122 protein-coding genes, 4 tRNA genes and 2 pseudogenes (2 of these 128 running past the window's edge) are annotated in these 108,106 nt (G+C 60.8%); 50 read left to right on the forward strand and 78 right to left on the reverse strand.

Annotated features, from left to right (window positions below):
- From secY to rpsL, 26 genes are all read right to left on the reverse strand, one after another.
- Window positions 1–360 carry the 5' portion of a preprotein translocase subunit SecY gene (gene secY, locus E9677_RS12950; protein WP_136558508.1) on the reverse strand. The gene continues 981 nt to the left of window position 1, outside the view, so 360 of the gene's 1,341 nt are visible here — the first part of the coding sequence; the start codon lies at window positions 358–360; its stop codon lies beyond the left edge, outside the window.
- 239 nt (window positions 361–599) lie between these two features.
- Window positions 600–1,079, reverse strand: coding sequence for a 50S ribosomal protein L15 (gene rplO, locus E9677_RS12955; protein WP_136558509.1), 480 nt, complete (start codon window positions 1,077–1,079; stop codon window positions 600–602).
- Window positions 1,080–1,095: 16 nt separating this feature from the next.
- On the reverse strand, window positions 1,096–1,305 hold the full coding sequence (gene rpmD, locus E9677_RS12960) for a 50S ribosomal protein L30 (RefSeq protein ID WP_006728669.1): 210 nt from the start codon (window positions 1,303–1,305) through the stop codon (window positions 1,096–1,098).
- 14 nt (window positions 1,306–1,319) lie between these two features.
- On the reverse strand, window positions 1,320–1,889 hold the full coding sequence (gene rpsE, locus E9677_RS12965) for a 30S ribosomal protein S5 (protein ID WP_136558510.1): 570 nt from the start codon (window positions 1,887–1,889) through the stop codon (window positions 1,320–1,322).
- Window positions 1,890–2,032: 143 nt separating this feature from the next.
- Window positions 2,033–2,395: a 50S ribosomal protein L18 gene (rplR, locus tag E9677_RS12970; RefSeq protein ID WP_112247652.1), complete on the reverse strand. Its 363-nt coding sequence runs from the start codon at window positions 2,393–2,395 to the stop codon at window positions 2,033–2,035.
- A 12-nt stretch (window positions 2,396–2,407) separates the two neighbouring features.
- The gene (gene rplF, locus E9677_RS12975) at window positions 2,408–2,941 is read right to left on the reverse strand and encodes a 50S ribosomal protein L6 (RefSeq protein WP_136558511.1); all 534 of its coding nucleotides are present in this window, start codon (window positions 2,939–2,941) and stop codon (window positions 2,408–2,410) included.
- Window positions 2,942–2,985: 44 nt separating this feature from the next.
- A complete protein-coding gene (gene rpsH, locus E9677_RS12980) occupies window positions 2,986–3,384 on the reverse strand; it encodes a 30S ribosomal protein S8 (RefSeq protein WP_136558512.1) in 399 nt (132 codons plus the stop codon).
- A 12-nt stretch (window positions 3,385–3,396) separates the two neighbouring features.
- Complete coding sequence (rpsN, locus tag E9677_RS12985) at window positions 3,397–3,702, reverse strand: 30S ribosomal protein S14 (protein WP_112247648.1); 306 nt, start codon at window positions 3,700–3,702, stop codon at window positions 3,397–3,399.
- Window positions 3,703–3,735: 33 nt separating this feature from the next.
- On the reverse strand, window positions 3,736–4,293 hold the full coding sequence (gene rplE / locus E9677_RS12990) for a 50S ribosomal protein L5 (RefSeq protein WP_136558513.1): 558 nt from the start codon (window positions 4,291–4,293) through the stop codon (window positions 3,736–3,738).
- Window positions 4,286–4,594, reverse strand: a complete 309-nt coding sequence (rplX, locus tag E9677_RS12995; protein WP_076395922.1) for a 50S ribosomal protein L24 — start codon at window positions 4,592–4,594, stop codon at window positions 4,286–4,288. The genes rplE and rplX overlap by 8 nt, the downstream gene beginning before the upstream one ends.
- 13 nt (window positions 4,595–4,607) lie before the next feature.
- Window positions 4,608–4,976, reverse strand: coding sequence for a 50S ribosomal protein L14 (rplN, locus tag E9677_RS13000; protein ID WP_006728677.1), 369 nt, complete (start codon window positions 4,974–4,976; stop codon window positions 4,608–4,610).
- A gap of 229 nt (window positions 4,977–5,205) precedes the next feature.
- On the reverse strand, window positions 5,206–5,442 hold the full coding sequence (rpsQ, locus tag E9677_RS13005; RefSeq protein ID WP_112247641.1) for a 30S ribosomal protein S17: 237 nt from the start codon (window positions 5,440–5,442) through the stop codon (window positions 5,206–5,208).
- A gap of 12 nt (window positions 5,443–5,454) precedes the next feature.
- Window positions 5,455–5,655 carry a 50S ribosomal protein L29 gene (gene rpmC, locus E9677_RS13010; protein WP_136558514.1) on the reverse strand — a complete coding sequence of 67 codons (201 nt, stop codon included), beginning with the start codon at window positions 5,653–5,655 and terminating at the stop codon, window positions 5,455–5,457.
- Window positions 5,656–5,666: 11 nt separating this feature from the next.
- Complete coding sequence (gene rplP / locus E9677_RS13015) at window positions 5,667–6,080, reverse strand: 50S ribosomal protein L16 (RefSeq protein WP_006728680.1); 414 nt, start codon at window positions 6,078–6,080, stop codon at window positions 5,667–5,669.
- A gap of 39 nt (window positions 6,081–6,119) precedes the next feature.
- Window positions 6,120–6,854 carry a 30S ribosomal protein S3 gene (gene rpsC, locus E9677_RS13020; protein ID WP_136558515.1) on the reverse strand — a complete coding sequence of 245 codons (735 nt, stop codon included), beginning with the start codon at window positions 6,852–6,854 and terminating at the stop codon, window positions 6,120–6,122.
- On the reverse strand, window positions 6,854–7,243 hold the full coding sequence (rplV, locus tag E9677_RS13025; RefSeq protein WP_006728682.1) for a 50S ribosomal protein L22: 390 nt from the start codon (window positions 7,241–7,243) through the stop codon (window positions 6,854–6,856). Before rplV ends, rpsC begins: the two co-directional genes overlap by 1 nt.
- Before the next feature lie 2 nt (window positions 7,244–7,245).
- Window positions 7,246–7,524 (reverse strand): 30S ribosomal protein S19, encoded by a 279-nt coding sequence (gene rpsS, locus E9677_RS13030; RefSeq protein WP_102019766.1) that lies wholly within the window; start codon window positions 7,522–7,524, stop codon window positions 7,246–7,248.
- Between the two features lie 15 nt (window positions 7,525–7,539).
- The gene (gene rplB, locus E9677_RS13035) at window positions 7,540–8,376 is read right to left on the reverse strand and encodes a 50S ribosomal protein L2 (RefSeq protein WP_076395918.1); all 837 of its coding nucleotides are present in this window, start codon (window positions 8,374–8,376) and stop codon (window positions 7,540–7,542) included.
- Window positions 8,377–8,393: 17 nt separating this feature from the next.
- Window positions 8,394–8,687 carry a 50S ribosomal protein L23 gene (locus E9677_RS13040; RefSeq protein ID WP_006728685.1) on the reverse strand — a complete coding sequence of 98 codons (294 nt, stop codon included), beginning with the start codon at window positions 8,685–8,687 and terminating at the stop codon, window positions 8,394–8,396.
- A complete protein-coding gene (gene rplD / locus E9677_RS13045; RefSeq protein WP_136558516.1) occupies window positions 8,684–9,304 on the reverse strand; it encodes a 50S ribosomal protein L4 in 621 nt (206 codons plus the stop codon). Before rplD ends, E9677_RS13040 begins: the two co-directional genes overlap by 4 nt.
- A 13-nt stretch (window positions 9,305–9,317) precedes the next feature.
- Window positions 9,318–9,956, reverse strand: coding sequence for a 50S ribosomal protein L3 (rplC, locus tag E9677_RS13050; protein WP_136558517.1), 639 nt, complete (start codon window positions 9,954–9,956; stop codon window positions 9,318–9,320).
- A gap of 173 nt (window positions 9,957–10,129) precedes the next feature.
- Window positions 10,130–10,438: a 30S ribosomal protein S10 gene (gene rpsJ, locus E9677_RS13055; protein ID WP_009109911.1), complete on the reverse strand. Its 309-nt coding sequence runs from the start codon at window positions 10,436–10,438 to the stop codon at window positions 10,130–10,132.
- 378 nt (window positions 10,439–10,816) lie between these two features.
- Window positions 10,817–11,992 carry an elongation factor Tu gene (gene tuf, locus E9677_RS13060; protein WP_136558518.1) on the reverse strand — a complete coding sequence of 392 codons (1,176 nt, stop codon included), beginning with the start codon at window positions 11,990–11,992 and terminating at the stop codon, window positions 10,817–10,819.
- A gap of 72 nt (window positions 11,993–12,064) precedes the next feature.
- Window positions 12,065–14,164 carry an elongation factor G gene (gene fusA / locus E9677_RS13065; protein WP_136558519.1) on the reverse strand — a complete coding sequence of 700 codons (2,100 nt, stop codon included), beginning with the start codon at window positions 14,162–14,164 and terminating at the stop codon, window positions 12,065–12,067.
- Window positions 14,165–14,196: 32 nt separating this feature from the next.
- Entirely contained in the window at window positions 14,197–14,667 is a 471-nt protein-coding gene (gene rpsG, locus E9677_RS13070; protein ID WP_076395909.1) for a 30S ribosomal protein S7, read from the reverse strand.
- Between the two features lie 85 nt (window positions 14,668–14,752).
- A complete protein-coding gene (rpsL, locus tag E9677_RS13075) occupies window positions 14,753–15,124 on the reverse strand; it encodes a 30S ribosomal protein S12 (protein WP_003507760.1) in 372 nt (123 codons plus the stop codon).
- 509 nt (window positions 15,125–15,633) lie between these two features.
- Here rpsL and E9677_RS13080 point away from each other — a divergent pair.
- On the forward strand, window positions 15,634–15,927 hold the full coding sequence (locus E9677_RS13080) for a transcriptional regulator (RefSeq protein WP_136558520.1): 294 nt from the start codon (window positions 15,634–15,636) through the stop codon (window positions 15,925–15,927).
- Window positions 15,928–16,128: 201 nt separating this feature from the next.
- Here E9677_RS13080 and rpoC read toward each other — a convergent pair whose 3' ends face one another.
- From rpoC to E9677_RS13130, 10 genes are all read right to left on the reverse strand, one after another.
- Complete coding sequence (gene rpoC / locus E9677_RS13085; protein WP_136558521.1) at window positions 16,129–20,340, reverse strand: DNA-directed RNA polymerase subunit beta'; 4,212 nt, start codon at window positions 20,338–20,340, stop codon at window positions 16,129–16,131.
- Between the two features lie 198 nt (window positions 20,341–20,538).
- The gene (gene rpoB, locus E9677_RS13090; protein ID WP_136558522.1) at window positions 20,539–24,672 is read right to left on the reverse strand and encodes a DNA-directed RNA polymerase subunit beta; all 4,134 of its coding nucleotides are present in this window, start codon (window positions 24,670–24,672) and stop codon (window positions 20,539–20,541) included.
- 248 nt (window positions 24,673–24,920) lie between these two features.
- The gene (gene rplL / locus E9677_RS13095; RefSeq protein ID WP_136558523.1) at window positions 24,921–25,295 is read right to left on the reverse strand and encodes a 50S ribosomal protein L7/L12; all 375 of its coding nucleotides are present in this window, start codon (window positions 25,293–25,295) and stop codon (window positions 24,921–24,923) included.
- A gap of 68 nt (window positions 25,296–25,363) precedes the next feature.
- Complete coding sequence (gene rplJ, locus E9677_RS13100; protein WP_136558524.1) at window positions 25,364–25,882, reverse strand: 50S ribosomal protein L10; 519 nt, start codon at window positions 25,880–25,882, stop codon at window positions 25,364–25,366.
- Between the two features lie 335 nt (window positions 25,883–26,217).
- Window positions 26,218–26,916: a 50S ribosomal protein L1 gene (rplA, locus tag E9677_RS13105; protein ID WP_136558525.1), complete on the reverse strand. Its 699-nt coding sequence runs from the start codon at window positions 26,914–26,916 to the stop codon at window positions 26,218–26,220.
- A gap of 2 nt (window positions 26,917–26,918) precedes the next feature.
- On the reverse strand, window positions 26,919–27,350 hold the full coding sequence (gene rplK, locus E9677_RS13110) for a 50S ribosomal protein L11 (RefSeq protein WP_136558526.1): 432 nt from the start codon (window positions 27,348–27,350) through the stop codon (window positions 26,919–26,921).
- A gap of 148 nt (window positions 27,351–27,498) precedes the next feature.
- On the reverse strand, window positions 27,499–28,029 hold the full coding sequence (nusG, locus tag E9677_RS13115; protein WP_136558527.1) for a transcription termination/antitermination protein NusG: 531 nt from the start codon (window positions 28,027–28,029) through the stop codon (window positions 27,499–27,501).
- A gap of 16 nt (window positions 28,030–28,045) precedes the next feature.
- The gene (gene secE / locus E9677_RS13120) at window positions 28,046–28,246 is read right to left on the reverse strand and encodes a preprotein translocase subunit SecE (RefSeq protein ID WP_136558528.1); all 201 of its coding nucleotides are present in this window, start codon (window positions 28,244–28,246) and stop codon (window positions 28,046–28,048) included.
- Window positions 28,247–28,425: 179 nt separating this feature from the next.
- Window positions 28,426–28,501 (reverse strand) — tRNA-Trp (locus E9677_RS13125).
- 117 nt (window positions 28,502–28,618) lie between these two features.
- Window positions 28,619–29,260 carry a hypothetical protein gene (locus tag E9677_RS13130; protein ID WP_136558529.1) on the reverse strand — a complete coding sequence of 214 codons (642 nt, stop codon included), beginning with the start codon at window positions 29,258–29,260 and terminating at the stop codon, window positions 28,619–28,621.
- 233 nt (window positions 29,261–29,493) lie between these two features.
- Here E9677_RS13130 and E9677_RS13135 point away from each other — a divergent pair, with 233 nt between their 5' ends.
- The gene (locus E9677_RS13135; protein WP_136558530.1) at window positions 29,494–29,868 is read left to right on the forward strand and encodes a pentapeptide repeat-containing protein; all 375 of its coding nucleotides are present in this window, start codon (window positions 29,494–29,496) and stop codon (window positions 29,866–29,868) included.
- Window positions 29,869–30,119: 251 nt separating this feature from the next.
- On the opposite strand, the gene tuf (E9677_RS13140) is transcribed toward E9677_RS13135, so the two are convergent.
- From tuf (E9677_RS13140) to E9677_RS13150, 3 genes are all read right to left on the reverse strand, one after another.
- Window positions 30,120–31,295: an elongation factor Tu gene (gene tuf / locus E9677_RS13140; RefSeq protein ID WP_136558518.1), complete on the reverse strand. Its 1,176-nt coding sequence runs from the start codon at window positions 31,293–31,295 to the stop codon at window positions 30,120–30,122.
- A gap of 224 nt (window positions 31,296–31,519) precedes the next feature.
- Window positions 31,520–31,593: transfer RNA gene (locus E9677_RS13145), tRNA-Gly, on the reverse strand.
- 21 nt (window positions 31,594–31,614) lie between these two features.
- Window positions 31,615–31,699 (reverse strand) — tRNA-Tyr (locus tag E9677_RS13150).
- A 206-nt stretch (window positions 31,700–31,905) separates the two neighbouring features.
- On the opposite strand from E9677_RS13150, the gene rlmB reads away from it, so the two are divergent.
- Genes rlmB through E9677_RS13165 form a run of 3 tightly spaced genes read left to right on the forward strand, consistent with a single transcriptional unit; the run spans window position 31,906 to window position 34,831 of the window.
- On the forward strand, window positions 31,906–32,787 hold the full coding sequence (gene rlmB, locus E9677_RS13155; protein WP_136558531.1) for a 23S rRNA (guanosine(2251)-2'-O)-methyltransferase RlmB: 882 nt from the start codon (window positions 31,906–31,908) through the stop codon (window positions 32,785–32,787).
- Window positions 32,787–33,578, forward strand: coding sequence for an HAD-IIB family hydrolase (locus E9677_RS13160; protein WP_136558532.1), 792 nt, complete (start codon window positions 32,787–32,789; stop codon window positions 33,576–33,578). Before rlmB ends, E9677_RS13160 begins: the two co-directional genes overlap by 1 nt.
- 38 nt (window positions 33,579–33,616) lie before the next feature.
- Entirely contained in the window at window positions 33,617–34,831 is a 1,215-nt protein-coding gene (locus E9677_RS13165; RefSeq protein WP_136558533.1) for a glycosyltransferase family protein, read from the forward strand.
- Between the two features lie 18 nt (window positions 34,832–34,849).
- Here E9677_RS13165 and E9677_RS13170 read toward each other — a convergent pair whose 3' ends face one another.
- The 4 genes from E9677_RS13170 to E9677_RS13185 all read right to left on the reverse strand — a co-directional run bounded on the left by E9677_RS13170 (window position 34,850) and on the right by E9677_RS13185 (window position 38,119).
- The gene (locus tag E9677_RS13170) at window positions 34,850–35,335 is read right to left on the reverse strand and encodes a hypothetical protein (protein WP_136558534.1); all 486 of its coding nucleotides are present in this window, start codon (window positions 35,333–35,335) and stop codon (window positions 34,850–34,852) included.
- An 89-nt stretch (window positions 35,336–35,424) separates the two neighbouring features.
- Entirely contained in the window at window positions 35,425–36,399 is a 975-nt protein-coding gene (locus E9677_RS13175) for an MliC family protein (protein WP_136558535.1), read from the reverse strand.
- A 176-nt stretch (window positions 36,400–36,575) separates the two neighbouring features.
- Window positions 36,576–37,820: a tyrosine-type recombinase/integrase gene (locus E9677_RS13180; RefSeq protein WP_136558536.1), complete on the reverse strand. Its 1,245-nt coding sequence runs from the start codon at window positions 37,818–37,820 to the stop codon at window positions 36,576–36,578.
- Window positions 37,817–38,119: an Arc family DNA-binding protein gene (locus tag E9677_RS13185; RefSeq protein ID WP_136558537.1), complete on the reverse strand. Its 303-nt coding sequence runs from the start codon at window positions 38,117–38,119 to the stop codon at window positions 37,817–37,819. The genes E9677_RS13180 and E9677_RS13185 overlap by 4 nt, the downstream gene beginning before the upstream one ends.
- 97 nt (window positions 38,120–38,216) lie before the next feature.
- Here E9677_RS13185 and E9677_RS13190 point away from each other — a divergent pair, with 97 nt between their 5' ends.
- From E9677_RS13190 to E9677_RS13215, 6 genes are all read left to right on the forward strand, one after another.
- Window positions 38,217–38,411 carry a hypothetical protein gene (locus E9677_RS13190; protein WP_136558538.1) on the forward strand — a complete coding sequence of 65 codons (195 nt, stop codon included), beginning with the start codon at window positions 38,217–38,219 and terminating at the stop codon, window positions 38,409–38,411.
- Between the two features lie 160 nt (window positions 38,412–38,571).
- The gene (locus E9677_RS13195; protein WP_136558539.1) at window positions 38,572–39,486 is read left to right on the forward strand and encodes a hypothetical protein; all 915 of its coding nucleotides are present in this window, start codon (window positions 38,572–38,574) and stop codon (window positions 39,484–39,486) included.
- Window positions 39,487–39,517: 31 nt separating this feature from the next.
- Window positions 39,518–39,751 (forward strand): hypothetical protein, encoded by a 234-nt coding sequence (locus tag E9677_RS13200; RefSeq protein WP_136558540.1) that lies wholly within the window; start codon window positions 39,518–39,520, stop codon window positions 39,749–39,751.
- Between the two features lie 61 nt (window positions 39,752–39,812).
- A complete protein-coding gene (locus tag E9677_RS13205; protein ID WP_168801204.1) occupies window positions 39,813–42,503 on the forward strand; it encodes a DUF3987 domain-containing protein in 2,691 nt (896 codons plus the stop codon).
- Window positions 42,504–42,786: 283 nt separating this feature from the next.
- Entirely contained in the window at window positions 42,787–43,374 is a 588-nt protein-coding gene (locus E9677_RS13210) for an HGGxSTG domain-containing protein (RefSeq protein ID WP_136558542.1), read from the forward strand.
- 1 nt (window position 43,375) lies between these two features.
- Window positions 43,376–43,696, forward strand: a complete 321-nt coding sequence (locus E9677_RS13215; RefSeq protein WP_136558543.1) for a hypothetical protein — start codon at window positions 43,376–43,378, stop codon at window positions 43,694–43,696.
- A gap of 21 nt (window positions 43,697–43,717) precedes the next feature.
- Here E9677_RS13215 and E9677_RS13220 read toward each other — a convergent pair whose 3' ends face one another.
- The 4 genes from E9677_RS13220 to E9677_RS13235 form a co-directional block, all read right to left on the reverse strand.
- Window positions 43,718–44,380: a hypothetical protein gene (locus E9677_RS13220; RefSeq protein ID WP_136558544.1), complete on the reverse strand. Its 663-nt coding sequence runs from the start codon at window positions 44,378–44,380 to the stop codon at window positions 43,718–43,720.
- Window positions 44,381–44,445: 65 nt separating this feature from the next.
- A complete protein-coding gene (locus E9677_RS13225; protein WP_136558545.1) occupies window positions 44,446–44,832 on the reverse strand; it encodes a hypothetical protein in 387 nt (128 codons plus the stop codon).
- A 103-nt stretch (window positions 44,833–44,935) separates the two neighbouring features.
- The gene (locus E9677_RS13230; RefSeq protein WP_136558546.1) at window positions 44,936–45,580 is read right to left on the reverse strand and encodes a recombinase family protein; all 645 of its coding nucleotides are present in this window, start codon (window positions 45,578–45,580) and stop codon (window positions 44,936–44,938) included.
- 50 nt (window positions 45,581–45,630) lie between these two features.
- Entirely contained in the window at window positions 45,631–45,855 is a 225-nt protein-coding gene (locus tag E9677_RS13235; RefSeq protein ID WP_136558547.1) for a hypothetical protein, read from the reverse strand.
- Window positions 45,856–46,332: 477 nt separating this feature from the next.
- Between E9677_RS13235 and E9677_RS13240 the strand changes: the two genes are divergently transcribed.
- The 7 genes from E9677_RS13240 (at window position 46,333) to E9677_RS13270 (ending at window position 54,011) form a co-directional block, all read left to right on the forward strand.
- On the forward strand, window positions 46,333–46,911 hold the full coding sequence (locus E9677_RS13240; RefSeq protein WP_168801205.1) for a hypothetical protein: 579 nt from the start codon (window positions 46,333–46,335) through the stop codon (window positions 46,909–46,911).
- Between the two features lie 7 nt (window positions 46,912–46,918).
- On the forward strand, window positions 46,919–47,362 hold the full coding sequence (locus E9677_RS13245) for a dual specificity protein phosphatase family protein (RefSeq protein WP_136558549.1): 444 nt from the start codon (window positions 46,919–46,921) through the stop codon (window positions 47,360–47,362).
- A 13-nt stretch (window positions 47,363–47,375) separates the two neighbouring features.
- A complete protein-coding gene (locus E9677_RS13250; RefSeq protein ID WP_136558550.1) occupies window positions 47,376–48,929 on the forward strand; it encodes a hypothetical protein in 1,554 nt (517 codons plus the stop codon).
- Window positions 48,926–51,904 carry a hypothetical protein gene (locus tag E9677_RS13255; RefSeq protein ID WP_136558551.1) on the forward strand — a complete coding sequence of 993 codons (2,979 nt, stop codon included), beginning with the start codon at window positions 48,926–48,928 and terminating at the stop codon, window positions 51,902–51,904. The genes E9677_RS13250 and E9677_RS13255 overlap by 4 nt, the downstream gene beginning before the upstream one ends.
- 178 nt (window positions 51,905–52,082) lie before the next feature.
- The gene (locus E9677_RS13260; protein WP_136558552.1) at window positions 52,083–52,826 is read left to right on the forward strand and encodes a hypothetical protein; all 744 of its coding nucleotides are present in this window, start codon (window positions 52,083–52,085) and stop codon (window positions 52,824–52,826) included.
- Window positions 52,804–53,271, forward strand: coding sequence for a hypothetical protein (locus tag E9677_RS13265; protein WP_136558553.1), 468 nt, complete (start codon window positions 52,804–52,806; stop codon window positions 53,269–53,271). Before E9677_RS13260 ends, E9677_RS13265 begins: the two co-directional genes overlap by 23 nt.
- Window positions 53,268–54,011 (forward strand): HNH endonuclease, encoded by a 744-nt coding sequence (locus tag E9677_RS13270; protein WP_136558554.1) that lies wholly within the window; start codon window positions 53,268–53,270, stop codon window positions 54,009–54,011. Before E9677_RS13265 ends, E9677_RS13270 begins: the two co-directional genes overlap by 4 nt.
- A 55-nt stretch (window positions 54,012–54,066) precedes the next feature.
- Here E9677_RS13270 and E9677_RS13275 read toward each other — a convergent pair whose 3' ends face one another.
- Both E9677_RS13275 and E9677_RS13280 read right to left on the reverse strand, forming a co-directional pair.
- The gene (locus E9677_RS13275; RefSeq protein WP_136558555.1) at window positions 54,067–54,777 is read right to left on the reverse strand and encodes an SOS response-associated peptidase; all 711 of its coding nucleotides are present in this window, start codon (window positions 54,775–54,777) and stop codon (window positions 54,067–54,069) included.
- Between the two features lie 43 nt (window positions 54,778–54,820).
- Window positions 54,821–55,153: a hypothetical protein gene (locus tag E9677_RS13280; RefSeq protein WP_136558556.1), complete on the reverse strand. Its 333-nt coding sequence runs from the start codon at window positions 55,151–55,153 to the stop codon at window positions 54,821–54,823.
- A 292-nt stretch (window positions 55,154–55,445) separates the two neighbouring features.
- Here E9677_RS13280 and E9677_RS13285 point away from each other — a divergent pair, with 292 nt between their 5' ends.
- The 3 genes from E9677_RS13285 (at window position 55,446) to E9677_RS13295 (ending at window position 57,338) form a co-directional block, all read left to right on the forward strand.
- Window positions 55,446–56,096: a hypothetical protein gene (locus tag E9677_RS13285; RefSeq protein WP_136558557.1), complete on the forward strand. Its 651-nt coding sequence runs from the start codon at window positions 55,446–55,448 to the stop codon at window positions 56,094–56,096.
- A 61-nt stretch (window positions 56,097–56,157) separates the two neighbouring features.
- Window positions 56,158–56,676 carry a phage tail protein gene (locus E9677_RS13290; protein WP_136558558.1) on the forward strand — a complete coding sequence of 173 codons (519 nt, stop codon included), beginning with the start codon at window positions 56,158–56,160 and terminating at the stop codon, window positions 56,674–56,676.
- Window positions 56,677–56,687: 11 nt separating this feature from the next.
- Window positions 56,688–57,338, forward strand: coding sequence for a DUF4376 domain-containing protein (locus E9677_RS13295; protein WP_136558559.1), 651 nt, complete (start codon window positions 56,688–56,690; stop codon window positions 57,336–57,338).
- 206 nt (window positions 57,339–57,544) lie between these two features.
- Here the strand turns inward: E9677_RS13295 and E9677_RS13300 are convergent, their stop codons facing one another.
- The 3 genes from E9677_RS13300 to E9677_RS13310 form a co-directional block, all read right to left on the reverse strand.
- The gene (locus E9677_RS13300; protein WP_136558560.1) at window positions 57,545–58,297 is read right to left on the reverse strand and encodes a DUF3800 domain-containing protein; all 753 of its coding nucleotides are present in this window, start codon (window positions 58,295–58,297) and stop codon (window positions 57,545–57,547) included.
- A gap of 111 nt (window positions 58,298–58,408) precedes the next feature.
- Complete coding sequence (locus tag E9677_RS13305; protein WP_136558561.1) at window positions 58,409–58,651, reverse strand: hypothetical protein; 243 nt, start codon at window positions 58,649–58,651, stop codon at window positions 58,409–58,411.
- Between the two features lie 288 nt (window positions 58,652–58,939).
- Window positions 58,940–59,015, reverse strand: a tRNA-Thr gene (locus E9677_RS13310).
- A gap of 194 nt (window positions 59,016–59,209) precedes the next feature.
- On the opposite strand from E9677_RS13310, the gene E9677_RS13315 reads away from it, so the two are divergent.
- On the forward strand, window positions 59,210–59,983 hold the full coding sequence (locus E9677_RS13315) for an NAD kinase (protein ID WP_168801206.1): 774 nt from the start codon (window positions 59,210–59,212) through the stop codon (window positions 59,981–59,983).
- A 7-nt stretch (window positions 59,984–59,990) separates the two neighbouring features.
- Window positions 59,991–60,467 (forward strand): hypothetical protein, encoded by a 477-nt coding sequence (locus tag E9677_RS13320; RefSeq protein ID WP_136558563.1) that lies wholly within the window; start codon window positions 59,991–59,993, stop codon window positions 60,465–60,467.
- Window positions 60,468–60,546: 79 nt separating this feature from the next.
- Here E9677_RS13320 and prfB read toward each other — a convergent pair.
- The 3 genes from prfB to E9677_RS13335 form a co-directional block, all read right to left on the reverse strand.
- Window positions 60,547–61,675 (reverse strand): peptide chain release factor 2 gene (prfB, locus tag E9677_RS13325; RefSeq protein WP_168801207.1). Its coding sequence is split into 2 segments (ribosomal slippage): window positions 60,547–61,605 and window positions 61,607–61,675, totalling 1,128 coding nucleotides; the frame shifts between segments, so codons are not numbered across the junction.
- 105 nt (window positions 61,676–61,780) lie between these two features.
- Window positions 61,781–64,234 carry a penicillin-binding protein 1A gene (locus E9677_RS13330; protein WP_136558565.1) on the reverse strand — a complete coding sequence of 818 codons (2,454 nt, stop codon included), beginning with the start codon at window positions 64,232–64,234 and terminating at the stop codon, window positions 61,781–61,783.
- A gap of 236 nt (window positions 64,235–64,470) precedes the next feature.
- Window positions 64,471–65,742: an N-acetylmuramoyl-L-alanine amidase gene (locus E9677_RS13335; protein WP_408014731.1), complete on the reverse strand. Its 1,272-nt coding sequence runs from the start codon at window positions 65,740–65,742 to the stop codon at window positions 64,471–64,473.
- Between the two features lie 689 nt (window positions 65,743–66,431).
- On the opposite strand from E9677_RS13335, the gene E9677_RS13340 reads away from it, so the two are divergent.
- Window positions 66,432–69,371, forward strand: coding sequence for an Rne/Rng family ribonuclease (locus E9677_RS13340; RefSeq protein WP_136558566.1), 2,940 nt, complete (start codon window positions 66,432–66,434; stop codon window positions 69,369–69,371).
- A 74-nt stretch (window positions 69,372–69,445) separates the two neighbouring features.
- Here the strand turns inward: E9677_RS13340 and E9677_RS25550 are convergent, their stop codons facing one another.
- The 3 genes from E9677_RS25550 to E9677_RS13350 all read right to left on the reverse strand — a co-directional run bounded on the left by E9677_RS25550 (window position 69,446) and on the right by E9677_RS13350 (window position 71,286).
- Window positions 69,446–69,607 carry a hypothetical protein gene (locus E9677_RS25550; protein WP_235882948.1) on the reverse strand — a complete coding sequence of 54 codons (162 nt, stop codon included), beginning with the start codon at window positions 69,605–69,607 and terminating at the stop codon, window positions 69,446–69,448.
- Window positions 69,585–70,004, reverse strand: a complete 420-nt coding sequence (locus tag E9677_RS13345; RefSeq protein WP_235882949.1) for a GNAT family N-acetyltransferase — start codon at window positions 70,002–70,004, stop codon at window positions 69,585–69,587. Before E9677_RS13345 ends, E9677_RS25550 begins: the two co-directional genes overlap by 23 nt.
- A 115-nt stretch (window positions 70,005–70,119) precedes the next feature.
- Window positions 70,120–71,286 carry a pyridoxal phosphate-dependent aminotransferase gene (locus tag E9677_RS13350; protein WP_136558567.1) on the reverse strand — a complete coding sequence of 389 codons (1,167 nt, stop codon included), beginning with the start codon at window positions 71,284–71,286 and terminating at the stop codon, window positions 70,120–70,122.
- A 194-nt stretch (window positions 71,287–71,480) separates the two neighbouring features.
- On the opposite strand from E9677_RS13350, the gene E9677_RS13355 reads away from it, so the two are divergent.
- The 7 genes from E9677_RS13355 (at window position 71,481) to E9677_RS25195 (ending at window position 76,522) form a co-directional block, all read left to right on the forward strand.
- Entirely contained in the window at window positions 71,481–72,242 is a 762-nt protein-coding gene (locus E9677_RS13355; RefSeq protein ID WP_136558568.1) for a DsbA family protein, read from the forward strand.
- A gap of 140 nt (window positions 72,243–72,382) precedes the next feature.
- Entirely contained in the window at window positions 72,383–72,823 is a 441-nt protein-coding gene (aroQ, locus tag E9677_RS13360; protein ID WP_136558569.1) for a type II 3-dehydroquinate dehydratase, read from the forward strand.
- A 22-nt stretch (window positions 72,824–72,845) separates the two neighbouring features.
- Window positions 72,846–73,319, forward strand: a complete 474-nt coding sequence (gene accB / locus E9677_RS13365) for an acetyl-CoA carboxylase biotin carboxyl carrier protein (RefSeq protein WP_136558570.1) — start codon at window positions 72,846–72,848, stop codon at window positions 73,317–73,319.
- A 4-nt stretch (window positions 73,320–73,323) separates the two neighbouring features.
- A complete protein-coding gene (accC, locus tag E9677_RS13370; protein WP_136558571.1) occupies window positions 73,324–74,676 on the forward strand; it encodes an acetyl-CoA carboxylase biotin carboxylase subunit in 1,353 nt (450 codons plus the stop codon).
- Window positions 74,677–74,679: 3 nt separating this feature from the next.
- Window positions 74,680–75,294, forward strand: a complete 615-nt coding sequence (gene aat / locus E9677_RS13375; protein WP_136558572.1) for a leucyl/phenylalanyl-tRNA--protein transferase — start codon at window positions 74,680–74,682, stop codon at window positions 75,292–75,294.
- 326 nt (window positions 75,295–75,620) lie between these two features.
- Window positions 75,621–76,205: a hypothetical protein gene (locus E9677_RS13380; RefSeq protein WP_136558573.1), complete on the forward strand. Its 585-nt coding sequence runs from the start codon at window positions 75,621–75,623 to the stop codon at window positions 76,203–76,205.
- Between the two features lie 65 nt (window positions 76,206–76,270).
- Complete coding sequence (locus E9677_RS25195; RefSeq protein ID WP_168801192.1) at window positions 76,271–76,522, forward strand: hypothetical protein; 252 nt, start codon at window positions 76,271–76,273, stop codon at window positions 76,520–76,522.
- A 31-nt stretch (window positions 76,523–76,553) separates the two neighbouring features.
- Here E9677_RS25195 and E9677_RS13385 read toward each other — a convergent pair.
- The 7 genes and pseudogenes from E9677_RS13385 to E9677_RS13415 form a co-directional block, all read right to left on the reverse strand.
- Window positions 76,554–76,679 (reverse strand): annotated as a pseudogene (locus E9677_RS13385) (VOC family protein); the annotation flags it as partial.
- Between the two features lie 9 nt (window positions 76,680–76,688).
- Window positions 76,689–78,173 carry a phospholipase D-like domain-containing protein gene (locus E9677_RS13390; protein ID WP_136558574.1) on the reverse strand — a complete coding sequence of 495 codons (1,485 nt, stop codon included), beginning with the start codon at window positions 78,171–78,173 and terminating at the stop codon, window positions 76,689–76,691.
- Window positions 78,174–78,265: 92 nt separating this feature from the next.
- Window positions 78,266–78,745: a VOC family protein gene (locus E9677_RS13395; protein WP_168801208.1), complete on the reverse strand. Its 480-nt coding sequence runs from the start codon at window positions 78,743–78,745 to the stop codon at window positions 78,266–78,268.
- A gap of 157 nt (window positions 78,746–78,902) precedes the next feature.
- A complete protein-coding gene (locus E9677_RS13400; RefSeq protein WP_136558575.1) occupies window positions 78,903–79,142 on the reverse strand; it encodes a hypothetical protein in 240 nt (79 codons plus the stop codon).
- Window positions 79,143–79,641: 499 nt separating this feature from the next.
- Window positions 79,642–80,076: pseudogene (locus E9677_RS25555) on the reverse strand (DUF2155 domain-containing protein); the annotation flags it as partial.
- A gap of 107 nt (window positions 80,077–80,183) precedes the next feature.
- Window positions 80,184–80,582, reverse strand: a complete 399-nt coding sequence (locus E9677_RS13410; protein ID WP_136558577.1) for an NADH:ubiquinone oxidoreductase subunit NDUFA12 — start codon at window positions 80,580–80,582, stop codon at window positions 80,184–80,186.
- Window positions 80,583–80,688: 106 nt separating this feature from the next.
- On the reverse strand, window positions 80,689–81,156 hold the full coding sequence (locus tag E9677_RS13415) for a GNAT family N-acetyltransferase (RefSeq protein WP_136558578.1): 468 nt from the start codon (window positions 81,154–81,156) through the stop codon (window positions 80,689–80,691).
- 57 nt (window positions 81,157–81,213) lie between these two features.
- Here E9677_RS13415 and E9677_RS13420 point away from each other — a divergent pair, with 57 nt between their 5' ends.
- A complete protein-coding gene (locus tag E9677_RS13420; RefSeq protein WP_136558579.1) occupies window positions 81,214–81,648 on the forward strand; it encodes a hypothetical protein in 435 nt (144 codons plus the stop codon).
- A 27-nt stretch (window positions 81,649–81,675) separates the two neighbouring features.
- Here the strand turns inward: E9677_RS13420 and E9677_RS13425 are convergent, their stop codons facing one another.
- Window positions 81,676–82,173, reverse strand: coding sequence for a GNAT family N-acetyltransferase (locus E9677_RS13425; protein WP_136558580.1), 498 nt, complete (start codon window positions 82,171–82,173; stop codon window positions 81,676–81,678).
- A 4-nt stretch (window positions 82,174–82,177) separates the two neighbouring features.
- Window positions 82,178–83,683: an Asp-tRNA(Asn)/Glu-tRNA(Gln) amidotransferase subunit GatB gene (gatB, locus tag E9677_RS13430; RefSeq protein ID WP_136558581.1), complete on the reverse strand. Its 1,506-nt coding sequence runs from the start codon at window positions 83,681–83,683 to the stop codon at window positions 82,178–82,180.
- 148 nt (window positions 83,684–83,831) lie between these two features.
- On the opposite strand from gatB, the gene E9677_RS13435 reads away from it, so the two are divergent.
- Window positions 83,832–84,149 carry a DUF1294 domain-containing protein gene (locus E9677_RS13435; RefSeq protein ID WP_205910139.1) on the forward strand — a complete coding sequence of 106 codons (318 nt, stop codon included), beginning with the start codon at window positions 83,832–83,834 and terminating at the stop codon, window positions 84,147–84,149.
- Here E9677_RS13435 and E9677_RS13440 read toward each other — a convergent pair.
- Window positions 84,131–84,640, reverse strand: coding sequence for a GNAT family N-acetyltransferase (locus E9677_RS13440; protein ID WP_136559060.1), 510 nt, complete (start codon window positions 84,638–84,640; stop codon window positions 84,131–84,133). The two genes, E9677_RS13435 and E9677_RS13440, sit on opposite strands and share 19 nt — an antisense overlap.
- A gap of 274 nt (window positions 84,641–84,914) precedes the next feature.
- On the opposite strand from E9677_RS13440, the gene E9677_RS13445 reads away from it, so the two are divergent.
- Genes E9677_RS13445 through E9677_RS13455 form a run of 3 tightly spaced genes read left to right on the forward strand, consistent with a single transcriptional unit; the run spans window position 84,915 to window position 85,741 of the window.
- A complete protein-coding gene (locus tag E9677_RS13445; RefSeq protein ID WP_136558582.1) occupies window positions 84,915–85,172 on the forward strand; it encodes a YjhX family toxin in 258 nt (85 codons plus the stop codon).
- 52 nt (window positions 85,173–85,224) lie between these two features.
- The gene (locus E9677_RS13450) at window positions 85,225–85,509 is read left to right on the forward strand and encodes a BrnT family toxin (RefSeq protein ID WP_136558583.1); all 285 of its coding nucleotides are present in this window, start codon (window positions 85,225–85,227) and stop codon (window positions 85,507–85,509) included.
- On the forward strand, window positions 85,484–85,741 hold the full coding sequence (locus E9677_RS13455) for a BrnA antitoxin family protein (protein WP_136558584.1): 258 nt from the start codon (window positions 85,484–85,486) through the stop codon (window positions 85,739–85,741). Before E9677_RS13450 ends, E9677_RS13455 begins: the two co-directional genes overlap by 26 nt.
- On the opposite strand, the gene E9677_RS13460 is transcribed toward E9677_RS13455, so the two are convergent.
- From E9677_RS13460 to E9677_RS13475, 4 genes are all read right to left on the reverse strand, one after another.
- Window positions 85,738–86,220: a GNAT family N-acetyltransferase gene (locus tag E9677_RS13460; protein WP_136558585.1), complete on the reverse strand. Its 483-nt coding sequence runs from the start codon at window positions 86,218–86,220 to the stop codon at window positions 85,738–85,740. The genes E9677_RS13455 and E9677_RS13460 overlap by 4 nt on opposite strands.
- On the reverse strand, window positions 86,214–87,695 hold the full coding sequence (gene gatA / locus E9677_RS13465; protein ID WP_136558586.1) for an Asp-tRNA(Asn)/Glu-tRNA(Gln) amidotransferase subunit GatA: 1,482 nt from the start codon (window positions 87,693–87,695) through the stop codon (window positions 86,214–86,216). The genes E9677_RS13460 and gatA overlap by 7 nt, the downstream gene beginning before the upstream one ends.
- 79 nt (window positions 87,696–87,774) lie before the next feature.
- A complete protein-coding gene (gene gatC, locus E9677_RS13470; protein WP_136558587.1) occupies window positions 87,775–88,062 on the reverse strand; it encodes an Asp-tRNA(Asn)/Glu-tRNA(Gln) amidotransferase subunit GatC in 288 nt (95 codons plus the stop codon).
- A gap of 66 nt (window positions 88,063–88,128) precedes the next feature.
- Entirely contained in the window at window positions 88,129–88,833 is a 705-nt protein-coding gene (locus tag E9677_RS13475; RefSeq protein ID WP_136558588.1) for a metal-dependent hydrolase, read from the reverse strand.
- Between the two features lie 147 nt (window positions 88,834–88,980).
- Here E9677_RS13475 and E9677_RS13480 point away from each other — a divergent pair, with 147 nt between their 5' ends.
- Together E9677_RS13480 and ruvX are read left to right on the forward strand one after the other, a co-directional pair.
- The gene (locus E9677_RS13480; RefSeq protein ID WP_136558589.1) at window positions 88,981–89,277 is read left to right on the forward strand and encodes an alkylphosphonate utilization protein; all 297 of its coding nucleotides are present in this window, start codon (window positions 88,981–88,983) and stop codon (window positions 89,275–89,277) included.
- A gap of 18 nt (window positions 89,278–89,295) precedes the next feature.
- Window positions 89,296–89,793: a Holliday junction resolvase RuvX gene (ruvX, locus tag E9677_RS13485; RefSeq protein ID WP_136558590.1), complete on the forward strand. Its 498-nt coding sequence runs from the start codon at window positions 89,296–89,298 to the stop codon at window positions 89,791–89,793.
- Here the strand turns inward: ruvX and E9677_RS13490 are convergent.
- Window positions 89,727–90,062 (reverse strand): DUF6105 family protein, encoded by a 336-nt coding sequence (locus E9677_RS13490; protein ID WP_136558591.1) that lies wholly within the window; start codon window positions 90,060–90,062, stop codon window positions 89,727–89,729. The two genes, ruvX and E9677_RS13490, sit on opposite strands and share 67 nt — an antisense overlap.
- The gene (locus tag E9677_RS25560) at window positions 90,059–90,217 is read right to left on the reverse strand and encodes a hypothetical protein (protein ID WP_235882950.1); all 159 of its coding nucleotides are present in this window, start codon (window positions 90,215–90,217) and stop codon (window positions 90,059–90,061) included. Before E9677_RS25560 ends, E9677_RS13490 begins: the two co-directional genes overlap by 4 nt.
- 231 nt (window positions 90,218–90,448) lie before the next feature.
- Here E9677_RS25560 and E9677_RS13500 point away from each other — a divergent pair, with 231 nt between their 5' ends.
- Window positions 90,449–91,384 carry an AEC family transporter gene (locus E9677_RS13500; RefSeq protein WP_136558593.1) on the forward strand — a complete coding sequence of 312 codons (936 nt, stop codon included), beginning with the start codon at window positions 90,449–90,451 and terminating at the stop codon, window positions 91,382–91,384.
- Here E9677_RS13500 and E9677_RS13505 read toward each other — a convergent pair.
- The gene (locus E9677_RS13505) at window positions 91,366–93,009 is read right to left on the reverse strand and encodes an acyl-CoA dehydrogenase family protein (protein WP_136558594.1); all 1,644 of its coding nucleotides are present in this window, start codon (window positions 93,007–93,009) and stop codon (window positions 91,366–91,368) included. The two genes, E9677_RS13500 and E9677_RS13505, sit on opposite strands and share 19 nt — an antisense overlap.
- Before the next feature lie 221 nt (window positions 93,010–93,230).
- Between E9677_RS13505 and E9677_RS13510 the strand changes: the two genes are divergently transcribed.
- From E9677_RS13510 to dprA, 4 genes are read left to right on the forward strand one after another with little or no spacing between them, the layout of a single operon-like run.
- Complete coding sequence (locus tag E9677_RS13510) at window positions 93,231–94,187, forward strand: aspartate carbamoyltransferase catalytic subunit (RefSeq protein ID WP_136558595.1); 957 nt, start codon at window positions 93,231–93,233, stop codon at window positions 94,185–94,187.
- Complete coding sequence (locus E9677_RS13515; RefSeq protein WP_136558596.1) at window positions 94,184–95,476, forward strand: dihydroorotase; 1,293 nt, start codon at window positions 94,184–94,186, stop codon at window positions 95,474–95,476. Before E9677_RS13510 ends, E9677_RS13515 begins: the two co-directional genes overlap by 4 nt.
- Before the next feature lie 21 nt (window positions 95,477–95,497).
- Window positions 95,498–96,109, forward strand: coding sequence for a glycerol-3-phosphate 1-O-acyltransferase PlsY (gene plsY, locus E9677_RS13520; protein WP_136558597.1), 612 nt, complete (start codon window positions 95,498–95,500; stop codon window positions 96,107–96,109).
- Window positions 96,110–96,117: 8 nt separating this feature from the next.
- Window positions 96,118–97,275 carry a DNA-processing protein DprA gene (dprA, locus tag E9677_RS13525; RefSeq protein WP_136558598.1) on the forward strand — a complete coding sequence of 386 codons (1,158 nt, stop codon included), beginning with the start codon at window positions 96,118–96,120 and terminating at the stop codon, window positions 97,273–97,275.
- Here the strand turns inward: dprA and E9677_RS13530 are convergent.
- A complete protein-coding gene (locus E9677_RS13530; RefSeq protein WP_136558599.1) occupies window positions 97,228–97,461 on the reverse strand; it encodes a hypothetical protein in 234 nt (77 codons plus the stop codon). The two genes, dprA and E9677_RS13530, sit on opposite strands and share 48 nt — an antisense overlap.
- A gap of 245 nt (window positions 97,462–97,706) precedes the next feature.
- Between E9677_RS13530 and topA the strand changes: the two genes are divergently transcribed.
- The 5 genes from topA to rpmG all read left to right on the forward strand — a co-directional run bounded on the left by topA (window position 97,707) and on the right by rpmG (window position 104,906).
- On the forward strand, window positions 97,707–100,394 hold the full coding sequence (gene topA / locus E9677_RS13535; protein WP_136558600.1) for a type I DNA topoisomerase: 2,688 nt from the start codon (window positions 97,707–97,709) through the stop codon (window positions 100,392–100,394).
- A 137-nt stretch (window positions 100,395–100,531) separates the two neighbouring features.
- A complete protein-coding gene (gene rnr / locus E9677_RS13540; RefSeq protein WP_235882981.1) occupies window positions 100,532–102,751 on the forward strand; it encodes a ribonuclease R in 2,220 nt (739 codons plus the stop codon).
- Window positions 102,752–102,776: 25 nt separating this feature from the next.
- Entirely contained in the window at window positions 102,777–103,211 is a 435-nt protein-coding gene (locus E9677_RS13545) for a DUF983 domain-containing protein (protein ID WP_136558602.1), read from the forward strand.
- Between the two features lie 255 nt (window positions 103,212–103,466).
- Window positions 103,467–104,648 (forward strand): MFS transporter, encoded by a 1,182-nt coding sequence (locus E9677_RS13550; protein ID WP_136558603.1) that lies wholly within the window; start codon window positions 103,467–103,469, stop codon window positions 104,646–104,648.
- Between the two features lie 90 nt (window positions 104,649–104,738).
- Window positions 104,739–104,906: a 50S ribosomal protein L33 gene (gene rpmG / locus E9677_RS13555; RefSeq protein ID WP_003547442.1), complete on the forward strand. Its 168-nt coding sequence runs from the start codon at window positions 104,739–104,741 to the stop codon at window positions 104,904–104,906.
- Window positions 104,907–105,663: 757 nt separating this feature from the next.
- Here rpmG and E9677_RS13560 read toward each other — a convergent pair.
- Together E9677_RS13560 and E9677_RS13565 are read right to left on the reverse strand one after the other, a co-directional pair.
- On the reverse strand, window positions 105,664–107,037 hold the full coding sequence (locus E9677_RS13560) for a PleD family two-component system response regulator (protein ID WP_136558604.1): 1,374 nt from the start codon (window positions 107,035–107,037) through the stop codon (window positions 105,664–105,666).
- A 12-nt stretch (window positions 107,038–107,049) separates the two neighbouring features.
- Window positions 107,050–107,421: a response regulator gene (locus tag E9677_RS13565; RefSeq protein ID WP_112242752.1), complete on the reverse strand. Its 372-nt coding sequence runs from the start codon at window positions 107,419–107,421 to the stop codon at window positions 107,050–107,052.
- Between the two features lie 138 nt (window positions 107,422–107,559).
- Here E9677_RS13565 and E9677_RS13570 point away from each other — a divergent pair, with 138 nt between their 5' ends.
- Both E9677_RS13570 and E9677_RS13575 read left to right on the forward strand, forming a co-directional pair.
- Window positions 107,560–107,853, forward strand: coding sequence for a DUF3572 domain-containing protein (locus E9677_RS13570; protein ID WP_136558605.1), 294 nt, complete (start codon window positions 107,560–107,562; stop codon window positions 107,851–107,853).
- Window positions 107,853–108,106, forward strand: the beginning of a protein-coding gene (locus E9677_RS13575) for a hypothetical protein (protein WP_136558606.1). The gene runs 382 nt beyond the window's last position; only the first 254 of its 636 coding nucleotides appear in the window; the start codon lies at window positions 107,853–107,855; the stop codon falls past the right edge of the window. The genes E9677_RS13570 and E9677_RS13575 overlap by 1 nt, the downstream gene beginning before the upstream one ends.

Raw genomic sequence — 108,106 nt, forward strand, 5'->3', positions numbered from 1 at the left:
GATGATCTTGCGACCCTGCTCGCCCTCTTTCTTGAGGTTTTCGAGGGTCGGAACGACCGAGGTCATCAGCTGCACGATGATCGACGCGGAAATATAGGGCATGATGCCCAGCGCGAAGATCGCCATGCGCTCGACGGCGCCACCGGCAAACATGTTGAAAAGTCCGAGGATGCCACCCGACTGCCCCTGGAAGGCGGCGGCATAGGCCTCCGGATTGAGGCCAGGCAGCGGAATATGCGTGCCGAGGCGATAGACCAGCAATGCGGCCAGAGTGAACCACAGACGCTTCTTCAGATCTTCCGCCTTGGCGAAAGTCGAGAAGTTGAGGTTCGAGGCCAGTTGTTCCGCTGCAGAAGCCATAGAATTCTCCGCAAACCCAGACCGGTGGCGGCGTCGCGCCAGAACCGGAGGCTCTTCATTCAAACTGCTTTTCAGAAAACAGGGGGCGGGAGAAGTTGCAGAGCAACCGCATGCCTCACACCATTGCTTTCCAGATGACCCGGAAGACGAAACAACGTCCATTCCGTCCTGGGATCGTGAGGCTCACATATGGGAGCAAAATCGCCCGGTGTGAAGCACCCCGGGCGATTGTCTTTCACTTATTCAGCGGCTTCCTTGGCTGCTTCGAGCAGCTTGATGGAAGCGCCGGCCTTTTCGATCTTCTCGACGGCGGCCTTGGAGGCGCCGGCGACTTCGATCGAAACCTTTGCCTTCAGCTCACCACCGGACAGGACGCGAACGCCGTCCTTGGTGCGACGGATGACGCCTGCTGCCTTGAGCGATGCAGCATCAACCGTTGCCTTTGCGTCGAGCTTGCCGGCATCAATCGCGGTCTGGATACGGCCGAGCGATACGGTCACGTATTCTGAGGCGAAGATGTTGTTGAAGCCGCGCTTCGGCAGGCGACGGTAGATCGGCATCTGACCGCCTTCGAAGCCGTTGATGGCGACGCCGGAACGAGCCTTCTGACCCTTAACGCCGCGACCACCGGTCTTGCCCTTGCCGGAACCGATACCGCGACCGACGCGGATACGTTCCTTGGAAGAGCCTTCGTTGTCTTTGATTTCATTCAGTTTCATGATGACTTCCCCCGTCTCACTTCTCGTCGACGACGCGAACGAGATGCTGGACAGCACGGATCATGCCACGAACGGAAGGCGTATCTTCCAGGGTGCGGACCCGGTGCATCTTGTTGAGGCCCAAACCAACCAGCGTTGCGCGCTGGACAGCCGGACGGCGAATAGGCGAACCGATCTGTTCGACCGTGATCGTCTTTGCTTCAGTCTTCTTCGTAGCCTTGGCCATGGATCAGACTCCTCTTATTCTTCAGCTGCGTTGCCGGAGGCAGCGCGGCGAGCCTGGAGCGTGGCATACTTGAGACCACGCTGAGCTGCCACATCCTTCGGGTGCACCTGAGCCTTCAGGGCGTCAAACGTTGCACGAACCATGTTGTAAGGGTTCGACGAACCGGTCGACTTGGCGACGACGTCCGACATGCCGAGCGTTTCGAAAACGGCGCGCATCGGACCACCGGCGATGATGCCGGTACCAGCCTTGGCGGCACGCAGCAGAACCTTGCCGGCGCCATGACGACCGTTGACGTCGTGGTGCAGGGTACGGCCGTCACGCAGGGGAACGAAGATCAGTTCGCGCTTGGCGGCTTCGGTTGCCTTGCGGATGGCTTCCGGCACTTCACGTGCCTTGCCATGGCCGAAGCCAACGCGGCCCTTCTGGTCGCCAACGACGACGAGGGCTGCGAAGCCGAAGCGACGGCCGCCCTTAACTACCTTGGCGACGCGGTTGATGGCGACCAGCTTGTCGACAAATTCGCTATCGCGCTCTTCACGGTTCTGGCGATCATCGCGCGAACCACGCTTTTCTTGTGCCATTGTCCTTTTCCTTTTTCTTTTCCGGGTGCAATCGGCAGATTACGCAAAGTTCCACCCTGCCCTGTGGGGTCAAGGTGGAATCCGGTGTGACCGGCTTAAAGCCGGAAATCCACCCGGACACAAGTCCGGGTGGAAATTTCTGATCAGAAGGTCAGGCCACCTTCACGAGCCGCTTCGGCGAGAGCCTTGATGCGGCCGTGATAGATGAAGGCGCCACGGTCGAAGACCACTTCCTTCACGCCGGCCTTGCTGGCCCGCTCGGCGACCAGTTTGCCAACGGCAGCAGCTGCTGCGATGTCGGCGCCGGTCTTGAGCTCGGCCTTCAGGCCACCATCGAGGGTCGAAGCAGCCGCGAGGGTCTTGCCAGCGACGTCGTCGATGATCTGAGCGTAGATGTTCTTCGAAGAGCGATGTACCGACAGACGCGGACGGCCGTTTGCCACCGCCTTGATCTGACGCCGTACGCGGTTCGCACGGCGAACAAGTGCTTCTTTTCTGCTTGCCATTTCGCGCGATCCTTACTTCTTCTTGCCTTCTTTGCGGACGATCCGCTCTTCGGCATACTTGACGCCCTTGCCCTTGTAGGGCTCCGGACCGCGGTATTCGCGGATCTCGGCGGCAACCTGGCCGACCTGCTGCTTGTTGATGCCGGACACGATGATTTCGGTCGGCTTCGGAACAGCGATGGAAATGCCGACCGGGGGCTCGTAGACGACGTCATGGCTGAAGCCGAGCGCGAGCTGCAGGTTCTTGCCCTGAAGCGACGCACGGTAACCAACGCCGTTGATTTCGAGCTTGCGCTCGTAACCGTCCTTCACACCCTTCAGGATGTTTTCGACCATGGTGCGGGACATGCCCCACTTGGCGCGAGCATCCTTGGAGTCGTTGATCGGCTGTACGACAACGGCGTTGTCTTCGAGCTTCACGGAGATTTCGTCATTCGCGACGAAGAAAAGTTCACCCTTCGGGCCCTTGACGGAGACCTTCTGGCCTTCGACAGAGGCGGTCACACCAGCCGGAACCGGAACGGGCTTCTTACCGATACGAGACATAGTTTTTATCCTGTCTGTTCGCTATGGAGATCCGCTGCGCTGTCTTAGAAGACAGAGCAGAGAACCTCACCACCAACGTTCTGTTCGCGAGCCTGGTGATCGGCCATCACACCCTTCGGAGTCGAAAGGATGGTGATGCCGAGGCCGTTCGCGACCTGCGGGATGGACTTAACCGAGACATAAACTCGGCGGCCCGGCTTGGATACGCGGCCGATCTCGCGAATGACCGAAGAACCTTCGTAGTACTTCAGTTCGATCGTGATTTCGGACTTGCCATTGCCGTAATCGGTCTGGCTGTAGCCACGGATGTAACCTTCGGCCTGCAGAACGTCGAGAACGCGGGCACGGAGATTGGAAGCCGGAGTGGAGACGGAGCTCTTGCGGCGAGCGGCGCCATTCCGGATACGGGTGAGCATATCGCCCAACGGATCAGTCATCGTCATATTGCCGTCTCCTTACCAGCTCGACTTCACAACGCCCGGCACCTTGCCGGTGTTGCCAAGCTCGCGAAGCGCGATACGCGACATTCCAAGCTTGCGATAGAACGCACGCGGACGACCAGTGACTTCGCAACGGTTGCGAATACGGGTCTTGGAGCCATCGCGCGGCAATTCTGCCAGCTTCAGGGTGGCCTTGAACCGCTCTTCAATCGAAAGAGACTGGTTCATGATGATCGCCTTCAGACCGGCACGCTTGGCGGCCTGGCTTGCAACGATCTTGCGGCGGCGCTTGTTCTTTTCAACTGCGCTTGTCTTCGCCATATGGAAGTTCCTCTTCTACGCTCGTCGTTACGGTTATGTACGGAACGGGAAGTTGAACTCTTTCAAAAGAGCCCGCGCTTCGTCGTCCGTCGGCGCCGTCGTGCAAACGATGATGTCCATGCCCCACATCTGATCAACCTTGTCGTAGTTGATCTCAGGGAACACAATGTGCTCCTTGATGCCCATGGCAAAGTTGCCACGGCCGTCAAAGCTCTTCGGGTTCAGGCCCCGGAAGTCGCGAACGCGCGGAAGCGCGATGTTGATCAGGCGGTCCATGAATTCATACATGCGGGCGCCACGAAGAGTGACCTTCGCACCGATCGGCATGAATTCGCGAACCTTGAAGCCCGCGATCGAGTTGCGCGCCTTGGTGATGACCGGCTTCTGGCCAGCAATCGCTGCCAGGTCCGCAGCAGCCACGGTGGGCTTCTTCGAATCGGCAGTGGCTTCGCCAACACCCATGTTGATGACGATCTTGTCCAGCTTGGGGATCATCATGCCGTTGGTGTAGGAGAACTGCTCCTGCATCGCTGCGCGAATGCGAGAAACGTATTCAGCCTTGAGCCGCGGCTCGTACTTGGATTCAGCCATCGATCACATCCCCCGAACGCTTGGCTACACGCACCTTCTTGCCGTCGACGACGGAAAAACCAACGCGGGTCGGCTTGCCGTCCTTGCCGACGATGGCAATGTTGGACAGGTGAATGGAGGCTTCCTTGTTGATGATGCCGGCTTCCTGCGTCTGAGACTGACGCTGGTGGCGCTTCACCATGTTGATACCACGCACGAGTGCGCGATCTTCTTTCGGCATTACCTGCAGAACTTCGCCAGTGCGGCCCTTGTCCTTGCCGGCGAGTACGACAACGCTGTCGCCTTTGCGGATCTTGTTCATCGCTTCCCGCTCCTTACAGTACTTCTGGAGCCAGCGAGATGATCTTCATGTGGTTCTTGGCGCGAAGTTCGCGCGGAACCGGTCCGAAGATACGGGTGCCGATCGGCTCTTTCTTGTTGTCGATAAGAACAGCTGCGTTGTTATCGAATCGAATAACGCTGCCGTCGGCGCGACGGATGTCCTTGGCGGTGCGCACGACAACCGCCTTCATCACGTCACCCTTCTTCACGCGGCCGCGCGGGATAGCTTCCTTGATCGAAACGACGATGATGTCGCCGATGGAAGCGTACTTGCGCTTGGAACCGCCCAGCACCTTGATGCACATGACACGACGTGCGCCGGAATTATCCGCGACGTCGAGGTTAGTCTGCATCTGAATCATGTCAGGTCGCCTTCTTGTTGTAACCCGAACGGTTGGGCCGAGGCCCCCTATTCAGGCTTATGATAAATTTCAATTGTGCGCGGGAAGACAAATACAGGGTGGTTTCCCATATGGGACCTTCCGTGCGCTCAAAGCAAAAGAACGCCCGATTCCGAGCGTTCTCTGCCAGTGGCCTGCTTCATACAGATTTCTGCGCAAGGTGCAAGCCCTTGCGCAGCAAGTCCGTAAATTAAGCCTGGGCGGCAATCACCGTCCAGCACTTGTCCTTGGAGATCGGGGCGCATTCCTGGATGGAAACGACGTCACCGGTCTTGAACTGATTGTTCTCGTCATGAGCCTTGTACTTCTTGGACCGGCGAACGGTCTTCTGAAGCAACGGGTGGGCAAATCGACGCTCAACGCGAACGACGATGGTCTTGTCGTTCTTATCGCTGACAACTACGCCCTGCAGAATGCGTTTCGGCATATTTCTCGGTCCTTAGGCCTTGGCTTCTGCCGCCTTCTGGCGGGCAATGGTTTTCACGCGTGCGATGTCACGACGGACTTCCTGGATACGGGAAGACTTCTCGAGCTGGCCAGTGGCCTTCTGGAAGCGCAGGTTGAACTGCTCCTTCTTCAGCTTCGCGAGCTCGTCGTTCAGCTGGTCAGCGCTCATGGCGCGTACGTCTGTGGCTTTCATCGACTTGATCCTCACTCTGCAATGCGCTGTACGAAGCGCGTCGTGACAGAGAGCTTGGCAGAACCGAGGCGAAGTGCCTCGCGCGCGATCTCTTCCGAAACGCCGTCGATCTCGAACATGATACGGCCGGGCTTGACCTTGCATGCCCAGTATTCGACCGAACCCTTACCCTTACCCATACGAACTTCGGTCGGCTTGGCCGTGACCGGAACGTCAGGGAATACGCGGATCCACACGCGACCAGCACGCTTCATATAGCGGGTGATCGCACGACGGGCGGCTTCAATTTCGCGAGCGTTCACACGGTTCGGTTCCAGAGCCTTCAGGCCGAATTCACCGAATGCCAGATCAAAACCGCCCTTGGCGACGCCCTTGATGCGGCCCTTGAATTGCTTGCGGTACTTTGTACGCTTTGGCTGCAACATTTTCTTACTTCTCCGAGCTTATCTTTCGCCAGCGTTCAATCAAGCGTTCTCGCGGCGACGGTCGCCACGATCACCGCGGTCACCCCGGCTTGCCGGGCCCTGGGCATCGCCCTCGAGCTGACGACGTTCAGACGCCATCGGATCATGCTCAAGGATTTCGCCCTTGAAGATCCAAACCTTGACGCCACAAATGCCGTAGGCAGTTGCCGCTTCGGACGTGCCGTAGTCGATGTCGGCACGCAGGGTGTGGAGCGGAACGCGACCTTCACGGTACCATTCGGTACGCGCGATTTCGGCACCACCGAGACGGCCGGCGCAAGTGATCTTGATGCCTTCGGCACCCAGACGCATGGCCGACTGAACGGCGCGCTTCATGGCGCGACGGAATGCGATACGACGCTCGAGCTGCTGGGTGATCGACTGAGCAACCAGCGTTGCGTCGACTTCCGGCTTGCGCACTTCAACGATGTTGAGGTGCGTTTCCGAGTTCGTCATCGTCGAGATCTTCTTGCGAAGCTTCTCGATGTCTGCACCCTTCTTGCCGATGATCAGACCCGGACGAGCCGAGTGGATCGTGACGCGGCACTTCTTGTGCGGACGCTCGATGACGACCTTGGCGATGCCGGCCTGCTTCAGCTCGCTCATCAGGTAGGCGCGGATCTTCAGGTCTTCGTGCAGAAGCTTGCCGTATTCGGCATTGTCTGCAAACCAGCGGCTATCCCAGGTGCGGTTGATACCGAGGCGGAAGCCGATCGGATTGATTTTCTGACCCATTATGCGGCCTCCCCTTTGGCTTCGACTTCACGCACCACGATGGTCAGGTGCGAGAACGGCTTTTCGATGCGCGATGCGCGGCCGCGGCCACGAGCGTGGAAACGCTTCATGGTGATCGACTTGCCAACATAGGCCTCGGCGACGACCAGCTGGTCGACGTCGAGATCATGGTTGTTTTCGGCGTTGGCGATCGCAGACTCGAGAGTCTTGCGAACGGTGCCGGCGATACGCTTGCGGGAGAATTCCAGCTCAGCGAGAGCGCGCTCGACCTTCTTGCCGCGGATGAGCGCGGCAACCAGGTTGAGCTTCTGGGGGCTGACGCGGATCGTGCGGGCGACTGCCTGCGCTTCGTTGTCCTTGAGCCGGCGTTCGGTTTTAGCCTTGCCCATCGTTACTTCCTCTTCGCCTTCTTGTCCGCACCGTGACCGTAATAGGTCCGGGTGGGAGCGAATTCACCGAACTTGTGGCCGACCATGTCTTCGTTGACAGAGACGGGCACATGCTTGCTGCCGTTGTAGACGCCGAAGGTGAGACCTACGAACTGCGGCAGGATGGTGGAGCGACGGCTCCACATCTTGATCACTTCATTGCGGCCGGTCTCGCGAACCTTCTCAGCCTTCTTGAGAAGATAGCCGTCGACGAACGGGCCTTTCCATACTGAACGAGCCATTTCTGACTACCTCTCTTACTTCTTCTTCAGGTGGCGCGAACGCATGATGAACTTGTCGGTCGACTTGTTCGAGCGAGTCCGCTTGCCCTTGGTCGGCTTGCCCCACGGGGAAACCGGGTGGCGACCACCGGACGTACGGCCTTCACCACCACCGTGCGGGTGGTCGACCGGGTTCATGACGACACCGCGGTTATGCGGGGTCTTGCCGCGCCAACGGGTACGACCGGCCTTGCCGTCGTTGGTGTTGCCGTGGTCCGGGTTGGAGACCGCGCCGATCGTGGCCAGGCACGAGCCCGGGACGAGACGCTGTTCGCCAGAGTTCAGGCGCAGGATCGCCATACCGGCATCGCGGCCGACGAGCTGGACATAGGTACCAGCCGAACGTGCGATCTGACCGCCCTTGCCGGGCTTCATTTCGACGTTGTGAACGATCGAACCGACCGGGATGTACTGCAGCGGCATGGTGTTGCCGGGCTTTACGTCAACGGCCTTTTCAGACGCGATGACCTTGTCGCCGGCAGCGATGCGCTGCGGTGCCAGGATGTAGGCCTGCTCGCCATCAGCATAGTTGATGAGTGCGATAAAGGCCGAACGGTTCGGGTCATATTCCAGGCGCTCGACGGTGCCTTCGACGTCGAACTTGCGACGCTTGAAGTCAACCAGACGATAGGTGCGCTTGTGACCACCACCGATGAAGCGAGCGGTGATGCGGCCGTAGTTGTTACGGCCACCGCTCTTCGAGAGACCTTCCGTCAGCGCCTTGACCGGCTTGCCCTTCCAGAGGCCCGAACGGTCGACGATGACCAGCTGACGCTGGCTCGGGGTCGTCGGATTGTAGCTTTTCAATGCCATTGTTCTTGTTCCCTACCTCAGACGCCCGTCGACACGTCGATGGACTGACCTTCGGCAAGCGTCACGACGGCCTTCTTGACGTCCTTCTGCTTACCGGCGAAGCCGCGGAAACGCTTGGTCTTGCCCTTGCGGACGAGCGTATTGACGGCGGTGACCTTGACGCCGAAGAGAGCTTCGACAGCAGCCTTGATTTCCGGCTTGCTGGCACCCTTGGCGACGTTGAAGACGACCTGGTTGAACTCAGACACCATGGTCGACTTTTCCGTGATCGACGGAGATACGATCACGTCGTAGTGGCGAAGATCCGTCATTTGAACCGCTCCTCCAGAGCTTCCACAGCAGCCTTCGACAGGACGAGCTTGCCGCGGCGCAGGATGTCATAAACGTTGATGCCCTGAACCGGCAGAACATCGATATTCGGGATGTTCGAAGCGGCGAGCTTGAAGTTGCTGTCGATTTCGGCACCGCCGATGACGAGAGCGTTGGTCAGGCCGAGCGAGGCGAAGGTACCGACGAGCAGCTTGGTCTTGGCTTCAGCCGCAACCAGGTTGTCGACGATGATCACGTCTTCCGACTTGAACTTGGCAGACAGGGCGTGGCGCAGAGCGAGCGCACGAACCTTCTTCGGCAGATCATGGGCGTGGCTGCGAACAACCGGGCCATGAGCCTTACCACCGCCGCGGAACTGCGGAGCGCGGGCCGAATGGTGACGAGCACGACCGGTGCCCTTCTGCTTGTACATCTTGGAGCCGGTGCGGGAAACTTCCGAACGGCCCTTGGTCTTGTGCGTGCCCTGGCGCTTCTTGGCCAGCTGGTAGCGGATCATGCGCGCGATCAGATCTTCGCGGGGATCCAGGCCGAAGATTTCGTCCGACAGGGTAAGCTTGCCGGCGTCTTTGCCCTCGAGGGTCTTGACGTTAAATTCCATGTCCTTGGCTCCCTTACTTCGCCGACTTGACGGCGTCGCGGACGATGATCCAGGAACCCTTGGAACCGGGAACGGCGCCCTTCACAAGGATGAGACCACGATCTTCATCGGTCGAAACGACTTCGAGATTCTGGGTGGTGACGCGCGTCTGGCCCATGTGACCAGCCATGCGCTTGCCCTTCCAGACCTTGCCTGGATCCTGGTTCGAACCGGTCGAACCATGCGAGCGGTGCGAAACGGAAACACCGTGGGTAGCGCGGAGACCGCCGAAGTTGTGGCGCTTCATAGCACCAGCAAAACCCTTACCGATCGTCGTGCCCGTGACGTCGACCAGCTGGCCGGCTTCAAAATGGCTCGCGGTCAGCTGTGCGCCGACATCGATGAGGTTGTCTTCGGAAACGCGGAATTCGACGAGCTTGGCCTTGGGCTCAACGCTCGCAGCGGCGAAGTGACCACGAAGGCCCTTCGTCGTGTTCTTTACCTTCGACGTACCGGCACCGAGCTGAAGCGCGACGTAGCCGTTCTTGTCGGTCGTACGCTGAGCTACGACCTGTACGTTATCCAGACGCAGAACTGTTACCGGGATATGTTCGCCGGCGTCGTTATAGACGCGGGTCATTCCCACTTTCTGTGCAATCACACCTGAACGCATTGGTTCATTCCTCTTGAGAGTCGCGGACGGGATCTCGCGATCCTGACCTTTCCTCTTTGTTTAAGGATTCCACTCAGGCCCTTCCGAACCATCGGGTTTCCCGTTTCGAGAAGTCGTTGGCAGGTCTTGCCACGTACCTTCCTTGTTATTACGGCTCTCGCCGGAATTCCTTCTTAGAGCTTGATCTCGACGTCCACGCCGGCAGCCAGGTCGAGCTTCATCAGCGCGTCCACGGTCTGCGGGGTCGGGTCTACGATGTCGAGCAGGCGCTTATGCGTGCGCATTTCGAACTGTTCGCGGCTCTTCTTGTCGACGTGAGGCGAACGGTTGACGGTAAATTTTTCAATGCGCGTCGGGAGCGGTACCGGGCCGCGAACGCTTGCACCGGTGCGCTTCGCCGTCTGCACGATCTCGCGCGTGGAGGCATCGAGAACCCGGTGATCAAACGCCTTGAGGCGGATGCGGATATTCTGGCCGTTCATTCGACTTGTCCTTGTTTCTTTTCTTGCGTCCCGCATACGCAGAGACAGTGAATTACCATGACTGGCCGGCCCCAAATTTTCAAAAATCACAGCAACACCGCGGGGTGCCCCTGTCACTCTTTCTAGTCATAAGGAGCCCTGCCGAACTCGACCCGTCACCAGGCCTTAGAATCTGCAGCGCTAAAAACCGTACGGAGCAAATCACCGTACGATTCTGATCGTGGCCGGCGACATACACCGCAATCGGCCTTTCGTCAATGCGCCCGACCGGACGAATTGGCGACATGCGCGCTGTCTGCATGACTGACTTGCACCAACCTGCAGACGGAAACGAAAAGCGGCCCCGGGCACTGAGCCCGAGGCCGCTCATTCAGTGGCTTACTCGATGATCGAGGCGACGATGCCGGCGCCGACGGTGCGGCCGCCTTCGCGGATCGCGAAGCGCAGCTTTTCTTCCATCGCGATCGGAACGATCAGCTCAACCTGAACCGTGACGTTGTCGCCCGGCATAACCATTTCCGTGCCTTCCGGAAGCGACACGATGCCGGTCACGTCCGTCGTGCGGAAGTAGAACTGCGGACGATAGTTGGTGAAGAACGGCGTATGACGGCCGCCTTCTTCCTTCGTCAGGATGTAGGCTTCTGCCATGAACTTCTTGTGCGGCTTGACCGAACCCGGCTTGCAGAGAACCTGGCCACGCTCGACGTCGTCGCGCTGGATACCACGGACGAGCGCGCCAATGTTGTCGCCGGCCTGGCCCTGATCGAGCAGCTTGCGGAACATTTCAACGCCGGTAACCGTCGTCTTCTTGGTGTCGCGGATGCCGACGAATTCGACTTCTTCGCCAACCTTGACGATACCACGCTCGACGCGGCCGGTCACAACCGTACCACGGCCAGAGATCGAGAACACGTCTTCGATCGGCATCAGGAAGGGCTGGTCGATCGGGCGCTCAGGCGTCGGGATGTAGGCGTCGACGGCAGCCATCAGCTCGCGAACGGCGTCTTCGCCGATCTTCTTGTCGCTGTCGTTGAGGGCGGCCAGAGCCGAACCCTTGACGAACGGGATGTCGTCGCCGGGGAAGTCGTAGGACGACAGGAGTTCGCGAACTTCGAGTTCGACGAGTTCCAGAAGTTCTGCGTCGTCGACCTGGTCGACCTTGTTCAGGAACACGACGATCGCGGGAACGCCAACCTGACGGGCGAGCAGGATGTGCTCGCGGGTCTGCGGCATCGGGCCGTCGGCAGCCGAGCAAACCAGGATCGCGCCGTCCATCTGCGCAGCACCGGTGATCATGTTCTTGACGTAGTCGGCGTGGCCGGGGCAGTCGACGTGGGCGTAGTGACGGTTGGCCGTCTCATACTCGACGTGGGCCGTCGAGATGGTGATGCCACGGGCCTTTTCTTCCGGAGCGGCGTCGATCTGATCGTAGGCCTTGAATTCACCGAAGTACTTGGTGATCGCTGCCGTCAGAGACGTCTTGCCGTGGTCGACGTGGCCGATCGTGCCGATGTTGACGTGCGGCTTGTTGCGCTCAAACTTACTCTTTGCCATTTTCGGCTCTCCATTTTCTGGTCCCCGTCAGGGGAAATTCACAAATTCAATTGGACGGGCGGGGTATCCCGGTCACTTCTGACCGGAATACTTTGCCTGGATTTCAGCAGCCACGTTCGACGGAACCGGTGCGTAGTGATCGAAGGTCATCGAGTACTGTGCACGGCCCTGCGACATGGAGCGCAGGTTATCGACATACTTGAACATGTTGGCGAGCGGGACGTGAGCGTTGATCACGATCGCAATGCCGCGCTGTTCCTGGCCCTGGATCTGACCACGACGCGAGTTCAGGTCGCCGATAACGTCACCGACGTAATCTTCCGGCGTCACGACTTCGACCTTCATCATCGGCTCGAGCAGCTGTGCGCCAGCCTTCTTGGCTGCTTCGCGGAAGCAGGCACGCGAGGCGATTTCGAAGGCGAGAACCGAGGAGTCGACGTCGTGGAAGGCACCATCGATGAGGGTGGCCTTGACGCCGAGCATCGGGAAGCCTGCGAGCGGACCCGAAGACAGAACGCTTTCGATACCCTTCTGAACACCCGGGATGTATTCCTTCGGAACAGCACCGCCGACGATCTTGGATTCGAACTTGAAGTCTTCGCCATCCGGGTTCGGTTCGAAGACGAGCTTGACGCGCGCGAACTGGCCGGTACCACCGGACTGCTTCTTGTGCGTGTAGTCTTCTTCGTGCGTCTTCGTGATGGTTTCGCGGTAGGCAACCTGCGGAGCACCGACGGTGGCTTCGACCTTGAACTCGCGACGCATGCGGTCAACGAGAATGTCGAGGTGAAGTTCACCCATGCCAGCGATGATGGTCTGGCCGGATTCCTGGTCGGTCTTGACGCGGAAAGACGGGTCTTCGGCAGCGAGGCGATTGAGCGCGAGGCCCATCTTTTCCTGGTCGCCCTTGGACTTCGGCTCGATCGCGATCTGGATGACCGGCTCCGGGAATTCCATGCGCTCGAGGATAACCGGCTTCAGGGGATCGCAGAGCGTGTCACCCGTCGTGGTTTCCTTGAGGCCGGCGAGAGCCACGATGTCGCCCGAGAAGGCTTCTTCGATGTCTTCACGGCTGTTCGAGTGCATCTGTAGCATGCGGCCGACGCGCTCGCGCTTGTCCTTGACCGTGTTCAGGACCGACACACCCTTTTCGAGCTTGCCGGAATAGATACGGGCGAAGGTGAGCGAACCGACGAAGGGGTCGTTCATGATCTTGAACGCGAGCATTGCGAGCGGTTCGCTGTCGTCAGCATGACGCTCGATTTCGGCTTCGGTCTTGAAGTCGATGCCCTTGATCGCAGGAATGTCGAGCGGCGACGGCAGGTATTCGACAACGGCGTCGAGCAGCGGCTGTACGCCCTTGTTCTTGAAAGCCGTACCGCAGAACATCGGGTGGAACTTGACGTCGATGGTGCCGCGGCGAACCAGGGCACGGATCTTGTCGTTGTCCGGCATGATGCCGTTCAGGTAGTCTTCCATCGCCTGTTCGTCGATCTCGACAACCGTCTCGATCATCTTCTCGCGATATTCTTCGGCCTTTTCCTTCAGGTCTTCCGGGATCTCGACGACATCCCAGGCAGCGCCGAGGGACTCATCGCGCCAGACGAGCGCGTTCATCTCGATCAGGTCGACAACGCCCTTGAACTCGGTTTCTGCACCGATCGGGAGCTGCATGACAACAGCGGTGGCGCCAAGACGGGTCTTGATCATTTCTACCGAGCGGTAGAAGTCAGCACCAGTCTTGTCCATCTTGTTGCAGAAGATCATCCGCGGGACGTTGTACTTTTCAGCCTGACGCCAGACGGTTTCGGTCTGCGGCTCAACACCAGCATTGGCGTCGAGAAGAGCGATCGCACCGTCGAGAACGCGCAGCGAACGTTCGACTTCGATGGTGAAGTCGACGTGGCCGGGGGTGTCGATGATGTTGAAGCGGCGCATCTTGCCGTCGCGACCCTTCCAGAAGGTCGTGGTGGCAGCAGAGGTGATCGTGATGCCACGCTCCTGCTCCTGCTCCATCCAGTCCATGGTGGCTGCGCCGTCATGAACTTCGCCGATCTTGTGAGACTTACCGGTGTAGTAGAGGATGCGTTCGGTGGTCGTTGTCTTGCCGGCGTCGATGTGCGCCATGATACCGAAGTTGCGGTAGTCTTCGATTTTATATTCGCGAGCCATAACGGACTGCCTTTCAATATTTAATCGGTGGATTACCAGCGGTAATGCGAGAAGGCGCGGTTTGCATCGGCCATCTTGTGGGTGTCTTCGCGCTTCTTCACGGCGCTACCGCGGTTGTTGGCGGCGTCCATGAGTTCGCCCGACAGACGATCGACCATGGTGGTCTCGTTGCGCTTGCGGGCAGCAGTGATAAGCCAACGGATGGCGAGAGCCTGGCGGCGCTCCGGACGAACATCGACCGGGACCTGGTAGGTTGCACCACCAACGCGGCGCGAACGGACTTCAACATGCGGCGCGACATTGTCGAGCGCCTGATGGAAGATCGCGATCGGCTCAGCCTTGGCCTTGTTCTGAACGACGTCGAAGGCACCGTAGACGATGCTTTCAGCGACCGACTTCTTGCCGTGAAGCATGATGGCGTTCATGAACTTGGTGACGACGAGATCGCCGAACTTCGGGTCCGGATTGATCTCACGCTTTTCTGCACTATGGCGACGGGACATACTATTTGTCTCTCAACGGTTGGGACGCTTTAGAACGCGGAGAACCTCGCGCAGCGCCGGTATCTGATTGATGAAGTGCCGAAGCTTACTTCGGACGCTTCGCACCGTACTTCGAACGACGCTGCTTGCGGTTCTTGACGCCCTGGGTGTCGAGAACGCCGCGGATGATGTGGTAACGAACGCCTGGCAAGTCCTTTACGCGGCCGCCACGGATCATGACGACAGAGTGTTCCTGCAGGTTGTGACCTTCACCCGGAATGTAGCCGATGACTTCGAAGCCATTGGTCAGGCGGATCTTGGCGACCTTACGGAGAGCCGAGTTCGGCTTCTTCGGGGTCGTCGTGTAAACGCGGGTGCAAACGCCGCGCTTCTGCGGGTTTTCCTGCAGAGCAGGAACCTTATTGCGCTTTACCTGTGCCTGACGCGGCTTGCGGATCAGCTGGTTTACGGTAGGCATATACCCATCCCTTGCAAAATCTAGTCTAAAGCCCTTTCAGGCCCTGGTGGTTTGCCGTTTCCGGCGGCGGCCGCACAGTTTTCTTCATGCGCAAAATGTGGCCCGACCCGTTTTCGCGGATGGACCACAAAAGACAGAGGACGCACTACGAGAGTGCGTCGTGCGAGCAGCATTTTTGTCGTCAACGTGCGTTTGGAGACCTGTTTGAGACGAACTTCAGGACGCGTCGTCCCGAACAACCCGGTCTCACATGGGCTCCGATGGCCGGGGTACTACTGTTTTCCCCCCTTAACGTCAAGTCACATCTGACAATTAATGCCCTCTGGACCCTGCCAGGCCGGGTGTCTCGGCGTTTCGACACGGGAAAATGGGGACCCGGAGACGATTTGGCTTGGCTTGCGGCGGGAAACTTCTAGATAGGTAGAGAAGAAGGGTCAACTGCCCTGCCCGGCTGGTCGAATCGGCCAAGGCCAAAGAATCGATCCGCCACAACAGGAAGACCAGGCGCCATGATCACCAGTCCCGACAACGACAACAACCGCGACGAGCCGATGGTGTTCATCGTTATCGCCAAGGCATACGACACCGAGGGCGGGCAACCGATCGACCTGCATGTCATGCTGACGGCCCCGGACGACGATACCGCTGTCAGGCTGACGCTGAACGCCCTTTCGGAAGAAGGCTTCCTGGAAGCAGACCTCGACCAGATCGGCATGATCACTGGCGCACCGGACGAAGAACCGCATGCCTCGGCCTATCAGGGCGCGCTCGAAGGCGAAGTGGCGATCATCCGCTTCGCCTGAGATTGAGCGTACAGAGCTTTCAATGCAAAGGCCGGTCTCTGACCGGCCTTTTTCGTTGTGCGCTCCAGGGTCCCCGCTCGTGTCTCGACTCCACGTCCCAGCGCCCGGCGACCCGCTCCCCAATATGCGGTCCCAAAGAATGAGAAAGGCCGCCCTGATTGCTCCGGGCGGCCCTTTGATCGTGTTGAACCCTGGCGCCGATTACTCGGCGGCCGGAGCGCTTTCGCCGGCGAGGTTCTGCAGCATCGGGGTCGCAACGTCTGCGCCCGTGCCCTTCTTGCGTTCCTCGAGAATGAGGTCGTCGCGAGATGTGGCGATGCGGCGGATCTGCGTCATGGTACCACCGGTACCGGCCGGGATCAGGCGGCCGACGATGACGTTTTCCTTCAGGCCCTGCAGCGTGTCAGTCTTGCCGGCGATCGCAGCTTCCGTGAGAACCTTGGTGGTTTCCTGGAAGGATGCGGCCGAGATGAACGACGGCGTCTGCAGCGAGGCCTTGGTGATGCCGAGCAGGACCGGATCGCCGTATGCCGGCTTCTTGCCCTCTTCGACCAGGCGGTCGTTGTTGTCGTCGAGCTCGATGCGGTCGACATTGTCACCGACGATGTAGTGGCTGTCGCCCGAGTCCGTGATCTCGACCTTCTGCAGCATCTGGCGAACGATCACCTCGATGTGCTTGTCGTTGATCACAACGCCCTGCAGACGGTAGACTTCCTGGATTTCGTTGACGAGGTACGAGGCGAGTGCCTCGACGCCCTTGATCGCCAGGATGTCGTGCGGAGCCGGGTTACCGTCGAGGATGTAATCACCCTTTTCGATGTAGTCGCCTTCCTGAAGGTGGAAGGGCTTGCCCTTCGGGATCAGGTATTCGACAGGCTCGACACCATCTTCAGCCGGTTCGATGATGACGCGACGCTTGTTCTTGTAGTCGCGGCCGAGGCGGATCGTACCATCGATCTCAGCGATGATGGCATGGTCCTTCGGACGACGAGCTTCGAACAGTTCGGCAACACGCGGCAGACCACCGGTGATGTCCTTGGTCTTGGCGCTTTCCAGCGGCGAACGTGCAAGCACGTCACCCTGAGAGACCTTCTGACCAGGCTCGACTGACAGGATGGCCTCGACGGACAGGTGGAAGCGAGCTTCGCCACCACGAGCGACCTTGAGGACATTGCCGCTCGCGTCCTTGATGACGATCGCAGGCTTCAGGTCGGCACCACGCGGTGTCGAACGCCAGTCGATGACCTGACGCTTGGTGATGCCGGTGGATTCGTCGGTGGCTTCGAGCACGGAGAGACCGTCGACGACGTCCTCGAAATGCACGATACCTTCGACTTCCGTCATCATCGGGCGTGTGTACGGATCCCACTCGGCCAGACGCTGGCCGCGCTTCACCTTGTCACCGTCATCCACGAAGACCTTCGAACCGTAGGCGATACGCTGCGAGGAGCGCTCGATGCCACGTTCGTCGAGGATCATCACGGCCATGCTGCGGCCCATGGCGATCAACGTGCCATCGGAATTGCGCAGCATGTTGCGGTTCTTGATCTGCACCGTGCCTTCATACGAAGCTTCCAGGAACGACTGGTCGACCACGGTCGCGGTACCGCCCAAGTGGAAGGTACGCATGGTCAGCTGGGTACCCGGCTCACCGATCGACTGTGCCGCGATGACGCCGACGGCTTCGCCCATGTTGACAGGCGTACCACGGGCCAGATCTCGGCCGTAGCAGATCGAGCAGACGCCCGTCTGAACTTCGCAGGTCAGTGCAGAGCGGATGCGGATCGACTGGATGCCAGCCTTCTCGATTTCCACGACAGCCGGCTCGAGGATCATCTGACCGGCATCGACGATGCGCTCACCCGTGATCGGATGATCGATATCATCAAGTGCCGTACGGCCGAGGACGCGGGCGCCGATGGAGGCCACGACCTGACCGGCATCGACGATCGCCGTCATGGTGAGGCCCTTGTCGGTGCCGCAATCCACGAGGTTGACGATGCAATCCTGGGCCACGTCGACGAGACGACGGGTCAGGTAGCCGGAGTTCGCGGTCTTCAGAGCGGTGTCTGCGAGACCCTTACGGGCACCGTGGGTCGAGTTGAAGTACTCGTTAACGGTCAGGCCTTCCTTGAAGTTCGAGATGATCGGCGTCTCGATGATTTCACCCGACGGCTTGGCCATGAGGCCACGCATGCCGCCCAGCTGGCGCATCTGGTTCGGTGAACCACGGGCGCCCGAGTGGGACATCATGTAGATGGCGTTCATCTGCTTCTGGCGACCCGTTTCCGGATCGAACTCGACGGCCTTAATGCGGGCCATCATGTCCTCAGCGACCTTTTCGGTTGCCTTGCCCCAGGCGTCGACGACCTTGTTGTACTTTTCGCCCTGAGTGATCAGGCCGTCATTGTACTGCTGCTCATATTCCTTGACCAGCGTTTCGGTGTCGCCGACGATCTTCGCCTTGGTTTCCGGGATGATCATGTCGTCCTTGCCGAACGAAATGCCAGCCTTGCAGGCGTGGGTGAAGCCGAGCTGCATGATGCGGTCGCAGAAGATGACCGTGTCCTTCTGGCCGCAATGGCGGTAGACCGTGTCGATCATCTTGGAGATGTTCTTCTTGGTCATTTCCTGGTTGCAGGTCTCGAAGGGCACGTTGACGTTCTTCGGCAGAAGCTCGCCGATGATCATGCGGCCAGGCGTCGTCTCATAGATCTTCGAAACCGGCTTGCCTTCGGCATCGACGGTCTTGAAGCGGCCACGGATCTTGGCGTGCAGCGTGACGACCTTGTTCTCCAGCGCATGGTGCAGTTCGCCCATGTCGGAGAAGGCCATGCCTTCGCCCGGCTCGTTCTGGTTCTGGATCGACAGATAGTAGAGGCCGAGAACCATGTCCTGCGACGGAACGATGATCGGTGCACCGTTGGCCGGGTGCAGGATGTTGTTCGTCGACATCATCAGAACGCGGGCTTCGAGCTGGGCTTCCAGCGACAGCGGCACGTGAACAGCCATCTGGTCGCCGTCGAAGTCGGCGTTGAAGGCCGTGCAGACGAGCGGGTGCAGCTGGATGGCCTTGCCTTCGACCAGGATCGGTTCGAAGGCCTGGATGCCCAGGCGGTGCAGCGTCGGTGCGCGGTTCAGGAGAACCGGATGCTCGCGGATGACCTCGTCGAGGATATCCCAGACTTCCGGCTTTTCCTTTTCAACCAGCTTCTTGGCCTGCTTGACGGTCGAGGAGTAACCCTTGGCGTCGAGGCGGGCGTAGATGAACGGCTTGAACAGTTCGAGCGCCATCTTCTTCGGCAGGCCGCACTGGTGCAGCTTCAGTTCCGGACCTGTTACGATGACCGAACGGCCGGAATAGTCGACGCGCTTGCCGAGAAGGTTCTGGCGGAAGCGGCCCTGCTTGCCCTTGAGCATGTCGGAGAGCGACTTCAGCGGACGCTTGTTGGCACCGGTGATGACGCGGCCACGACGGCCGTTGTCGAAGAGCGCGTCCACAGATTCCTGCAGCATGCGCTTTTCGTTGCGGATGATGATGCCCGGAGCGCGCAGTTCGATCAGGCGCTTCAGACGGTTGTTACGGTTGATGACGCGACGATACAGATCGTTCAGGTCGGACGTCGCGAAACGGCCGCCGTCCAGCGGAACCAGCGGACGCAGGTCCGGCGGGATCACCGGCACGACCTTCATGATCATCCATTCCGGACGGTTGCCGCTCTCCATGAAGTTCTCGACGATCTTCAGGCGCTTCATCAGCTTCTTCTGCTTCAGTTCCGACGTGGTTTCGGCCAGGTCGGAGCGCAGATCGCCAGCGATCTTCTCGAGGTTCATCGAGGCCAGCATTTCGAAGATGGCTTCAGCGCCGATCATGGCAGTGAACTGGTCTTCGCCGAACTCGTCGACGGCCATCATGTACTCTTCTTCAGAGAGCAGCTGGTTTTCCTTGAGCGAGGTCAGACCCGGCTCGGTCACGATGTAGTTCTCGAAGTAGAGAACGCGCTCAACATCCTTCAGCGTCATGTCGAGCAGGGTCGAGATGCGCGACGGCAGCGACTTCAGGAACCAGATGTGGGCAACGGGCGCTGCGAGCTCGATATGGCCCATGCGCTCACGGCGAACGCGCGACAGCGTGACTTCGACGCCGCACTTTTCGCAGATGATGCCCTTGTACTTCATGCGCTTGTACTTGCCGCACAGGCACTCGTAGTCCTTGATCGGTCCGAAGATACGCGCGCAGAACAGACCGTCACGCTCGGGCTTGAACGTGCGGTAGTTGATGGTTTCCGGCTTCTTGATCTCGCCGTAGGACCACGACAGGATCTTTTCCGGGCTCGCGATCGAGATCCGGATGGAATCGAAGTGCTGAGCTGGCACTGTCGGGTTGAAAAGGTTCATGACCTCTTGGTTCATGCCTGTCTCCTTGATGGGGCTAAAAAGCCCTCGATTGGGTCGCGGTGGCAGCGAATTCCCGGGATGCCGCGCCGGACCCTGAAATGACAATAACCGCGAAATGCGGCGAAACTCCCCTTCCCGTCCCGATATTGGCCTTCGGGGCGGTCTGGGAATGGCGTGCGCGGCCTTGAAGCCTCGCACGCCTTTGTCAAACCGTTATTCGGCGGCGTCCGGCAGCTGACCGTCTTCCGTCAGGAGCTTCGAGTTCTCGAGTTCGACGGATAGGCCCAGAGAGCGCATTTCCTTGACGAGAACGTTGAAGCTCTCCGGAATACCGGCCTCGAAGGTGTCGTCACCACGGACGATCGCTTCATAGACCTTGGTACGGCCGGCCACGTCGTCCGACTTCACCGTCAGCATTTCCTGCAGGGTGTAGGCGGCGCCGTAAGCCTCGAGTGCCCAGACTTCCATTTCCCCGAAGCGCTGACCGCCGAACTGCGCCTTACCACCGAGCGGCTGCTGGGTGACGAGCGAGTAAGGACCGATCGAACGGGCGTGGATCTTGTCGTCGACCAAGTGGTTCAGCTTGATCATGTACATGTAGCCAACGGTGACCTGACGGTCGAAGGCTTCACCGGTACGACCGTCGTACAGGACCGACTGACCCGACGGGTTGAGACCCGCACGCGTGAGCATCGCGGAGACGTCGCTTTCATGCGCACCGTCAAAGACCGGCGTGGCGATGGAAACGCCGCGCTTGGCTTCTTCGGCGAGCTTGACGAGGGCGTCGTCGTCGAAGTGCTTCACTTCGTCATGGGCTTCGGACTCGTAGATCTCCGTCAGTTCCTTGCGCAGATCGGTGATGTCGAGGTGCTTGCGATAGTCCTCAAGCATCTGGCCGATCTTCTTGCCCATGCCGGCGCAAGCCCAGGCAAGGTGGGTTTCGAGGATCTGACCGACGTTCATACGCGAGGGAACGCCGAGCGGGTTCAGAACGATGTCGACATGCGTGCCGTCTTCGAGGAACGGCATGTCCTCGACCGGTACGATGCGCGACACGACGCCCTTGTTGCCGTGACGGCCAGCCATCTTGTCGCCCGGCTGGATCTTGCGCTTCACAGCGACGAAGACCTTGACCATCTTCATGACGCCCGGGGGCATTTCATCGCCGCGCTGGACCTTTTCGACCTTGTCCATGAAGCGCTGTTCAAGACGCGACTTGGATTCGTCGTACTGGCCGCGGAGCGCTTCGAGTTCGCCCTGCACCTTTTCGTCTTCGACTGCAAACATCCACCACTGCGAGCGGGGATATTCGGAGACGATGGCGTTGGTGAGCTCGACGCCCTTCTTGAAGCCCTTCGGACCTGCAATCGAGACCTGGCCACGCAACATGTCGATCAAGCGGCCGTAGACGTTACGGTCGAGGATCGCCTGCTCGTCGTCACGGTCCTTGGCGAGGCGTTCGATTTCCTCGCGCTCGATCGCCATCGCACGTTCGTCCTTCTCAACGCCGTGGCGATTGAAGACGCGAACTTCGACGACGGTCCCGAACGTGCCCGGAGGCATGCGCATCGAGGTGTCACGAACGTCGGAGGCCTTTTCACCGAAGATGGCGCGCAGAAGCTTTTCTTCCGGCGTCATCGGGCTTTCGCCCTTCGGGGTGATCTTGCCGACCAGGATGTCGCCAGGAGCGACTTCCGCACCGATGTAGACGATACCGGCTTCGTCGAGGTTCTTCAGCGCTTCTTCCGAAACGTTCGGAATGTCACGCGTGATTTCTTCCGGACCAAGCTTGGTGTCGCGGGCCATGACTTCGAATTCCTCGATGTGGATCGAGGTGAAGACGTCTTCCGAGACGATGCGCTCCGACATGAGGATCGAGTCCTCATAGTTGTAGCCGTTCCAAGGCATGAACGCGACGAGCGCGTTGCGGCCGAGGGCCAGATCGCCGAGGTCGGTCGACGGACCGTCCGCGATGATGTCGCCCTTGTTCAGGATGTCACCGACGGTGACCAACGGGCGCTGGTTGACGCAAGTGTTCTGGTTCGAACGCTGGAACTTCTGCAGGCGGTAGATATCGACGCCCGACTTCGACGGATCGAGATCTTCCGTGGCGCGGATAACGATACGCGTCGCATCGACCTGGTCGACCACGCCGCCGCGACGGGCACCGATGGCAGCACCGGAGTCACGGGCAACGATCGGCTCCATGCCGGTTCCGACGAACGGGGCTTCGGCACGCAGAAGCGGCACGGCCTGACGCTGCATGTTCGAGCCCATGAGGGCGCGGTTGGCGTCGTCGTTTTCCAGGAACGGGATGAGAGCGGCCGCGACCGAAACCAGCTGCTTCGGCGAGACGTCCATCAGGTTGATGGTGTCGCGCGGGGACAGCATGACTTCGCCAGAGTGACGGCAGACGACGAACTCTTCGACGAACTGGCCATCGGCCGTCAGCTCGGAGTTGGCCTGGGCCACGTAGTACTTGGCTTCTTCCATCGCCGAGAGATAGACGACGTCCATCGTCACCTTACCGTCGATGATCTTGCGGTACGGGCTCTCGATGAAGCCGTACTTGTTGACCCGAGCGAAGGTGGCGAGCGAGTTGATCAGACCGATGTTCGGGCCTTCCGGCGTCTCGATCGGGCAAATACGGCCGTAGTGGGTCGGGTGAACGTCGCGGACTTCGAAGCCGGCGCGCTCGCGGGTCAGACCACCCGGTCCAAGAGCCGAAAGACGGCGCTTGTGGGTGATTTCCGAAAGCGGGTTCACCTGGTCCATGAACTGCGACAGCTGCGAGGAACCGAAGAATTCGCGGACGGCGGCGGCAGCCGGCTTGGCGTTGATCAGGTCCTGCGGCATGACGGTGTCGATTTCGATCGACGACATGCGTTCCTTGATCGCACGCTCCATGCGGAGCAGGCCGAGACGGTACTGGTTTTCCATCAGTTCGCCGACGGAGCGAACGCGACGGTTGCCGAGGTTGTCGATGTCGTCGATCTCGCCCTTGCCGTCGCGCAGTTCGACCAGCATCTTGACCACGGCCAGGATGTCGTCCTTGCGCAGAACGCGGACGGTATCCGGGCAGTCGAGGTCGAGACGCATGTTCATCTTGACGCGGCCAACGGCGGACAGGTCGTAGCGCTCGCTGTCGAAGAACAGCGAGTTGAACATGGCTTCGGCCGAATCCATGGTCGGCGGCTCACCCGGACGCATGACGCGGTAGATGTCGAACAGAGCGTCCTGACGGTTCTCGTTCTTGTCGGCCGACAGCGTGTTGCGGATGTAGGCGCCGACATTGATGTGGTCGATGCCGAGAATCGGAATCTCTTCGAAGCCGGACTCCAGGATCTGCGGGAGCGTCTTCTCGTCGATCTCAGCGCCGGCTTCCATGTAGATTTCACCGGTCGACATGTTGACCAGGTCTTCTGCGAGGTAGTTGCCGAACAGATCTTCGTCGGAAGCCTTGAGGAACTTCAGGCCCTTGTCGGACAGCTGACGCAGCAGGCGCGGGGTGAGCTTCTTGCCACCTTCGACCACGACTTCGCCGCTATCGGCGTCGACAAGGTCGGAGATCGCCTTGGCGCCCTTGAGGGTTTCAGGGTTGAACGGGAAACGCCAGCCCTTGCCGTCACGCTCGTAGAGAGACTTCGAGTAGAAGGTCGACAGGATTTCTTCGCCGTCCATGCCGAGCGCCATCAGCAGCGAAGTCACGGGGATCTTGCGGCGACGGTCGATACGGGCGTGCACGATGTCCTTGGCGTCGAACTCGATGTCGAGCCAGGAACCGCGATACGGGATGACGCGGGCGGCAAACAGAAGCTTGCCCGACGAGTGGCTCTTGCCCTTGTCGTGGTCGAAGAACACGCCCGGCGAACGGTGCATCTGCGAGACGATGACGCGCTCGGTGCCGTTGACGATGAACGTACCGTTGTTCGTCATGAGCGGCATGTCGCCCATGTAGACGGACTGTTCCTTGATGTCCTTGATCGAGCGTGCGCCCGTATCCTCGTCAATATCGAACACGATCAGGCGCAGCGTGACCTTGAGCGGTGCGGCATAGGTCAGGTCGCGCTGACGGCATTCGTCGACGTCGAACTTCGGCTGTTCGAATTCGTAGGACACGAATTCCAGCATCGAGGCACCGGAAAAGTCGGTGATCGGGAATACGGATTTGAAAACGGCATTCAGCCCCTCGTCGGGACGGCCGCCCTGCGGCTCGTCGACCATGAGGAACTGGTCATAAGATGCCTTCTGAACCTCGATGAGGTTCGGCATTTCTGCGACTTCTGGAATTTTTCCGAAAAACTTGCGTACGCGCCTGCGACCGTTAAAGGTAAGGGTCTGAGCCATCGTCGCTCCTTGTCAGTTTGCACCCGGGCCTGCAACAGACGGTGACCGCTGGCCAGGCGGCTCCGTCAATCAATGGATCACTCAATCTCGTCTCGAGATCCGGACGGCCGGCCGGTTTGCCGGGCGCGCGGGTCGAGACCATCCTCTTGAGAACCCATTACCCAGGGACCGTTTTCATACGGTCCCTGGGTAATATGTTCGGAGGAAACCGGCGGGAAAAGGAAACCTTCTCCCGCCGCATTCCGATATTACTTAACGTCGACCTTGGCGCCGGCGTCTTCAAGCTTCTTCTTGAGGTCAGCGGCTTCAGCCTTGGAAACGGCTTCCTTGACAGCCTTCGGAGCGCCTTCGACGAGGTCCTTGGCTTCCTTGAGGCCGAGACCGGTGATGGCGCGGACTTCCTTGATGACGTTGATCTTGTTCGCGCCGGCATCCGTGAGGATGACGTCGAACTCGGTCTTTTCTTCTTCAACAACAGCAGCAGCAGCGCCGCCAGCAGCAGCAACAGCTACCGGTGCAGCAGCCGAAACGCCCCACTTTTCTTCGAGCAGCTTGGAAAGCTCAGCGGCTTCCAGAACGGTCAGCGAGGAGAGGTCGTCAACGATCTTTGCGAGATCAGCCATGATAGTACTTCCTTATAGATGTTCGGTTCGAAACGAACGGGTTAGGGTATGAACAGCGAAAAACCGCCTTACGCGGCTTCGTCCTTCTTTGCATAGGCCGCAAACACGCGAGCAAGCTGAGCTGCCGGTGCTGCCACAACGCCTGCGATGCGGGTTGCCGGGGTCTGAATCATACCCAGCAGCTTTGCACGCAGTTCGTCCAGCGAAGGCAGGGTCGCAAGCGACTTGACTGCATCTGCGGACAAGGTGGTTGTTCCCATGGCGCCGCCCAAAACAACGATCTTGTCGTTGGTCTTGGCGAAATCCATGACGACCTTCGGAGCCACAATCGGATCAGTGCTGAATGCAATCAGCGTCTGGCCCTTGAAGAGATCGGTGATCCCTTCGGCTTCCGTGCCCTGAAGAGCGATCTTGGCCAGGCGGTTCTTCGCGACTTTGACGGTGCCGCCAGCAGCGCGCATCTTCGAACGAAAATCGTTCATCTGCGCAACCGTGACACCAGCATAGTGGGCCACAACAACCGAACCGGAAGCCTTGAAGACTTCGTTCAGTTCTGTGACGAATTCGCGTTTTTCCGCTCTTTCCACTGTCTGTCTCCAGTTGATGGGACCGCAATCCTGCAGGCCCCACCGGGTTTGCCTTTGCCTCAGGGGATCCATTTCGAGATCCCAAGCGACGCTTGAGGATCCTGTCCCCTCCGGTCGGAAGTGTTTCCAACCAAAAGGCGAATAAGGCTCGAACCGAACTTCAAGACGTCATCAGACGTTTAAATACCGGATCTCACCCGTCTCATGCAGGCAGATATTAAGGCCTTTCAGCCGCCCACAATCTCGGACAGGAGTGCCTGGGTTTGACGCCAGGCATTTCCGGCCCCGAAAGGCCGAAAATGGGTTGGACCGGAGCGCGAGGCTCCGGTCGAATCTTATGCGACGGTGACCGTCGACGGCTCGATGCGCACGCCCGGACCCATGGTCGAGGAGAGAGCAACGCGCTTCAGGTAGTTGCCCTTGGCGCCAGCCGGCTTAGCCTTGATGACGGCGTCAGCGAAGGCCTTGATGTTTTCTTCGAGCGCCTTGGCGTCGAAGGAAGCCTTGCCGATGCCGGCATGGATGATACCAGCCTTCTCGACGCGGAACTCGACAGCGCCGCCCTTGGATGCCTTGACAGCTCCGGCGACGTCCATGGTGACCGTACCGACCTTCGGGTTCGGCATCATGCCACGCGGGCCGAGAACCTTACCGAGGCGACCGACGAGCGGCATCATGTCCGGGGTGGCGATGCAGCGATCGAAATCGATCTTGCCGCCCTGGACGATTTCCAGCAGGTCTTCCGCGCCAACGATGTCTGCACCAGCAGCCTTGGCTTCGTCAGCCTTGGCGCCACGTGCGAAGACAGCAACGCGAACGTCACGGCCGGTGCCGTTCGGCAGGTTGACCACGCCGCGGACCATCTGGTCTGCGTGACGCGGATCGACGCCGAGATTCATGGCGATTTCAACGGTTTCGTCGAACTTCGCGGTGGCGCGCTCCTTGACCAGAGCGATTGCATCCGAAAGGGCAATCAGCTTGGTAGGATCGATGCCTTCGCGGCTCTTCTGGATACGCTTTGCAACCTTAGCCATGATCAAGCCACCACTTCCAGGCCCATGGAGCGGGCAGAGCCCTCAACCATCAGCATTGCGCCATCGAGGTCGGCTGCGTTCAGATCCTTCATCTTGCCTTCGGCAATTGCGCGGACCTGCGCCTTGGTGATCGTACCGACCTTCGCACCCTTGCCCGGCGTCTTCGAGCCGGAGGTGATCTTTGCTTCCTTCTTCAGCCAGTAGGTGACCGGCGGCTGCTTCATTGCGAAGGTGAAGGACTTGTCCTGGTAATAGGTGATGACGACCGGGATCGGCATACCCTTTTCCATTTCCTGCGTGGCGGCATTGAACGCCTTGCAGAATTCCATGATGTTGATGCCGCGCTGACCAAGAGCCGGGCCGATCGGCGGGGACGGGTTTGCCGATCCTGCCTTGACCTGGAGCTTGAGCTGGCCTGCAATTTTCTTAGCCATTACTCTCTGCCTTTCATTTCAGACCGGTTGCCCGATCCAGTATGCCAGCGCTTGGCTGGCGGCTGCGGTTGCGTGGTACGTCTGGACGGTCCGGCTTAGCGACCGCCATCCTCCCACGCGGGTCGGGGAGTTGCCTCCCCTCGTGCAATCAGACCTTTTCGACCTGACTGTATTCGAGCTCGACAGGCGTCGCGCGACCGAAGATCGAAACTTCGACCTTGAGGCGCGTGCGCTCCTCGTCCACATCCTGGACGATGCCGTTGAAGGAGGCGAAGGGACCGTCGGAGACGCGAACCTGTTCGCCGATCTCGAAGGATACGGAGGACTTCGGACGCTCGACGCCTTCCTGGACCTGGCCCAGGATGCGCTCAGCCTCGAAATCAGGGATCGGAACCGGCTTGTTGTCGGAACCGAGGAAACCCGTAACCTTCGGGGTATTCTTGATCAGGTGGTAGGCTTCGTCTGTCAGGTTCGCCCGCACCAGCACATAGCCGGGGAAGAACTTGCGTTCGCTGTCCACCTTGCGGCCGCGACGGACCTCGACGACCTTTTCGGTCGGAACGAGGATCCGTTCGAAGAGATGCTCAAGACCCTTCTGACGGGCCTTGTGCTCGATGTCTTCCGCGACCTTCTTTTCGAAATTCGAATACGCGTGGACGATATACCAACGTGCCGCCATGTTCGTCTCCGCCCGATTAATTGCCGACGCTCAGCACGAGGCTGAGCAACCAGCTGATGAGCTGGTCAGCGCCGAAGAAAAACAGCGCAGCGAAAAACACCATCGCCAGGACCATGAGCGTCGAAATCACGGTCTCGCGGCGCGATGGCCACGTTACCTTGTTCGTCTCAGAGCGTACCTGCTGCAGAAACGCGAATGGATTACCCTTGGATGCCATTTATTGCCCACGCATTTACGGCGCGTAAAGCCGACCTTCGTCAGCCCCACGCACCGCGTGTCTGTTTGAACCCTACATAGAGAGCGATTCCCCTTTTCACAAGAGGAATCTTCTCCAGCACTCTTTCGGCTTTGCCAGATCTTTTTGCTCGTCGCAGCCCTAAGGCGCGCCGGGCGACTTGGCAGGGGCAGCCGGGCTTGAACCGACGACCTGCGGTTTTGGAGACCGCCGCTCTACCAACTGAGCTATACCCCTAAGCCTTACATCGGCAGAAACGCTCCCGTCCGATGCATGGAGCACCCTTTAAGGCGGGCGCGCCGGATTGGCAAGTGTCTTTTTTCTGCTTTTCCCCAAAGCCGTCAATGGCATCGCTCACCACTGCCGCTCGAAGCGCGCATTGATACGGGCAGCCGGCTCGTGGGCGAGATCGGACAGGATCGCCTTGAGGCTGACACCCAAGGGCAGACGCTTCTCCAGCCCGAGCTCAGCCCGGAACGGCGCTCTGTTGTCCATCACGATCCCACCGGTTACGGCGGCATCGATGTCGGTGAAGGCCAGGCGAACTTCCTGCCTCGCGACGAAGGCGGCATCTCCGTCGGCACGGCGGCCGGCCTCCAATGCACGGTTGAGGGAGAGCGCCGCTGGGCCGTGATCCATGACGGCGCGTGATTGGCGGAGTGCTGCCCGTGCGGCGCCAGCGGCCGGGTCGAGCGCAAGGCCGAGTGAAGTGGGCGCGACATCGCTTTCGCGAACAGTCACCTCACCCCATAGCCGAAGCGGCGGGCGAACGGTGCCGGGATCGGTCCGCGTCGACACGCGCAGGGTCGATTCGGCGCCGAACCGCGGGCGGCCGGGCATGTCGAGCGCGAGGCCCGTGCGAATCGCCATGTCGGTCGCCGAGCCGGTGGCGCTCCAAACAAGGGGCCCCTCCTGCGCTCCGCCTAAGGCCGGATGGAGCGCGAGCGAGATCAGCAGGGATAGGCGCAATGCGGCAGCATGTGATTTCTGAGCCATCGGCTGCGGGTCCGGTGCTAGCGGCGCAGTTCTCGCCACGCCTGGCGAATCAGGATGGTTGCAAACGTAACTCGCCTGCGCGGGAAGCAGAAGAACTACCCGCGCATGGGAGCCATGCGGCCGGCCCGTCAGGGATTTCCCGACAGGAAAACCACTGACAGGGGCATTTTCCTGCCGCTTGCCACTTTCCTTGCTTTGCCTGATACTCCCCAAGGCTCCCGCGGAGGACAGACATGATCCGTATCAGCAATGCCGCCCTGCCCGGCTCGGAATTCGACGATAGCGACCTGACAGAGTCCCGCTTCACCGACGTCTCGCTGAAAGAGGCCGTGTTCAGCAATGTCGACCTCGGGCGCTGCCTGATCACCGACGCCAATGCCGACCAGATGGTGGTGCGCAATGTGGCGATGAATGCCGCGGTGATGGAGAATGTCGTCATGCATGCCGCCAGCGTCACCCATGTCGACCTGAACGGCAGCACGATCCGCTTTGCGAGCCTCGCCGACACCTCGATCGCCGAATGCGACCTCACCGGCATGACGATCAACGGCTATCTCGTGACCGATCTCCTGCGGCTGGCCGAAGAGCAATTTCTCGAGCGGGCGTGAGCTCCCCTCACCCGTCAGACGAGATCGGCCACATCAGACCCGCGCCCTCGGTGGCGCCATCATCATTAGGAACAGTGGGTAGCGTTGAACGCCACTTCTGAAGCACGAAAGATAGTGAGTGGGATCGAACGACCACTATCCAGGTTTCAGCTGCCTGGATTTGCGCCGCGCTGTCTTGCATCTTGATCCCCAAACGCAAAAGGCCTCGCTGTTTCCAGCGAGGCCCTCTCATCTACCCTTTCGGGAGACGATTACTCGATGATCGAGGCGACGATGCCGGCGCCGACGGTGCGGCCGCCTTCGCGGATCGCGAAGCGCAGCTTTTCTTCCATCGCGATCGGAACGATCAGCTCAACCTGAACCGTGACGTTGTCGCCCGGCATAACCATTTCCGTGCCTTCCGGAAGCGACACGATACCGGTCACGTCCGTCGTGCGGAAGTAGAACTGCGGACGATAGTTGGTGAAGAACGGCGTATGACGGCCGCCTTCTTCCTTCGTCAGGATGTAGGCTTCTGCCATGAACTTCTTGTGCGGCTTGACCGAACCCGGCTTGCAGAGAACCTGGCCACGCTCCACGTCGTCGCGCTGGATACCACGAACGAGCGCACCGATGTTGTCGCCAGCCTGGCCCTGATCGAGCAGCTTGCGGAACATTTCAACGCCGGTAACCGTCGTCTTCTTGGTGTCGCGGATGCCGACGAATTCGACTTCTTCGCCAACCTTGACGATACCACGCTCGACGCGGCCGGTCACAACCGTACCACGACCAGAGATCGAGAACACGTCTTCGATCGGCATCAGGAAGGGCTGGTCGATCGGACGCTCAGGCGTCGGGATGTAGGCGTCAACGGCAGCCATCAGCTCGCGAACGGCGTCCTCGCCGATCTTCTTGTCGCTGTCGTTGAGGGCGGCCAGAGCCGAACCCTTGACGAACGGGATGTCGTCGCCGGGGAAGTCGTAGGACGACAGGAGTTCGCGAACTTCGAGTTCGACGAGTTCCAGAAGTTCTGCGTCGTCGACCTGGTCGACCTTGTTCAGGAACACGACGATCGCGGGAACGCCAACCTGACGGGCGAGCAGGATGTGCTCGCGGGTCTGCGGCATCGGGCCGTCGGCAGCCGAGCAAACCAGGATCGCGCCGTCCATCTGCGCAGCACCCGTGATCATGTTCTTGACGTAGTCGGCGTGGCCGGGGCAGTCAACGTGGGCGTAGTGACGGTTGGCCGTCTCATACTCGACGTGTGCCGTCGAGATGGTGATGCCACGGGCCTTTTCTTCCGGAGCGGCGTCGATCTGATCGTAGGCCTTGAATTCACCGAAGTACTTGGTGATCGCTGCCGTCAGAGACGTCTTGCCGTGGTCGACGTGGCCGATCGTGCCGATGTTGACGTGCGGCTTGTTGCGCTCAAACTTACTCTTTGCCATTTGAATGCTTCCTGTGAACGAAACGGGGTTGCCCCGGCGAACCGGTTTGGTCCCGCCGTTTAAGGCTTTCATGCGCAATGCGCAAGCGTTAAATAATCCGCCTTCCGGCGCCCGGAAGGCTCGGTTTTCACAGCCGAAATCGCAGCCAGGACAAAGGCCCTGTCGTTGCGGAAGGCACGGCATGAAAATCGTACTAAATCTGCGACTTAAGATAGGAAGATGTTTGGAGCGGGTAACGGGAATCGAACCCGTGTATTCAGCTTGGAAGGCTGCTGCTCTACCATTGAGCTATACCCGCATATTCAGATCCGAGGACGAATGGTGGAGAGAGTTGGATTTGAACCAACGTAGGCTGAGCCAACGGATTTACAGTCCGTCCCCTTTAACCACTCGGGCATCTCTCCATTCTTTCGTCCGGATCTGGCGACCAAGCTTTGTAGTCCAGACCAGAGTGCGTCGCCCCCTGATCTGCGGCGGGTATATGACGGCCCAACCGGCTCATGTCAACACGCCCATTGACGAAAAATTCCGAAAAGTTTCATGGGCAAGACACATATGTGATTTTCCAGCCGGGTCTATGCCGCCCCCCTGCCCGACGCTATAAGGGCGCATGGCCAAAGATCCGAAAATAGACAAAACCGCCCGTGACACCCATTATGCGACGCTGCGCCGACAGGTGCGCGATGCCAGGCGTGAAAGGGGCGAAATCCCGACGCCGGAGGCGCAGAAGCCGCGCAAGAGCAATGCCGGCTGGACGCCGCCGAAGCTCGCGCCAGAGCAGGTCCTGCTCTACGGACTGCATACCGTGCGTGCCGCACTCGACAATTCCGAACGCAAGCTGATCAAGCTTTCGGCGACGCAAAATGCGCTGGTCAGGCTCGAAATCGCATCTGTGGAAAACCTCGGCATTCCCTTTGAAACGGTGACCCCGCAGGACCTCGACAAGATCCTGGGCCCCGAAGCGATCCACCAGGGCGTCATGCTGGAGACCCGGCCACTTCCCCCGCGCAGGCTCGAAGCGCTGAAGGACAGCCCGCTGATCCTGGTGCTCGACCAGGTCACCGATCCGCATAATGTCGGGGCGATCATGCGCTCGGCCGTCGCTTTTGATGCCGGCGCCGTTATCACCACGCAGCGGCACAGCCCGACGGAGTCGGGCGTGATGGCGAAATCGGCTTCCGGCGCGCTGGAACTCATCCCCTATATCCAGGTGACCAACCTCGCTGATGCGCTCAGCGAATTGCACAAGCTCGGCTTCTTCTCGGTCGGCCTCGATTCGGATGGGCCGGCACCGATGGAAGGTACACTCAGCGGAGACCGGATCGCGCTGGTGCTCGGCGCCGAGGGCAAGGGGCTCAGGCAAAAGACGCGCGAGACGGTGTCGGCTCTCGCCCGCCTCGACATGCCGGGTGCGATCAAGTCGCTCAACGTCTCAAATGCCGCCGCCATCGCCCTCTACGCCTCGCGCCAGCATCTGGCGACCAAGGGCTGATGAGGCTCGTCTTCACTGATCTCGACGGAACGCTGCTCGACCATGACAGCTATTCCTTCGAGGCGGCACGGCCGGCGCTCGACCTCTTGAAGGAGCGCGGTATTCCGGTGATCCTCGCTAGCAGCAAGACGGAAGCCGAGATGCGTCCGATCGCCGAGGCGATCGGGATTTCTCATCCGATGATCGTCGAAAACGGGGCCGGCATCGTCGGGCTCCCTTCGCAAGCGCTCGTGGCCGAGGGGGTTTCTTCGAGTTCTTACAATCGCCTGCGGGCACTTCTTAGGGAATTACCTAAGGAGCTCGCCGCCTGTTTCGCAGGCTTTGGCGACTGGGACGTGGAAGAGGTCTCCAGGCAGACGGGCCTCCCCCATTCTTCCGCCGCGCTTGCACGCCAGCGGCGGTTTTCAGAGCCCGGTCTCTTCACCGGGACCGACGTGCAGAAACAGGTGTTTCTCGACTTGCTCGATCCGCGTGGCTTCACCGCCGTCCAGGGCGGACGCTTCTTTACGTTGATGCCGAAGACCTCCAAGGCCGAACGCATGGCCGAGGTGGTCGCGCATTATCAGCGGAGCGCGGGAGAGCCTGTCCGCACCGTCGCGCTCGGCGATGCGCCCAACGACCTCGCCATGCTGGAAGCCGCCGATTGCGGCATCATCATAGCCAATCCTGCGCATACGCCCCTGCCCGGCACGGAGCGGGAAAGACAGGGGGCTATCCTGCGCTCGAAACAGGCCGGCCCTGAGGGCTGGAACATCATGATCCACCAACTCGTTGCCACGGGGTTTCTCTGAGCCGGCCGCAACCGGCTCCATCACGAAAGGATTTTGACATGGCGGATTTTCATCAGAACGGCGTTGTCGCGACCCTGCACAATCTCAGGGAACGCTCGCAGGAACGAATGGAGAAGGAGCTCTCGGTCTTTTCCGCCTCACGCCCGATCACGCTGATCCTGCCGTCGCTCTATTCCGAACTGGAAGCGCCTGCCCTCGAGCACATCGTCTCCGAACTCTCCCAGGTCCCTTATATTTCGGAGATCGTCATCGGGCTCGACCAGGCCGACGAAAAGCAATTCCGCCTCGCGAAAGACTATTTCTCGCGCCTGCCGCAGAAGCACACCATCCTGTGGCACGACGGGCCTCGGCTGAGGGCCATCGACGAGAAGCTGAAGGCCGAGAATCTGTCGCCCGACCAGCCGGGCAAAGGGAGAAACGTCTGGTTCTGCATGGGCTATGTGCTCGCCGGCCGACAGGCGGGCGTGGTCGCCCTGCATGACTGCGATATCGTCACCTATTCGCGCGACATGCTGACGAGGCTCGTCTATCCGGTTGCCAATCCGCGTTTCCCTTACGTCTTTTCCAAGGGCTACTACCCGCGCATCGCCGATCGGTCGCTGAATGGCCGCGTGACGCGGCTGCTGGTGACCCCGCTGCTACTCAGCCTCGAAAAGGTCGTCGGGCATCATCCCTATATCGACTACCTCAAGGCCTTCCGCTATCCACTCGCCGGCGAATTCGCCATGCAGACGCAGATCCTCTCCGACATCCGCATTCCCTCAGACTGGGGGCTGGAGATCGGCGTCTTGTCGGAGCTGTGGCGCAATTATTCAGTTCAGACGATCTGCCAGGTCGATATCGCCGACGCCTATGATCACAAGCACCAGCCGCTGTCCCCGGAGGACGCGGCCAAGGGTCTGTCACGCATGTCGATCGACATCACCAAGGCGCTCTACCGCAAGCTCGCGACCGACGGCGTGGTGTTCAGCCAGGACGCCTTCCGGACGCTGAAGGCCACCTACTACCGGACAGCCCTCGACCTCGTCGAAACCTACTACCACGACGCGCGGATGAACGGGCTGACCACCGACCGGCACCGCGAGGAGCAGGCGGTCGAACTCTTCGCCGCCAACCTGATCGAAGCAGGCCAGGTCTATCTAGACAAGCCGAATGCGACGCCCTTCATGCCGAGCTGGAACCGGGTCCAGAGCGCGCTTCCCGATCTCTTGCGCGACATTCAGGAAGCCGTGCGGCTCGACGCGGCGGACTGAGCCTCCGCGTTCCCGCGATCAGATCGCCATGGGCGTCGCCCGGCGGGTCAGCCGGTAGCCTGCGGCGATGAAGCCGAGCAACAGCAGACCTTGCGCGACGGCGAACGGCGGTTCCGTTCCCGTCGGCGCCAGAACGTTGAGCGGCCCGACCTTCTGGAAGGCCTGGACGATCAGGACGAAGGTATTGAGATAAAGCGCGGCCAGGGCCGTGAGCAGGAAGGCCAATCGCCAGCGCCCGACGAGATGCTTTCGGTAAAGCGCAAACACGGCGACGGCCAGCACCACGGTCGAGATGATCCCGAAGCCGATGGCGGGCGTGAAGACGCTGAAGGGGAACAGAAACCCCGTCAGTGTCGTGGCAATCGTGGTGACGAGGAAAACTGCGGTCCAGCCGGAACGCAGATGCCCACCGAGCCAGCCGCCGAGGGCGACGAAACCGGCGGCGATGCCGATCAGGCTGAGGACCACATGAAAGAGTGTGAAAGGCGACATACCGAAGATCATGAGACTATCCCCCATGGCAGTTGCACGATCTCAGTAAGCTCTCCTTTTTGACTTTTGTCGAATCGACACCCGCCGGCAGGCCATGACCCTCACATCGTCGGGCGGCAGGTGAGATCACCCTCAACGGCAATGAAGGACGTGCCGTTTGCCGAAAGCTTGCGCTCGACCGGATAATCGATGACGCTCGGCCAGGCTTCGATGTCCTTCGCGGCATTCGGATCGGCATCGATGGCGGGTTGGTAGGCCGCCCGACAATCGGGCATCGGGCGATCAGCGGCGAGGCCGAGCGCATCGCGGATCGAGGCCGCGCAGCTTTCGGGTGCTGCGACCAGCGAGCATGGCGCCACAAAAGTTCGGCGGTAGCGCAGGGTCAGTTCCTCGCCGACCAGGGCCAGGGCGGAAAACTCGCCGGCCACAACATCGTCCATGAGGCGCATGCCGGTGCGGGCATCATAGACGACGAAGGGCAAACCACCGTTCCAACCGTCCGCGCCTCTGAAGAAGGCGTAAGGACCGACGGCACCCCAGATGTAACCGGCGCTTGCGTCCTCTATTTTGCGGTCGAGCGTGGGGTTGAGCTGGCATGGCCCCTCGGACGAGGCGATGTAGAGACCGGCCGCGCCTTTTTCGCCGAGGTCGAGTTCCTTTAGGGCGAAGTTGGGATAACGCAGGCAGGTGAGCTTTCCCTTTCGGTCCAAGCCGGTGTCTTTCTCGGCAAGCTCAACCTCGGCGCGTGTCGCCCGGTCGAACTGGCCGGTGACCTCGCCGGCATTGCGACAGGTGACCGGCGCCATGCGGCCGATTGCGAATTGCAGTTCCTCGCCCTTGCCGCGCAGCTCGTAACGACCGTTGGAATACCAGAAACCGCTGGCGGCCGGCTGTTGCGGGAGGGAGAGCTTCACGCCGTCGGGAAGCGTGACGTCCGCCGCCTGTTCGCTGAAAGTGACGGTCAGGGCCGTGCCATCGTCACAGGCATATTTGATGTCGGCGGCCCGGCTAGTCTCGGGAAGGATCAGAACGGCAGTCGCGGCCAGTGCAAGGCCGGCCAAAATCGGTACGCGCATCGGGTCTCCCTCGGCTGTCGGCAGACCATGCCAAACAACTGCCCGAAAGGACAATGGCAAAATAGTTACATGTGAAGAGAAGTGGTGCCCCCGGCAGGGTTCGAACCCGCGACCCCCTGATTACAAATCATGGATCATGCCCTTCGATACATAGGCTCTGGATATCCTTGTCGCACTCATGTCGCGCCACCCAGGACAATTTCCGCCGCGTTCGCCAGTTCTGCGCCGTCGTCGTCCCTCGGGAACAGGTGAGAATAGAGATCCATGGTGAGGGCGATGGTGGAATGGCCTAGGCGTTCCTGAACGATTTTGGGAGTGAGCCCCAAGCCGCCATCTTCGCGACGGTTGATCATGAAGGACGCGGCCCAATGCCGGAGGCAGTGAAGGCCCGAATACTTCGAGACCAGCACCGGCCGGCCTTTCTCGTCGGCCTCTCCGCTCTCCACCGTCACGCCGGCTTTGACCCAAAGCGGATGCAGGCCGCGCTTCAGCATATTGTTCAGGTTATCGACCTTGCCCGTCGCCGTTGGGAAAACCAGATCGAGGACCATCACCGGCTTTCCACCTGGATCCACCTTGCCGCTGTCGCGGCGTGGGCAGGCCAGTTTCCATTCTCTGAGCGCATTGATCACGATCGGCGGCACCGGCACCGTCCGTTCGCTCGATACCGACTTGGGATTGCCGATGTCGTTGAACCTGTCGGCGCGCTGATGCACCCGGACTTCGCGCCGGTCAAAATCGATGTCCTGCCAGCGCAGACCGCGAAGCTCGCTCGCCCGGAGCCCGGCAAAGGTCGCCGTGAGGATCAGCGGGCGCCACCGACCATCGGTAGCGGAGATCAGCGCCCTCACCTCTTCGCTTGTGGGAATGTCGATCCCGACTTTCAGCTTGCCCTTTTGGCGCTTCTGCTGGCGATCCGCCTTGCTGCCGCGCCGCGACTGCATTTCCCGCGCGGCGTTGCGGACCACAAGCCCGCGCTCTTGAGCGTCGGCGAGCATCGTGCCGAGCGATGTCATCACGCGCTTGATCATCGAGGCCGAGCGCCCGGCTTCTCTCAATTCGTCCTCATAGGCCCGGAGCCGAACCGTTGTCAGCGCGTTCAGGCGAAGATTGCCGAGGAATGGAACGATGTGCAGACGCAACGTCCGTTCATAGTCTTCGATCGACGATCGCTCCAGACCGGCGGAGCGCGTCGAGGCGATCCACAATTTACCCGCCGCTTCGACTGTGACCGTCTCGCGGTCGGCAACGTGGGTTCCTTGCTTGATCTCGACCGAGGCCGTTGCCGCGAAGGCGTCGGCGTCCTTCTTCAGCCGGAAGGTTTTAAGCCGTCGCTTTCCCGCCGCATCGGTGTAGCGGACGACCCATGTTGACTTCGTTTCGCCCTTCGGCGTTTTCCACTCGCGCTTGCTGATGCTCATTCCTGCGGCCGCCGTTCGAAGTAGGCGCCGACAAGCAGCAGCTCCCGAGCCTTGCCCACGTCGCCTTGATCCAGCGCCGCGACAGCGCGTGTGACGGCATCGCGAAGGCGGGCCTCATTGTCGAGCAGTAGATCAACGCGCCGGGAATAGTCCTGGCGACTGCCCTCGTTGAAGCTCAATTCGAGCCGGTCGACCATCTCGGCAGTCATACTGCGCCCGTTCTGAGCCGAGGCCTCTTCGACCTTGTTCTTCAACTCTTCCGGGATCCGCAACCGGAAATGAAGGTCTTCTCTAGCCATGCCACACCCTTGCCACACATAATGATTGACAACTATGCCGCACTAATGCCACACAATCAATGGCACACGAATGACACACCAGCCACGGAGAGCGAAAATGGCAGAGCAGAAAGATCAGCTCGATTTGATTTGGGGCGTCGGCCCTATCGGCCGGGAGATCGGGCGCACCTACAAGCAGACCTATCACATGATCCAATGCGGCTACCTGCCGGCGGTTAAGCAGGTCGGGGGTCGGTATGTCGCCAGCCGGCGGAAACTGATCGAATTCTTCATGAAAGAAGCAGCCGCCTAGACGGCCCGGCGGACTAGCCCACAGTTTACTGAGACGACCACACCTCAACACTCCCGGAGATGAACTGGATGGAAAACGACTGACGTGGGCGTGGTGCCCGCGAGAGCAGAGGTGCAACCATGCAGTATTTACCATCCACCAATCTGAGCCCGGTGCAGCAATGACCGGCGCGCAGAGAAGCAGCGGTAGCTATTTCAAGCCGCATCCCAAAAGCCGGCAGGCTTTCCTCGAAGAATGCGTGCTGATCTGGTGCGCTGGCGACGCTGACAAATCTCCTCACTGCGACGATCCCGCTTTGATGGACGCATTGAAGGCCGAGATCCGCAACAATGTGGCATCCCGATTGGGATCGGCCCCTCCCGAAACGATCGATTACTTTGCTGGCGTGGAGCTCGCAGCTTTCCGAAGCCAAGAGGTCGCCCGCTACTATTCGAACAAGCTAGACGAACTGCTGGCGCCGCGTCCGAAGAAAGGTAATCGGCGGCGCGAAGTCCCGGCGCACTTGCCGCTGAGACCGAGCCGCACGGTCATCACTTTCGTGGCCGCAGGCATCAAGGGCCAGAACCCTACGGCGTCAAGGAACGCCATCTATTCCATGACGGCCGATCATCTGCGTGACGGCATTCCGAAGTCTGAAGCCAACCGCCGTCTAAGTATCAAGAACGTTCGCGATGCGGTCGAAAGCCACGGCCTATTCGATGACATCGAAACCATCGCTGCCCGGCATCGGCGCGAGTTTGACCGTGTGCGGATCAAGGGAATGCCCCATGTGTGGGACTGCGGCGTCTATGACTGGATGGTCTTGGGGCGCAGGCTGGCCCGGATGCTCGACAAGGAAGACGGGTACATGTGGCCGGTTCTGTTCGAGAAGCTCATTGCCTGGCCTATGGGGTCATTCGAACGCTGCTACGCAAAGGCCAGAGCTGGCAAGCGCTTCGCCGGCCTGTACGGGGCTGACCTCGCCCGAGCGATCCACGCTGCGCTCGATCTGCGGGCCTGGGTGCTTCGAGACCTGGATGCGTCGACTGCTCACAGCCCCAAAACCGGGACTAGAACTGCGAGCTCCGCAGACTGAACCTCATCGTTCGCAGAACAGGAGACGACCCATGCGCTCAATCAGCACATTGCCACCCATCGAGTTCATCACGGTCCGGGAAGCCGTGGCCCGTTCCGGCTGGTCTGCCGGCCACATTCGCAGCCTTGCCCAATGCGGCAAGCTCGAAAGCGACCGCAGCGAAGGCCGAATACTCATTGATGCGGAATGCCTCGCGATCCTGCTCAGGGCGCGGGCAGCAAGCAAACCGAGACCGCTACTGCGGCTCGTGGTCAACAACGCATAGCCCAGAAAAAGCAAACCCGAGCGCCTGGCAGGGCGTCTCGGGTCTATTGAAAGCAGGTACAATGAACATAGCAGAAGCCATCGAAAATCGCAATGCGCCGTTGCGGTCGCAGGGCAAGGGGCCATCATGGGAAACGAGCAAAGCCAGCGCCCTCGCGCCATCTAAACGGTCGCAAGCCGGCGCAACTGCGGCTGAATTCTTGCGAGGCTATGACCTGACAGGCTGGCATGCTGTCGTCAGGATCAACCCCGAAACCGGCTTCACCAAGGGCAAAACCTTCGCGCCCGGTTCCTGGGGTGAGATAGCTGCCTACATTGACGAGTGGGACGGCAAAGAGAACCTGTATTTTTCGGTGAACTCTCCGAAGCCCAACAGCGCCGACGGAAAGCTGTCAAAGGACGATATCGCCTTTATCCGCGCCGTGTTCGTGGACAAAGACCCCGACAAATCGCTTCCATTCCCCGAGGCGCGCACCGAGCTAGAGCAGTACGTCCCGCATGTGCTGAAGCATAGCATGCGGCCGAGTATCACCCTCGACAGCGGCGGCGGCTTTCAGTTTCTTTGGAAGCTGGCCGAAAAGCTCGACGCCGCGACCTTTCAGAAAGCGGTTGAAGAGCAAGGGCGGGGCCTCGCGGCTCTGTTCGTTGGCGACAGCGTGCAGAATATCGATCGCATTCTGAGATTGCCGGGGACGCAGAATATACCCGACGCCAAAAAGCGAGCTCGTGGGCGAACAACGGTATTGATCGCTAGGGTGGTGGATACCCACGAAGCGACATTTACGCTCGACCGTCTTGCGGCATATGCGCCTCCGCTTCAGAAGCCGGAGCGAGAGGCCGACACGGATAAGCTCGTGTCTGAGGCTTCGGCAGAGATCGACATGGGCCTCGCTCGTGCGTCGGTCTATTACACCGATCTGCCCGACGAATTGCGCAGCAAGTTCGAAAGGGCTCTGAATCAACACCCTCGACTGAAAGATATCTGGAACGGCGACGCCAGTTCTCTGTACGGTCCCGACAGCAGCAAATCCGGTTTTCGCTTCAGCTTGGCGAAGGGCCTGGGCTACTGCGCGGATGTCCAATTCACAGCCCAAGACTTCGCTGATCTCATCCACGTGTGGGACCAGCAGAACGATGCCCTCGACGACATCACCAAATACAAGCTTTCGCGGGATTGGGGCCGCGGCGCCGCGCCGATCATTGCTGAGCGGACGGGCTACTTCGAGGAAGTTCGGGAAAGCACTTCAGACTGGCCGGACCCGCTCGACATCTTTGGCGATGAAGACCCTATGGATTTGGGCAGCTTGCCCGATGATGCGCTGCCGCCGATCATCGATCGGTTCGCCCAATCCGAAGCCCGACGCAAGGGCGTCCCCCTCGCCTTTGCCGCATCAGCCGCGATCGGCGTCACAGCCGCCGCAATTGGGGCCTCGCTGCGCATTCAGGTCAAGCAGCGGGACACTGGCTGGACCGAGCCCGCATCGTTGTGGCTCGCGCTTGTTGCTGATCCGGGGCGAGTAAAGACACCGACGATCGGTGCGGCAACCCGACCGCTTCAGGAGATCGACAGCGAGTTCTATCGGAAGTTCAAGGCGCGCCGCGACATCTGGACCGCTCAGGCCCAAGCCCACAAGAAGGGCAAGGGCGCACCCCCGCCGGGTGACGCGCCGATCGTGCGCCGCATCGCGGTCGATGACGTGACCTTCGAAATGCAAGCCCGCATTCACGCGGATAACCCGCGCGGATTGCTCCGCACCCCCGACGAGTTGATGGGCTTCTTCGGCAGCTTCGGAGCATACAAGGCCAGCGGCGACGGAGATCGGACCCAGATGCTGCGGCTTTTCGATGGTGGCTCGATCATGCTCGATCGTGTCGGCGCTGGCTCGATCCGCGCTGAGCAGGCCCTGATGGGCATTGTGGCCGGTACGCAACCGGAGAAGATCGCGAAGGCCGTTCGGGACCTGGGCGCGGACGGCATGTTGCAGCGGTTCCTGTTCGTCCTGGACGATGGCAAGGCCCGCAAGAGCGTCGATGAAGCGCCCGACGAGAGAGCCGCCGCCGGCTATCGCGCCCTTCTTCGGGAACTGGCAACAGCCGAATACAGCAATGCGCCGGCGGTGCGGATGGATGAGGCCGCGCAGGAGCTGTTCAACGAGACCGCCGAGAACATCGACGGGCTGAAAGGCGTCGTCGGAATGCCGCTCGCCTGGCAGGGGCATATCCAGAAGTGGGGCAAGTTCCTGCCGCGGCTGGTTCTGACGTTTCACTGCATCGATATGTTCGCGCTCTATGGCTGCATAGATCCCACAGCCACGATTGACAGAATGTCCGTCGAGCGCGCCGGCAACTTCGCCCGGTTCCTGCTTCGCCACTCGATGACGTTCTATCGGCAGTATTTCGATCTCGGGCAGGACGTCGAAGAAAGCCAATGGTTCGCGGGCTACCTGCTGACACATCCCGAGGTGAGCAGCGTCGATCACCGAACGCTTTACGACGCGCGGAAGAGCTTGCGGGGAGATGCCAATCGGCGGCTCCGTGCTCGCATCCTGAAGGATCTCGAAAGCGTTGGCTGGCTCAGGACCGCCGAACAAGGAACGGACGGCCCAGCCCGTTGCAGCGTCAATCCCACGATCCACGCCCGGTTTGCAGCCCGCGCTGAGTGGGAGCGTAGGGACAGAGAGACTAAGCGGGCGGCTATCGAGAAGTCCGCTCAGGCTAAAAACTGGCTGACGGACGAAACGTCCGGAAAATAGGAGACATTTAACATGACCAGACAGGGTTTTGCGGCAAATGCGGCTTGTGTGCGCGGTATAGAAATTGCTTTTCCTCCTTCTTCTTCACTCTTCATTCCCGCAAGTCCCTTGGGAACTAATTGGAGATGTAAAGATCTAACCGCGCGCGCAAGCCGCAATTGCCGCAGCGTTTCGAGGGCGGTTTGGTCTGGACATTTTGTCGGCTGGCTCTGTGGCGCGATCCGTTCAGGACGCTCAGGCCGCGATAATCCATGGAACCGCTTCCAGAAACAGGGGGCGGGAAATGGCTGAGCGCACACCGAGGCAAAAAGCTTGGGCAAGCCATGGGCTCAAAGAAGTCGGTCGCGCCGTGCTTCGCCGCTTCAATTCCGAGATCCGCCCGCACCTACCGAAGTGCAACGGAACAAGCCGATCGACTGGCGAGCCGTGCAGAAACCTGGCGGTCCCCGGAAAGCAGAAATGTCGTTGGCATGGTGGTGCCGTCCCGTCCGGTGACGACTGGCACAAGATGCAATACCCCGCCGCGACCTCGAAGGACTGGCAACGCAAGCTGAATGAAAAGCTCAAGCGAGCCGAACGAAATCGCCGCAGGAGGGAACGGCGCCTGGAGAAGATGTCTCCCGAAGCTCGCGCCAAACACCAAGAATGGCAGCGCACTCATAAGCCTGGGGCAAAGGCTGAGCGGCAGCGGAGACGCGCCGACCGCAAAGCCGCAGAGGAATTTAAGGTATTGGCTGAACAGCCCGAGCGTATCGCTTCGCCGGAACTGGCGGCACTACAAGCGCAAGCGGCCTATCTGGAGGCCGAGCGCGATCGATACCGGGCCTTGGCCCAGGCAGAACGGCAACCGACAACAGGGGCTTTCGATTAAGATGACAGTCGAGCACGATGACGAAGACGCGGCCCGCATGCGGGCGATCAGAAAACTACGCAGCCGCGGCCTGGAGGTGGCAATAGATGCCTTGATCGATCTGGCCTCTGATAAGTCGGCGCCGGCCAACAGCCGAGCCGCCGCAGCGAGCGCATTGGCGCGAGGAAACGGGCTCTATGGGACCACGAGCAACGAGCCGCGCAAAGCACTTCACGAGATGAGCGCTGAGGAACTGAAGCGGGAAGCTGACGAGATCGAGCGCGAACGGCGTGAATTCCTCGCGCTGATGGAAGCCGGGGCCGAGGGCAGCGTTTTCGAATGAGAGTGGCGGTTGCTGCCTCCTTCAGATCTTCGAGCTCTTCAGCTTGTCGGTGCCGGTCCAGGCCGCACCGCCACCTCTTCCCACACTTTCAACCCAACCACCTTCCCGCAAATGCAGCATTAAGGCGCGTAGGGCCAGCCGCTTCATCTTAGGTACTAGCGGGCTGAGGTCCTTCAATTGCATCGGTTCACTTCGGCCAATCGCCTTGAGTATCTTTCGAGCATCCGCCGACTTGTGAAGGTCTGCTATCCGCTCCATTCGCGCCGCTCGGGTCCTGGCGTGATAGCGTTCGGTTGGCGTCGGTGTGGTCAGTTGCGAAAGCCCCGGTGTTTCCAGCGGCGCAGGCTGCGCGGATTCACCGATGGCTTTGATCGGTGCGCGCATCTGCGCAACGCGCTCTCGCACCACGCTGTGCGGCTGGTATCCAGCCCAGGAAGCTCGGTGCTTGCGGCGTTTGCCTTCCCGTATCTCAACCAGCCATGAGCGATTTGGGTCAGTTTCGGGAGAGTGAATGCCGCCGAAGACGTGATCGAGGACATCTAGAGCTGCACTCGACGCCGATTTGTCACTTGGGATGTTGTCTGCGGCCGAAAGGGCGTCGGCGAGGCTCAAAGTGTAAATGCTGAGCGCCCGCGCTTTTCCTTCTGTATCGAGGCCCGGTCGCGAATAGGCGTCTTGCAGCATCACCTGCACCCCACATGTCACAAGGGCTATGAACTCTTCGCGCTTCGCCTGTTCTGCGTCGAGATCTATGCGCCGAGCCACTGCAAACCCGTTGCAAGCCATGGCTTCAGCAAAAGACCCGCGACGGCTGCCAGCACCGCCAAACCGATGGCGGCTGATGGGCCAAACAGTTCGAACTTCAGTTCATCGCGAAAGCCCGCTGAGGGCCGCGTGTCCATGATCTTTGACGCGACCTCGTCACGGGCCGCTACGGCGCCGAGGATGGTATCAGCGAGCTCGCCGGCAAGCCGTTCGACCAGTATCAGAGCAGCCGAGAACGCAAGGGCGAAGGGTGCGGGGATGGCGGCCCAGATCACACAATGGGCAAGGAAAGCCAGTCCTACATAAACGACGCCACGCGCCTGGCGTGACGCGATCGTGTTCGAGACCAGATTATCGGGCATGTGGGCCATAGCAGACGCCTTTCCAGGTTGTGGCGCTGCTGCAAAATGCCCTTGTGGGCGCGTTTCGTCAATCAACGCGCCCGGAACAGGGTAAAAGGCGTTGAGGCAGAGGCTACAGGCCCCACTCGCTCAGGTTCTTATCAGCCGCAGCGGGATCGGACCGGATCCGCATAACTGTTTGCCGCGTCAGTCCGGTTTCGTCGGCGATTGCCGTTACCCCCGCGTCTTCTGCCAGCATCTCGATCACTCTCGCCAGTGTCTTTCGATCGAAACTCGGCTTTCGGCCCCGGTACACCTTCGTTCGCTGCGCGGCTTCCGCCTTGGCATGCTCAATTCCGGCCTTCTGGGCTATCTTGAGCGCTTCCGCCTGCGCTTGGGCCGACGCAGCCATGAAGGCAATCATTGCGTCCCTGACAGCCATCTGCATGGGGTCTTTCGTCGACCCGTCAAAGGTCAGGCCGTTGATCACGGTCTTGATCACGACCCCTTGGGCCATGAATTCGCGGATCGTCTCTGTCACGTCCGCATAGTTTCGCCCGAGCCGATCCACCCAGCGGACCACGAGAATATCACCGTCCCGCAGCATATCGAAAAGCCTTCGCCCTTCGGGCCGATCCCGCATTTTTACGTTCACACCTGAAACGCCGTGATCGGCAACGACGCGGTCAAAGACAAAGCCCGCCTTCTCGGCTTGGGTCTGCTGATGGTCGAGGGTCTGCTCGGTGGTGGAGACTCGGCAATATAGAACTGTCTTCATGATGAATTGGCCGGCTCGCGCCGGCCCTCCTTGGTTGAAATGGATATGGCTCACATCACCCCGACGCAATAGGCGTCGGCGTATTCGGCATGGTTGCGCAGGAAGGCCGCTGTAGCTTCGCGAAGGCGCGGCCACTGGCAGTGCATCCAAATGGCTTCGATCTCTCCCAGAGCGTCCTTTGTGGTCGCCAGATCGCCCGATGCGATCGTCTCGCGCACTTCGTGCTGGAGCATGGCGAATTCACGGAGCATGTGTTCAGCATGGGCAATGTTCATAGCGTCTCTCCTTAGTACGCTTGGGTTATGACCGTATATAATCATGACCGTTGACCGTATGTCAACCCGTACGTACGCAAAAAGTGACCGAAAATGCATTTCCGCTACGGTATGCCCTAGCGGACGCCATGAGGCGGCTCTGATAGCATTGGAGCGCCACGGATGGCCGCGAACGTAGCAGCGTCCACGCCGCGCCGCTGCCACCCGGCACCCCCGGTCACACCCCTGCCCCATACTCGCCCGCGCATCTGCCCCCCACCGGGCCGCGTCCCGACAAATTTGCCTTTTCGTGGAAGTTTGGACCTCTCAAACCGCCGCACTGTGCTGGCTTCGGAAGCTGTTTTCTGCTACCTTCGTGTCGCTGGTAAACCGCGAAAATCGAGCAGTCGCATCGCCGCCCGTCTCGGGCTCTCGTCAATCGAACAAAACCCGTCAGCACCCCGCCGACGCGCCAGTTCGTGACCATGCGATGCAGCCATGCGCCCCTTTGATCCCGCCGAACCCTTCGCAGTATTCCTCCGGAAACGGAGGGGTAGATCAGTCAGTCAGCACAGCCGAAACTCCGACAACATCAACGTCGAAGCAGGTAACGTCGTGAACCCCATCGAAGCGAACCGAATAGCAAGGCTAGCCGCAAAGCATCTCAGGGATGCTGTGGACATCTTCGGCAACCCGTCGCATGAACTGCGGCAGGGCCTCGGCAGCCTCCTTTTGCTGGCGTCGAAGCATGAGCACTATCAGCCCGACACAGGCCCGACGCATGATCTCCTAGCCGCCGTTTACGAAGGGCTTGGCGGGGCGATCTCTTCGCTCAGAGACGATGTGAGCATTGCGGACCTGGAAGCGGGCATGTTCGCAGCGGCCAGGCTCGCGCGGGACATCGACGCGGGAGACCTCGACGGCGATCGTCAATCAGATGACAGGTGCAAGGTCCGTATCCTGACCCTTCAGCTTCGCGCCGCCGAATATCGGGGCGAGATCGAAACCCGGCGCATGAGGGCGCAATGGTCGGCTAAGCAGAAGCCGGCAGCCACTCAACCGGCCTTCTATGGGTGATCGCGCTATGACCAACGGAAACACCCACCTCGAAATCGCAGTCTCAAAGCTCAGCAGCGCAGCAGAGGGCAAGAACGTCTTGCTTCATTGCGCCGAAGGCCTGAACGCGCTGATCGCAGCCGCAAGCTTGGGCGGGCTCGATCCGGCCCTCTCTGCGGATGCTCAGCGGCTCTTGTTCGCAGCCGCCCCGCAGGTCGCCGACGAAACCGCCGGCAGGCTCGCAGCCGAGCATATCTTTCACTCCCTGGGATGCGCCAATGCGACCCTGACCTGCACGGATCTTGACCGCTTCGTGTGGCTGCTCGCAACGGCCCGCGTTCTGGAAAGCGAGCTTCGAGCCCTGCACCTTCGGGATCTCGTCGTGGCCTCATCTCAGCTCGATCTGGCCCACGCTCTCTGCAGAAATCCATTGGCTGCCGTGTTCCATCCCGAACCGATGACGGCACACTGAAGGAACCGAAACCATGATTTCGCGAAATCGCTTCTTCAACGACTCTAACATGGCGAATATCGCCAGCAACCTGTCTTCACTTTTCGAACCGCCGAGCGGTGCCGATGTCGCGAACTATGCGACGGCCGACGCAAAGCGCGCCGAGGCCAACCGGCTCGGGCAGCTCTTCGACTACGCGACGGACCCCAACTTTGATCAGTCAAGGTTTGACCGCCTGGGCGCCGCTGCCGGTCAGTGGACGCCCTCTCAGGGCTACTACGCCGTCGACCAGGGCAACGCGACGCAGCGCTACGGCTACGACCGCACCTATCAGGCTTCGACCGAGAACAACGTCCGCGACAATACTCGCGCTCTAACCGAGCGGGAAATCCAGGAACGCGGTCTGATGGATCGCCAGATGGCCTCTCCGGTGATCCTCAATCAGGGCCAGCGGGCCTTTCTTCCGGCGCAGACCGTCGAAGCGACGGACCTCACGGAGATCCTGGAGGGCGCACCCAAGCCGCTCAGCGAAACGGAATGGACCGCTCAGCAGAACCAGCGCCTGCTCGACAACGGTCGTCTGACCGACACCGATCTGATGGACGCCATCATGGGCGACAAAACCCCGGTGCGGGCGATCGATCCGCGCACCAATCAGCCCGCCTACATGACGCCGGGAGCCGCAACACGTGTGGGAGCGCAGCCCTATGAGCCGGCCAGCGCTGAGAGGATCGACAACTATCTGGCAGTCGGCCCCGATGGGCAGGAAATCCGCTTCCCCGGTATCGTCGGCCCTGACGGTCGAATTGTAGACGCCAACACGGGCCAGGTCGTACCGAACGTGATCCGCAAGGAAGGCACTGGAGGCGGCATGTCCCTTGAGGCCGATGGTCAGGGCGGCATCCGCTTCACGACGGGCGGGGCCGGTAACACGGTCAGCCAGCAAACACAGCTTCAGGGCCAGCGAGACGCGGCAGCGCGCAGCGCTCGCGAGCTTCAGACGCTCTATGACAACCTTTCCGTTTCCGACGTCGGCCTTGCCGGTAACTTCAACGAGCTTCTAACGAACTACGGCGCCCAGGTCTGGCCCGAGGTTGCCCGCGGCGATGTCACAGCCATGCGCGCCCAGATGACCGCAACCACCATGGGACTGGCCCGCAGCTTGGCTGGCGACAGCCGTATTTCCGATACCGATCGGCGTCAGGCTGCGGAGGTGATGGCCGGAAAGGGCTTGGGCGAGAGCTTGCCCGGCGCAAGGGCGAAGATCGCAGCGCTCACAGTCCTGCATGCATATCGTGAGAAGTTCGCCGGCACGCTGGCCGAGGGCGGCGAAGCGCTACCCCCGATCAATCGCGCAGTCGTGGGCCAGCTCGTCGATGAAGGCGCGATCTCGCCCGCTCTGGCCCAGACCTACGTTGAGACCATGCTCAGCACCAGCCGAGGCGGCCCGACGCAGGTTCCCGGAATGGACAGCCTGCAACCGCAGCAACCCGCGCAGCCCCCCGCCTCGCCACAGTCGCCGCCGCCCGGCGTTGATCCCGCAGATTGGGAATACATGACCCCTGAGCAGAAGGCACTTTTCCAATGAACCTGGAGCAGAAGCGCGCAGTCGCATTGGCGCAAGCCCGTCGTCGCCGAGCTGAGGCTGAACAGACCGAAATCCGGCCGGAAGACCGCCGCGACAGCCGGGGCGTTCCAGGCGGTCCCGATCTGCCAGCTATACCGCCGCCGGGGCGCGCCGAGCGGGCGATCGATACCGCTGGCACGGTCTTGGGTGCTCCGCTCGACACGGCTGACAGCGTTCTGAGCAGCATCTTCGGCATGCCACCCTCTGAGATCTCTGCGGGCGATCTGTTCGGCTCGGGGATGCAGGCAGTTGCGGGCATCAAGGAAAACCGGCGCATTGAGGCGACCAATCCGGGCATCCAGCCGGGCGGAGCTCCGCTCAGCGAGCGGGCCTATTCCAGCTTCTTGAACACGCCCGAGGCCCGCGACCGCTATCTGACGAACACATACGGCGCGGAGAATGAAGGCTGGTACGTTCTGAACGACCAGTTCGGCAATCCAACCGATCGGCGTGTTGTTCGGGATAAGGACGGCATCGAACGGCTCTTCAATCCGCCCGGCATCGACATGGGCGACGTTGCCAGCATTTCCGGCGCCGTGCCGGATCTCGTCGGCGCCATCGGTGGCGCGGCAGCTTCCGTGCCGGCTTACTCCGCAACTCCTGCCGTGGGCATTCCAGCTTCCGCCGTGATGTCAGCCGCTGGCGCTCAGATGGTCGGCGAAACGGTCGGCCGGCTCTTTCCCGAGAACCGGGAGGCCGAGCCCTCAGTTGTGGACGACGTTCTGCCCCGCGCAGCCAAAGAGGCAAGCGTGGACGCGCTCCTTGGGACCATCTTCGGGGGTGCTGGCAGGCTGGCGTCTGGCGCGACGAATTGGGCCAAAGCACCCTTTGCCAAGTCGGCATCCGATCCCATCGCGACTGAGTTCCGGCAGGCATCCGAGCGCCTGCGCTCCCAGGGCTATGACATCGCGCCGCTAGCGTCCGAAGAGGGTGCAGGGGGCTTTGTCCCGCGAATGGAGGGCCTGCTTGAGAAGCTGCCAGGATCGAGCGAAGCGATGCGCCAATATCGCCAGCACGGCGATCAGGCCGTTTCCCGTTTCCAGGATGATCTGGCCGGCGGTGTTGATCCCAACGCCGTGGGACGCGAGGCCGTGGGCGAGCTTTCGACGCAGCGGCAGAACCTCACGATCGATCGTGAGCAGGCCCTCACGCGAGCCGATCAGGCCATTGACCGGAACCAGACGAATTTGACCGAGCGGCAAGGCCCGCTGATGTCGGCTGAAGGTGCAGGCCAGCAGACCCGTGCGGGGCTGGAGCGCGCGCGGCAGGAATTCAAAGACGAGGCGAAACGGCTTTACGATGCCGCTCGGGCCGCTCCTGGCGGCCAGGATGCAATCGTCAACGTCAGTCCGGTCCGCGATCAGGTGGCCCGCATCCGTGAGGCCCTGCCCCCGACTGCCGACGGCAGCCCGAGCAACCGTTTCACCCCGCAAGGGCTCTCGCGCTTCCTGCTTGGCGTCGACGACATCGCAGAGAACGTGACCATCGAGCAGGCCCGGCAGATGCGGTCCCTGATCATGGATGCGATCGATGACAAGACGCTGATGCCGGGCGTGCCGGAACGCTACCTGAACCAGTTGAACCAGGCGATTTCGCGCTCGATCGACGACAGCGTTGCCCGTGCCGGCACGCCGGAACTACGCCAGGCGCTTTCCCAGGCGAACCGCTTCTATGCGCAGAACATCGATCGCTTCAATCGCAAGGGCATCGCGGAGACCTACCGCGAACCGACGCAATCGGGCTTTGTGGAAGACAACAAGCTAGTCGAGCGGCTACTTTCCGGCCGGGGCAACCCGGGCGTGATCCGCGAGACCCGCGACCTGATGGGCGCTGACAGCCGCGAATGGGCAGCCACACGCCGCAGCGCCGTCGAGCAGATCCTGGATACCGGGCGGGACCAGACCCGGCAGGGCCGCAAGGTAGTCAGCGTTGACGGGCTCGTGGAGCGGCTGAACCGCCTCGATGATGAGGCCGTCACCGAGCTTTTCGGCGTTGCCGACGCTCAGCAGCTTCGCAATCTGGCCGTCGATATCTCCAACCGCTCGAAGTACCTGGACGCCGAGGCGCTATCCCAGAACGGCACGCCCAACATCATGAGCCAATTGCGAGCTGCAGCCGTCGCCGAGGATCAGATCGCCAAACAGTACCGGGACAGCGCAATCGGGCCTTTTCTGCGTGGCGAGAACGGCGCGGCTGCGAAGCTGAATGCTGAAGAGTTGGTGCCTTGGCTTTATCGGCGCGCTTCTCCTAATGAGGCCTTGCAAGTGATGACCAAGCTGCCGACGCCCATGAAGGCTCAGGTCGAGCGTGGGATTGTCGCAGACATCGTTGAGAGCGCGATCAGCCGCGGCGGTGGCGACATGTCAGCCGTGCGTCGTCTCGTGACCAACGAGGCGAACCCGGCAGACAGCCAGGGCATCGCGGAACTGCTCGGGGCGGGCAAGGACAGCGTGAGCCGCCAGCAGGCGGATCGGATCAACGCGCTCGTGTCGCCCGAGAACCGTCAGGCTCTGCGGGATCTGGCCTTGATCACCGCTCGCCGGCAGGAACGGGACGCCACGACCAGCGCAATCGGCGGTCTTGCTGCGGGGGCTGCGGTGACAGGCATGCTTTCTTCTCCAGGCCGAGCTTTCCAGGGCGCCGTCGTTGCCCGTGGTCTCGCTGCCTTGATCACGCAACCCGGCTTCAGGCGCTGGATGACCAACACTAACCGGAAGACCATGAGCCCCGGCACGCAAGCCCAGATGACGGCACTCACGCCCCAGGCGATCGGGCTGGCCGGCAACGCATTGGCTGAGAACTCCGATGTGCAGGCCGCTCTTGAGTGGCTGAACGCTGGCGCGTCTCAGATCAACGAAGCGGGAGAGCGCGGAACCCGGCCACCGCAGGGCGCGGGCTCGTGGGAAGACTTCTTTGATCGGGAGATTGCGCGCTAAAGCAGATACCGCCAAAAGCTGTAGGACCACGCGTGCTGCGGCCATAGTTGAAAAAGGCAAACCGGCGAAGTGTGCGAAGGTCTGTTTGCTTTCCGATGCCCTAAGCTACGGTGAGGTTGGCAATCTCTCCGCAACCTTTAACTGGTATGAAATGAACATTGAATGAGAGAAGCGCGACATGACATGGTGCGATAAGCTCGCTTCCCAACCGACTGTGGGAATTCAACTCGATCCGTTCTATGGCGGTAACGAGACGATTTTTACAAGGATGGCGCCCTTGGTGGCGAAATTGGGTACGCCGGAGAAGCCTGAATTCTCGGCAGAGGTGCCCGACATATATACCGTGAAGATCCAACGTGAAGACGGTTTTCAATACTCGTTTGACGCGCACAAAGCGTCAGTTCAATTCCAGCACAGAATGCAGTTTAAGCCAACCAGTGGGGGACTTCCAGTCGCGCAGCTTATATCGAGCCCAAAGGTATTCTCTTCACTGCTGGCTGACGCGACAGAGATGCTTATCGAAGCGGCGCTACTGCTTCCGGAGGCAAGTCAGAGGCACATTCGGCGCATCGGAATAATCACAACTACAGCGGTGTCAGCGGACGACCTTCCCCCTGGTATCGTAAAGTTCGTTGAGTATCTAAGCCGGCCCTGGAGCGGCAGAGTGGAGGCCATAAATTCTACGATCGTATCATCGCTTCGAGAGGACGAGCAGTCGATCGAGCGCTGCATTCATACGATCACGAAGCCAGAGGACGAAGAGGCTCTCTTGACTCTCAGGTTCGATTGGCAAAGGGTTCTGAAAAAATCGCCCCTCGTTTCGCGCCGTGAGCTTGATAAGCACATTGCGTCCGCGACAGAAGGGGCTCTTTCGTACTTCGAAGACTTGGCAGTGGGGAATGCGTTCGATGAAGGCGCGTGAGAATTTCCGCGAAAGCGTGACGATTTCCGATCCTGCGGCGGGAGCGAACTTCTCTGCTGCAGCTTCAGTTTCTTCATCCAGACTGTCGGGGACAGAGAGCAACGCCGGGTCATTCGAGACCCCCAATTTCGCGCCTAAATCAGTGTATGCCGTGACGTCAAAGGTAGCAGGACGGTTAAACGCTACCGCGGTGTCCGCTGCAGAACATCAAGCTCTTTTGGACGAACGCCAAAAGCTCCTCGACCGGAAATTCTCTGGCGAGTTTACCCGTAGGGACGAAAATCGCCTTGCTTACGTTCGGTGGTCGTTGGACCGGATAGAAGACGCTCAATATGGCCCCGAACTCGACAAGCTCGAAGAGCACATCTCCCAATACGAGAATCTGCTTGGCGAAATCACAAAATTTACTGCTCAACTTGAGCGACACAAACGCCGGGGCCGATGACTGAGTCCGCCATTGTTTCCGATGAGTCTGATCTTGTGGTCCGCTCAGACGTTGCACCGGGGCTGCGTTATGGCGAGTACAAGAACACCCTTAGGCGAGACTTCTTCTATTCTTGCGCCTACTGTACAATGTCGGAAGCTGAGGCTTCTGCCATCCGCTTCACCATCGACCATTACGAACCAAGAAGCGCGCGCCCCGATCTGGAACACGAGTATACCAACCTGATGTACGCCTGCGACGCCTGCAACACGTTCAAGGGTCCGCGAGTGGTTCCCGATGAAGCAAAGGTCGATGGCATACGCTTCTTTCGACCTGATATGGATCGCTATGTCGACCACTTTCGCCGGAGCGGGATAAGGATCACGGCGCTTAGCAAACTAGCTGACTTCAGCATTGATGCTCTGGAACTGAACCGACTAGGTCTGCGGCGGCTGAGAGACCTTCGCCAGCGATTGGTTAACTGCGAAGAAATGGTTCTCGCTGGAATTCGTGCCCTATCGCGCTTTCGCGTTGATCAGTTGCCTCCGGAGATCCGTAAATCAGCGATCAACGCAATCAAACAGCTTGACTTGACGCAGGAGGCCATAGCTACCGCCCTGAACGAGGTCTTGCGCGAGCACGCACGTTCACAACTACTAGATACAGAGGACGATCCAGTAGAGCGGAAAGCACGCTTAAACCGCTTAAAGGGCACAGAGGCACTCTATCCGGACGCCCTGTGGAGAGCCGCGAAAAAATGAAGATCGTTGTCCTGCGATGAGATATTTGTATGATTTAGTCGTTCGCTATCCGCGGCTACGGTTTCACCAAGTTTAGCTCTTGATCCGGCAACGGCCGCTGCAGCTCCTTCGCCTCCACCCAGGGAGCTGTGAGCCACGTCTCAACATCGTACTCCCGCTTCAGTATCACCGGCATCGCCTTGGGATGGATTGGCCCGACCACGCCGTTGGGTTCCGTCGTCAGGAAGCCGAATAGGTCGTCGCGCGTCAGCCCGTCTTTCACCTTCCGCACGCTTTCCCACTGCGAGACCCAGATCCCCGCAAAGAACATCAGCGGCTCGCTTTCGTCGCCGGCGAACCAGGCGTTCGGAGTTGCGCCACCTTCAGGCTTCGAAGCGGGATCGGGCTCGGCAAATCGTGTGATCGGTACAACGCAGCGGTTCTCGACACCGAGCCAGCGCTTCCAGTGGGAACTGCTTGTGTTGCGAATGTTGGTCGTGCCGCGGTCGGGCTCATGCTTCCGCAGATGCTCGAAATCGACGGGCTTGCCCTTCTCCCGCAGCTTATCGGCTCGCTTCGAGGCCGCATCGAACAGCGCTTTCTGAGAAGACGGCATGCCCCAACGGACCATCACCGCTTCACGCTCGCCGCCGTTGTTGCGGACGATCGGCGCCATCTGATCCGGGTAGACGTTCAGCGAAGGCTCCAGGTTGCCAAGCCGGTCGATCGCGTTGGTGAAAGCCCGGATAGCTTCCTGGTTGGTTGTGATGTTGTAGAGATTGCACATGAAAAGGCCTCCCGAAGGAGGCCGATGTTGGATCTCGATCGGGTTATTTGCAACCCTTGCTCTTCAAGGTGTTCTCGATCGCCTGAACCTTGCCCTTGGCAACGGCAACCTGGCCTTCCTTGTCGCCGCCGACGGCCGAGGACATTGGCACGCCGATCAAGAACACGCCGACTGCGTCGCCGGTGGCCGCTTCGTTCTGAGCCTTCGAAACCGCAGCAAGGTTCTGTTGCTCTTTAATCAGCTCATTGCCGAGCTGCTGGCAGTTCTGGCCCTGATAGACGGCCATCGGGATATCGACTGGCACGATTGCGTCCGGGCGCTTGGCGCAGGATGAGAGGGCGGCAAGTGTTGCCGCAGCGGCGACGTATTTCTTCATGATGCTCCCCAGCAATGTTTCCAGACAGCAAGCTATCCGGGGAGGGCTCAGAAAGAAAGGGTTGTCTTGCTTTCCCACACATACCTTAGGCTGAGAAAAGATCTCAGGAACTGCGGGCGACAGTTGGCTGATCTCCTTGTCTATTCGACGTAATTCACATAAGGTATCTGTGCTGGTAAATGGCGGAAATCGAGCGTCCGCACCACTGCTTCTTTGAAGCTGAGATCAACTCCTTCGCCCATCCCTCGCCTTACAGCGCGAGCTTCGCGAAGTTGTTTATGTGGTGCGATTTATGCCTTCGCCGATCTACTATCAACGAGCCTACAACTTTACCCCCGGTGTGCCCGGCCTCCAGGTCAACATTGAGCTGGAGAACGTCGAACAGTCCGTGAACAGCACCATCGATGCGCTCAAGGACGTTCGGCGGGACGACGGCGCGCTGAAGAACGGGATCGTCACGGTCGACAGCCTTAGCCCCCAAGTGGCCGCAGGAATCGGCGCCGGTGCGCTCGCTTCGGCAGAAGCTGCCGCCGCTTCGGAACTCGCAGCCGCCGCGAGCGAAGCCGCCGCCGCATCGTCTGCCTCTGTGGCGGCAGGGGCGGCAGAGACAGCGATCGATGCTCTTGGAAGTACAGAGATTGCCCAGGCACAAGCGGACTTGGCCCGAGGCGCAGCGCAGACGGCCCGCGATTACGCGAACCAGTGGGCCACCGAAGGGGAAGACACGCTCGTCGACGACGGCGTGAACACGCCCGGCTATTCGGCCTATCATTGGGCGCAGGTCGCGCTTGGTGCTGCGTCTGGAGCAATTGCTGACGGATCTGTGACGACGGCCAAGCTGGCGGACGGCGCGCTTTCCGCAGATACGACGGGCCGCGCCAAAATGGCAGATGGCTTCAGACGTGACGGATCTTATAGCTGGGAAAATCGCGATCCTTCCTAGTGGCGAGGCCTTACCATCATCTGATATCGGCCCGATCTGGCATGCTGACTATGCCGCAATCATGACCTGGCAGACTTTCAGCGCCAACGGCGCGGCCTATACGGGCTATGCTTCGATCGACATCGGAGCGCCGCGCCTTGACGGGCAGAGCACCCCGCGCACCGGCTGGCTGAAGCGCAATGGCGGAAGTTACTCCAAAACCACTTATGCGCCGCTTTGGAACTGGGCGCTGCACAACGGGCGTGTCGTCACGCTCGGATCGTGGGCGGCAGGAGCCTTTGTCTTCGCGGATAATGGCAACGGGACGTTCAAGCTCCCAGACAATCGTGGGGAGTTTGAACGTGTATGGGATGACGGTCGCGGGATCGATAGCGGGCGTAATTTTGGCTCCCAGCAATCGGACGACATTCAGAGCCATAGCCACACGCAGCGCTATCAGGTCCTCACCAACCGCCAATCGGGCACAGGTGACTGGTTCGCAGTGTCGGGCTCAACAACGAACGGCGCCCAGACCGGTAGTTCAGGCGGCTCCGAGACCCGTCCCCGCAACGTCGCCCTTCTCGGCACAATCAAATTCTGAGGATCTGATCCATGTCAGAAGCGCCAACAGTGTTTCATTTCCATCCAACTTCCGGTGAGTTTGTCGGGTCGTCATATGCCGATGCCGACCCGATGGAAGAGCGGCGTTGGGTCGTGCCGGCATCAGCCACGCTGACGGCTCCGACCGAACCGGCTGAAGGGTTTGCTCTCGTTTTCGCGAACGATGCCTGGCAGGAGGTTGAGGATCATCGAGGCGAGGTGTGGTGGGATGCTGACGGCCGCGAAGTGCAGATCGATTTCCTGGGAGATCCTGCCGATCGAGACCTGCAAAGCAGCCCGCGACCTGCTCCGGCGCCGACCGCGATTGACGTTGACGCCGAGCACGATCGACGCGCAATCCGCGGGAAGGACTTCGAGATTACAGGCTACGGAAGTTTGCCGCTCGAAGGGTCTCTGCGCACCCAGACGGTCCTGCTCGCCCTCAAAGACACGGCGCGCGATCTCCAGGAAGCAGGCGTCAATGCGCCCGTTCTGTTCCTCACCGATCGGGACAACGGCGACCACTATCTGACGCCAGCCCAGGTGATCGAACTGGTCAACGCCGGCAAAGCCTTCATGCAAGTTCTGCACGAGGCCAAGCGAGCACTGAAGGCGGCAGACCCGATCCCGGTCAACTACGATCAGGACAGCTACTGGCCCTAGCTCTCGGCCTGTCTCCCAATAGGAAACGGGTAGGCCCGATCTTTCTGGGGCCATTGAGAAGAACGGAAACAGCGTGTTAGCCCACCAAGACCCCAAAATTAGAAATCCATACCTTGAGATCACGCCAGTAAAGATTATATTTAGGCTAAGTGGAATGGGGATACTCGTTCGGCGTCTGGCTCCGGTTCACCGGGGCCTTTCGCTTTTTAGGGGAAGACTTTCATCCCCGACATAGGGAAGAACTCGCTTCCCATAAATTTCGTCTTAATGATGTCAAATGAACGGTTTGGCTGCATTGGGCGCATGCGGTTGATGCCGATCGGCCGTGCGACCAGATCCGCAAGTTGAAGCCCGATGGAGTTGCTGGCCTTCGGGATTATCTCCATCTCCAGGCCGGAAAATCCCTGGCGCGCCAGATAGTGCTGCCCGTCCATGATACGCCGAAATTCCAACTCCAGAGTTCTGTCTTCATCCCCGCCGCCCGCCTTGCCGCCCCGTTGCTCAAAAATGATGTGCGTCATCTTCCCGTTCTGATCACGTGCATCGAGAAAGCGCGCTAGCCGTTCCATGCAGAACAGCAGCGCGAGGTGGTAGGGGTTATCCGGATCTGCGTAGCGACTTTTATGACGATCCTTGTGAATGATCGTGGGGATGATGGTCATCGGCGTATCATCGATGATCGATGTGAGCTGATCTAGAAATTTACCTTTCAATTCTCGGCTCTTCAAAAAGTCGAAAGGCGCTAAGTCTTTGCGGATTTCACGCTCATGCAGGACACATGCATCATGCCCAAACCATTCAAGCTTGAATGCTTGAACCCTTGGGCAGACAAGGTTCACATAGTCAGCTTTGCGAAAGACGCAGAACGCTAAAACGAAAACCGGGTATTCAGGATTTACCGTCGCCAAATTGTGATCGCCACTTTCATCGACGTAAACAATGTAATCTCCGAATTCCATGCAGATACCACCCCCGGTCAAACCTAGCCGAAGACAACTATGCCATTTCCGCCGGCCTGGCGGCTACCGTAGGGCGAGGTTTTCACCGGCGAATGTGCAGCGCCCTGAGCATCAGGCTTCAGAGGCGTAGTGCATCCCACATCGGATGCCGTTCGGCGTTGGCGCGTCGTTCAGGGTGCATCCGTTGCCGCGAGCAATCCGGTTGAGCAAATCCGGCATCACCACGCCACCACCGACCCGCGCAATCATCGCGTCACCGTTGTAACGACGCCGGATCTCGCATTTCAGACATTCGACATGGATTTTGCGGCCGGCGAACTCGGACAGGGTCCGGGCTCCCTTGTAAGCATGCATGGACGGTCACTCGTGGGCCGCCGCATATGGCCCGGTTGTTCATTGATGTCGCCGCCGGGCTTTCTATCGCTCGAATGGACGAGGCGCGCAAGCCTAACCGTCGAGCGGCGACCTTCTGATGCTCTCCGGCTCAATCCCGAAATTTTATCGGCAGCCGAGCCCGCTTGTCGCGCTCATGTCGCGTCGATTCGCCGAGCATCAGTGAAAACCATTGGAAACCAACGATTCTCATTTGCAACATGGCGCGACATGGAATTGAGCGATTTCAGAGCTAAGTGCTTGAAATTATGGTGCCCCCGGCAGGGTTCGAACCCGCGACCCCCTGATTACAAATCAGGTGCTCTACCAACTGAGCTACAAGGGCAGTGGGCGGTGTTTAGGCGGAAATCGGTTTGCGGTAAAGCAAAAAATCGGCGGACGGTTAGCGGATATGGTGAATTTCCACGGCGCGCGCGCACTGATCACACAGCAGCGAGCCGAACCGTTTCGAGGGCAAAACGGCTTGTGGTTACAGGTATTTGTCATGTACGACTGGGCGGCATTTCATCAGGGCTCGCCATGTCTCGCACGTTCCGGTCGCTCGCCTTCATCGCTTCCAACACGGACGAAGCCCAGGCTTCGCGCAATGACCTGATTCGGCTCTACGGCCATACCGAGCCGGCCGAGGCCGATGTCATCGTGGCGCTCGGCGGCGACGGGTTCATGCTGCAGACGCTGCATGACACGATGAATACCGGCAAGCTCATCTACGGGATGAATCGCGGTTCCGTCGGCTTCCTGATGAACGACTATTCCACCGACAGCCTGCCTGAGCGGATCGAAGTGGCGGTGGAAAACGAGTTTCACCCCCTGAAGATGACGACCAGCAATACGGACGGATCGGTTTCCTTCGCGCTCGCCATCAACGAGGTCTCGGTATTGCGCCAATCCTACCAGGCAGCCAAACTGCGGGTGGTGATCGATGGCAAAGTACGGCTGGAGGAACTGATCTGCGACGGGCTGATGGTGGCGACGCCGGTCGGATCGACCGCCTATAATCTCTCCGCCCATGGCCCGATCCTGCCGCTCGAGGCGCCGCTACTGGCGCTGACCCCCGTCAGCGCCTTCCGTCCGCGCCGCTGGCGTGGCGCGCTCCTGCCGGACAAGGTGACGGTGGTGCTCGAAGTGCTGGAGCCGGAAAAGCGTCCCGTGAATGCGGTCGCGGATCATACGGAGGTCAAATCGGTGCTGAGGGTTGAGATCTCACAATCTGAGGACACGACCGCGCGAATCCTCTCCGATCCGGACAGATCCTGGTCCGACCGAATCATTGCCGAACAGTTTTCCGATTGAGGCTCCGATGAAAGCCCGTTTTTCGACCGCCCTCGCCTTTCTTCTCTTCGTCTCGACGCCCATCATGGCCGATGACATCGGGCAATTGCCCCTCTCCGCCACCTTCGTGATGAGCGGCGGTTACTGGGAATCGGGGCCTGAAGGCGTTCCCGGCGCCGAAACCGAGGTGGCTGCCGGCGAGCGCGGCTATTACAAGCTGGTGGCCATTCGGCAGGCGGATCGCACGGCCCGGATCCATCTGCAGATGATCGCCTCTGGCGAACAAGGGCTTCGGCTGGTGGAAAGTGTCGAGCTGGAGGAGTTCACGGCCATCAAGCCCTATGTGACGGGCATTCGCCCCGAGAGCATGAGCGGCGTCGCCGGCACGCCTGGCTTCTTTGCCACCGTCTATCTCAAGACCGCACCCGACACGGACCGCGTCGAGGAATGGACGGTGCTGATCGACGAGCTCGGCGACATCCGGGTGGAACGGGCGAGCAACTGAGACGATCGGCGATCCATCGGCATAAAAAAAGGCGGAGCGCCCGGCGCTCCGCCTTTTTCCTGTCTGATGGCAGATATAATCAATCGATGTCGGCGACTTCCGAAGCCTTGCCGCTGATGCGGTGGGCAAGGGCTGCTTCCATGAATTCGTTCAGCTCGCCGTTCAGGACGCTGTCCGGATCGGTGCTTTCGACGCCTGTGCGCAGGTCCTTGACCAGCTGGTAGGGCTGCAACACGTAGGAGCGGATCTGGTGGCCCCAGCCGATATCCGTCTTGGAGGCGGCTTCGGCATTGGCCAGTTCTTCGCGCTTCTTCAGCTCGACTTCGTAGAGCCGCGCACGCAGCATGTCCCAGGCCTTGGCCTTGTTCTTGTGCTGCGACCGCTCCTGCTGGCACGACACCGCGATGCCGGTCGGAATATGCGTGATACGCACGGCCGAGTCGGTGGTGTTGACGTGCTGGCCACCGGCGCCCGATGAGCGGAAGGTATCGATGCGGCAATCGCTCTCGTTGATGTCGATCTGGATCGAGTCGTCGACGACCGGATAGACCCAGATGGACGAGAAGGACGTGTGGCGGCGGGCGTTCGAATCATAGGGCGAGATGCGGACCAGGCGATGCACGCCCGATTCGGTCTTCATCCAGCCATAGGCATTGTGGCCCTTGATAAGGATCGTCGCGGACTTGATGCCGGCTTCTTCGCCGTCATGCACTTCCAGCACCTCGACCTTGAAGCCCGAGCGTTCGGCCCAACGGGTGTACATGCGAAGAAGCATGTTGGCCCAGTCCTGGCTTTCCGTGCCGCCGGCGCCGGAATGGACTTCGACATAGGTGTCGTTGCTGTCCGCCTCGCCCGAAAGCATGGCCTCCACCTGGCGGCGGGCGGCTTCGGTCTTCAGGGCTTTCAGCTGGTCCTCGGCGTCCTTGACGACCGATTCGTCGCCCTCTTCCTCACCCATCTCGATCAGCTCGATGTTGTCGTTCATCGCCTGTTCGAGACGCTTCACGCCAGCAATACTGTCATCCAGCTGCTGGCGCTCGCGCATCAGCTTCTGGGCTTCCTGGGCATCGTTCCAAAGGTTCGGATCCTCTGCCTTGTTGTTCAACCAGTCCAGTCGTCTTATCGCCTGGTCCCAGTCAAAGATGCCTCCTCAGCAGGCTTATGGCCTGCTTGATTTCGTCGACGACATTCTCGATTTCATTGCGCATGCGTTGCGTTCTCAACCTCTGAAACTGGTGAAAATCTGGCCCCTCGCATAGTTGCGCCCGGCCCTGATGTAAAGAGCCGGGTCGCGAGGAACGGTGCGGAGAGGGCTAGAAGAGGCCGCCGGAACCCGAGGTCACGGCCTGATTGGCCTGCGGCGAATCACGCAGGATCTCTTCCGGCGGCGCATAGCCGTCCATGCCGATGATCGACAGCGTGTCGGCCGGGCCGGTGCCGGGCTTGAAGGCCTCCATGATCGTGTCCGGCTCACCTTCATAGGCGAACATGCCGGTGGTCCGGTTCACCGCGATGAAGTTCATGCCCTGGGGCACGAAGAACTTGCCGGGCGGCGTGTTGGCCGTCGCCATCTGCATGAATTCGTTGAACACGGGGGCGGCCAGCGAGCCACCGGTCGAGCCACGTCCGAGCGGGGCCGGCTGGTCGAAGCCGATGAAAACACCAGCGACGAGGTCGGGCGTGTAACCGACGAACCAGGCATCCTTTTCATCATTCGATGTGCCGGTCTTGCCGGCGACCGGGCGATCGAGCTTGATCTTGCCGGCGGCCGTTCCGCGCGTGACGACGCCTTCCATCATCGAGGTGATCTGATAGGCGGTCATCGGATCGAGGACCTGCTCGCGGTTGTCGACGACGGTCGGCTCTTCCTGCCCGTTGAAGGTCTCGGCATTGCAGGCCTCGCAGATCCGGTCCTCGTGGCGGAAGATCGTCTTGCCGTGACGGTCCTGGATACGGTCGATCAGCGTCGGCTTGACCTGCTTACCGCCATTGGCGAACACGGCGTAGGCCGACACCATGCGCAACACCGTAGTCTCTCCAGAGCCGAGCGACATGGCGAGAACCGGATTCATCTTGTTATAGATCCCGAAGCGTTCGGCATATTCCGCCACCAGGTTCATGCCCATGTCGTTGGCGAGGCGCACGGTCATCAGGTTACGCGACTTCTCGATGCCGAGACGAAGCGTCTGAGGGCCGGCAGAGCCGCCGCCGTAGTTTTGCGGACGCCAGACCTGGCCACCGGAGACGAACTCGACAGGGGCATCGAGAATGACGGAAGCGGGCGTGTAACCGGTGTCGAGGGCGGCTGCGTAGACGAAGGGCTTGAAGGACGAGCCGGGCTGGCGCATCGCCTGGGTCGCGCGGTTGAATTCCGACTGGGCATAGGAGAAGCCGCCGGAAATGGCCAGAACGCGACCGGTATGCGGATCCATGGCGACAAGGCCGCCCTGAACCTTCGGAAGCTGCCGAAGACGATAGGCGCTCGTTCCCTCTTCCTTGGCTTCGACGTAGACCACGTCACCCGGGTTCAACACCCCGACGGGCGACTTGGTGGACTTGCGGTCGCCTGTTGCGGCGCGATAGGCCCATTCCATGTCGTCGGGTGCAATACGGCCGCGGTCACGGTCGGCGAACACCCTGCCGCCCGCCTCCTTGGCCGGCTGCAGGCCGATGTCGACGCCGTCTGCCGCCACGTCGAGCACGACGGCTACTTTCCACTCTGGCACGTCGGCGAGACCAGGGATTTCGGCCAGTGGAACGCCCCAGTCACCCTCCAGCGGGATCTGCTTGATCGGACCGCGGAACCCACGACGCTGGTCATAGGTGAGAAGTGCCGACTGCAACGCCTTGCGGGCCGCGATCTGCATCTGGGGATCGAGCGAGGTCCGGACAGAAAGGCCGCCTTCATAGAGCGACTTGTCTCCATATTTCTCGATGATCTGGCGGCGGACTTCCTCGGCAAAGTAATCAGAGGCAAAAAGCGACGAACCGGAGCGGCGCAGATTGACGCCGAGGGGCTGCTGCTTGGCATCCTCGGCTTCTTCGCGGGCGACAAAGCCGTTCTCGACCATGCGATCGATGACCCAGTTGCGGCGCTCGAGGGCCGCTTCGGTGCGGCGGAAAGGATGATAGTTGTTTGGCCCCTTGGGCAGTGCCGCGAGATAGGCGGTCTCGGCGATCGTGAGTTCCGTGACGGACTTGTCGAAATAGGTGAGTGCCGCGCCGGCGATGCCGTATGCATTCAGGCCGAAGAAAATCTCGTTCAGATAGAGCTCGAGGATCTTGTCCTTGGAATAGGCCTGCTCGATGCGGAAGGAGAGGATCGCTTCCTTGATCTTGCGGTCCATGGTCTGGTCGGAAGACAGGAGGAAGTTCTTGGCCACCTGCTGGGTGATCGTCGAGGCGCCGACCGGACGGCGGCCGGAACCGAGGTTCTGGACGTTGACCAGGATGGCGCGACCGAGGCCGTAGATATCGACGCCCGGGTGATTGTAGAAGTTCTTGTCTTCGGCCGAGAGGAAGGCTGCTTTGACACGGTCCGGGATTGCCTGGATCGGCAAGAAGAGGCGGCGCTCGCGGGCATATTCAGCCACCAGCGCACCGTTGCCGGCATGGATGCGCGTCGTGACCGGCGGCGCGTAGCTCGCCAGAACCTCGTAGTTGGGCAGGTCCTTGGTCACCCCCATCAGATAGACGGCGACGACGGCCGCGACGCCGAGCGCCAGCACGGACGCCAATCCGAAGAGATATCCAATCAGTCTGATCATGTTTCCGCTACCGGCTCTGCTTCAGGTTTCGCGCGCCGCGACGAGCTTCGCACACCCTGTGGCGTTTTGCACGTCGTGCCATGGATGGCAAGACGTGCCGATTTCCTGCACAAGCGCGGCGATTCGACAATGGTCCAGCTTGTGCGATTTCCCCGAGTAACGGGCACAATGTGAGGAAAATAGGGCCGTTAGCACGGTAAGCGCAGCTCGATCACAGCTTCCTGGGAAGATGTGACCTAACCGCCATTGGCGAGCTGCGGCTGGCGATAGTTCTTGATCGCCTCGACCAGCAGATCCGCCACCCTTTCCCGCCAGACGGGGTCGAGCAAGAGTTTCTCGTCATCCTTGTTGGAGAGGAAGCCGAGCTCAAGCAAGACCGAAGGCACGTCCGGCGCCTGGAGAACACGGAAGCCGGCATGTCGGTGAGGATTGTTGATCAGCGAGATCTGCCCCTGGAAGGAGCCGACCACGGACTGCGCCATGGCGATCGAGAAAGCCTGGGTCTCGCGCCGGGTCAGGTCGAGCAGGATGTCGCCGACCTCCGGCTCGGTTTCGGTCGGCAGTTCGACGCCACCGATCGTATCGGAAAAGTTCTCACGCTCGGCGAGCTGCGCCGCCATATGGTCGGACGCCTTGTCGGAAATCGTGTAGATGGTCGCGCCGCGAATGTCGGCCTGGCGCAGCGTGTCGGCATGAAGGGAGATCAGGAGATCGGCCCCCTTCTGCCGGGCGATAAGCACACGTTCGGAGAGCGACAGGAACTTGTCGGTGTCGCGCGTCATGACAGAACGAATGCCGGGCAGACCCTTGAGTTTCTCGTTGAGGATCTTGGCAAAGGCGAGCGTGATATCTTTTTCCGACGTCTTGGTGGATGCACCCGTCGCGCCGGCATCGATGCCACCATGGCCCGCATCGATCGCGATGACGAATTCGTCTATCGCGGCGGCGGCGACGGGCACCGTCGCGGTCGTGGCGGTATCGGATTGCGTGGGCGCCCATGCCTGGCCTGAAACGAGAGCTGCAAACTCCTGCTCGGGCACGAGTTCGGCATCCAGGACCAGGCGAAAGCCATTACCGTCCTCATTGGGCATGATATCCGCAGCTGCGAGCCGCGCGGGGCGGGCCGCGGTGAGGACAAGACGGGCCGAGGCCGCATCCATCGATCCGTAGCGTATGTCGCTGAACAGGCCGGTCGCCTTCAGGTCCGCCTCGGCAAAGGCGAAGGCCGTTGCCGGCAGATCGATGACGATGCGATCCGGATTGGCGATATAACGGGTCTCGATGGTCGGGGCGCGGTCAAAGTCGAGAACGATGCGTGTTCGCGCGTCGTCACCGGCGATGCGGGCAGCAAAGGCGACCAATCGGTCAGCCGGCATATCGGCGGTCACGGCATGGGCAACGTTCGGCACAAACGACAGCGGGGTCAGGGACAAGGGTCCCGCCAGCACGGCCAATGCCAGAACGATTCGGCCCCTAAGCGCGAGTTTTTGCCCCGCCGACAGCGCCAAAGCTCTTCTCAAATCCTGCCCCCGTCATGACTGCGACAAAACTGTGACACAAATCACAAGCCGCACATCGCGCCATTTTGTCAGATTGTCCGCCGCATGCCTCGCCGTGCTGGCCCGATGACAGTCGAAATTGCGGTTCAAAACCGCTTTTCCCATCGGAATCACGCAGAACGAGACAAGTCCTCTAATCGACTGCCATTATGGCATAAATCCGTTTGCTCTTGCTATTGTGACGTAGAATACATACAAGGCAAACGAGGGATAAAAGTGCAAACGGGATAGAATTTCCGCCCACGGCTGCCAACCTCAGACAATGGATTTGGCGCCTGTTCGACCGGACATTCATCTGCCGTCTCCGCATTTTTTTCCTGAAACTGGTTCAACACGCCGACACGGTCGGCACTTCATCGGTGGCTATCCACCAACAGCTCTTCACCGAGCATTCATCGGATCCCGAGGGGTCCATATCATTGTCGTTGACGTACGGTATTTGATGTCTTTGCAGCAGGTTGACATAACCAGGAACGGACCGGGATCGGAAAGAGCCCCGTTGTCCGTCCGTATGCTGCAAACCCGGTCCCCCGTGCGCTCACATCTATATCCGGCGCACAGTCCGCTAGGTTCCAGCCGCTTCAAAGTACAGCGCGCGGGTGGACCACCGACCGAGGGCGCCGAGGAGCACAGCTTAAATGGCAGACAAAATGCTTATCGACGCGTCTCACGAAGAAGAGACGCGCGTTGTCGTCGTTCGTGGTAACCGCATTGAAGAATTCGACTTCGAATCCCAACACAAGAAGCAGATCCGGGGCAATATCTATCTGGCGAAGGTAACGAGGGTCGAGCCCTCGCTGCAGGCCGCTTTCGTCGATTACGGCGGCAACCGCCACGGCTTCCTGGCCTTCGCCGAAATCCATCCCGACTACTACCAGATCCCGCTTGCCGACCGTCAGGCGCTGCTTCGTGCGGAAGCCGAAGAGCACCGCAAGGAAAACGACGTCGAGGGCGACGAGATCGTGAGCAATGATCCTGCCGAGCAGGATCAGCCCGACATCGGGATCAACACCACCTCCTCCGTCGCTTCTGCCATCGTCGATGACGTCGCGGCCGAACTCGCAGCCGAAGCCGATGCAGACGTGGCCGCGGCTGCGGCTGTCGAAGGCGACACCGAGGCTGCCGCCGAGCAGCCAGCCGCCAAGGCCAAGCCGAAGCGCGTTCGCAAGCCGCGCGCCAAGAAGGCCGTCGCCGAAGAGGCCCCTGCCGAGGACGGCGGCGAAGGTTCAGACGACGTCGAGGGTGGCACGATCGCTGCCATGGTCGACATGGACGAAATTTCCGAGGAAGCCGGTGGACGCCGCGGCGGCCGTCGTGACGATGATGACGGCGACGATGATGACGACGATCACATCGAGGAAAAGGAAGAGATCGAATCCGTTGGCGCAGAAGACGCCATGGAAGAGGTTCCGGATCGCGTTCAGCGCAAGCCGCGCAAGCAGTACCGCATTCAGGAAGTGATCAAGCGCCGGCAGATCCTGCTGGTGCAGGTCGCCAAGGAAGAACGCGGCAACAAGGGTGCAGCGCTTACCACCTATCTGTCGCTCGCTGGCCGTTACTCGGTCCTGATGCCGAACACGGCGCGTGGCGGCGGCATCTCCCGCAAGATCACCCAGCCGACAGACCGCAAGCGGCTGAAGGAAATAGCCCGTGGTCTCGAAGTGCCGCAGGGCATGGGCGTGATCCTGCGCACCGCCGGTGCCAATCGCACCAAGGTCGAAATCAAGCGCGACTTCGAATATCTGATGCGCCTGTGGGAGAACGTCCGCACGCTGACGCTCGCTTCGACTGCGCCGTGCCTGGTCTATGAAGAGGGATCGCTGATCAAGCGCTCGATCCGCGACCTCTACAACAAGGACATTTCCGAGATCATCGTCTCGGGCGAAGAAGGCTATCGTGAAGCGAAAGACTTCATGAAGATGCTGATGCCGAGCCATGCCAAGGTGGTTCAGCCCTATCGCGACCTGCATCCGATCTTTGCGCGCTCGGGCATCGAAGCCCAGCTCGACAAGATGCTGCAGCCGCAGGTGACGCTGAAGTCCGGCGGCTACATCATCCTCAACCAGACCGAAGCTCTCGTTTCGATCGACGTCAACTCCGGTCGTTCGACCCGCGAATACTCGATCGAGGACACGGCCCTCCAGACGAACCTGGAAGCGGCCGAGGAAGTGGCGCGCCAGCTGCGCCTGCGCGACCTTGCCGGCCTGATCGTCATCGACTTCATCGACATGGAAGAAAAGCGCAACAACCGCGCTGTCGAGAAGAAGCTGAAGGATTGCCTGAAAAACGACCGCGCCCGCATCCAGGTCGGGCGGATCTCGCATTTCGGCCTGCTCGAAATGTCGCGCCAGCGCATTCGCGCCTCGGTGCTGGAATCGACGACCCAGGTCTGCCCGCATTGCGCCGGCACGGGCCTCGTTCGCTCGCAGTCCTCCGTTGCCCTGCATGTCCTGCGCGGCATCGAGGAATTCCTGCTCAAAAGCACCACCCACGACATCGTCGTGCATTCGACGCCGGAAACGGCGCTCTACCTCCTCAACCAGAAGCGTGACACCATCGTCGATTACGAAGGCCGCTTCGGCGTCTCGATCGTCATCGATGGCGGCATGCCGGCCCAGCATGGCGGCGCACAGCACTTCACCATCGAACGCGGCGAAGCCGTCGAGAACCCGGTGAAGATCGAAAGCCTGATGTCGCTCCTGCCCGAGATCGAGGAGGAAGACGACTACATTCCGGAGCCGGAAGAGGAAGACGAGGAAGAGATCGTCGTCGTCGCTGCCAAGGCCGAGAGCGCCCCGCAGGCGGCACGCGCCGATGCCGATGACGGCAACCGCAAGCGCAAGCGTCGCCGTCGCCGTCGTGGCAAGAACGGCCAGAACGGTACTGGGCCGCAGGGTGAAATGCAGGCCGGCGACAACGGCGCCGATCTCGACGACGAGGATGGTGACGAGGGCGAGGACGATTCGGCTGAAGGTTCGGAAGAACTCCGCGCAACCGAGACCACCGGCGACGCCAATGGCGACGACGCCCAGAAGCGCAAGCGCCGCCGTCGGGGCAAGCGCGGTGGCCGTCGCAATCGTCCGGGCGAAGAAGGCTCGATGGAAGGCTCGGACGAGACCGGCGACGAAGGTGATGGCGATGAAGCCGACGACCAGTCGGACGATGCCGTAGCCGCCGAAGCTGTGGTAGCTCAGCCGGAACCCGTCGCAGTCGTGGTGGAGGCTCCGGAAGCGGACAAGCCCAAGCCGCGCCGGACGCGCAAGGCAAAGGCCGTCGCAGAGCCCGAGGTTGCCGCCGAAGTGGCGCCCGTTGCTGCCGCAACGGTCGAGACTGTTGCCGAAGTTGCGGTCGATGAGGCACCTGCTGCCGAACCGGTGGCCGCTACCCCTGCTCCGGTTCCAGCCCCCGCAGCTGCCCCTGCCTCAGTTGTCGAAGAAGCCAAGCCGGCCCGCGCCAATCGCGAGTCCAACGTGACCTCCTCGGAGCCGGTCGTGACCTCGGCCAAGGGCGCTGAAGAGAGCACCGACGGCAAGCCCAAGAAGGGCGGCTGGTGGCAGAAGCGCGGTGGCTTCTTCTGAGAACCACCAGGTTCTGATTGAATGCAGAAAGGGCCCTCGAAGGGGCCCTTTTTTTTGATTCTGCACTCCCTGGATCAGGAGAGATTGCCGACCCGCTTCATCACCGATGTCGGGCCGCCGGCGAAGGTGGTGTCGTAGGCGTGGTGATAGCCGCACTTCTCGGCAACGCGGTGCGAGATGCGGTGTTCGGGCGACAGGATGCAGACGGTTTGGTCATGGGGATTGTGCGCGTCCATCCAGGCATGGGCGGGCCAGCATGACCTCGGTCGCGAGGCCTCGTCCATGGGCGGATGATACGAGCGCCCAGCCGGCTTCGGGTGCCTGCCCGAGCGGTGGATCCATATCGCGACGGAAATCCGCGAAGCCTGCTTCTCCGAGATAGAGGCCGGTCTGCCGCTCCTCGATCACCCAATAGCCGAAGCCGAGGGCCGACCAGTGGCCGATATAGCGGAGAAGCCGGGACCATGTCTCGCTGCCTGTCGAGGGGCGGCCCAGGATGTGGCGGTAGATGGCCTCGTCCTGCCACATGGCAAGCATCGGCTCGAAATCTTCGAGGCGGTGCGCCCGCAGGCGCGTGCGTTCGGTCTCGATATCAGGAGCCGTGACGAGCGCGCTGATCCGCTTGATTGTCATGACCGGCTCCCCTTTCTTTTCAGGCCACCAACTTCAGAGACTGAATCAGCTGGCTCTCACTCTGATTCAGAAACTTGCGCGAAGTCGTTGATCGCGAATCCATTTCGCTCAATGCCTAAGCGCTTTTCGGGAGCCAATTTTCCAGCCGATCGGTCGCCTCGACCATTTCAGCCATGGTGCCGGCATAGGACAACCTGAGCGCCAGATGACCTTCCATCGGGTCGAAGTCGCGGCCGGGTGTGACTGCCACATCCGTTTCAGCGAGGATGCGCCTGGCAAATCCCATGCTGTCGTTGGTGAACCGCGTCGCATCGACATAGGCGTAGAAGGCGCCGTCCATCGGCGAGAGCAGCGGCAGGCCGATCTGCGGCAGGCGGGCCATCAGGAAGTCGCGGTTGGCCCGGCAGGCGGCCTTGTAGTGCTCCAATTCGTCGGTTGCGCTCAATGCCGCAAGCGCTGCGATCTGCGAGAGTTCCGGGGCGGAGATATAAAGGCTCTGGGCGACGCATTCGACGGGGCGGACAAGCTCTTGCGGCAGCACCATCCAGCCGATGCGCCAGCCGGTCATGCAGTAATATTTGGAGAAGGAATTGATGATGACGGCGTCATCGCCAATCTCCAATGCCGTTGCCTCTTCCGAGCCATAGGTCAGGCCGTGATAGATCTCGTCGGAGATCAGCGTAATCCCCTCACCCTGGCAATAATCGTAGACGGCCTTGAGCTGCGCCTTGCTCGTCACGGTGCCGGTCGGGTTAGCGGGACTGGCGAGCAGCACGCCCTTGAGACGGACACCGGCTTCCGCTTGGGCACGCTCCAGGCTTTCCGGTGTCAGCGTATAACCGGTTTCGGGGCCGACGGCGACTTCTATGACCTTCAGGCCAAGCGCTGAAAGGATGCTGCGATAGGCGGGATAGCCGGGCCTTGCGATCGCCACGGCATCGCCGACGTCGAAGAGGGACAGGAAGGCGAGGTTGAAACCGGCCGACGAGCCTGTGGTGACGACGATGCGGTTCCAGTCGACCGAGACATCGTGCCGGCGGCGGTATTCTTCGGCGAGCGCCTGCCGCAGGGCCGTCATGCCCAGCGCATCCGTATAACCGATGCGGCCGATTTCCAGCGCCTGGCGGGCAGCTTCGAGTGCTGCCTGGGGCGCCGGATGGCCGGGCTGGCCGACAGCCATGGAGATCACCGGGCGCCCTTCCTGCCGCCTGCGGGTGGCCTCCGCCAAGATGTCCATGGCGTGGAAGGGTTCGACGGCACTGCGCTTGGAAATGGAAATCAACGGAAGGCTCCTCGGTCACATGCCAGACATTTGCCGCAAAGAGCGTGGCATCACAATGGAGAGGCTGGACAAGGCGGTGCAAAAAAGCCATTCCGCATGAAAGCGTCAGGCTTTAGGCTCGGCGAGCACCGGCCCTCGGGGTGAAATGCCGACGGCCGAAGACACGACAGACGGCAGCCAAGACGAGGAACACCATGGCCCTGAACTTCAAGATGATCGCCAGCGCCGGTATCGCGCTTCTCCCCGCCCTGCTGCCACTTCCAGCTGCAGCCCTCGACGAGGCGCAGAAGAAGGAATTCGGCGACTTCATCCGCGAGTACCTGATCGAGAATCCGGAGATCATGCTCGAAGTGCAGGATGCCCTGCAGAAGAAGCAGGAAGAAATCCGCTCGCAGCGTTCGGCCGAGGCGCTCTCGACCAATCAGGATGCGATCTTCAAGTCCGCCTATGACCTCGCCATCGGCAATCCACAAGGTGACGTCACCGTGGTCGAGTTCTTCGACTACAATTGCGGCTATTGCCGCCGTGCCCATGCGGACATGGAAGCCGTGATCGAAGAGGACAAGAATGTCCGCTACGTCTTGAAGGAATTCCCGATCCTCGGGCCGGACAGTGAAGCGGCACACAAGGTCTCGGATGCCGTGCGCAAGCTTTCGCCCGACAATTACGGCGCTTTCTTCCGTGCCATGATGACCCAGGACGGCCGCGCCACGGAAGAGAGCGCGATCGCGATCGCCGGCGAGCTCGGCATCAAGGAAGACGCGATCCGCGCCAAGATGAGCGAGAGCCCGAACTCCGAACAGGTGCAGGAAGCCTATCAGCTGGCGACCAGCCTCGGGATCACCGGAACCCCATCATATGTGATCGGCAACGAGACCGTTCCGGGCGCCGTCGGGAAAGAGGCCATCGAGGCCAAGGTCGCCAATATTCGCGCCTGCGGCAAGGCGACCTGCTGAGACAGAAAGGTCCCGCCTCCCCCTCCGATCTTAACCCTTCCCCGGTTTTCCGGGGACGGTTTGGCGCGATCACGGCAAAGGGCTTTCCCTACAGGGCCTCTCGGTCTATAGGAGGCGGTTGAAAGTCGACGGAAGCGTAGATGAGCAAAACCATTTTCGTGCTGAACGGCCCCAATCTCAACATGCTGGGAAAGCGGGAACCCGGGATTTATGGCGGCAAGACGCTCGCCGACATCGAGGCCGACTGCAAGGTCGCCGGTGCCGAGCTCGGCCTGACCATCGACTTCCGCCAGTCCAATCACGAGGGCATCCTCGTCGACTGGCTGCATGAGGCCGCCGACAAGGCTTTGGGCGTCGCGTTCAATGCCGGCGCCTATACGCATACCTCGGTTGCGCTGCATGACGCGATCCGCGCAATCTCGCCGATCCCTGTCATCGAGGTGCATATTTCCAACGTGCACGCACGCGAGGAATTCCGCCACAAATCGATGATAGCGCCCGCCTGCAAAGGCGTCATCTGCGGTTTCGGACCTCAAAGCTACATCCTGGCGCTTCAGGCGCTGAAAACCATCACGCAATAACAAGAATACAGGACATTCACCCATGGCTGAAAAGAAATCGGGCATCGATCAGAAGCTGATCCGCGATCTCGCAAACATCCTCAACGACACCGATCTCACCGAGATCGAAGTGGAGCAGGACGACCTGCGCATCCGCGTCTCTCGCAACGGGACCCCGATGATGATGCCGCAACAGATGCAGGGCTATGCCTACCAGGCGCCGGCAGCACCCGCCGCTGCTCCGGCTGCCGCAGCGCCCGCCGCTCCTGCCGGCCGCGATCTCACCAATGCCGTGACCGCCCCCATGGTCGGCACCGTCTACCTGTCGCCGGCTCCAGGCTCGCGCGCCTTCGTCGAAGTCGGCCAGATGGTCAAGGAAGGCCAGACACTGCTGATCATCGAAGCGATGAAGACCATGAACCAGATCCCCTCGCCCAAGTCCGGCAAGGTCGTCGAGATCGTTATCGACGATGCGAGCCCGGTCGAATACGGCGAGCCTCTCGTGATCATCGAGTGATCCGATGAGCGGTATCTCGAAGATCCTCATCGCCAACAGAGGCGAAATCGCGCTGCGCGTACTGCGCGCCTGCAAGGAGCTCGGCATTGCGACCGTGGCGGTCCATTCGACCGCCGACGCAAACGCCATGCATGTGCGCCTTGCTGACGAAAGCGTTTGCATCGGCCCGCCGCCGTCACGCGACAGCTATCTCAACATTCACCAGATCGTCGCTGCCTGCGAAATCACCGGTGCTGACGCCGTGCATCCGGGCTACGGCTTCCTGTCAGAGAACGCCAAGTTCGCCGATATCCTCGACGCGCATGGCATCACCTTCATCGGACCGACGGCGGAGCATATCCGCCTGATGGGCGACAAGATCACGGCGAAGAAGACCGCGGTCGAACTCGGCATCCCGGTCGTTCCGGGCTCGGACGGCGAAGTTCTGCCGGAAAACGCACTGAAGATCGCCCGCGAGATCGGCTTCCCGGTTCTGATCAAGGCGACCGCCGGTGGCGGTGGCCGCGGCATGAAGGTGGCGAAGAACGAGGCCGAGCTGGAAGAAGCCGTGTCGACTGCCCGCTCCGAAGCGCTCGCCGCTTTCGGCAACGACGCCGTCTACATGGAAAAATATCTCGGCAAGCCGCGCCATATCGAAGTGCAGATCGTCGGTGACGGTGCCGGCAACGCCATCCATCTCGGTGAACGCGACTGCTCGCTGCAGCGCCGCCACCAGAAGGTCTGGGAAGAAGCCAACTCCCCTGCCCTCAATGTCGAGCAGCGGATGAAGATCGGCCAGATCTGCGCTGACGCGATGAAGAAGATGAAGTACCGGGGCGCCGGCACGATCGAATTCCTCTACGAAAACGGCGAGTTCTTTTTCATCGAGATGAACACCCGCCTGCAGGTCGAGCATCCGATTACCGAAGCCATCACCGGCATCGACCTCGTGCATGAGCAGATCCGCGTCGCGTCGGGCGCTGGCCTCTCCGTCACGCAGGACGAGATCGTCTTTTCCGGTCATGCCATCGAATGCCGCATCAATGCCGAGGATCCGCGCACCTTCGTGCCCTCGCCCGGCACGATCACGCATTTCCATGCACCGGGTGGCCTCGGCGTTCGCGTCGATTCCGGCGCCTATGCCGGCTACAAGATCCCGCCCTACTATGACAGCCTGATCGGCAAGCTGATCGTGCATGGACGCACCCGCGTCGAATGCATGATGCGTCTGCGCCGCGTGCTCGACGAATTCGTCGTCGACGGCATCAAGACGACGCTGCCGCTGTTCCAGGATCTCGTGTCCAACCAGGACATCGCCAATGGCGACTACGACATCCACTGGCTGGAAAAATATCTGGCCGAAACCTCGGCCAAGTAAACCATGGCTGGGCGACGCAGCAGGGACCGAAGCATTACGCCGGAACTCCTGCTGCGCGCCTATTCCATCGGGATGTTCCCGATGTCGGATGCCGCCGACGACCCGGAACTCTTCTGGGTCGAGCCGGAAATCCGGGGGATCATTCCCCTCGACGACTTCCACGTCTCTGCGAGCCTTGCCAAGGCCATCCGCAGACGCCCCTTCGACATCCGCTTCAACACCGCCTTCGACCAGGTGGTGGACAAATGCGCGGAAGCCGCCCCCGATCGGCCCAGCACCTGGATCAACCAGACCATCCGCGAACTCTACAGCGCCCTGCACCGCCTCGGCCACGCCCACAGCGTCGAGGCCTGGGAGGGCGAGGAGCTGGTCGGGGGTCTCTACGGCGTGTCGCTGGGCTCGGCGTTTTTCGGCGAGAGCATGTTTTCGCGGCGCACGAATGCGTCGAAGATCTGTCTCGTGTATCTGGTGGAGCGGCTGAAGAGCCAAGGGTTTACGCTGCTCGACACGCAGTTCACCACCGAGCATCTGAAGACGTTTGGGGCGGTGGATATTCCGAAAGAGGCGTATGGGCTGTTGCTGGATAAGGCGATGGAGGGGGACACGGTGAGGTTTTGAGAGATAGGCAGGCGTGTACGCGCAGTAACACTAGAGAAACGTGCGCCGCAGGAGTCGGCGCAGTTTGATCGCCCCTAAACCACCAGATTACTTATCTAGACCTTGTCATTCCCGCGCAAATGGGAAGCGATCCGTATCATGGCCGCTTGGCTGCAACCAGTTTTCGTCTGAACGCAACCGTAAGCTCCAGTTCGGTGACGATAGCAACCAGGACCATCCCCGTCTAGACTTATGCAAACCGAGTATTGCAGCCCGCGCAGCTGCAATCTAGATTTGTCCAAATATATTTGAAATGCGGCACCGCAGGGATTGGAACAACTGAACAGATGTCGAAGCTCTTGATAAATGCGAGCGCCGCAGAAATCAAATCGCGGCAGGATTCAGCGCCAACTCCACCATCAGTAAAGCAGCTATGTCTTGAACACACGCTATATGCTCCAATTCAATTGAAGCCTGTGCGTGATGCCACTTTTATTGGATCGCTTAAATTTGGCGCTCAACAGTTCGATGCTCATTGTATCTATTGCGAGAAAGCATCCACATTTAGAACATTGACGGACAGGGTACCTTCAGACGTAGGGCAGATGCAACATTTCGCAACTTTCAACGAACCATCGAAAGCCAAGCTAAATCGGTTGAAGTTGGAAGGTGGCCAGTTTGCGCTGCATTTGGGGTGCTCAAGACGCCCGGACCATCTCTATAGCTACTTCTTCAGCTATGACGAAACACAGGCACTTCTAACAAAAGTGGGGCAGACGCCATCGTTAGAAGATGTGGCTGGTGCGGACATCGAACGCTACCGCAAAGTCCTCGGGGACGAATTTACCGAAATGCGGAAGGCTACCGGCTTGTTTGCGCACGGAATTGGCATCGGCGCATTTGTTTATCTGCGGCGTATCTTCGAAAGTTAGTTGAAAGCGCCCGATCTTCAGCCGATCCCCTGGGCGAGCGTGAGGCTGAGTTCAAAGGCATGCGGATGGCTGAACGGATAAACGAACTCGCCGCCGTTCTTCCACCTGCTTTAATTCGGTACAAAGACGCTTACAGTATTCTTTCCAAGGGTCTTCACGAACTGACTGAAGCAGACTGTCGGCTTTACTTCCCCGTGGTACGCGCAGCCGTAATCATGATGCTTGAGGAGCGATATGAAGCCGCAGAAAAAGCAAAATTAACCGCAGAACTGGATCGAGCGGTTGCCGCCATCGCGGCCGAGAACAAAAGCGGCTGAAAGCCATGATCCGTGCGCGGTGACTCCCGCATCCCCTTCTCGCCGCCTCAATCTTCGGGACGTCAATCTTACGCATTTCCATCATCGCCAAGAACGCACGCTCGGCCTCCCCTCCGCCGGCCCTCAGTATGCTGAGTGTCACGCCCGACAACAAACGAACCAGCCACTACCCTCGCACCTTCTGCCTCACAGGACGCTTCAGCCGTCCCCGGAACAGGCCGCGCTTCTCGATCGGCTCAAAAACCGCTTCGGAACCCTCGGGATCCAGAATCTCGTGATCGGCGAGCCACTGTTCGATGTCCGATATTTCGGGGGTCTCATAGGGTTTGAGTGTGGCGCGGCCGGCGGCTTCGTTTTTGGCACGCAGCATGTCGATGGCCGCAATCAGCGAGCCGCATTCTCGGATCGCCTGATCGACCGCGTCTGGCGTCGCATCCAGATGCTCGGCCAGCAGGTCATTCCTGAAGTTCGCGATCCTCAGAGAAAGCTCTTCCGAACCGCCCGCCTCCAGAGCGACGTCGCATTCCTGGTCGAAGCGCATCGATCGGTTGTTCATGTTGGACGAGCCGAGGCGAAGATAGAGGTCGTCGACAATCATCAGCTTTGCATGGACGTAAATCGCTTGGCCCTTGGCCGTCATGGGGTGGTAGATCCTGAACCGTCCGTAGGGATCGTGCCGGCGCAGGGATTCGACGAGACGGGCGCGGGCGGTGTCCATGGCGATGGTGCCGAGCCAGTTGTCGGAGATGACAGGATTGATCAGGACGAATTCCGGTCCATCCGGCTCCGCGAGCCTTCGTGCGATTGCCTGGGCGATGGCCCGCGATGCGAAGTACTGGCTCTCGGCATAGACCGTGCTCCGAGCCGCATTGATCATGTCGAGATAGAGCTGCTCGATCTCCGTGACTGCGCTCTCCTCCTGATAGGCCGGGCTCGTTCGGGCAATCGCGAGGTCGACCGTGCCAAAGGAAAAGCTCGGGGCGCTGTCGGAAGGGGTGGGCAAGCTATCGACGACCGGCACGTCTTTTCCGCCTGCACGGGTCCATCGATGCCGGCACAATTCGCCGAGTGCCCGCGCTGCAGGTCCCGTGAAACGGCTGGATATGTCATGCCATGGTCCATAAGGCTTGCCGTTGGGCCGGCGCCTGTCGGGGTTCTCGTCCAGATGCTCCCGCGTGTCCCATCGATCCAGGGTGACGTCGATGCCACCGCAGTAGGCGACGGTATCATCGATCACCAGCATCTTCTGATGGTGCGAGCTGCCTAGCGGGTGCTTGCCATCCAGACGAACGGAAATCTGACGGTTCCATTTCCAGCGCAAGAGGTAGGGAAGGTTCGAGAGCCTTGCCCAACTGGCGAGTGGCGCCGGGCTCCACAGCAAGATCCTGATCTCGAGGCCCGGGGTGCGACGCGCCAGCCAGAGGAGGAAGTCTCCGACACCGCGAGGGGCGCCATCATCCACCTTGGGGTGGCCGAGGGTGATGGAGGCATCGAAGTCCCAACCGACAAAGAAGATCGTCCGTTTCGCTGCCATCATCGAGGCGCGGATCGAGGTGAAGTAGTCATTGGCATCGATGAGGATCGAGAACTCGTCCGCCCTTTCGGTCCGCCAACAGTTCCGAGACGGCGAAAACAGAGTGGGTAGCGCCATCCTAAACTCCAGACACCGGGTCGCCCATCTCGGCTACCGCACCCATCGCTCTTCGTCCAGTCTTTACGATGGCGAACGAAATCCAAGCCCCCTCACCCCCGCCGCGCGGCCTCGATCTTCGCGACATCGATCTTGCCCATCTCCATCATCGCCTCGAAGGCGCGCTTGGCTTCCGCGCCACCGGCTGCCATGGCCTCCGTCAGCGCGCGCGGCGTGATCTGCCAGTTGATGCCCCATCTGTCCTTGCACCAGCCACAGGCGCTTTCCTTGCCGCCATTGCCGACAATGGCATTCCAGTAGCGGTCAGTTTCTTCCTGGTCTTCCGTCGAGATCTGGAAGGAGAAGGCTTCGGATTGCTGGAAAGCGGGGCCGCCGTTGAGGCCCATGCAGGGGATGCCGGCGACGGTGAAGTCGACGGTCAGCACGTCGCCCGCCTTGCCGGAGGGATAATCGGAAGGGGCGCGGTGGACGGCCTTCACGTGGCTGTCGGGAAAGACGCTCGCATAGAAGCGCGCCGCTTCTTCGGCGTCGCGGTCGTACCAGATGCAGATGGTGTTCTTCGCAATGGCCATGGTTTCTCCTCCCAGAGATGCTGACGGGGAGGCATTGCACGCCTGCAGGACAGTTGCGTCAAGGGGGATGGAGGCGTCGTGTCCGGAGCCCCCTCTGCCCTCCTGAGCTTGCCGATGGGCGGGCATCTCCGCACACGGTGGAAGAGCAGATGGCGGCTCAAGCCGCGTTGAGATCCGCCGTCTCGCCGAAGCCGACGATGAGCTTGGGGCTCGACATGTCGCCGCTCTCCTCGTCGACCTGCACGGAATAGGCAGCGACGCCGATGTGGCGGGCGGACATGGCGGTGGCTATCTTTTCGGCGCTGGCAGCGCTCGAGGCCTGGCGCATCTCGCCGGGCACGATGTTGCCGCGGTTCTTCTTGAAGGGAAGGACGATGAATTTTTCGGAGAGGGACATGAAGAGAACTCCTGTTCGTTCTCTTCTTGTTCTCATTCAGCCGCGATGTCAACAGCGGCGCGAATGGTTCGGCTCATCGGTTGCGAATGGTGGCTCGGACGGCGGACGGCTCAACTGGACGGAAAATGTCGGCGCGGTCAGGACGGCCTCAGTAGAGGCCGACACCTCCGGGCGGAGCGGGTGACGGCTGCGGCTGCAGCGGCTCGTCCTGGGGGAAGCCGCCATCCTGCGGGAACGGCTGGCCGTCCTGGGGATAGGGCTGGCCGTCCTGCGGGAAGGCCTGGCCATCCTGCAGGAATTCGTCCTGCGGCACGGTTCCGCCAATGACCTCGTTCGGCACTTCGACCGGGGCGTCGAGCGGCGGCACGGCGACCTGATTGGGGTCGGCGCCCGGAATGGTGGCCTGGGACGGATCGGTGACCGTTGTACCCGGCGGCACAGACGCTGCAGTCGGCGCGGGGGTAGCGGCAGTGGCCGGCTTGTCCGGCTCGGGGGCGGGCTTGGCGACGGCCTCGACGCCGGGCGGGGCCGGAACTTCCGAGTTTGTCTTGCAGCCGGTCAGCCAGACGTCATAGATCGGGTGTTCTACGGCATTGAGTGCGGGGCTGTCTGCGAACATCCAGCCGGAAAAGATGCGGCGGATCTTGCGGTCCAGCGTGATCTCGTCGACCTCGATGAAGGCGTCGATCTTCTGGGCTTCCGTCTCGTCGCGCGAATAGCAGATCTTCGGCGTCACCTGGAGGGCGCCGAACTGGACCGTCTCGTTGACATAGACGTCGAAGGTTGTGATGCGACCGGTGATCTTGTCGATGCCGGCGAATTCGGCGACGGGATTTTCGAGGCGAGCGGCATCAGCCTTGCCAGCCAAGCCGAGCGATGCCGTGGCGGCAAGCCCGAGAACCGGAATGGCCCATGCCCATGCACTCAATTTCATCGTCCGCTCGCTTTCGTGGATCCACTTGGCCCATATCGACCGAAGGCCAGATACAAGAAGGGCCTCACAGGAGAGGCCCTAATGCCGGAATATGGCCAAATCGGGTATCAGCCGCCCGGCGTCCAGGCATCATAGTCGCCGGTGACGCGCGGACGCTCGCCGGTGGCGGCGATCGAACCCTGCGGACGATAGGCGGCAGCCGTGCCGGTCTGGTTCGGGCGATGCGCCTTTTCCCATTCGCGCGGCTTGTAGTCTTCCTTCGACGGCGGGGTGTCGGTGCGGTAATGCATCCAGCCGTGCCAGCCAGAGGCGATCTTCGAGGCTTCGGCGTAACCGTTGTAGATCACCCAGCGCTTCGGCTGGCCCCAACTTGTCATCGGGCCTTCGTAATAGACATTGCCGAATTCGTCTTCGCCGACGCGCTTGCCATGACGCCAGGTGAAGAAACGGGTGCCCATCGTCTGGCCGTTCCACCAGGTGAAGATCTGCAAGAGGAGCTGCTTCATCGTGTATCCTTGGCTCTAGCCGCAGGCCGCAGGACGGCCTTGTCGATTACGTTCGCTTATGCCGCCTCGACCAGCGCTTGTCCAGTGATTCCCCGTCGCAGCCCTCTCATTTCAGCTTCATCTTGAAGCCAATATGGGAGGGCGTGAAACCAAGCCGCTCGTAGAATCGGTGGGCGTCCTTGCGCACGGCATTCGAGGTGAACTGGACGAGGCGCATGCCGGTTTCGTGGGCTTTCTCGATGGCATAAGCGATCATGTCAGCGCCAATGCCCCTGCCCCGCATGTCGGCGCGCGTCTGCACCGCCTCGATGATCATGGACGAGGCGCCTCGCGCGGTGATCGTGGTCGTCACCATGATCTGGAAGGTGCCAACCACTTCGCCGTCGAGCTCCGCGACATAGAGCGTTTCGTTGGGCGAGGCGGCGATCCGGGTGAACGCAGCGCGATAGTCGGGTAGCGCCTCTGGATCGGTGGTGTCGCCATGGCCGCCGAGTGGGTCATCGGCGAAGAGGGCGATGATCGCCTGCAGATCATTCTCGGTGGCCTCCCGGATCGTCACTGTTTGCACTTGCATGCCTACCCTGCCCTTGCGCTAGTCTGGCTTTCCATAGCGATCCCGGGGGACTTCTTGATGACAGACATGCGACGACTGGTGACAATTCTGTGCGTAACCCTTTCTGCCATGGCGGCCGAAGCTCAGGAGGGCGGGCGCAAGGCGATCGCCTATCTGCAGGCGCCGGAGATGAGCTCGGGGCTGTGCGCGGAAACGGATGCGGCCAGCGCCATCGACTGCGCCGTCAAGCAGTGCATCGAGGGCGGCGGGACGGTCGAGGATTGCCAGGTCAATGCCTTCTGTTATCCGGGCAACTGGAGTGTGGACATCTTCATGATGGCCGATGGCGGGCCGCACTGGCACCAGTTCTCCTGCGGCTGGCAGACCAGGGAATTGGCGCTGAAGGCCGCGGAGCTCGCCTGCAGCAATGCCAAGGAAGACAATCTCATCGAGTGCACGGCCGTGCAGCTGATCGACGAAGACGGCAAGGTGACGGAACCGCCCTTCAACTGAGCGAAAGGCAGATAACAAAAAAGCCGCTCACTTGAGCGGCTTTTCCATGATCACAGCCTCGATCCCGCTATCGGGACCACCGCAATTCTTGGTCCGGTCGACCTCGACGAAATCATGCGCCTCGTAGAAGGCAATGGCGCCGGCATTCTGAGGCTCGACTTCCAGCCGGAGGATCTCGGCATCCGGAAAGCAGGTCTCGATCTCCGCGAAGAGATCGCGGCCTATGCCCTGGCGCTGATGGTCGGGATGGACGTAGAGCTGATGCAGGACGGCTGTCTTGGTCAGTTTTTCCGACATGGCCGCGAAGGCCATGCCGCCGATGCGCTTGCCGTCGTCGGCGACGAGATATTCGCCGCCCTTCACCTGAATACGCCGCTTGATCTCGGCCGGCGAATGCCAGGCCGCGATCAGTTCGGCGACCTTGGTCACGCCGTAGAACCGGTCATAGGTCGCGTGGAAACTCTGCGTCAGCAGGGCGCGGAGCGGTTCGACATCCCGGTCGGTCGCTGTGCGGACGAAGAACAATGCCTTATTCCTCGACGATGCCGAGCTTGGCCTTGACCAGCGCCTGGACGGCCTGCGGGTTGGCCTTGCCGCCTGTCGACTTCATCACCTGACCGACGAACCAGCCGGCAAGCGTCGGTTTGGCGAGTACCTTCGCGACTTGGTCGGGGTTGGCCGCGATGATCTCGTCGACGGCCTTTTCGATGGCGCCGGTGTCGGTCACCTGCTTCATGCCGCGGCTCTCGACGATTTCCGCCGGGTCACCGCCCTCGGTGAAGACGATTTCGAAGAGGTCCTTGGCGATCTTGCCGGAGATGGTTTCAGCCTTGATCAGATCGATGATGCCGCCGAGCTGGGCGGGCGAAACCGGAGTCTCTTCAATGGTTTTGCCGGCTTTGTTCAAGGCGCCCAGCAGGTCGTTGATGACCCAGTTGGCGGCCGTCTTGCCGTCGCGGCCCTCGGCCACGGCTTCGAAATAGTCGGCGATCGCCTTTTCCGAGACGAGCACGGAGGCGTCGTAGACGGAGAGGCCAAGCTCGGCGACGAAACGCGCCTTCTTGTCGTCGGGCAGTTCCGGCAGGTCCTTCTTCATTGCCTCGATGAAGGCATCGTCGAATTCGAGCGGCAAGAGGTCCGGATCGGGGAAGTAGCGATAGTCATGCGCATCTTCCTTCGAGCGCATCGAGCGCGTCTCGCCCTTGCCCGGATCGAAGAGGCGGGTTTCCTGGTCAATCGTGCCGCCATCCTCGATGATCGCGATCTGGCGACGGGCCTCGTATTCGATCGCCTGGCCGATGAAGCGGATGGAGTTGACGTTCTTGATTTCGCAGCGCGTGCCGAATTCGCCGCCCGGCTTGCGCACGGAGACGTTGACGTCGGCGCGCATCGAGCCTTCGTCCATGTTGCCGTCGCAGGTGCCGAGGTAACGCACGATCGAGCGCAGCTTGGTCATATAGGCCTTGGCTTCGTCGGAGGAGCGCATGTCGGGCTTCGACACGATTTCCATCAGGGCGACGCCCGAGCGGTTGAGATCCACATAGGACATGGTCGGATGCTGGTCATGCATCGACTTGCCGGCATCCTGTTCGAGGTGCAAACGCTCGATGCCGATTTCGATGTCCTCGAAATTGCCCTGGCGGTCGGGTCCGAGCGAAATCACGATCTTGCCCTCGCCGACGATCGGGTCCTTGAACTGCGAGATCTGATAGCCCTGCGGTAGGTCCGGATAGAAGTAGTTCTTGCGGTCGAAGATCGAGCGCTTGTTGATCTGCGCCTTCAGGCCGAGACCGGTGCGCACGGCCTGGGCCACGCATTCCTCGTTGATGACGGGCAGCATGCCGGGCATGGCAGCATCGACGAGCGAGACGTTGGAATTCGGCGCATTGCCGAAGACGGTCGAGGCGCCGGAAAACAGCTTGGAGTTCGACAGGACCTGGGCATGGACTTCCATGCCGATGATGACTTCCCAGTCACCGGTGGCACCGGGGATGAAGCGTTTCGGATCAGGCGTGCGGGTGTCTACCAGGGTCATCGGATGCTCGTGTCATGCGTGGACGTGTTGCCTCGTGAGGTAGAGCAATTGGGCCGAAGGTGCAAGGCTGGAGAGGACACGGCGGTTGCCGTCGACGGCGGATTTGGGCGGCAGTCAAACGTTAAGCGATCCGTGGGTAAAAGGGTGCATGTCGAACCTTCCGATCCCCTCGCCCACCTTGCTCGCGGCCATCCTCCTCCTCGCCTGGAACTTCGGCGTGATGCTCCTCTTCGGCATCGACAAGCGTGCGGCTGTGAACGGGCAGCGGCGGGTGCCGGAACGGCGGTTAATCAAGGCGATCGTGTTCTTTGGGGCCGTCGGAGCATTCCTGGGTCAGCGGCTCTTTCGCCACAAGACGCGCAAGGCGCCGTTCACCTGGCTTGTACCAACCATGCTCGCGGTCCAGATCGCGGCAATGATTTCGGCGCCCTTGCTCAGCGCCGGCCTTCAGAATTCCTGGCCATAGCCCGTGGCTGGCTCTTCCGACAGAGGCTTCGACAGACCGACGGACTGCACGTCGCGGTCGAGCTTCGGATTGTAGCTGACAGTGAGCCAGTTCACCGTATAGCCCTTCTTCTCAAAGAAACTCAGCGCGTCGCCATTCATCGCATGGGTCTGCAGGCGGGCAAGCGAGAACCCCTGCGCCCGCATCTCGTCTTCCAGGGCAGCCAGAAGTGCCGCACCGAGGCCCTGCCCCTCATAACCCGGATCGATCCAGAAATCGGAGATGACTTCGTCCATGTCCTCGCGGGCCGCCCAGCCGGCGATAATCCCGGACTTCTCGACGATCGTGATGGTGATCCAGCCGTCCTGCGTGAACCGGGCGAAGGCATCGCGGGCATTGGCCGCCATTTCCGCCGCCTCACCGACAGAGGTCATCGCCTTGCGCCAGGCGCGCAAGCCGATTGCCGTCAGGAATTGCGCGTCGTCCTCTCGAGCCTTGCGGATCGTGACCATCATCACCTCATCGTTATCGGCAGTAAAACACCGGGGATGCTTCTTGACCAGAGTGTGTGTCCTGCACGCAATGGACGCGGAAGACTGCGTTGTGCTATTTGCGTTCCGTCTAAAGGAGTTTTGATGTTCGGTTTGTCCGAGTCCCGGTAAAGGCCCTGCCGCGATCCCCCGTCGGGAGCGAACGGCCAGGGCCAGAAAACGAAGCCCCGACGCCCAGCGGCGCCGGACACGTTTTCATGCGCGCTTTCAGGCGTGCTTCTCCGGACATAACAACATGGACATTTCACGCACCGATCAGCGTATCCTTCATCTCATGGCTCAAGGCGGATGGATCGAGCTTCACCGCGATCACAGACGCAAGATCGAGAAGGCCCTGTGCTTCTCCCGCGACGGCTGGCTTTATCCCGGCTTCGACACCGAACTCTTCCGGCGGCTGAAACGGCTGAAGGCGATCAGTTCGAAACAGGGCAAGCCTTACCGGATCACCGAACGGGGCTTGCGGCTCGTCAGGGCGGAGCTGGACAACAGGTGAGCGCTGCCTACAGGGCACTTGCCTGACACTACGTGCGTAGTTACATTTGATCATGGGCTACGTATGGGATGCCGGGAAGAATGTCGCCAATCAGATCAAGCACGGGATATCCTTCGAGGAAGCCTGCCTGATCTTCGAAGGTGACGTTCTGACCGGTGTCGACAGCCGCCGCGATTATGGCGAGACCCGCCGCATCAGCATTGGCGCGATCCATGGGCTTATCGTGATCACGGTCGTTCATACGGACCGAGACGGTGTCATTCGGATCATCTCGGCGCGTCTGGCGAACCGGAAAGAAAGGCAGAAGTATCATGACCATCTCCGCCGCACGTCTTAAAGAACTGCAGTCGCGGTCGGACGCGGACATCGATTACAGCGACATTCCGGAGCTCGATGATGCGTTCTTCGAGACTGCAGAGCTCGTTACGCCATCGGCCAAGACGCAGATTACGGTTCGTGTCGACAGCGAGGTGCTGGAGTGGTTTCGGCAGCAAGGCAAAGGCTATCAGACGCGGATGAACGCCGTGCTGAAGGCTTACATGGAAAGCCAGCGCCGCCGCTCCCGCTAAAACACCTGCTGCATTTTCACCTTTTCGACCATCATGCCCATGGATGGGGAATGCTGCATGCCGCGCCAGACGATGGAAAAGCCCAGGTCCTGATAGAGCCGGATGGCGCTCTCGTTTGCTGCGTGGGTATCGATCCGTGCCCGCTTCAGGCCTTCGGATCGCATCTCGCGCAGTGTCGCCGAGACAAGGGCGGAGCCGATGCCGAGGCCCTGATGGGACGGACTGACCCAGAGATCGGAGATATAGTCACGCGCACCCTCGCGAGCGGTCCAGCCGGCGATCTCGCCACCGAGTTCGCCGATGGTGATCAGGCTGAAATGTTCCTGGGCAAAGCGGCGGAAGCTCAGGCGGATCTTGACCATCATGTCGACGCCATAGGCGTTGAGCACTGGATTGGCCGCCCAGGCATCGAAACCGATGCGGCCGACGCTATCAGCATCGGCCGCTACCATGTCACGAATGACGAAGTCCTTTACCACCACTTGGCCGGCGTGAACTTGCCGGCAGCCTGTTCGATGACATGGGCGGTCTTGAAGAGGGTTTCTTCCTCGAAGGGCTTGCCGATGACCTGAAGGCCGAGCGGCAGTCCCTTGCTGTCGAGGCCGGCGGGAACGGAGATACCCGGCAGGCCCGCCATGTTCAGCGTGATGCTGAAGACGTCCTGCTGGTACATCTTGACCGGATCGGCCGCGAGTTCCTTGTCGCCGATGGCGAAGGCAGACGACGGCGTGATCGGCGTCAGGATCGCGTCGACGCCGGCTTCGAAAGCGAGTTCGAAGTCGCGCTTGATCAGCGTGCGGACCTTCTGGGCCTTGAGGTAGTAGGCGTCGTAATAACCGGCCGACAGCACATAGGTGCCGATCATGATGCGGCGCTGGACTTCCTTGCCGAAGCCGGCAGCCCGGGTCTTTTCGTACATGTCGGCAATATCCTTGCCGTCAACGCGCAGGCCGTAGCGGACGCCGTCGTAACGGGCAAGGTTCGACGAGGCTTCGGCAGGTGCCACGATATAATAGGCCGGCAGAGCGTATTTGGTGTGCGGCAGGGAGATGTCGACAATCTCGGCACCGGCTTCCTTCAGCCAGGCGATGCCCTGTTGCCAGAGCGCCAGAATCTCTTCCGACATGCCTTCGATGCGGTATTCGCGGGGGATGCCGATCTTCATGCCCTTCACGGAGCCGCCGATGGCCTTCTCATAGTCCGGCACGGGCAGGTCGACGGACGTCGTGTCCTTCGCATCGGTGCTTGCCATGGACTTGAGGAGAATCGCGGCATCACGCACGTCACGGGCGATCGGGCCGGCCTGATCGAGCGACGAGGCAAAGGCGACGATGCCCCAGCGCGAGCAGCGACCATAGGTCGGCTTGATGCCGACGGTGCCGGTGAAGGCGGCCGGCTGGCGGATCGAGCCGCCGGTATCGGTTGCGGTCGCACCCGCGCAGAGATGGGCGGCGACGGCGGCGGCCGAGCCACCGGACGAGCCGCCCGGAACCAGCTTGTCGTCGGAGCCCGAAGCTTTCCAAGGGTTCACGGCCGGTCCGTAAAAGGAGCTCTCGTTGGACGAGCCCATGGCGAATTCGTCCATGTTGAGCTTGCCGAGCATGACGGCGCCGGCATCCCACAGATTGGTGGTGACGGTCGATTCATATTCCGGCTTGAAGCCGTCGAGGATGTGGCTGCAGGCTTGGGTGTGCACCCCCTTGGTGGCGAAGAGATCCTTTACACCGAGCGGAATACCTTCCAGCACGCCAGCCGTGCCTTCGGCGATCCGCGCGTCGGACGCCTTCGCCATGTCACGGGCGATATCGGGCGTGACGGCGACATAGGCGTTCAGGGCGCCATTCGCCCCCTCGATCGCGGAGAGATAGGCATCCGTCAGTTCGACGGCCTTTATCTCCTTGGCGGCGAGTTTCGCGCGGGCTTCGGCAATGGTGAGGCTGGTCAGTTCGCTCATGGCAGGTTCACTTCAGACTGTCTTCGCCGATAAAGGCGGGAAAATGCGGGCGGCTTGCGCGGGTGGTCGATGTCGGATCTTACTCGACGACTTTCGGCACCTGGAAGAAATTGCGGTCGGTGGCCGGCGCGTTGGCGACGATGGCGTCCGCCTTGTCGCCGTCGGTGACGACGTCCGAGCGCTTCTTCATCGCCATGGGCGTAACCGATGTCATCGGCTCGATGCCAGTGACGTCGACTTCGTCCAGCTGCTCCACGAAGCCGAGAATGCCGTTCAGCTCCCCGGTCATGCGCGCGGCATCCTCCTCACTCACAGCGAGGCGGGCAAGGCGCGCGACGCGCTTGACGGTGGCGAGGTCAACAGACATGGCATTCTCCGGATAAGCTGTTTTCTCCGCTATAATGGCCGTCAAGCGCTGAAGCAACGGGGTTTGTCAGACCTCGACGGCCGCGCCGGGTTGCGGGGCGACCACGCGGGTGCGGGTTCCGTCCATGCCGGCGACGAATTTCTCCGGCGTCTGGTCGATGATCGGGAAGGATCCATAGTGGCAGGGGATCGCCGTCTTGAAGTCGAAGAAGCGCTGGCAAGCGAGCGCGGCCACGGCCCCGCCCATGGTGAAGCGGTCGCCGATTGGGACGATGCCGACATCCGGCTGGTGCAATTCGTGGATCAGCTTCATGTCGGAGAAGATGTCGGTGTCGCCCATATGCAGGACGGAGGCCTCGTCCTCGAAATGCATCATCAGGCCGTTGGCACTGCCGAGCGCGTGCGACACGCCGTCTTCGGTCACCTGGGCGGAGGAATGAAGCGCATTGGTGAAGGTGACGGTGAAGCCTTCGAAATGGATTGTGCCGCCGGTATTGCCCATTTCCAGCTTGTCGACGCCCTTGGTGCCGAGCCAGGCTGCGAGATCGGCATTGGCGAGGACCGTCGCGCCAGTTTCCCTCGCAAGTTCAACAGTATCCCCCACATGGTCGCCATGGCCGTGGGTCAGCAGGATATGCGTCACGCCTTTTGTCATGTCCTTGCGATCAAGTCCGGCAAAACCGGGATTATGCGTCAGGAAGGGATCGATGAGGATCGATGCCTTGGCCGAGTCGAGGCGGAAGGCAGCATGGCCGAGCCAGGTGATTTTCATGCGTGGGTCTCCGGTCTTTGAATGTCGTCTGCAATATATGGCGAGTGGCCCCTTCGGCAACGGGCGGGTCGAGTTGCTTCTCTGCCTGTGCTGGTCTAAGCGACCAAGATGACAGCCGTAGCGCTCAGCGCAAGGAAGGATACCACCATGGCCGATGACGACTACGTGTATGACGAGGCGACCGGCGAATGGCGCCCGGCATCCGAGATTGCGGCAGCGGCTTCGGGTAAGCCCACTGCCCGCGACGCGTCCGGAACCGAGCTCGCTGATGGCGATTCGGTGGTTCTGATCAAGGACCTCAAGGTCAAAGGTGCCGGCCAGACGCTGAAGCAAGGCACAGTTATCCGCTCGATCCGGCTGACGGATGATCCCGAGGAAATCGACTGCCGCTTCGACGGGATCAAGGGCCTCGTGCTCAGAACCGAATTCGTGCGCAAGCGCTAAAGAACAGGACGGGTGGGCATGGCGACGCTGACGATCGAGGAACTGGCAGCACAGTTGAAACCCGGCGAGGCGATTGCCGGGCTCGACCTCGGCACGAAAACGATCGGGCTATCTGCTTCCGATCTCGGCCGGCGTTTTGCCACCCCTCGCCCTGTTATCAAGCGCGTCAAGTTCACGCAGGATGCGGAGGTGCTTCTCGCATTTGCTGCCAAAGAGAAGATCGTCGCCTTCGTGATCGGCCTGCCGGTCAACATGGACGGCTCGTCCGGGCCGCGCGTGCAGGCGACGCGGGCCTTCGTTCGATCCATGTCGGAAAAGACAGACATTCCCTTCGTCTATTGGGACGAGCGGCTTTCGACGGTGGCTGCTGAACGGGCGCTTCTCGAAATGGACGTGTCACGCGCCAAGCGCAGCGAACGGATCGATTCCGCCGCTGCGAGCTTCATTCTTCAGGGTGCGCTGGACAGACTTTCGGGGCTTGCGCGCATGTCCGCGACTTCAGACGACTTTTCCTGACGTGCCATCCACCAGGCCTTGATCTGCTTGCGGCGGCGGAAACCGATGATCGCGAAGAGAATCAGGCTGTCGACGATGATGGCGCGCGCCACCAGCGGCGGGATTGTTTCCGGCGCGATACCCAGCACATTTCCGTAGATCTGGAAGACCAGATCATGGGCGTCGCGCGTCAGCATGAAGAAGCCGAAGCTCAGGTCGTAATAGGACAGACCGTACCAGGCGCCGAGGATCGCGATGGGCAGTGCCCACAAGAGCAGAAGTGTCTTCATGCCGTTTCCGCCTTATGATCAAACGACAAATCATTTGTCGCCGGCCAGTTTTCCACCAGCCATTTCAGTGACGCCATCGCGCTGAGCACAGCCGCCGGGACGGCGATGTCGAGCGCCAGCCCCGAGAAAAACACCATCATCATGATGGTCGCCATCGGTCGTGCCACAAGCGCGTCCGTCACCACACTGCCCTTTAACGTCTGTCCTGCCCAAAAGGTGGCCCGTTCGGCGCCGCGGCGCAACGTAAACCCTTTGTTAAGGTTAACAGCGACTGTGGATGAGCAGTATCAGCCACTTGGCTGAAAATGTCGCCCGGACACGATTTCCGATTGTTTGCAGGGGTTTCCGGGTCTACCCCTCACCTGCCCCCGCAAACCGGACCTGCCATGCTCATCACCTTCGAAAGCATCCTGCCGATCTTCCTGCTCGTGATTCTCGGCGTGGTGCTCAAGCGTACGTCGCTGATCAACGAAAACTTCTGGGGCGGGCTGGAGCAGTTCGGCTATTTCGTGCTTTTCCCTGCATTGCTCTTCCAGACGCTGTCGACTGCCGATTTCTCGGCCTTGGACAGCGGCAGCGTCGGCCTCGTCTCGCTGCTGGCCGTCGGCGTGATGACGGCGCTCGTGCTGGCGGCATGGCCGCTTCTGAAGAGCCGGGGCATGCCGGGGTCTTCGTACACCTCGGTCTTCCAGACCTCCACGCGCTGGAACGGCTTCATGGCGCTTGCCATCGCAGAGAAGCTCACCGGCACGACCGGTCTGACGGTCATTGCGGTCATCATGGCGTCCATCATCGTGCCACTCAACCTGATCAATGTCGGGATCATGGTCTGGTTCTCAGGAGAAAGCCGTAACCTCAAGACCTTCGTCTTTCGAATTGTTACCAATCCGATCATCATCGGCGCGGCCCTCGGCGTCGCCGTGAATCTCTCCGGATTGCCGGTTTATGCGCCGCTGATGACCGCCGTGGATCTGGTCGCCAGCGCCTCGCTGGGTCTCGGCCTCGTCACCGTCGGTGCGGGGCTCAGGATCGCCGACGCGCTGAAACCGCAGCCGAGCGTCCTGCTCACGCTGCTGTTCAAGCTGATCGTGTTTCCGGTGGTTGCCGTCAGCCTCGCTCTGGCCTTCGGTCTCTCGGGTGAACTCGTCGTGATGATCGCTTTGGGCGCTGCGGTTCCCACTGCGATGAACGGCTATGTGCTGGCCAAGCAGATGGGTGGCGACGCCGATCTCTATGCGGCAGCGGCCACCGTTCAGACGGTCGCTGCCTTCTTCACGATCCCTGTCATCCTCTATTTCGCCGCTCAGGTGGCCGGCGGATAGAGGAGGTCCAGCACGTAGCGCGAATCGAAGCGGGCATCGAGCACGCCGTAAGTATGGCGCCAGCCGCCCGCCAGGCGTGATTCGAGGAAGGCATCAGCGATCTTGCCGGCACCCAGGCGATAGAGTTCGGCGGCACCAGCCGCGAGCGCAAGTTGCTCGATCAGCAGACGGCCGGCGGCTTCGTCGCGTTCGGCCAAAGCCGTTGCGGCGCGCAGGACTTCGACAGTCTTCTTGCCGGAGGGACCGAGATCGCGTTCGAGGCCAGCGAACAGTGTCTCGAAGAGATCCTTACCGCGGCTGAGTACACGCAGGACATCCAGCGCCATGACATTGCCGGAGCCTTCCCAGATCGCGTTGACCGGGGCCTCGCGATAGTGGCGGGCAATCGGGCGTTCCTCGACATAGCCGCTGCCGCCGATGCATTCCATGGCCTCGTAGATCAGGGCCGGTGCGATCTTGCAGATCCAGTATTTGGCGACCGGCGTCATGACGCGGGCGTAGGCCGCATCAACAGGGTTTTCCCGCGCCTTGTCGAAGCTGTCGGCGAGACGGAAGGCGAGCGCAGTTGCGGCCGCAACGTCGAGTGCCATGTCGGCAAGCACTCGTGTCATCATCGGCTGATCGATGAGGTTCTTGCCGAACACCATGCGGCCGCGAACATGGTGGATGGCCTCGGCCATCGAGGCACGCATCATGCCGGCGGACGAGAGTGCGCAATCGAGGCGCGTGAGCGTCACCATGTCGAGGATGGTGCGCACGCCGTCGCCGGGTGTGCCGAGAAGGAAACCGAAGGTCTCGGAGAATTCCACCTCCGAAGAGGCATTGGAGCGGTTGCCAAGCTTGTCCTTCAGGCGCTGGAATTCGAGCCCGTTGGCGGAACCATCCTCCAGAAGGCGCGGCACCAGGAAGCAGCCCATGCCGTCCTTGGTCTGGGCGAGCATGACGAAGGCGTCGCTCATCGGGGCGGACATGAACCACTTGTGGCCGGAGAGACGATAGATCCCCTCGCCTACCCGTTCGCCCATCGTGGTGTTGGCGCGCACATCCGTGCCGCCCTGCTTTTCGGTCATGCCCATGCCGATAGTGACGGCGCTCTTCTGCATCGGCGGCTTGTTGCTGCTGTCGTATTTGCGCGACAGGATGCGCGGCGTCCATTCCTTCTGGACAGCCGGAGAGGCGACGAGGGCTGCGACCGAGGCACTGGTCATGGTGAGCGGGCAGAGATGGCCCGATTCGAGCTGGGCCGTCAGGAAGAAGCGGACGGCGCGGGCCTTGTGTTCGTGGCCACGGGCCTCGGGCGCATTTTCCCAGACAGAGGAATGCAAGCCCGACGCCATCGATCGGCGCATCAGGGCGTGCCAGGCCGGATGGAATTCGACGACGTCGAGGCGTTCGCCGCGCACGCCATGGGTTCTGAGCTGCGGCGGGCTGGCATTGGCCATGCGGGCCAGTTCCTGCGCTTCCGGCGAGGTCACATATTTGCCGATGACGTCGTATTCCTCGCGCAGTGGGCGCGACAGCGAAGATGTCAGATCGACGAGCAGCGGATCGGAGCGATAGGCGTTGACGCCGGACCAGGGCTTGGGCTGGTTCAACGCTGCGAGTTTTTCTTCAGTCCGGTTCATCAATCCTGCCGATCTCGTGAGAAGGCGCACGTCGTCCCGCCAACGCCTTGCCTTCATAATTTCCAGTGCGGTCGAAGCATCCAGGGCGCGCGAGACGCCGGTGTTCCCTACCGTGCATTCGCTCCTATTACATGGGGACCGCGCGTCAATCCACCTAGCATGTGCTTGCCCGGCCCGATCCCACACTTTATAGACCGCGTGACATCTCAGGAGGACGTCCCTTGGTCTTCTTTCCCCATCGCCATCTCATCGGCATCAAGGGCCTTACCGAGCAGGACATCACGTTCCTTCTCGACAAGGCAGACGAAGCCGTCAAAATCAGCCGCCAGCGGGAGAAGAAGACTTCCACGCTGAGGGGCCTCACCCAGATCAACCTCTTCTTCGAAGCCTCGACGCGGACGCAAGCCTCGTTCGAGCTCGCAGGCAAACGCCTAGGCGCCGACGTAATGAACATGTCAGTCGGCAATTCCTCAGTGAAGAAGGGCGAAACGCTGATCGACACCGCCATGACGCTGAACGCCATGCGGCCAGACGTGCTGGTGGTGCGTCACTCTTCGGCGGGAGCTGCAGCCCTTCTTTCGCAAAAAGTCGCCTGCTCGGTGGTCAATGCAGGTGACGGACAGCATGAGCACCCGACCCAGGCGCTGCTCGATGCGCTCACCATCCGGCGTGCGAAGGGCAAGCTGTCGCGCATCATCGTCGCTATATGCGGCGACGTCCTGCATTCGCGCGTGGCCCGCTCCAACATCCTGCTGCTCAATGCCATGGGCGCCCGCGTGCGGGTCGTGGCACCGGCCACGCTTCTGCCAGCCGGCATTGCCGACATGGGCTGCGAGGTCTTCCACGACATGAAGGAAGGGCTGAAGGATGCGGATGTCGTGATGATGCTGCGCCTGCAGCGCGAGCGCATGTCCGGCTCCTTCGTGCCTTCGGTGCGCGAGTACTTCCACTTCTATGGTCTGGATGCTGAAAAGCTGAAAGCCGCCAAGGAGGATGCGCTCGTGATGCATCCGGGTCCGATGAACCGCGGCGTCGAAATCGCGTCCGAGGTTGCCGACGGTCCCCAAAGCGTGATCGAGAGCCAGGTCGAGATGGGGGTCGCCGTGCGCATGGCTGTCATGGAAACGTTGCTGGTGTCGCAGAACCAGGGTCCGCGCTCAGAAGGAATGGGCGCATGAAAAAGCCGCTGGTTCTCAAGAACGTCCGGGTCCTCGACCCGTCGCGCAAGCTCGACGAAGTCGGCACCATCATCGTCGGCCATGACGGGCTGATCGTAGCCTCCGGCGCCGATGCGCAGAATCAAGGCGCACCCGAGGGTGCCGAAATCCGCGATGCCCGGGGCCTGACTGCCATTCCTGGTCTCGTCGATGCCCGCGTTTTCGTCGGCGAGCCGGGATCCGAACATCGTGAGACGATCGCCTCGGCAAGCCGGGCGGCGGCCGCCGGTGGCATCACCTCCTTCATCATGATGCCGGAGACCGATCCCGTCATAGACGACATTGCATTGGTTGAGTTCGTCAAGAAGACCGCCAGGGACACGGCAAGCGTCAACGTCTATCCGGCAGCGGCGCTGACCAAGGGCATGACCAGCGCCGAGATGACGGAGATGGGTCTGTTGCAGCAGGCGGGTGCTGTGGCTTTCACCAATGGTCGGCATGGGCTCAACGACACGCAGGTTCTCCGTCGCGCGATGACGTATGCCCGGGAATTCGGCGCCGTCATCGCGCTTGAAACGCGGGAAAAGTATCTGGCTGCCAATGGCGTGATGAACGAGGGGTTGCTGGCGAGCTGGCTCGGTCTCGGCGGCATCCCGCGCGAAACCGAAATCATTCCGCTCGAGCGGGACCTGCGGATCGCCGCACTGACGCGGGCCAAGTATCACGCCTCGCAGATCTCCGTGCCGGAATCGGTCGAGGCGATCGAAGTTGCCCGCAAGCGCGGAGCCAAGGTGACCTGCGGCATCTCGATCAATCACCTGAGCCTCAACGAAAACGACATCGGCGAGTACCGGACCTTCTTCAAGCTCTATCCGCCGCTGCGCTCGGAAGACGATCGCATGGCGATGGTCGATGCGCTGGCCAAGGGGCAGATCGACATCATCGTCTCCTCACATGATCCGCAGGATGTCGACACCAAGCGCCTGCCCTTCGGCGAGGCTGCCGATGGCGCGATCGGGCTTGAGACCATGCTGTCCGCGGCCCTTCGCCTGCACCATGCCGGCCATGTGCCGCTGATGCGGCTGATCGATGCCATGTCGACGCGGCCGGCGGAGATCTTCGGGCTGCCGGGCGGCACGTTGAAGCCGGGCGCGCCGGGTGACATCGCGCTGGTTGATCTGGATGAACCATGGCTCGTCTCACGAGACAACCTGCTGGCGCGCTCGAAGAACACGCCATTCGAAGACGCCCGCTTCTCGGGCCGGGCCGTTGCGACCTATGTCGCCGGCCAGTGCGTCCCTAGGCTTTAACGAACAGGGATACGGACACCCATGATCGACTTTTCCGCTCTCGGCTGGGCCAATCTCGCCATCGTTCTCCTGTTCGGCTACCTGCTGGGCTCAATCCCCTTCGGCCTCGTGCTGACGAAGATGGCCGGCCTCGGCGACCTGCGCTCGATCGGCTCGGGCAATATCGGGGCGACCAATGTTCTTCGTACCGGTAACAAGAAGCTCGCAGCCGCGACGCTGCTGCTCGATGCGCTGAAGGCGACGGCGGCAGCGCTGATCGCCCATGCGGTGTTCGGGCATAATGCGGCGCTGTTCGGTGGTTTCGCTGCCTTCATCGGTCACCTCTTCCCGGTCTGGCTGGGCTTCAAGGGTGGCAAGGGTGTCGCGACCTATATCGGCACGCTGCTTGGCGTTGCTCCGCTGATGGTACTCGTCTTTGCTGTCGTATGGCTCGCCGTCGCCTTCATCAGCCGCTACTCTTCGTTGTCCGCACTACTCGCCACACTTGTCATTCCGGTTGCATTGTGGATACTCGGGGTTGAAGAAGCCGCACTCGTCACTGCCGTCATGACCGTCATCACCTTCTGGCGCCACAAGCAGAACATCGAGCGGCTGATCGCGGGCACCGAGAGCAAGATCGGAAACAAGGGCTAGGGGCAGCCATGGGGTCAGACAGCGCAAGACGAAAAGGGATTGCGCTGACGGACCGCCAGAAGATTGCCTGGCTGCGGCTGATCCGCAGCGACAATGTGGGGCCTGCCACCTTCCGCGACCTCATCAATCATTTCGGCTCGGCCGAGGCCGCACTCGACGCACTCCCGGAGCTCTCCCGGAGGGGCGGCTCGACCCGCGCCATTCGTATCGCGACCCTCGCCGATGCAGAGCGCGAAATCGAAACCGCCCATCGCTTCGGCGCCTGCTTCATCGGTATTGGCGAGCCGGATTATCCCGCTGCCCTCAGACAGATCGATGCCGCCCCTCCCCTGATTGCGGCCAAGGGTGACCTCGACGTCGCAACACTTCCTGCCGTCGGGATTGTCGGTTCGCGCAATGCCTCGATCAGCGGTGCGAAGTTCGCGGCGATGATGGCAAGGGAGATTGGGCTTTCGGGATACGGCATCGTTTCCGGGCTTGCGCGGGGCATCGATTCGGCCGCCCATCGAGCAAGCCTAGACACGGGCACGATCGCCGCCATGGCAGGCGGGCTCGACCAGCCCTATCCGCCTGAAAACGTCGACCTGCTCGACCAGATCTGCGAAGGCCGGGGCCTCGCCATCTCGGAGATGCCGTTCGGCTGGGAGCCCCGGGCGCGTGACTTTCCCCGGCGCAACCGGCTGATCGCGGGTGTTGCGCTCGGCGTCGTGGTGATCGAGGCGGCGGCGCGTTCAGGGTCGCTGATCACGGCACGCCTTGCCGGGGAGTTCGGGCGGCTGGTCTTCGCCGTCCCGGGTTCGCCGCTCGATCCGCGCTGCGAAGGGACCAACGGCCTGCTGAAGGACGGGGCGACGGTGACCACCAAAGCGCAGGACGTGCTGCAGGCACTCGCGCCGATTTCCGAACTCGACCTCTTCTCGCAAAGTGAAGCGGATGAGCCCGACGATGGCCATTCGGGCGACCGTCCGCTCGCACCGCCGCCCAATGACGACGAGCGACTGATCATCATCCAGGCGCTCGGGCCGACACCGGTCGAAATCGACGATATCATTCGTCACACGGGCCTGCCGGCCTCGTCGGTCTATCTGGTCTTGCTGGAACTGGACATCGCAGGCCGACTAGAGCGGCACGCGGGTGGTTTTGTTTCGCTGAACATGATTGATTGACAGCGAGCGGCGGCCGGACTGAACGTCGCCCGCCTCAACATAGGCCATCTCGATCAGGTAACACAGCATGTCGGCGCCTTCGTTTTCGGCAACCAGCCTCAATTCGGCGAGCATCTGTCTGATGTAGGCGATGTTTTCCATCGTGCGGTTACCGCGACCATTCGTCTCCATCGTGTCTCGTGTCATCGCTCTCGCCCGTCGTCGCCGGAGGTCGCTGCAACCATGACCTCGCCTATGCATGGAAAATACAATAGACCATTTATCCCAGATTGCAATCTACCTATAATCTCCCACAGGTTGCATTTGCGAGCAGGCCGAAAATGACCCTCGCCTCTTGACCGCAGCCGTTTCGCCCTCCATGTCGGAAAACCGTGTTCCGAAGACAGTGGTGCGGTGCCGCTGATCGGATGCGTTGAAGGTACATCTGTCCAATGAACGTCGTAGTCGTAGAATCCCCGGCCAAGGCCAAGACGATCAACAAGTATCTGGGTCCCGGATACACGGTGCTCGCCTCATTCGGCCATGTGCGCGATCTGCCGGCCAAGGATGGCTCCGTTCTGCCGGACCAGGATTTCGAGATGTTCTGGGAGGTCGATGCGGCCTCGCAAAAACGTATGAAGGACATTGCCGATGCGGTGAAGTCCTCCGACGGCCTGTTTCTCGCGACCGACCCTGACCGCGAAGGGGAAGCGATTTCCTGGCACGTGCTCGACCTTCTGAAGAAGAAGAAGGTGATCGGCGACAAGCCGGTAAAGCGCGTCGTGTTCAACGCGATCACCAAGAAGGCCGTGCTCGATGCCATGGCCAATCCGCGCGATATCGACACACCGCTGGTCGATGCCTATCTCGCCCGCCGCGCGCTCGACTATCTCGTCGGCTTCAATCTGTCGCCGGTTCTCTGGCGCAAGCTGCCGGGTGCCCGCTCAGCCGGCCGCGTGCAGTCGGTGGCGCTACGCCTCGTCTGCGACCGCGAGACCGAGATCGAACGCTTCGTTGCCGAAGAATATTGGAACATCTCCGCGCTCCTGAAGACGCCGCGTGGCGACGAGTTCGAGGCGAAGCTTGTTTCGCACCAGGGCAAGCGCATGCAGCGCAACTCGGTCACCAATGGCGAGCAGGCGGGCGGCATCAAGGAACTGCTCGAAGGTGCGGCATTTGCGGTCGACAGCGTCGAGGCGAAGCCGGTCAAGCGCAATCCGGGCCCGCCCTTCACCACCTCCACCCTGCAGCAGGCAGCCTCCTCGAAGCTCGGCTTCTCTGCCTCGCGCACCATGCAGGTGGCGCAGAAGCTTTATGAAGGCATCGACATTGGCGGCGAGACCGTCGGTCTGATCACCTATATGCGTACCGATGGCGTGCAGATGGCGCCGGAGGCGATCGATGCCGCGCGCTCGGCTGTCGCCGACCAGTTCGGCCCACGCTACGTGCCGGAAAAGACACGCATCTATTCGACCAAGGCGAAGAACGCTCAGGAAGCGCATGAAGCGATCCGTCCGACCGATTTCAATCGCTCGCCGGACAAGGTTCGCCGCTTCCTCGACGCCGACCAGTTGCGGCTTTATGACCTGATCTGGAAGCGCGGTATTGCCAGCCAGATGGCGTCCGCCGAGATCGAGCGTACGACCGTCGAGATCCTCGCCGACAACAAGGGCGACAAGGCCGGCCTTCGCGCCGTCGGCTCCGTCATCCGCTTCGATGGCTTCATTGCCGCCTATACCGACCAGCGCGAAGAGGGCGAACCGGCTGAGGACGGCGACGACGAGGATGGCCGCCTGCCCGAGATCAATGCCCGCGAGGCCTTGGCCAAGAACAAGATCAATTCGAGCCAGCATTTCACCGAGCCGCCGCCGCGTTATTCGGAAGCTTCGCTGATCAAGAAGATGGAAGAACTCGGCATCGGCCGTCCGTCGACCTATGCCGCGACGCTGAAGACGCTCAGCGACCGCGAATATGTGGTGATGGACAAGCGCAAGCTGATCCCACATTCCAAGGGGCGGCTGGTCACAGCCTTCCTCGAAAACTTCTTCACCAAATATGTCGAATACGACTTCACGGCCGATCTCGAAGAGAAGCTCGACAAGATCTCCGCTGGCGACCTGAACTGGAAGGACGTGCTGCGCGCCTTCTGGCAGGACTTCTTCGCCCAGATCGAAGACACGAAGGAACTGCGTGTCACCAATGTGCTCGACGCGCTGAACGAGGCGCTGGCCCCGCTCGTGTTCCCGAAGCGCGAGGACGGGTCCGATCCGCGCATCTGCCAGGTCTGCGGCACAGGCAACCTCTCGCTGAAGCTCGGCAAATACGGCGCCTTCGTTGGCTGTTCGAACTATCCGGAATGCAACTTCACCCGTCAGCTGAGCAGTGACGGCAATGCCGAGGCCGAAGCCGGTGGCAATGAGCCGCGTGCGCTGGGCAAGGATCCGGTGACCGAGGAAGAGATTACGCTGCGGTCCGGACGTTTCGGACCTTACGTCCAGCGTGGCGACGGCAAGGAAGCCAAACGCTCCTCGCTGCCGAAGGGCTGGGCGCCTGCCGACATCGACTTTGAAAAGGCGCTTTCGCTGCTCTCCCTGCCACGCGACGTCGGTGCGCATCCGGAAACGGGCAAGATGATCTCGGCCGGCCTTGGCCGCTACGGCCCCTTCGTGCTGCATGATGGCACCTATGCGAATCTCGAAGGCATTGAGGACGTGTTGTCGATCGGTCTCAACCGCGCCGTCACCGTGCTGGCCGAAAAGAAGGCCAATCCGGGCGGACGTGGCCGCACGGCAGCGGTTGCTCTGAAAGAGCTCGGGGAGCATCCCGATGGCGGCGCCATGACCGTTCGGGACGGCCGTTTCGGCCCCTATGTCAATTGGGGTAAGGTCAACGCGACGCTGCCGAAGGGTAAAGATCCGCAGGCGATCACCGTCGAAGAAGCGCTCGTCCTGATCGCCGAGCGCGCGGCCAAGGATGGCGGCGGCAAGGCCAAGGCGAAGAAGGCTCCGGCCAAGGCAGCCAAGGCAAAGTCGGAAGACGGTGCTGCGGCTAAGCCGAAGAAGGCTGCCGCCAAGCCGAAGGCCAAGGCGGCTGCCAAGGCCCCCGCAAAGGCAAAGACAGCAAAGAAGAGTGCGACTTGAGCAAATTTACCCGCGACACTTCCCGCTCTCAAAGCTCCAGCAACCGCAAGAGCCGGCGTGCGGAAGGTGCTGCCAAGGCCCGGAGTGAAAACCCGACGGCCCTGATTCACGGCGAAGTGCCGCCGCGTGACGTGCTCATGCAGTTCATCACGGACAATCCGGATCGCGCATCCAAGCGCGAGATCGCCAAGGCATTTGGCCTCAAGGGCGAGCAGCGTGTCGAACTCAAGCAGGCGCTGAAGGATCTGGAGAATGACGGGCTGGTGCAGAAGAGCCGCAAGTCGCTGACCAGGCCGGGCGCCCTACCCCCGGTCACCGTGCTCGACATCACGACCCGCGACAAGGACGGCGAGTTGATCGGCCGCCCGGCGGAATGGCCGGAAGACGCAGGAGCCGCACCCGCCGTGCTGATCCGCCAGTCGAGCTCCGACCGCTCGAAGGGCAAGACGCCGGTGGGCGGCCTCGGCGACCGGGTGCTCGCCAAGATCTTCACCAACAAGGATCGCTCCGGCCCCGCCTATACGGCCCGCGTGATCAAGATCCTCGACCGTCAGGTCGGTGCGGTCATGGGCGTTGTGCGGATGATGCCGGATGGTGGTGCACGGCTGATGCCGATCGAACGGCGTGGCGAGGAAATGCAGATCGATGCCACCGATATCGGCGAGGCCAAGGATGGCGATCTGGTCGAGGTGGAGGTCGGGCGTGCCAGTCGCCTTGGGTTGACGCGGGCCAAGGTTCTCAACGTCGTCGGATCCGTTGCCTCGGAAAAGGCGATCTCGATGATCGCCATCCATGCGCATGGCATTCCGCATATCTTCTCGCAGTCGGTGATCTCGGAGGCCGAGGAGGCCAAGTCCGCCTCGATGTCACATCGGGAAGACTGGCGCGACCTGCCGCTCATCACCATCGATCCGCATGACGCCAAGGACCATGACGACGCGGTCTATGCCGAACTGGACACATCGCCCGACAATCCTGACGGTGTGATCGTGACCGTCGCCATCGCTGATGTCTCCTACTATATCCGGCCTAAATCGGCGCTCGATCGCGAGGCGCTGAAGCGCGGCAATTCCGTGTATTTCCCGGACCGCGTCGTGCCGATGCTGCCCGAGCGGATCTCGAATGATCTCTGCTCGCTGCGCGAAGGCGTCGATCGGCCCGCACTTGCCGTGCGCATGGTCTTCTCGCATGAGGGCCGCAAGGCGAGCCACACCTTCCACCGCATCATGATGAAGAGTGCGGCCAAGCTCTCCTATCAGCAGGCGCAGGCTGCGATCGACGGTAAGACGGACGAGAAGACCGGCCCGCTGCTGGAGCCGATCCTTAAACCCCTCTGGCATGCCTATGAGGTGATGAAGCGCGGACGCGATCGGCGCCAGCCTCTCGAACTCGACATGCCCGAGCGCAAGATCATCCTGAAGGAAGACGGAACGGTCGACCGTGTGCATGTTCCTGAGAGGCTCGATGCGCACAAGCTGATCGAGGAGATGATGATCCAGGCGAACGTCTCGGCCGCCGAGACGCTGGAGAAGAAGCGTCAGGCGCTGATCTACCGCATTCACGATGCGCCGGCGCTCGCCAAACAGGAAGTGCTACGGGAATTCCTTGCCACGCTCGGCATGTCGCTGGTCAAGGGCGGCAATATGCGGTCCAACTCGTTCAACGGGATCCTCGCCAAAGCCCAGGACACGCCGCACCAGACCATCGTCAACGAAATGGTGCTGCGCAGCCAGAGCCAGGCGATCTACAGCCCAGACAATATCGGCCATTTCGGCCTGAACCTGATGAAGTATGCCCATTTCACTTCGCCGATCCGGCGTTATGCCGACCTGATCGTGCACCGTGCGCTGGTGGGGTCGCTGGGCTTGGGCGAAGGTGGGATCACACCCGACGAAGAGGCGAGCCTCGAGGATATTGCAGCAGAGATCTCGACCTTCGAGCGCCGTGCGATGGCCGCCGAGCGTGACACCGTCAACCGACTGATCGCGCATCACCTTGCCGGGCGCATCGGCGAGCAGTTCAACGGCCAGATCAGAGGTGTGACCAAGTCCGGTCTGTTCGTCGCCCTGCCGCAATTTGGCGCAGATGGCTTTATCCCGGTTTCAACACTGGGCCGGGACTACTATATCTACGACGAAGCACATCAGGCCCTGACGGGCGAGAAGTCCGGGCTGGGCTATCAGCTCGGCGATACCGTCGAGGTTCGATTGGTGGAAGCCGTGCCGCTTGCCGGTGCGCTGCGCTTTGAAATGATGAGCGAGGGGCGCAAGATGCCGGCTGGCACACGCTCCTTCCACAAGGCGGGACGGCGCGGCCAGAAGCAGCCCGGCACACGCCCGCCGCGCTCACGACGTTGATACTTTCGCCCCGGAGGCATGAGACATGACCGCCAACCAGACCCATGTGACGATGCAATACGGCCTCGACGAAAAAGCCGAACGGCCGCTTGGCCGCTCCATCAAGCGCGGCATGCTGAACCAGTGCCCGGCCTGCGGGTCCGGCAAGCTGTTCCGCAACTATCTGAAGGTCGTGGACAATTGTGCAGCCTGTGGCGAGGATTATCACCACCATCGGGCCGATGACCTCCCAGCCTATCTCGTCATCCTGATCCTCGGCCATGTGCTCGTCGGCGGCTTCATGGCGACCGATCTCGTCTTCGTGCTGCCAGCCTGGGTGCATTTCGCCATCTGGGCACCGATCGGGGTCGTGACCTCGCTGCTTTGCCTGCAGCCGATCAAGGGTGGGGTCGTCGGCCTGCAATGGGCACTGCGCATGCATGGCTTTGGCGGCGAGAAGGACGAGGCCGAGCCGTCGTGACAGGGCGCAAGTGCCGAGAATAGCCGTCACCTCACTTTGGTCGTTTACCGATAGGACTGAGTTTTGCGGTAGACCGTGATTCGCGACGCCGTATGCCAAGCAGCTTGACAGCCGGACGATTTCCAGTCTGAACATGCCGCGCCGATCCAGGATGCCTCGGGAGCTCGTAAACCCATATGCCATTGACCATGCCTCTCCCTATCCTGCAGCCGGCTGCGTTCTCACCCAAGGTCCGGTCTGTTCGCGAGGTTGCGGATGTCTGAGACGAATGGTCTGAACGGCCACCGCGAGGAGATCCACTGGCCCTCGCTGTTCGCAGCCATCTCTGCCATCTCGGCTGTCGGCATCGCAATCGGCCTCGGCCTGCCGCTGCTCAGCATCATTCTGGAGAAGCGTGGCATCTCCTCGACGCTGATCGGTCTCAACTCGGCCATGGCCGGCATCGCCGCCATGGCGGCAGCCCCCCTGACAACCAAGCTCGCCCACAAGCTCGGCGTTGTGCCGACCATGCTGTGGGCTGTCGTGCTCTCCGCTGTCAGCGCCGTCGGTTTTTATTATGCGACCGAGTTCTGGATGTGGTTTCCGCTGCGGATCGTCTTTCATGGTGCCACGACCACGCTCTTCATCCTGTCCGAATTCTGGATCAATGCGGCGGCACCATCGCGCAAGCGCGGCCTGGTCATGGGTATCTATGCCACCATGCTTGCCGTCGGCTTTGCCTGTGGCCCCCTTCTCTTCTCTGTGCTCGGCAGTGATGGCCTTCTTCCCTTTGCGGTCGGTGCCATCGCCATTCTGGCCGCTGCCATCCCGATCTATATCGCGCGAAACGAAAGCCCTGTTCTGGGTGACAAACCGGAGATGCATTTCCTGCGCTACATCTTCCTGGTGCCGACCGCGACAGTAGCCGTCTTCGTCTTCGGGGCGGTCGAAGCAGGCGGCCTCTCGCTCTTCCCGATCTATGCGACCCGTACCGGCTTCACGGAGACCGAGGCAGCCCTGCTGTTAACCGTGATGGGTATCGGCAATATGGTTTTCCAGATCCCGCTTGGGCTGCTCTCGGACCGCATGCGCGACCGGCGTTTGCTCTTGTCCATCCTCGCTGCCGTCGGCCTTGCTGGCTCGCTGACCCTGCCGTGGCTCTCAGGCCAATGGCATCTGATGGCGATCGTGCTGCTCTTCTGGGGCGGCTGCGTCTCTGGCCTCTACACGGTGGGCCTGAGCCATCTCGGCTCGCGACTCACTGGTGCTGATCTCGCAGCCGCCAATGCCGCCTTCATTTTCTGCTATGCGGTGGGCACGGTTGCCGGCCCACAGGCGATCGGAGCGGCTATCGACATCACGGGGAATGACGGATTTGCCTGGGCGATTGCGGGCTTCTTTGCCCTCTATGTCGTGCTTTCTCTGGGGCGCCTGGTTTTTAAACCGAAACGCACTTGACTTTTCGGGCGCGATTTGTAGTTTCGCGCCAGATTTGCCGTGGGCCTCGTTCGGTCGTCCACGGCTTCGTTTATTAGAGGCAGGACGACCATGGCCAAGGCTACAACCATCAAGATCAAGCTTCTGTCGACGGCTGACACGGGTTTCTTTTACGTGACCACGAAGAACAGCCGCACCATGACGGACAAGATGACGAAGACCAAGTATGACCCGGTTGCTAAGAAGCATGTCGAGTTCAAGGAAACCAAGATCAAGTAAGACTTGATCGAAGGCTTTTCAAAAAAAGGCGTGCCGCTTAATGCGGCGCGCCTTTTTCTTTTGTCCCTTCCCGTCTCCCATCCAGCCACGCGCCAAAACGAAAAACACCGGCCTCCTTGCGGAAACCGGTGTCTTTACAATAGGGGGTCGGCCGGCATGCAACACGGCACGAGGAACCGTTTTGTTGTCACATACCAACCGACCGACCCCACGACCCAGGAGATGCGGCGGACCTGAGCATCATGGGGTATCCAGAACCTCCTAAGAGGTCTTGTCTGCTGGCTGCAAGTTCTCCCAAGCAGAGACAAAAATCAACAGTTTATTAACCGCCGGACGGATGAACGTACGAATATGGTTAAATCACGAGGGGTTGAACTTGCCGCTACGCAGTGATCGTCAGTACTACACACATTGAAACTTGAGTTGACGGTCAGTTCATTTCGGATCTTCTCAAGTCTAGTTTACGAAAGCCGCAGAGTGTGTGGCAACCAAACCTAGGTCATCCACCCAAAGATAACGCTAATATTCAGGTAAATACAAAACCGGAGTAAGCATGTTGGCGAAAGCTGGCATCCGCATCTGCCCCGGTTGGTGCGAGACTATTCTGGCATGGACGGATAAGTCGCTTTGTAACTGCCCAAAAACACAGCATGAATTGATCAAATCCATAGCCGAACTGGCCGTACAAAAAGCTGTGTAAATCTTCGCTGACAGCGGTGCCTACCGCTGAAACTGCTGCACTATTTCAAAAGGGTTATCAGGCCGCCGCGGCGACGACGCGGTTACGGCCCGAATTCTTGGCCTCATAGAGCGCACGGTCTGCCTGTTTCAGCAGCTGCTCGGGCGTCTCGATACCCGGGCCGATCGTGGCAATGCCCATGGATGCGGTCAGCATCAGCGGTATCTCTCCCGTGCGGAGCTGGAAGGGCCTCGCTTCAATCATGCCCCGCAGCCGCTCGGCCACGGTTGCGGCCACCTCTGCCGGCGTGTCCGGCATGACGAGAACGAATTCTTCGCCGCCGAAACGGCAGGCGAGATCGGCACCACGCACAGTGGCACGGATCCGTCCGGCGAATTCCTTCAGCACTTCGTCGCCGGCATCGTGGCCGTAACCATCGTTCACCAGCTTGAAGCGGTCGATATCGGTGATGCAGATCGTCAGTGGTCTACCCCGCACCTTGGCGCGGGCAAAGAGCGTGCGCAGCTGGGTGTCGAGATAGCGGCGATTGTGCAGGCCTGTCAGGCCGTCAGTGACAGCGAGCTCGATCGTCTGGCGCACACTGTTGCGCAGGCGATCATTGTAGCGCTTGCGGCGGACCTGGGTCAGGGAGCGCGCCATCAGTTCGTTGGGATCGAGCGGACGCACGACATAATCGTTCACGCCGAGATCGAGCGCGCGAATGATCATCTGCTCGTCGCCCTGTTCAGTGATCAGCAGGATCGGGATGAAGCGGGTGCGCTCCAACGATCTGATCTGCGAGCACAGGCGCAAGGGGTCGTAGTCTTCGAGATTGCAGTTGACGATGATGAGGTCGAACGTGTTCTCCGCCGCCTCGAACACCGCAGCCTGCGGGTCGGACATGGCAAAGACTTCGGCGATCGGCTTCAGCGACTTGATGATGCGTTCCTGCGAAGCCGCACGGCTATCCACCAGCAGAACATGTGCCTGCTCTTCCAGACGGCCGTCCTGGAGCCGCAGGATGTCATCCATGCCGGCCTGGCGGGTCGTGTCGTGGCGGATGCGCAGCTCGTCCGACAAAGTCTTCAGGCGCACGAGGCTTTTCACACGCGAAATCAGCTGCAGGTCGTTGACAGGCTTGGTGAGGAAATCGTCGGCACCGGCCTTCAGGCCACGGACGCGATCCGATGGCTGGTCGAGTGCCGTGACCATGACAACAGGGATATGGGCCGTGCGTGGGTTGGACTTCAGCCGCTCGCAGACCTCGAAGCCATCCATTTCCGGCATCATGATGTCGAGCAGGATCACATCCACCTGGGTGCGGTCGCAGATGTCGAGCGCGTCGCGACCATTGCTCGCTGTCAGGACGTCGAAATACTCCGCCATGAGCCGCGCTTCAAGCAGCTTCACGTTGGCAGGAATATCGTCGACGACCAGAATGCGCGCAGTCATGTCACGTAATCCTCACGCATCCCCGAGATAGGTCTTGATGGTCTCAATGAATTTCGGCACCGAGATCGGCTTGGAGACATAGGCTTCGCAACCACCCTGGCGGATGCGCTCCTCGTCGCCCTTCATGGCAAAAGCCGTGACTGCGATCACTGGAATGACGTGCAGTTCCGGGTCGTCCTTGAGCCATTTGGTGACTTCGAGACCGGAGACCTCGGGAAGCTGGATGTCCATCAGTATAAGATCCGGCTTGTGACGGCGTGCGAGATCCATCGCTTCCATGCCGTTGCGGGTCTGAACCGTTTCATAGCCAGATGCTTCGATCAGATCGCGGAAGAGCTTCATGTTGAGCTCGTTGTCTTCGACAATCATAACCTTTTTCGGCATTCACCCGGTCCTTTGTCCCGCGCATTCAGGCAGCCCGGAACTGCGGGCCCGGCGCGAGTTGCGTCTTCCGTCATCGAGCATGCTAGTGCTATTTGGTTTCGAAATCGGTAATTTGCCAGTGTCAGAGGAAAAGACTTTATGAAAAACAGAGATATACCGCCGGGCGCCGAAGAGACGGCGGTGGCGGTGCTGGGCTGGCTGGCCAATGAACCGGATATGATGTCGCGATTTCTTGCGCTGTCCGGCGTTCAGCCCGGTCAATTGCGCGAGGCGGTCAATGATCCCGGCTTTCTTGCGGGAATGCTCGAATTCCTCATGCAGCACGAGCCGACCCTGATGGCCTTCTGTGCAGCCACAGAGACGAAACCCGAAACCGTGGTGTCGGCCTATCACCAGTATGTGAGACCGGGCCTCGATTCGGGTGAATATTGATGCTGACGGACATCGACCACATCACCATCAGGGAGCGCCCGCTGATCGTCTGTGACGTGGACGACGTGGTCCTCCAATTCGCTACCCCGTTCGAGGCGTTTCTGACGACCCGCGGTCATCGGCTCCTGCCACGCTCGTTCAAGCTGACCGGCAACATCGTCAACGGCGCGGACGAGAGCGTTCTGGAAGCACCTTTGGTGAAGTCCCTGATCGACGACTTCTTCATAGAGCAGGAGCGCTGGCAGACGCCATT

This window comes from Peteryoungia rhizophila (genome assembly GCF_004912145.1).
Classification (GTDB): Bacteria; Pseudomonadota; Alphaproteobacteria; order Rhizobiales; family Rhizobiaceae; genus Allorhizobium; species Allorhizobium rhizophilum.

What these genes read in the sequence shown, in the direction of transcription:
- rplO (WP_136558509.1), bottom strand. Translation starts at nt 1,079, where the DNA reads ATGAAACTGAATGAAATCAAAGACAACGAAGGCTCTTCCAAGGAACGT.
- rpmD (WP_006728669.1), bottom strand. Translation starts at nt 1,305, where the DNA reads ATGGCCAAGGCTACGAAGAAGACTGAAGCAAAGACGATCACGGTCGAA.
- rpsE (WP_136558510.1), bottom strand. Translation starts at nt 1,889, where the DNA reads ATGGCACAAGAAAAGCGTGGTTCGCGCGATGATCGCCAGAACCGTGAA.
- rplR (WP_112247652.1), bottom strand. Translation starts at nt 2,395, where the DNA reads ATGGCAAGCAGAAAAGAAGCACTTGTTCGCCGTGCGAACCGCGTACGG.
- rplF (WP_136558511.1), bottom strand. Translation starts at nt 2,941, where the DNA reads ATGTCTCGTATCGGTAAGAAGCCCGTTCCGGTTCCGGCTGGTGTGACC.
- rpsH (WP_136558512.1), bottom strand. Translation starts at nt 3,384, where the DNA reads ATGACGATGACTGATCCGTTGGGCGATATGCTCACCCGTATCCGGAAT.
- rpsN (WP_112247648.1), bottom strand. Translation starts at nt 3,702, where the DNA reads ATGGCGAAGACAAGCGCAGTTGAAAAGAACAAGCGCCGCCGCAAGATC.
- rplE (WP_136558513.1), bottom strand. Translation starts at nt 4,293, where the DNA reads ATGGCTGAATCCAAGTACGAGCCGCGGCTCAAGGCTGAATACGTTTCT.
- rplX (WP_076395922.1), bottom strand. Translation starts at nt 4,594, where the DNA reads ATGAACAAGATCCGCAAAGGCGACAGCGTTGTCGTACTCGCCGGCAAG.
- rplN (WP_006728677.1), bottom strand. Translation starts at nt 4,976, where the DNA reads ATGATTCAGATGCAGACTAACCTCGACGTCGCGGATAATTCCGGCGCA.
- rpsQ (WP_112247641.1), bottom strand. Translation starts at nt 5,442, where the DNA reads ATGCCGAAACGCATTCTGCAGGGCGTAGTTGTCAGCGATAAGAACGAC.
- rpmC (WP_136558514.1), bottom strand. Translation starts at nt 5,655, where the DNA reads ATGAAAGCCACAGACGTACGCGCCATGAGCGCTGACCAGCTGAACGAC.
- rplP (WP_006728680.1), bottom strand. Translation starts at nt 6,080, where the DNA reads ATGTTGCAGCCAAAGCGTACAAAGTACCGCAAGCAATTCAAGGGCCGC.
- rpsC (WP_136558515.1), bottom strand. Translation starts at nt 6,854, where the DNA reads ATGGGTCAGAAAATCAATCCGATCGGCTTCCGCCTCGGTATCAACCGC.
- rplV (WP_006728682.1), bottom strand. Translation starts at nt 7,243, where the DNA reads ATGGGCAAGGCTAAAACCGAACGCCGGCTCAAGGACAACGAAGCGCAG.
- rpsS (WP_102019766.1), bottom strand. Translation starts at nt 7,524, where the DNA reads ATGGCTCGTTCAGTATGGAAAGGCCCGTTCGTCGACGGCTATCTTCTC.
- rplB (WP_076395918.1), bottom strand. Translation starts at nt 8,376, where the DNA reads ATGGCATTGAAAAGCTACAATCCGACGACCCCGAGCCAGCGTCAGCTG.
- E9677_RS13040 (WP_006728685.1), bottom strand. Translation starts at nt 8,687, where the DNA reads ATGACGGATCTTCGCCACTACGACGTGATCGTATCTCCGTCGATCACG.
- rplD (WP_136558516.1), bottom strand. Translation starts at nt 9,304, where the DNA reads ATGGAATTTAACGTCAAGACCCTCGAGGGCAAAGACGCCGGCAAGCTT.
- rplC (WP_136558517.1), bottom strand. Translation starts at nt 9,956, where the DNA reads ATGCGTTCAGGTGTGATTGCACAGAAAGTGGGAATGACCCGCGTCTAT.
- rpsJ (WP_009109911.1), bottom strand. Translation starts at nt 10,438, where the DNA reads ATGAACGGCCAGAATATCCGCATCCGCCTCAAGGCGTTTGATCACCGG.
- tuf (WP_136558518.1), bottom strand. Translation starts at nt 11,992, where the DNA reads ATGGCAAAGAGTAAGTTTGAGCGCAACAAGCCGCACGTCAACATCGGC.
- fusA (WP_136558519.1), bottom strand. Translation starts at nt 14,164, where the DNA reads ATGGCTCGCGAATATAAAATCGAAGACTACCGCAACTTCGGTATCATG.
- rpsG (WP_076395909.1), bottom strand. Translation starts at nt 14,667, where the DNA reads ATGTCCCGTCGCCATAGTGCAGAAAAGCGTGAGATCAATCCGGACCCG.
- rpsL (WP_003507760.1), bottom strand. Translation starts at nt 15,124, where the DNA reads ATGCCTACCGTAAACCAGCTGATCCGCAAGCCGCGTCAGGCACAGGTA.
- E9677_RS13080 (WP_136558520.1), top strand. Translation starts at nt 15,634, where the DNA reads ATGATCACCAGTCCCGACAACGACAACAACCGCGACGAGCCGATGGTG.
- rpoC (WP_136558521.1), bottom strand. Translation starts at nt 20,340, where the DNA reads ATGAACCAAGAGGTCATGAACCTTTTCAACCCGACAGTGCCAGCTCAG.
- rpoB (WP_136558522.1), bottom strand. Translation starts at nt 24,672, where the DNA reads ATGGCTCAGACCCTTACCTTTAACGGTCGCAGGCGCGTACGCAAGTTT.
- rplL (WP_136558523.1), bottom strand. Translation starts at nt 25,295, where the DNA reads ATGGCTGATCTCGCAAAGATCGTTGACGACCTCTCCTCGCTGACCGTT.
- rplA (WP_136558525.1), bottom strand. Translation starts at nt 26,916, where the DNA reads ATGGCTAAGGTTGCAAAGCGTATCCAGAAGAGCCGCGAAGGCATCGAT.
- rplK (WP_136558526.1), bottom strand. Translation starts at nt 27,350, where the DNA reads ATGGCTAAGAAAATTGCAGGCCAGCTCAAGCTCCAGGTCAAGGCAGGA.
- nusG (WP_136558527.1), bottom strand. Translation starts at nt 28,029, where the DNA reads ATGGCGGCACGTTGGTATATCGTCCACGCGTATTCGAATTTCGAAAAG.
- secE (WP_136558528.1), bottom strand. Translation starts at nt 28,246, where the DNA reads ATGGCATCCAAGGGTAATCCATTCGCGTTTCTGCAGCAGGTACGCTCT.
- E9677_RS13130 (WP_136558529.1), bottom strand. Translation starts at nt 29,260, where the DNA reads ATGGCTCAGAAATCACATGCTGCCGCATTGCGCCTATCCCTGCTGATC.
- E9677_RS13135 (WP_136558530.1), top strand. Translation starts at nt 29,494, where the DNA reads ATGATCCGTATCAGCAATGCCGCCCTGCCCGGCTCGGAATTCGACGAT.
- tuf (WP_136558518.1), bottom strand. Translation starts at nt 31,295, where the DNA reads ATGGCAAAGAGTAAGTTTGAGCGCAACAAGCCGCACGTCAACATCGGC.
- rlmB (WP_136558531.1), top strand. Translation starts at nt 31,906, where the DNA reads ATGGCCAAAGATCCGAAAATAGACAAAACCGCCCGTGACACCCATTAT.
- E9677_RS13160 (WP_136558532.1), top strand. Translation starts at nt 32,787, where the DNA reads ATGAGGCTCGTCTTCACTGATCTCGACGGAACGCTGCTCGACCATGAC.
- E9677_RS13165 (WP_136558533.1), top strand. Translation starts at nt 33,617, where the DNA reads ATGGCGGATTTTCATCAGAACGGCGTTGTCGCGACCCTGCACAATCTC.
- E9677_RS13170 (WP_136558534.1), bottom strand. Translation starts at nt 35,335, where the DNA reads ATGATCTTCGGTATGTCGCCTTTCACACTCTTTCATGTGGTCCTCAGC.
- E9677_RS13175 (WP_136558535.1), bottom strand. Translation starts at nt 36,399, where the DNA reads ATGCGCGTACCGATTTTGGCCGGCCTTGCACTGGCCGCGACTGCCGTT.
- E9677_RS13180 (WP_136558536.1), bottom strand. Translation starts at nt 37,820, where the DNA reads ATGAGCATCAGCAAGCGCGAGTGGAAAACGCCGAAGGGCGAAACGAAG.
- E9677_RS13185 (WP_136558537.1), bottom strand. Translation starts at nt 38,119, where the DNA reads ATGGCTAGAGAAGACCTTCATTTCCGGTTGCGGATCCCGGAAGAGTTG.
- E9677_RS13190 (WP_136558538.1), top strand. Translation starts at nt 38,217, where the DNA reads ATGGCAGAGCAGAAAGATCAGCTCGATTTGATTTGGGGCGTCGGCCCT.
- E9677_RS13195 (WP_136558539.1), top strand. Translation starts at nt 38,572, where the DNA reads ATGACCGGCGCGCAGAGAAGCAGCGGTAGCTATTTCAAGCCGCATCCC.
- E9677_RS13200 (WP_136558540.1), top strand. Translation starts at nt 39,518, where the DNA reads ATGCGCTCAATCAGCACATTGCCACCCATCGAGTTCATCACGGTCCGG.
- E9677_RS13205 (WP_168801204.1), top strand. Translation starts at nt 39,813, where the DNA reads ATGAACATAGCAGAAGCCATCGAAAATCGCAATGCGCCGTTGCGGTCG.
- E9677_RS13210 (WP_136558542.1), top strand. Translation starts at nt 42,787, where the DNA reads ATGGCTGAGCGCACACCGAGGCAAAAAGCTTGGGCAAGCCATGGGCTC.
- E9677_RS13215 (WP_136558543.1), top strand. Translation starts at nt 43,376, where the DNA reads ATGACAGTCGAGCACGATGACGAAGACGCGGCCCGCATGCGGGCGATC.
- E9677_RS13220 (WP_136558544.1), bottom strand. Translation starts at nt 44,380, where the DNA reads ATGCTGCAAGACGCCTATTCGCGACCGGGCCTCGATACAGAAGGAAAA.
- E9677_RS13225 (WP_136558545.1), bottom strand. Translation starts at nt 44,832, where the DNA reads ATGGCCCACATGCCCGATAATCTGGTCTCGAACACGATCGCGTCACGC.
- E9677_RS13230 (WP_136558546.1), bottom strand. Translation starts at nt 45,580, where the DNA reads ATGAAGACAGTTCTATATTGCCGAGTCTCCACCACCGAGCAGACCCTC.
- E9677_RS13235 (WP_136558547.1), bottom strand. Translation starts at nt 45,855, where the DNA reads ATGAACATTGCCCATGCTGAACACATGCTCCGTGAATTCGCCATGCTC.
- E9677_RS13240 (WP_168801205.1), top strand. Translation starts at nt 46,333, where the DNA reads ATGCGCCCCTTTGATCCCGCCGAACCCTTCGCAGTATTCCTCCGGAAA.
- E9677_RS13245 (WP_136558549.1), top strand. Translation starts at nt 46,919, where the DNA reads ATGACCAACGGAAACACCCACCTCGAAATCGCAGTCTCAAAGCTCAGC.
- E9677_RS13250 (WP_136558550.1), top strand. Translation starts at nt 47,376, where the DNA reads ATGATTTCGCGAAATCGCTTCTTCAACGACTCTAACATGGCGAATATC.
- E9677_RS13255 (WP_136558551.1), top strand. Translation starts at nt 48,926, where the DNA reads ATGAACCTGGAGCAGAAGCGCGCAGTCGCATTGGCGCAAGCCCGTCGT.
- E9677_RS13260 (WP_136558552.1), top strand. Translation starts at nt 52,083, where the DNA reads ATGACATGGTGCGATAAGCTCGCTTCCCAACCGACTGTGGGAATTCAA.
- E9677_RS13265 (WP_136558553.1), top strand. Translation starts at nt 52,804, where the DNA reads ATGCGTTCGATGAAGGCGCGTGAGAATTTCCGCGAAAGCGTGACGATT.
- E9677_RS13270 (WP_136558554.1), top strand. Translation starts at nt 53,268, where the DNA reads ATGACTGAGTCCGCCATTGTTTCCGATGAGTCTGATCTTGTGGTCCGC.
- E9677_RS13275 (WP_136558555.1), bottom strand. Translation starts at nt 54,777, where the DNA reads ATGTGCAATCTCTACAACATCACAACCAACCAGGAAGCTATCCGGGCT.
- E9677_RS13280 (WP_136558556.1), bottom strand. Translation starts at nt 55,153, where the DNA reads ATGAAGAAATACGTCGCCGCTGCGGCAACACTTGCCGCCCTCTCATCC.
- E9677_RS13285 (WP_136558557.1), top strand. Translation starts at nt 55,446, where the DNA reads ATGCCTTCGCCGATCTACTATCAACGAGCCTACAACTTTACCCCCGGT.
- E9677_RS13290 (WP_136558558.1), top strand. Translation starts at nt 56,158, where the DNA reads ATGACCTGGCAGACTTTCAGCGCCAACGGCGCGGCCTATACGGGCTAT.
- E9677_RS13295 (WP_136558559.1), top strand. Translation starts at nt 56,688, where the DNA reads ATGTCAGAAGCGCCAACAGTGTTTCATTTCCATCCAACTTCCGGTGAG.
- E9677_RS13300 (WP_136558560.1), bottom strand. Translation starts at nt 58,297, where the DNA reads ATGGAATTCGGAGATTACATTGTTTACGTCGATGAAAGTGGCGATCAC.
- E9677_RS13305 (WP_136558561.1), bottom strand. Translation starts at nt 58,651, where the DNA reads ATGCATGCTTACAAGGGAGCCCGGACCCTGTCCGAGTTCGCCGGCCGC.
- E9677_RS13315 (WP_168801206.1), top strand. Translation starts at nt 59,210, where the DNA reads ATGTCTCGCACGTTCCGGTCGCTCGCCTTCATCGCTTCCAACACGGAC.
- E9677_RS13320 (WP_136558563.1), top strand. Translation starts at nt 59,991, where the DNA reads ATGAAAGCCCGTTTTTCGACCGCCCTCGCCTTTCTTCTCTTCGTCTCG.
- E9677_RS13330 (WP_136558565.1), bottom strand. Translation starts at nt 64,234, where the DNA reads ATGATCAGACTGATTGGATATCTCTTCGGATTGGCGTCCGTGCTGGCG.
- E9677_RS13340 (WP_136558566.1), top strand. Translation starts at nt 66,432, where the DNA reads ATGGCAGACAAAATGCTTATCGACGCGTCTCACGAAGAAGAGACGCGC.
- E9677_RS25550 (WP_235882948.1), bottom strand. Translation starts at nt 69,607, where the DNA reads ATGGACGCGCACAATCCCCATGACCAAACCGTCTGCATCCTGTCGCCC.
- E9677_RS13345 (WP_235882949.1), bottom strand. Translation starts at nt 70,004, where the DNA reads ATGACAATCAAGCGGATCAGCGCGCTCGTCACGGCTCCTGATATCGAG.
- E9677_RS13355 (WP_136558568.1), top strand. Translation starts at nt 71,481, where the DNA reads ATGGCCCTGAACTTCAAGATGATCGCCAGCGCCGGTATCGCGCTTCTC.
- aroQ (WP_136558569.1), top strand. Translation starts at nt 72,383, where the DNA reads ATGAGCAAAACCATTTTCGTGCTGAACGGCCCCAATCTCAACATGCTG.
- accB (WP_136558570.1), top strand. Translation starts at nt 72,846, where the DNA reads ATGGCTGAAAAGAAATCGGGCATCGATCAGAAGCTGATCCGCGATCTC.
- accC (WP_136558571.1), top strand. Translation starts at nt 73,324, where the DNA reads ATGAGCGGTATCTCGAAGATCCTCATCGCCAACAGAGGCGAAATCGCG.
- aat (WP_136558572.1), top strand. Translation starts at nt 74,680, where the DNA reads ATGGCTGGGCGACGCAGCAGGGACCGAAGCATTACGCCGGAACTCCTG.
- E9677_RS13380 (WP_136558573.1), top strand. Translation starts at nt 75,621, where the DNA reads ATGTCGAAGCTCTTGATAAATGCGAGCGCCGCAGAAATCAAATCGCGG.
- E9677_RS25195 (WP_168801192.1), top strand. Translation starts at nt 76,271, where the DNA reads ATGGCTGAACGGATAAACGAACTCGCCGCCGTTCTTCCACCTGCTTTA.
- E9677_RS13390 (WP_136558574.1), bottom strand. Translation starts at nt 78,173, where the DNA reads ATGGCGCTACCCACTCTGTTTTCGCCGTCTCGGAACTGTTGGCGGACC.
- E9677_RS13395 (WP_168801208.1), bottom strand. Translation starts at nt 78,745, where the DNA reads ATGGCCATTGCGAAGAACACCATCTGCATCTGGTACGACCGCGACGCC.
- E9677_RS13400 (WP_136558575.1), bottom strand. Translation starts at nt 79,142, where the DNA reads ATGTCCCTCTCCGAAAAATTCATCGTCCTTCCCTTCAAGAAGAACCGC.
- E9677_RS13410 (WP_136558577.1), bottom strand. Translation starts at nt 80,582, where the DNA reads ATGAAGCAGCTCCTCTTGCAGATCTTCACCTGGTGGAACGGCCAGACG.
- E9677_RS13415 (WP_136558578.1), bottom strand. Translation starts at nt 81,156, where the DNA reads ATGCAAGTGCAAACAGTGACGATCCGGGAGGCCACCGAGAATGATCTG.
- E9677_RS13420 (WP_136558579.1), top strand. Translation starts at nt 81,214, where the DNA reads ATGACAGACATGCGACGACTGGTGACAATTCTGTGCGTAACCCTTTCT.
- gatB (WP_136558581.1), bottom strand. Translation starts at nt 83,683, where the DNA reads ATGACCCTGGTAGACACCCGCACGCCTGATCCGAAACGCTTCATCCCC.
- E9677_RS13435 (WP_205910139.1), top strand. Translation starts at nt 83,832, where the DNA reads ATGTCGAACCTTCCGATCCCCTCGCCCACCTTGCTCGCGGCCATCCTC.
- E9677_RS13440 (WP_136559060.1), bottom strand. Translation starts at nt 84,640, where the DNA reads ATGGTCACGATCCGCAAGGCTCGAGAGGACGACGCGCAATTCCTGACG.
- E9677_RS13445 (WP_136558582.1), top strand. Translation starts at nt 84,915, where the DNA reads ATGGACATTTCACGCACCGATCAGCGTATCCTTCATCTCATGGCTCAA.
- E9677_RS13450 (WP_136558583.1), top strand. Translation starts at nt 85,225, where the DNA reads ATGGGCTACGTATGGGATGCCGGGAAGAATGTCGCCAATCAGATCAAG.
- E9677_RS13455 (WP_136558584.1), top strand. Translation starts at nt 85,484, where the DNA reads ATGACCATCTCCGCCGCACGTCTTAAAGAACTGCAGTCGCGGTCGGAC.
- gatA (WP_136558586.1), bottom strand. Translation starts at nt 87,695, where the DNA reads ATGAGCGAACTGACCAGCCTCACCATTGCCGAAGCCCGCGCGAAACTC.
- gatC (WP_136558587.1), bottom strand. Translation starts at nt 88,062, where the DNA reads ATGTCTGTTGACCTCGCCACCGTCAAGCGCGTCGCGCGCCTTGCCCGC.
- E9677_RS13475 (WP_136558588.1), bottom strand. Translation starts at nt 88,833, where the DNA reads ATGAAAATCACCTGGCTCGGCCATGCTGCCTTCCGCCTCGACTCGGCC.
- E9677_RS13480 (WP_136558589.1), top strand. Translation starts at nt 88,981, where the DNA reads ATGGCCGATGACGACTACGTGTATGACGAGGCGACCGGCGAATGGCGC.
- ruvX (WP_136558590.1), top strand. Translation starts at nt 89,296, where the DNA reads ATGGCGACGCTGACGATCGAGGAACTGGCAGCACAGTTGAAACCCGGC.
- E9677_RS13490 (WP_136558591.1), bottom strand. Translation starts at nt 90,062, where the DNA reads ATGAAGACACTTCTGCTCTTGTGGGCACTGCCCATCGCGATCCTCGGC.
- E9677_RS25560 (WP_235882950.1), bottom strand. Translation starts at nt 90,217, where the DNA reads ATGGCGACCATCATGATGATGGTGTTTTTCTCGGGGCTGGCGCTCGAC.
- E9677_RS13500 (WP_136558593.1), top strand. Translation starts at nt 90,449, where the DNA reads ATGCTCATCACCTTCGAAAGCATCCTGCCGATCTTCCTGCTCGTGATT.
- E9677_RS13505 (WP_136558594.1), bottom strand. Translation starts at nt 93,009, where the DNA reads ATGAACCGGACTGAAGAAAAACTCGCAGCGTTGAACCAGCCCAAGCCC.
- E9677_RS13515 (WP_136558596.1), top strand. Translation starts at nt 94,184, where the DNA reads ATGAAAAAGCCGCTGGTTCTCAAGAACGTCCGGGTCCTCGACCCGTCG.
- plsY (WP_136558597.1), top strand. Translation starts at nt 95,498, where the DNA reads ATGATCGACTTTTCCGCTCTCGGCTGGGCCAATCTCGCCATCGTTCTC.
- dprA (WP_136558598.1), top strand. Translation starts at nt 96,118, where the DNA reads ATGGGGTCAGACAGCGCAAGACGAAAAGGGATTGCGCTGACGGACCGC.
- E9677_RS13530 (WP_136558599.1), bottom strand. Translation starts at nt 97,461, where the DNA reads ATGACACGAGACACGATGGAGACGAATGGTCGCGGTAACCGCACGATG.
- topA (WP_136558600.1), top strand. Translation starts at nt 97,707, where the DNA reads ATGAACGTCGTAGTCGTAGAATCCCCGGCCAAGGCCAAGACGATCAAC.
- rnr (WP_235882981.1), top strand. Translation starts at nt 100,532, where the DNA reads ATGCAGTTCATCACGGACAATCCGGATCGCGCATCCAAGCGCGAGATC.
- E9677_RS13545 (WP_136558602.1), top strand. Translation starts at nt 102,777, where the DNA reads ATGACCGCCAACCAGACCCATGTGACGATGCAATACGGCCTCGACGAA.
- E9677_RS13550 (WP_136558603.1), top strand. Translation starts at nt 103,467, where the DNA reads ATGTCTGAGACGAATGGTCTGAACGGCCACCGCGAGGAGATCCACTGG.
- rpmG (WP_003547442.1), top strand. Translation starts at nt 104,739, where the DNA reads ATGGCCAAGGCTACAACCATCAAGATCAAGCTTCTGTCGACGGCTGAC.
- E9677_RS13560 (WP_136558604.1), bottom strand. Translation starts at nt 107,037, where the DNA reads ATGACTGCGCGCATTCTGGTCGTCGACGATATTCCTGCCAACGTGAAG.
- E9677_RS13565 (WP_112242752.1), bottom strand. Translation starts at nt 107,421, where the DNA reads ATGCCGAAAAAGGTTATGATTGTCGAAGACAACGAGCTCAACATGAAG.
- E9677_RS13570 (WP_136558605.1), top strand. Translation starts at nt 107,560, where the DNA reads ATGAAAAACAGAGATATACCGCCGGGCGCCGAAGAGACGGCGGTGGCG.